Below are 115,343 nucleotides of genomic sequence, written 5' to 3' on the forward strand. Positions count from 1 at the left end.
AAGCTGTGGCAGAAGAGTGAATGAGGTGGGGCAAAACTGTTCAAAATATGTTCACGCTCTCGCCCTGGATAAAAATCCATGTTTTTACCTTTAGGGTTAGGGAATAAATACGTCCAACCTGAGCGTTTATAGTGACGCAAAGCCGTCTCGTTAGCCCTACTGACACAAAGCTTTGATTTGCTACAACCAGCTTCTATCAATTGAGCGCAGATAAACTCTTGTAGCTTAGTTCCTAAGCCTAAACCGCGATATTCAGGGATCAAATAGATTAATTGCACATAACCAGTATCAACAGACCTAGAAAAAGATCTAAATTCCAACTGACCAATAAGCTGACTTTCATGCCAGATATGAAAGTAATACCAGCCTTCTTCTAACGTGTTTTGTCGTAACATAGCTTCGTAGCCAATAATTGAATCTTCAAAACCAACATCCGTTCCGAAGCTGCATAAGTAAGCATCCCGTCTAAATGCCACACATTGAGAAAAGTGTGTATCGATAGCAATAGGCTCAAATCTAATATCCATCTAGATGTCTTCCACCGGGCATGATGTATTGGTAAATATTTTCCAAATACTGTTGAGCGACTGTTGAGCGACTGTTGAGCGACTGTTGATATGTCTAATACGAATCCCTTCACCACGCAACTTATCCTTTAATTTTGGTGAACAGGGCATCTTGCTCTGACTCAGAATTAATGATTACTATCCCCGTAAAATGGCGCTTATGTGTAGATGGGTTATTTTGACTTGCGCAAATTGACGACTTTGTTGGACTTGGCCTTTTGGGGGTTCATTTTTTTCACTTTGCTAAGCAAGTGTGGGGAGACATTCCATTTATGTCCAGATTCCGTCATCACGGTAACGGTTTTCTGATTAAACTTTATCAGAATACCAATTTGACGCTCTCTACCAGGCGGTTCGAACGTCACTTGCTCTCCGGGGTTAAACTGCATCATTTCATTGTGGGTATGAAATGACTCTAAAAATTTGAGCCGCTTAACAATTCGATGATTCAGCTCGACTAATTCTTCTTCCGTTAACTGGTCTATATCAATTGTCATCTTAACGCTCTTGTATTTTTACTGGGCAATGGCAAATTAACCAACAACGAAAACACGCTGTTTCGTTGCAATTAAACTCTAATAGTACGTTATTTTAGCCTTCGCCTGATCGCAATGACAACCGCCGATCATGACTACCTGCCCTGCCTTTAGATCCAGCGGCGCACCTGCGATCGGTATTGACGATAAGACTCGGCAAACTTTTCTTGCATAAACCGCTCTTCTGGTACGATTTGAAAACGGTTCATGTAGATAATAAAAGCTGGGAGAAACAAGGCAGAAACGACATTTCCTAAAAACAAACACCACCCGCATAACGCCAGTAAAAAGCCTAAATACATCGGATTACGGCTGTAGCGATAAACCCCACTCACCACCAAATTACTTGACTGATCTGGTACTCGAGGATCGACCGTTGTTCCAGCCTTTCTGAACTGTAAAACTCCCGCAATGGATATAAAAAAACCAAGAAAAACCATACCAGCCGACCACCATTCCACATAGGGAAAGGTAAAATGTGAATTCAGCGCAATACGCGACACCGCCCACATGCCAACAGCTAAGATCGCGACCAAGACAACAGGGGGAATTTTAAGCTCAAGATTTTTCATGACACCCTCTTTTGATCACCAACAATACTAAGCGATTTTTCCATAAAGACGCTCAGTGGAGGCTCAGAATAACGTCCAAATAGCCCACACTTCCTATATAGAGCTTGCTGAAGTAGCTGACTCTGTCTTACTCGATTTCATGACAAACAACACAAACCTTGTTGCCGTCTAAATCTCTAAAATAAGCACCAAAGTAACTTTCATGGTATTCACTGCGTAATCCGGGCTGACCTTCACATGTGGCGCCATTTCGAATAGCTAAGTTGTAAGCTGCTGTGACGGTAGCTCTGTCTTTTGCATTGAAAGCAATCATTTGTCCATTGCCTTGATCATGGACTTTACCATTAAAAGGTTTGCCGATAACGAATAACGGCCGGCCGTTTGGACTAGGGCTGTTCCAACCTGCCCAAGGCTTATCTTGATCATAAAAGCGCTCTTTGATGGTTAAACAAGTCATTAGCTTGCTGTAAAAAGCATAAGCTCGCTCAAAGTCACTAACACCGTAATAGATATGCGAAAACATATTATTCCTTTTTCATTAAATAGCGCCTTCACACTAAGATCCTACTTCGGCAATGTAGATACAAGTCTTTTATGTCGCGCTTTCGCGTGTTCTCTTGCGGCGTTGTAAATGTGCATAAGCTCTTCTGCACTGACGTCGATAAAAATGTCCTCCTGTTCTAGCACATGATAAAGATCATCCCTTTCAATAAAGTGTTGTTCATTGATTTCTTGATGCAATGACGTATTTAAAGCTGCAGGATAACGTCGCCAAGAAAAGCAATTATTGAAGATGACGGCGAGCGCCAACATCGCCAATAAATTGATCAATAACGGATACAGTAAAAACTCATAGCCCATTGCATGTATGCTGCTGCCACCAATCACACAGGATAATGCCGTCGACCCGCCAGGTGGATGCAAGCAACGAAGATAATGCATACCGATAATCGACACGCCAACCGCTGTCGCACCTGTCACAAAAGACGCTCCAAACACCTTATAAAAACTGATACCAATAAGCGCTGATATTAGGTGCCCGATTACAAAGGGCCATGGCTGCGATAAAGCACCATGGGGAATGGCGAACAACAAAACGGCACTGGCGCCAATAGAAGCCACCACTAACAACGAATCGGGAAGAGGCAAAAATAGCCTCGATAAGAAATAAACACAAACCAATGCAAGACAAGCCGTAGTACCAGATAAACAACGTTCAAAATGGGAGGTTTTATTGGTTTCAATACCAATAAATCGAGCAATATTGCGACATAACGAGAAGAACATAAGAACAATAACGCCTTGCGAGAATGAATTGCGATTTCAGACAACAAAAGCAAACAATCATGTTTACCTAGTAACGGCGTCATTTTAATGATTAAAATAGCCTTAAGTATAATGAATTTAAATGAGGTTTAAATGCAATATAATTGCATTAAAAATTGAGATGGATATAGAACAAGCCAAAACCTTTCTCGAAATCATTCACGCTGGCACCTTCGCCCGTGCAGCAGAACGCTTACACGTCACTCAAACAACGGTAACGGCAAGAGTTCAAACCTTAGAATCAGCGCTAAATTGCCGTTTATTTATCCGTAATAGAGCTGGTGCAAAGCTGACAAAAAGTGGAGAAGCCTTTGTGAAGCCAGCGCAGAGTATGATAGAGGCTTGGGAGCAAGCAAAGCAGCTTTGTGGTGCTTCTAATTATCCAGCTCAGCAGACCTTAAGGATTGGTGGCGAAATCAGTTTATGGAACCCAATACTGATCGATTGGTTGCTTGCGATGAATGACGACATGCCTCATTTACATATCAACAGTAAAGTTTCAACCACAGACATATTGTATCAATTACTGCAAACGCAAGAGATCGATGCAATCATTGTCCACAGCCCACGTTACCTGCCCAATTTGGTGGTCGAACAGATCGCTGAAGAAAAACTTATCCACGTCGCCTCAAACCAGCAAACAACACCAGATTTATTTATCGATTGGGGAGAGGATTTCTCGCTGCAGTTTGATCGCTGTGTGCCTTTTAATCGACAAGCGGCAATACAGTTCTCTCTTGGCCCAATGGCGTTGAAATATTTATTGGCTAAAGGCGGAAATGGCTATTTTCGCACACGTGTGGTTGATCAATACCTCAACGAAGGACAGTTACACAAGGTGAAAGAGGCCGCTGAGTTCACCTACCCTATTTACCTTATCTATCACAAACACAATACGCTACCAGATGACTTTGAACAGGCAAAAAAAAGACTCTTAAAAAGTATGGAAAACGTCTTAAATTGGACAATTTAAGACGTTTTCCATACCACGAGGCCAAAAAGACAAAACGTCTGAACCATTCGATATGTGATTAGACTAGCAGGTAGCTTCATACAAAAGTGAACTTAACTTCAATGACCAGCGTATATACTGGTTTTTTAGAATGGTTTAGATGCTTAAATATCATTCACTTTATTTATCATAATTTTTATTTTTAACAGGCTTTATTCAAAAAAGACGATCTAATAAATCGAGGGACATAACGCATCATTTTATCAGTGAATTTTATAGGCTTTTCAGATAAGGTTCCTAATGTATCAGAACACGTCTCAACGTACTGATTTCGTTAAAGTACTCTTCATTCTACTAGGATATGCTATTGTTTTTAGCATCGACCATTTTAACGGTACGAGATAGGGAATATGACAAAAGAGATTATTGAAACACGCAAAATAACGAGTGACGAGGCAGCACAATGCGCGTCGGAAGCGATTCAAATCATAGGCTCCATCCAACCACACGGGTTTCAATTAGTCCTTGATGCGGACACTTTACAGATTGTCCAACATTCCAGCAACATCTTGGATATTTTGACAGCGGGCTCGTCAGCAAGTGGCTATCCTGAGCTAATCGGTAGCCACATTAGTCAATGGGTTGAATTTGCCAATATCGAGTCTTTAGCCGCTTTATCGTCTAAAAAATCAGTGGTGCTTGAAATCAAAGAATCAGGCCGTGTTAAATCATCCGATTGGGGCTGTTTTGCCCACCGAGCTGACGGCTGGATCAGTTTAGAGTTCTCGCCGAGTACAGGCTCTGAATACGATAGTCGTGTCTTATTATCACAAATTGATAATATGGTGGCTTTACTCAAAGCGTCCCATGATGAAACTGCCCTATTTCAAACCTTGGTCGGTCAATTACAAGAATACACGCAATACGACCGAGTGATGATGTACCGCTTTTTACCCGATTGGTCTGGAGAGGTGGTCGCCGAAGCGGTCTCTGAGCGTGAAGACATAAAGTATAAAGGGCTGCGTTTTCCTGCGGAGGACATTCCCAAACAAGCTAGGGAGCTCTATGCACTCAGCCCTATTCGTCTTTTTGCCGACATAGACGCCAAGCCCTGCCCACTAGAGCCAGCACTATTGCCAAATGGGCAACCTCTCAATCAAAGCTTGTCTATTTTGAGAAGCATGTCGCCGGTACATCGTCACTATCTCAAAAATATGCAGGTAAGTGCTTCATTATCGCTTTCGATAAAAAAAGGCGACACACTGTGGGGCATGGTCGTTTGTCACCATAATGATCCCAAAGTGCCAACCAATGACGTCGTATCACAACTTCGTATCTCAGGGGAGCTATTCAGTGAAATCATCACCTCGTATCTAATCCCTGCTGAAAAAATCAAACGCCTGACCTACCTAATGAACGCGCAATCTTATATTGAAGCGTCGTTCAATCAGGCAAAAATGGCCAATATCTCGGCCGCTCTATTTGAGTCCGTTTTACTTAAAATACAAACCATCACTCAGTATCATTTTATTGGCATTATCTACAGAGAGCAGTCTTATATCCTGGAAGGAAGTTCTTTTTTACGTCTTGGTGATCACACTATCGAGGCGTTAAAAAACCTGTTCTCAACACCAGATGCGATTTACTTTCAGTCAGAAAAACTCCATCAAGAAAAAGGCGAAATCCCAGGCCTGAATGGCATGGTCGGGATTGCCATGATAAGAGCAAAAGTGCCCAATGATTTTTATGTCTTTATTGGCAAAGAGGAAGTCGCTAAGAGCATTCAATGGGGAGGCGCACCACAAACCGTCAACATTGTAATCGAAAACAATGAAAGACACTTAGAACCTAGAAGTTCATTTGCGTTATGGCGCCAAAATATCTCTGGTGAAAGTTCCCCTTGGCAAGAACAAGACCGAAACCTATTAGAAATCATTTTCAACGCAGGGAAGGATTTTTTTAGTACCAAGCACAGTCAAATGCGCATCAACCAACTCGAGCAAAGTGTCTATTTTGACTCCCTAACAGGATTGGCAAATCGAGAACATCTACGGTCTTTTATCGAAGGATTGAAAGAACAAAAACACATTACTCATGTTTCTGTTCTTTTTATCGATCTGGATAATTTTAAAGACGTCAATGATTTCATGGGCCATGAAACAGGAGACAGGTTACTTATCACCATCGCGCAAAGACTAAACGAATGTGCAACCGCCAACGATTTAGTGGCACGTTTAGGTGGCGATGAATTTGTGGTGGTTCTAACACATCAAATACTGCCAGACCCAACTTTAGCCGAACTGATTGCTGATAAAATTATTCAGCGTATTGGTGAGCCGATTTTGGATAATGCACACACCTTGGTGATTACACCAAGCATGGGCATCATCTCGGAAGACGTTAAAATGCTTGATTTTAACGAAACGCTAAAACAAGCCGACATTGCCATGTACTCCGCAAAAAATAAAGGCAAGAATCGTTTTCATATTTTCGATCACAAAGACCAAGACCTCTTTAATAAAAAAACCATTTTAACAATGGACTTACGTGATTGCATTGCCGAAAACAGTTTAGACATCCATTTCCAAGCACAAGTGAATGCTCAAAAACACGTCATTGGCGTAGAAGTATTGGCGCGCTGGAAGCACGATAATTTTGGTTTTGTCAGCCCAGATGTCTTTATTGAGATCGCGGAAAAAAATAATCTCATTTACCCACTTGGGCTACAGATTATCGAAAAAGCCTGTTTTCAACTTGCCAAATGGTTTAAAAGAAAACCATCTGTTGATTTCAAAACACTGTCTTTGAATATCAGCCCTATTCAATTGATCGAACCGAACTTTGAAAAAGACCTCTTACATATCCTAAAAAAACACGCCATTCCTGAAAATAGGATTCGATTGGAAATCACCGAATCTGTTTTCATGAAAAATTATCAAACAGCCATCACGGCTTTAAGCAATTTAAGGGAGCATGGTATTACTATTGCTCTGGATGACTTTGGCACAGGATTCTCGTCTCTCAATTCACTCTGGAAACTCCCCATTGATGAAGTCAAAATAGATAAATCCTTTGTATCTAGTATGAGCAAAGACGATAGCTTATTTACCATGGTCGAAAGTGTTATTTCACTGTGTAAAAAACTTAACCTAACCGTGGTTGCGGAGGGGGTCGAACACAGTATCGAATTTAATATTTTAAGAGGCCTTGGTTGCGATATTTATCAAGGCTATCTATTTAGCAAACCGCTTTCTGCAGAAATTTTCGAAAAAACTTTCTTAGAAAAATAAATGATTATCACCTATGGAAATAGAACATTTCCATAGGGTCTTTTACTTAAAGCCAAGTACCCGCAGTTTATTGCACTATGGTCCCAGCCAAACACCGACGACCAAGACCATTCCCCAGGATTGAGCACAAATCCATAACTGAGTGTTAAACCGGATTCAATTTTGATGTCACCCAATTCGGTATCGCTGTGATTGGTAATAACATAATCTTCGCTGACCACTTCATCGCCGTCGAGCAGTATTTCTGCGACCTTATTAGAATAAATAAGCAGTCGAATGGGCTCAATGGATTGAATGCCAATGCTATCACCCCCGAAGTCTCCCGCTGCGAATCGAATCGGTGAAGAAACACAGGTCACTAGCCCTTCTTGTCGGTTATTATTTCTGGAGATAAGCACCCCTTTCCCTGCAATACCTCGCAACTGCAACAAAGTGCCGACTTTCGGCGACTCAATGTACACCACGGCTTTTATGCTATCTGAAAATGCCAAATTACTCTGATCCACGTTTTTTGCTTCACGGCTGCAGGCAGAAACCGATAAAAGTAGCAAGATTGAGCATAACATGGTGGATAAGTGGGGTAAGTTATTAACATCTTTCATGTTTGGTTCCTGTTTATAGCATCACGTTGTTTTGTGGATAATGTCCAAAATCGCAGTCTGGCTCACTGGGTAAAGCCAATAACACCAGCAAAACAAGCATGCCTATCGCGGGAACCAAAACCACCAGCAACCACCAAGCGGAGCGGTTAGTGTCATGCAATCTACGTACAGTTATAGACAACATGGGCAAGAAAATTAACAGGCTATAAAGCGCTTCTATTTGCCACGTTGCTTGAAAAAAAATTTCTAACAAGACAAACACTAGCGAGATCACACTATTCACCAAAAAGAACATCCAAAATGCTTCCAGTGATGCTCTTCCTGAAAATTGTGCATAACGTTTCCACGCATCAAGATACCCGTTCATACTTTTCTCCAATAAAAGATTCTCGAAGAGTAAAAGCTAGCGTTTTAAGGGAAAAATAGCGTCCTAGATCAAGATTAAGGACGTCCTTAATGACGGTTTAGGACATAATCACCTAACAAAACTAAGATCAATGAAGATTAGGGAGTCGAAATGATCGCCATTCCATTACCGTTTGTGGTTGCCCTATTGCTGTCTATCTTGGCGATTTTGTTGTTCATTCGCCGAGAAGAAACGACGCAATCGGCGTTTGTTTTTATCGCCTTGTGTGCGCTTACAACGACAGTGGTTGGTCTGCGCTGGACGTTTGATTATTCACTCTTTCGTCTGATTCAACCCATCTTGGCATCGTGTATTCCCGTTACGGCTTGGTACTGTTTTTCAAATGCCCACCAACGCCATAAACTGAAAGCTTGGCATTTATTGCCGCCTGTTTTTGTCACCTTGGCGTCTTTTACCTATCCGTTTTGGCGGCCGCCTTTGGACCCAGTGTTAACGCTGCTTTATGTGGGTTATGGCGTTGCGCTGATTCGAGCGTCTTTCAAAGCGTCAAACCTTCCTGAACAAGTACGCTTATCTGATATCGACAATGCTCTAAAAGCCGAGCGGATTGCAGGCATCATGTTGTTAATGTCCGCTATGATTGATGGTGCGTTAGCCATCGATTTTTACTTTTTCGCTGGTGAACATGCGCTGGTTATTCTCTCTATTGGTCATGCGGTATTGCTGCCAGTGCTGGCGATCGCCGTCATTATGATGAGCCTCAGTATCGCGCCCAGTGTTAACGAAGCGTCTGATCAGCATGAAAAACAAACGCTCGTAGAAGAATCAAAAGACAAAAATCCGCATCCATTAACCGACGATGAAGTAAAAGACATAGTACACAAAATAGAAGTACTGCTTAGCACCAAAGAAGTGTTTCTCGATCCTGATTTAACCCTCGATAGACTCGCTAGAAAAGCCTGTATTCCAGCCCGTCAGATATCTGCTGCCATCAACCAAGTTTACGGACGCAATATCTCACAAGTGGTGAACGAACATCGTATTGAACGGGCCAAAACACTGCTGCTGACGACCGACAAAGCCATCACCCAAATCTATTTGGACTCTGGCTTTCAAACAAAATCTAACTTTCACCGAGAGTTTTCGCGCGTGACACAACAGACGCCGAGCGCCTTTCGGCGCGCAAAGATGAAAAGTGAGTATTAGTACCGCTTCTAGTTATCATTTTTTTGCTTTTGATATTTTGGCTTTTGGGGATTGGTTCCGGTATTCCACCAAGCAGGTTTACTGTCTGGTTCTTTTTTCAAAACGTCTTTCATAATTGAAACAAGGTCGTATGAAATTAACCCATCGATATGCTCATGCAAGGTAGGATCAATATTATTGCGGAGCGCATCTAAGACAAAATCGATACCATTTATTCTTGCTAATTTTGCAGCTGGAACAAAATCGCTGTCTCCCGCAATAAGTACAATTTTATCTATCAATTTTTGCTGTGCAAGGGTGGATACATCGACACCGAGCTTAATGTCTACACCTTTTTGACGCACACTGTAATAGAAATCAGCGTTGGTCAACTCGTCAAACTGCCGTTTATGCTGAAGTAAGTCATTTAAAGCTGAGTCCGTAAGTTTCCATTGTTTATCGTGTTTGATCGTCCCTAATCGTAATGCAAACTTTCTTTGCTTTTTCAGCTCATCCAATATTTTCTGTCTATGTATTGAATTTGCTTCTTTAGAAAAATCGATGACTCTACGATTTGTTTCACCTTTTTCTATTAGAGGATAATGCGCTTTAATATCCAATGGTGGTGAGTCGTAATAAAATACCCTGTAGAGATGCTGGTAACTTCCATGCGAGCTATTATTTAGATGCCTTCGGATAGCCAAGCTTAAGATTTGTACAGTTTCATTAGCCGTTAAATCTGGATGAGTTGTGTAATATTTACGTTTAAAAAATTGTAATCGTTTTAGAAAAAATGATCCGTCAACAAGAAAAGCGACTTTTATATCCATATAACTACACTTCCTAAAATAAAGATAAAAAAAACCCACGGGGTAGGCTTAACTATTAAAAAGTGAGTTAAGCTTGGCCGTGGGCGCTATCAGAAATATTCTAGCTCATTAAGGTGCATTGTCAAGCCAGTACTCATGATACGATTTTAAGGCTGATGCAAAAACGCGAGAATATCCCGATACATCACTTGATGAAGGTCATCCCGAGATCGTCCATTACCGTCTTGGCAAACAATACCATCGCCCGGTTCTTCCTCTTCTATCATCTCAATGGCGCCGGGCTTGCAGAGTTGCATAAAACTAAAGTGCGCCGCGTCTGGATAGACAATGTATTGACGATTATTCGAGGGGATATACTGTGCGAGAAAACCAGACTCTTCCGCTTGTGGTAAATCGCCAATATCAACGCCTGCGGCTAGGATCAATGTGGGTGTGGTTAAAACCCGTAAACTCTGACGGGAAAAGCTTCTCGCCAAGCCCAAATCCAAGGAAATAACTCGCTTGATTCGTTCATCTTTTAAGTGGCCAGTCGGCTCACTAGCTTGTGGTTGATCCAAGCCCAGTTCAGGCATCAAACCACACACTCGAGGATTATTTTTAAGCACGCATTCGTGCTTTAGTTGGTCACGATCAAATTGCGCGCCGGCTAACAACATGACAGTCCAACCACCCAATGAATGGCCGATTGCGGTAACGTTATTAGCATCGATATTTGGCAATAGATAAGACTCGTTTAACAACCAATCCAACAAACGGGATAAATCGCCCGCGCGCTGCCACCACTGAGCCGCTGCTTGCGGGGAATGATCAAAAGACGTGGTCCCAGGATGATCAAGCGACGCCACAACATAACCATCTTGCACTAATTTCGTTGCTAGCCAATTTTGATTACGCCAGTTGCCACGATAACCATGAGAAATCACGACCAATGGAAACTGCCCCGCCAGAGGTGCTCCCACTCGTACCACGTCGGTTCCCAAAAACGCCGCGTTTTCCGCAATTTTTTCAGTGGGAAAGGTCGTCTGTGATGGATACCAAACACTGGCTTTTAACGGTCTATCGCTGTCCGTATATAACTGAACCTGATCAAAACCCACCGAATACGCAGAAGCATTCACAGCCCAGCAGCTGACCAATAAAACAAAACACGCAAATCGTTTCATGGAGATATTTCCTTTCAAAGTGCTTTTAAAAGAAGTCACAATGAAAGGAAAATGCGAGTAAAGCGTCCTAAAACAGGATGAAGGACGTTATAACACCCGTCAAATACTCACTTTCATAAAACAAAGTGATTTTTAGCATTATTGTTACTTATCTGTCATATTAACTCTGTACGCTCATTTTATCCGAGGTATTCGAACTCGCTTACCTAAGGCAGATGGAGACAATAAAATGAAAATGAAAGAACAGTTAGACAGTGCTCAGCCCCTAAAAAAGCATAAGACCAAAACGAAAAAAAGTGAGTTAAAAAAGAAGCAAGCAAAACTGGACACCAAAAAAGAGAGCAAAGAACAAAAACACCACAAAGAAAACACGTCTAAAAAAACATTATCTGCCGATGTGCCAAAAAAACAGTACAAGATCGACTCTGTTGTGACAAAACCAGAGGAAGCAAAATCGTCAAACACATTAACAAGACAGCGTGCATCAAAAAATCTACAGCCGATGAGTAAAGAAGAGCAGCTGATCGCCATTAACCAGATCATCAAACGTTTGTTATTAGACGAAATGACACAAGGCGAAGCTTTGCGCGAGTTACGAGTGGATGTGTTGGGACTGAGACAAGACGCCTATACTAAACTGTCAGGCGTCTCTCGTAAGACATTGTCTGAGATCGAAAACGATAAAGGCAATTACACTGCAGAGATTATCAACAAGGTGTTCAAACCTTTCGATATCAAGCTTGGTCTCGTACCCACGTCAAGCCAGCTATTGGCCGCCATCCTGACGCATTAAATCATAACGGCAAGCCTATGTATCGTCGTGAGTTATCGGTTACACCGACAATGCAAAGGCTGTCATTTTCTTAGCAAGGTCAAAATCTTTTTGGGAAATGCCAGACACATCGTGGGACGTTAGTTGAATACTGACTTTATTGTAAACATTAAACCATTCAGGATGATGATCTTGCTTTTCAGCGTAGATCGCACACATGGTCATAAAACCAAAAGCATGCTGAAAATCTTTGAATTTGAAGGTTTTACTGAGTTTTTCGTTTTCTACCACCCAGTCCTGTGACGTTTCTGCATTTAATTGGCTAAGCGCCTGCTCTATCTCATGCGGTTCAAGCTTTCGATGTGCCATGCTTCTACACCTCTATATCAAGTAAAAATAGTATGATTCGAAATATCAGTGTAGCGGCTTGATGGCTAAATTGATATTAAACGAAGGTAGCTCCTCGTGTATTAACGTACAAAGCATAAATAGAGTGGGAAGATGCCATAAACAAACGATTGCCTTTTGTGCCTCCAAAGCAAATATTGGCACAATATTCAGGCAGCTTAATATGACCAATCGGCTTACCGTCTTTATTAAAGACCATGACACCATTGAGCTCGTCGGGATGTTGACCTTTAGACCCGTCACTCCCCCAACCACACCAAAGATTACCGTCTTGATCACATTTAATACCATCAAACGCAGCATGAGGAATATCTGCAATAATGGTTTTACGGCGACCTAGTGTACCGTCGGGCATCACATCATAAGCCCATACTTTCCTAGGTTGTGACAAGCATTCAACCACGTATAAAACAGATTCATCTGGCGAAAAGCACAACCCATTTGGCCCAGCCAAATTATTAATGACTTGAGTTAACTCCCCCGTTTTGCCGTCTATACGGTATACGGCATCTGGCAGCTCGGTTTGAATAATATGCCCTTCATACATACTGCCGGCTTGGAATGGAGGATCGGTAAACCAGATAGAAGCATCTCGCTTCACCACCACATCGTTGGGCGAGTTAAAACGCTTCCCTTGAAAATTATCGGCCAATACCTTTATCGTTCCGTTGTGTTCCGTTCGAGTCACACGACGGCCTTCAGTCTCCGTTGTAGACCCCTCACAAACAATCAATCGCCCTTCAAGATCTCGACACAAGCCATTCGAATAATTGGATTGGTGGCGATAAACATTAAATTGATTGGTGATTTCGTCCCAACGCATGATGCAGTTATTGGCAATATCGCTAACCAACAAATAACGACCATCACCACTCCAAACTGGGCCTTCCGCCCAACGCATTCCCGTTGCTAATCGCTCAACACTGGCGTTAAAAAGGCGGTATTTTGAAAAGCTCTCGTCGAGTATTTCTACATGCTCATCAGGATACTGAAGACTTAGCGGCTCAGCGAACAACTTACTCGAAAAGCCACTTAACGCAATACCTGACAACATGGCACTTTTTTTAAAAAAATCACGGCGACAATGAGATGTTTCCTCTTTCCCAAATACTGTTTCATCTTTACTTTCCATTCACCCTAACTCCCTATTCAATCCATTGTGACATCACACAAAAATAGACATATAGTCAGACCATCTTTTTAATGCTTAAAGAATGACAGCGTCTCTTTTTGACTCAGGGCCAACTGAGCAAGCTCCTTGGCGGCTTGTTGTGTTTGATTAATCGCAGACACATTCTGATTTACCAAATCAACCGTATTTGCGGTATTTTTATTGATATCAGCGGTGACATTAAACTGTTCCTGAGACGCGGCCGCCACCAGCGTATTAATATCTGAAATAGCCCGAACATAAGTAGAAAGCTCATCAAAAGAACGCTTAACATTTTCGGATAACTCAACCGATGATTGAATTGCCTTAACGTTTTCAAGCATGTTGTCATTGGCTTTCTTGGATTGCTCTTGCAAGGTCGCGATGATCGCCTGGATGGTGGCTGTAGACGCTTGTGTTTTCGCCGCAAGACTACGAACTTCATCTGCCACAACCGCAAAGCCTCGCCCCTGCTCTCCAGCACGAGCGGCTTCAATTGCCGCATTAAGAGCCAGCAAATTAGTCTGTTCAGAAATGGCACTAATGACATTCGTCACTTCGCCAATGTTCAGTGTTTCATCCCTTAATTTGGCGATCATAGCGGCCGTATCATTAAAGGTCTTATTAATGTTATGAGTTAAATCAATGGATTTTTGCAGGCCTTGATGGCCTTTCGTCACGCTTTCTATTGCCTTATTCGCTTTGTCTTCCGCCTGAACAGCGTTCGCACTGACTTCTTCAGATGCATTGGACAATTCGTTTACCGCATTGGCAATCGACTCGACTTCTTTTAATTCTTCTGCCGAATTATCGGCTGTGCTTTTCATGACCAAGGTCAGCTCTTCAGAAGCCGAAGCCACATTGTCAGAAATAGACAAACTCCCGCGAATGATCTCGGAGAGCTTCTGATTCAGAGTAATGATCGATGCGTAAATACCGGTTTCATGACCGTTATTTTGTAATTTTTGCGACAAATCCCCTTTCGCAATACGAGAAATAATGTCGGATATTTCTTTGGGCTCACCCCCAATAGGTTTATAGACTAAATTCACCACGCCATAGTAGACAATGCAAAGAGAGACGATCACCAAGGCAACAAAAATAGAAATGGAGCCAAGCAGCATGCTCTGACTGGGTGATGAGATCTCATCGTCTAAATTATAAGACACCACTTTCCAGTCTCGATTCTGTAGTTTGCCCTCAAATGCTGTCACATCAACACCATTGATGGTGTAATGAATAACCGGATTATTACTACTAAATTTAGAATAATCAGGACGTATTTGATAAATGTTTTTACCTAGTAACTCTTTTTGCGGGGCCGAAACAACATAACCGCTCTCGTCAAAGACAAAAAGCTGATTTTTCTCCGTCAAATCTTCAATAAAAGTAGTGAGTTCAGACACTTTAAGAGTGACACAAACAACGGCAATAACATTACCGTCTCGATAGATAGGCGACGCTAACGCAAAAACGTCGGCTTGCTCGCCCTCACCAAAATACGCCTTCGTTATGATATTTCTTTCGCCAGAAAAGGCTCTCACATACCATTCTTTTTTTAGTTCTTTGGCATTAAACCCAGGAAAAAAACGATCGCCTTCAAAAGACAGGCCACTTTTTAGCGCCACAAAAGCGGCCTGAATAGCAGGGTTGGTGCTTTTTAATAACGCCAGTGCTTCCGTTACTTGTTTTTCATTGGCAAAAGTCAAGTCGTCGTTAAAATCGACATGGAAGCTTTGCAAAGCCCCAAAGTAGGAATTGATATTTTGCTCTAAAGCAGCCGCCACCAGAATGGTTTCCACTTTTTGATTTTCTAGAGCATATTGACTATTGAATGAACTGAATCGACTGTATCCATTCCACGTTAAAATCCCTGAAATGATAAGAATAAGACACAAAGTAAAAAACAGAATTCTATTTTTTAGGGTAAATTTCATAGACCATATCCTTATATGTTAATTGTCTTTAGACACTCATCATTATTTTCTGACAGTAAGAAAATAACAGGCACTCAATCATTCAAATCTTATGTATTAAGCGTGACAATAAAGTGAATTTGCCAAGCACCATAAAAAAAGAAGAGTTAAGGTAGAGTAACGAAACATAAAAAAGGAATTTAATTGGTGTCATCAGGGCAGAGAGAATGAAATTTACTCTCAGAAAAACGAGCCATGAATATGTACTCAAAAGTCCGTTTTGAAGATGCTTCCTTAGCCTAACCTTTATGGAGATTACATTACTTTAGATATTCTTCATAGTAGGTTTTACAGGCATTTTGAGTACATTTTAACAAATACTGATCTATCTCTATCTTTGACGCATTTTACTTAATCGTGAAGTTCACATCGATGTTGCCACGAGTCGCATTTGAGTATGGACAAACCTTGTGAGCCGCTTCAACCAATTGCTCAACTACGTCTTTTTCTACCCCTGGAACATTCACTTCTAAATCGGCACAAATCGTAAAGCCTTCGCCTTTGGTGTTCGCACCAATGCCAATCGTCGCGGTAACGTTAACATCATTAGGCACTTTTACTTTCTGTTGTGATGCAACCAACTTCAATGCACCAATGAAACAAGCAGAATAACCCGCGGCAAAAAGTTGCTCCGGATTGGTGCCGTCACCGCCTGCACCACCCAATTCTTTTGGTGTGCTGAGAGCAAGATCCAATTTGTTATCAGATGAAATAGAACGACCATCGCGGCCACCAGTAGATGTTGCTGTTGCACTATAAACGGCTTGCATAATATTGCTCCTAAAATGATATTGTCGAATTAAGTTATCTAAATAATAGTTATCGCGATAACAATACAATGAAATAAAAGCTCAGTTACCTGAGCCAATGAATTTATGTTATTGCAATAACTATTATTGCGCAAGTGTTATTTTATCAATTTATTTCTAAGAGCCACCAGTTGCTCACGCAAAGCCACAACGCCACCCATATCCATACCACAGGCCTCCGCAACACAACGATTCACATCTAAGCCTTGTTCCCTCAGTTTTTTGCCTTTTTCAGTCAGAGCAATACTCAAGCTGCGGTCGTCGTCTACACCCCGCAAACGCTTAACCAAACCATCCGCTTCCATACGCTTTATCACTGGCGTCAACGCACCAGACTTTTGCCCAAGCGCATCACTAATGTGTTTCAAACTCACGCCGTCTTGCTCCCATAAAATCAACATGACCGTATATTGAGGGTACGTCAAACCAATGGCAGAAAGGGGCTCTTTGTAGAACTGAGTCATTGCTAAAGACGTCGAATACAGGGCAAAGCACAACTGATTGTCGAGCAATAATGGGTTATTAGGGAGTAAAGAATTGTCAGAAGTCATACGTTCTCATGCATAGTCGAGCCAATTGTTATAGCGATAATGATTAAGAATTCTACTCTTTTTTAGCGAGAACTGCATGTCGCTAAAAAAGACAGCCATTCCCTAAGATGAAAAAAATTTAATGTTGCGATCATCTTATCGTTAATAGCCCCCAGTTATAGTGACGTCATGCTTAACAAGGCAATCTAATTAAATGAGGTAATAACCATGACGTTAAAACACAAATTCCGCATTATCTTCACAGCCTTTTTGTCAATCATCACCTTAGTCGCGCTCTGCTCGGCCGCTTTATTGATGAGCAGTACCACCTACGCAAAAGATCACGATGATTATAAAGAGAACCAAATGATACTCTTAGCACTCAAATCCAGCCCAATCTCTCTGGATAGCATCCTAGCGACATTTAAAACCGACTATCCTTCGATTGTTACCGAAATCGAACTGGATGAGGAAGACAATATATTGCTGTATGAGATAAAAGGCATCGACCTAGAAGAAGGCACAAGATACAAAGCGCACTATGCATTGCACAACGGAGAGAAAATAAGCAGTCATTCAAAATCATTGCGTTTCATGGGCTTTAATAAATTAGACGAGCATGACTTAGCGGCGCTAGAAACCGTAAAAAACCAAGGCATTTCTATCCAAGATGCTATCGCACTGACGAATCTACCAGAAGGTTCGTATATTGAGTCTATCGAGCTAGAACGCAAACGAGGATTAACATTTTATGAGGTCAAATCAATAGGGCCATCCGGTTCGACAAAAATACTCATTGACGCAAAATCTGGTGAAATCGTTCCCTCTTTGCGACGCTAAAGACGTCGCAATCGAAGATAAAACTCGGTGACATATCGTTCACTCATGCATGGAAAGTTGATGATGACAAACATACTAAAATACCTACTTGTTCCTACTGCAATCACTGTTGCACTGTGCTCTGCAAGCGTCGCGTTAGCTAGAACCGCCTCTATTGTTCAATTAGAACCCGTGACTCAAAAGACGATTGTGAATGAAATCGACCTTGTCGGCACCATCAATGCAATAGAAGCCTCAACCTTATCTTCCTACGTTTCAGGTATCGTCAAAACAGTCCATGTCAAAGAAGGCGATGCGGTGAAAAAAGGCGATACACTGCTTTCTTTAGACGACGAATTGACGCGTTTTGAACATCAAAAAGCCGTCAGCAGCGTCAACGAAGCCAATATCCGCTTTGCAGAAGCTAAACGCCTTTTAAAAGAAGCCGAATCATTACAAGCGGGTCGTGACATTAGTATCACCGAAGTCCAAAGCCGAAAAAGTAATGTACAGTTGCTGCAGTCGCAGGTGGCTCAGTTACAAGCTGAAGAGTCACGCTTACGCGCATTATTGAGTCAACACCACTTACGAGCACCCTACTCAGGGATTATTTCTGAACGCTTTATTCATGTCGGAGAATGGGCAGCACAAGGTGTTCAAATGTTTGCTCTAACAGACGACAGTGGCTTAACCGCCGACTTCCGTATTCCAGAACACTATTACGCCAAAATATCCACTCGAGCCGCCATTACCTTGGATTGTAACGGCCAGAAAATAGCGTCAACAATCACTCATCAGGTTCCGGTCAGCGACCGTATTTCTCGCACCTTTTTGATCAAAACCGATGTCTCGGCGTGCAATAATTTTTTACCTGGGGTATCCGTCAAAGCGACACTAAAACTACCGAACGCTGAAACGGGATTACTGATTAATCGCGATGCAATCAATCGTTATCCAAATGGTCGCACCACCGTTTGGGTCGCCAGTAAACACGATGAAGAAGGACACTATATTGTGTCAGAAAAGGCCGTCACTCCGGGAACTTACATGAATAATACGGTCGAAGTACTAGACTCTGAATTACAACAGGATCAACTGATTGTTACTCGGGGAAACGAAGGCCTTATGGAAGGCAATGTCGTGCGTGTCGCTGATTCTGGAGCATAATCATGTTTTCTTTTTTATTACGTAACGGCATTCTTGTCGCCGTTATGGCTTGCATGCTGATTATTCTGGGAAGCGCTGCCGTACTCAAAGCGCCGGTACAAATGGTTCCTGATGTTGAAGTCCGAACGATTACTGTCGAAACCAATTGGCGAGGTGCCACACCACAGGATGTCGAAAAAGACATCCTCATCGAGCAAGAACAATACTTACGCAATTTACCTGGACTTCAGCAAATGACAGCGCTTGCTGAAAGTGGCCGGGCCAGAATAGAACTGTCTTTTCCTTTTGATGTCGATATGACCGAAAAGCTGGTTTTGGTGAATGGTGCCCTTAGTCAAGTTCGCTCTTATCCTGCTAATGTCGATCAGCCTCGTGTCGTCTCTGCCGCCTTTTCAACTGAGGCTTTTCTGCGTTTCCATATTTCACCACTCGACAATAATCCCAAAGCAGTTGAAATCGAACGTATGGCGGATTTTGTCGATGATCGAGTCAGACCGCTTATGGAAGGCATAACTGGGGTATCTGAAGTCTCGGTTTATGGTGGTTCGAGCCAACAATTACAGGTTTTTGTTGATCAAATGGCGCTATCACAACGAGGATTATCCTTAACAGACCTGCGTACTGCCATTAGCCGTCGTAACATGGATATGTCAGCAGGAGAAGTCGATTCAGGGAAGCGGCGGTATTTGCTCAGAACACTGGGACGCTTCGAAACACTTGAAGACGTAGAAAATCTTATTCTTGTTCGCCGAGGCGATAACATCATAAGGCTGGCCGACGTAGCCACCGTCGAGTTTGGCTTAGCTGACAGAAGAGCCATTTCCTATTTTAATGGCAACCGTGGCATTGGCCTTCAAGTGCGTCGAGAAAGTGGTGCCAATGTGATTCAAATTAAACGCGATATGCTTGAAGAAATGGATACCATCAACCGCGAGATATTAGGCCCAGCGGGGATGAAAATGGTGATCACCTCAGATGACGTGCGTTACGTTGAAGCGTCTGTGGTAAACGTACTCACCAATTTAGGTCTGGGGGCTATTTTTGCCACCATGGTGCTGTACCTATTTTTGCGCTCAAGCCGAGCGACTCTCATTGCCGTTGTGGGCATTCCACTCTGTACCTTAGCCGCGTTTCTGGGCTTGATGATCACTGGACGTACTATCAATGTCATCTCTCTTGCTGGTGTGGCATTCGCCATTGGCATGAGCGTCGACAACAGCATTGTGGTATTGGAAAACATTGAACGCTATCGGCGTTTAGGCTTAGACCGTTTCGAATCGGCTCTCAAAGGCGTTCGTGATGTCTGGTCGGCAGTATTAGCCTCTACGGCCTCCACCGTGCTGGTATTTTTGCCTATCTTGTTTATTGATGAAGAAGCCGGGCAAATCTACTCAGATATTGCCATTGCGGTCTCTGGTGCCATTATTGCCTCGATGATAGTCGCTGTCACCATTGTGCCTGTGCTGTGTGCTAACCTCGATTTTTCGACTAAGAAAGAGGACACGTCCGCAGAAAAAGCCAAGCCATCCGTTATAGAACGCCTTGCTAGCCTCTGTGCGAGACTCGTAGCGACCTCTACTCGACGCCTTACCGTGATCTTTATGACCTGTGCGGTTTGCATTATCTCGTTACTCTATTTAACGCCGCCCGCAGAGTACTTGCCAGAAGGCGAAGAACCAAAAACCTTTGCGGTAATGAACCCCCCGCCAGGTTACAGCATGCAGGAAATGGCGCTGATCACTGAGCAAATAAAAGGGCATTTTTTACCGCATATTAATGCCTCACCAGAAGAGTATTTGGCCGGTAAAACAACGGTCCCGCCCTTGGCTCTGATTACGTTCAACGTCTCACCCACTCGTTTGTTTTCTATCGCTGAGCCCATCGACCCAAATCACATTGATGCGTTGATGGATGAGTTGACACGGGTCTATCGCAGTTACCCAGGCATGCGAGCGTTTGCGTCTCGTGGTTCCATTATTTCCAGCAACAATGGCGGCACAAGAAGCATCAGTCTAGACATATCAGGCCCCGATCTTGGTACGATTTACACCACCGCCAACCACCTTTATGGACAGCTCTCGGAACACTTGGGGAATCCACGTATCCAAACACAACCCTCCTCACTCACCTTGGATCAACCTTTGATCCAAATGAAGCCCAATTGGGAGCGTGTTGAAGAGCTGGGGATGAACATGGAAACCCTTGGTTTTACTATTGCAGCACTCAACCAAGGCGCCTTCGTTGATGACTTTTTTCTCGAAGACGAAAAAATGGACATGTATGTTTATGGCGCTGAGCGCCAAGCATCGGTTGCAGAGTTATCCAAGCGCATACTGCATACACCGACAGGTGGCGCTCTCCCTCTTTCTGAATTGGTGACTATTGAAGAAACCGTCGGCACGAACACAGTAAGACGCATCAATGGTAACCGAACCGTGACGCTGAATGTTATTCCCCCCCGAAGCATGGCACTTGAGGAAGGTGTGGAAGCCGTGCAACAAAAGCTACTTGAACTGAGACAAGATGGGACCTTGCCAGAGACGGTGACGATTTCCATTTCAGGCGCAAGCGATCAGCTAAACGCAACAAAAGCCGCCCTAATGGATAATTTTGTCATTGCTATTGCCATCATTTATTTGCTGTTAGTGGCTATTTTATCTAACTGGGTTTATCCCTTATTAATACTCACCACGATTCCAGTGGGCATTAGTGGTGGCATTATTGGTTTAGCTTTAATGAATGCTCTAGGAGGGTGGCTTCCCGTGCTGGGATTACCCGCCTTCTCCCAACCGTTTGATATGATCACCATGTTGGGCTTATTAATCTTAATGGGGACCGTTATTAATAACCCTATATTGATTATCGAAAGCGCGCGTCATCGTTTAAAAGAAACACACTGCACGATACAAGAAGCGGTCCAACAAGCCGTGGCCACACGCCTACGTCCTATTGCGATCACGACCATGACCACCATCTGTGGTTTAATACCGTTAGTATTTCTTCCGGGTGAGGGCTCTGAACTCTACCGAGGTGTTGGCATCATTGTATTATTTGGTTTACTCATTACCGCTTTTGTGACCGTTACTTTTTTACCAGCGATGACCATTTGGGTCTTTCAGTTGTCAGAAAAACGGCTCAACATAAAGAAAAACTCGCCTTAATCGGCACAATAACAACAGCCTTTTAATAGTAGCCTCTTAATAATAGGAACAGACAGTGCGCATTTTGGTGGTTGAAGACGACCTTGTCACACAAGGATTTATTAAAAAAGGGCTGACTGAACACGGCTATCAAGTAGAGGTCGCCAGCAATGGTCAGGACGCTTTGTTTCAAGCATTGGAAATGGATTTCCAACTGATCATTCTGGACCGCATGCTACCCAAACTGGATGGTTTGACGGTTCTCAATACGTTACGCAGCGCAAATAAAACGCTGCCTGTCTTAATTCTGAGTGCGTTGGATTCTGTTGATGAACGAGTCAAAGGCCTACGTGAGGGCGGAGACGACTATCTTGTCAAACCATTTGCGTTTGCGGAGTTGCTTGCTCGTGTCGAGATACTGCTACGACGTCAGCCAATCTCCGCTTCGCCACAAAGCACCTTGATACAGGCCGCTGATCTAAAAATGAACCTACTGACACGACAAGTCTGGCGTGCTGGACGAGAGATCAGTTTACAGCCTAAAGAATTCCAAATCCTACGCTATTTGATGGAACACCCACAACAGGTGGTTACTCGCACCTTGTTATTCGAAGCGGTCTGGGATTATGACTTTGATCCACAAACCAATGTGATTGACGTGCACGTAGCACGCTTACGAAAAAAGGTAGAAAACGATGACCTTCCCCCGATCCTTGAAACAATCCGTGGCGTTGGTTACCGGCTGGTTGACAAAACAACGAGCTAGCTTCGTTTGGCGCTTTACTCTGCTTTATACCGCGCTATTAATTACCTTGATAGCTGTGGCTTTTTTTGTGCTCTACCAACTCAGTGTGGGGGAAATAAGCCGCAGCTATCAACAACAAATTCAGTTTATTACACAGCAACAACGCGTATTTAACCAACAAATGAGCCCGTCGGAATACCTAACGCAATTTACCAATCAAGCCGAGCAATTAACCAACCTCATTCTCGCTTACGAAGATAAAAACGCCACCTATGGACGTTTAACAAGCTTGCCAAACCACATTGCCTCTTGCCCAGCACAAACTACTTTTCTGGTCGACAATACCAATGATCTACGCCTTTACTCTGGGTGTATTGAATCACTGTCAAACGGACGTTTGTTGGTCGCATTTGATGATGAAAATTTGTATTTTCTGCAAACACAATTCCTTCGAGCTGGGGTATTGGCGTTACTGCTAACGCTAGGCTTAGGCATACTCTCTGGACGCTACTTATCGACACAATTTCTCAGCCGCATCAAACACATCAATGACACAGCAAAGATCATACAATCTGGAGATTTAGGCGCACGAGTCACCGTCAGTGATCGTCAAGATGAATTCGACCTGCTTGCTGGCTACATCAACAGAATGCTCAATCAGCTCGAAGATTCTTTCCATGCCGTATCAGGCGTCACCGACGCTATCGCCCATGATCTTAGAACACCACTTGGACGACTCCGCCTTCGCCTCGAAAGCCATTTAACGACGTTACCAGAACACCCGATTAACGAATCTCAGCTGCAAGAAATGCTAGAAGAATTAGACCATATCCTCACCACTTTCAGCGCCATGCTAGAGCTCAGCCGGTTGGAACACAAACAGGCCCATTCACACTTTAATCTGGTCGATATCAACCAGGTCGCAGAAGATGTGATCGATCTAATCCAACCTTTAGCACAAGATAAGCAGCAAGCACTCTCTTTTATTGCTTCTCGCCCATGTTATTTACAGGGCGATAAAACGCTCATCTTTCGCGCTATGTTCAACGCCTTAGAAAATGCCTGTAAATACACGCCCTCTGGTGGCGTGATTGAATTGCTTACCACCACCGCAGGTTTCATTGTTAAAGACAATGGACCGGGTATACCCGATGAATTTAAAGATCAAGTCTTACAGCGCCTATTTCGCTTAGAGTCCAGTCGTACCAGCCCAGGATATGGACTGGGATTTCCTCTCATCAAAGCCATCGCACAATTTCATCACGGAAAAATCGAACTAAAAGACAACCATCCAGGACTACAAGTTCATGTCACTCTGAACATGTCACATCCGATAGAGAATAAAAAGGATGCTGTCTGTTCAAAGTCATGAACAGCTTAAGAAAGAGTAGAAGCTCAATGGGCAGCCTCTTTTCACTGTACATAAAGTGGTATAGATTCTGTCAGCTTTAGGGTTAAATGCCGATCAAGCTATTCAAATATTGGGAAGTAATAATGAATCGTTCCAGCAATACTATCGGCAGTATCGAGCTCATCCTAGCCATGATACTGTCTGGCACCATCGGCTATTTTGTTATCAGTTCAGGTCAAGCCTTTTGGAATGTGGTGTTTTTCCGCTGCGTCATCGGGGCGGTTGTTCTAGGTGGCTATGCTTATTATGCGGGATTCATTCGTCGAGAATACTTCCAACGTAGCGTCTTGTTGATGATTATTTTGGGTGGTATCACCTTGGTAGGAAACTGGATATTTCTGTTTGCCTCGTTCAATTACATTCCCTTTTCTATCGCCACTGTGGCTTACCATATGCAGCCGTTATTTTTAGTACTAACAGGTGCGTTAATCACCAAAGAGAAACTGTCTGGCAGCTTATTGTTTTGGCTCGCCTTGGCGTTTATCGGACTATTTTTAATCGTAGAACTGGATCGGAACGAGATAAGCGCACTCTTCTCAGGTGAAGCAAGCAGCGACGGTTCTTCTGCATTATTTGGCTTATTACTCGCTTTGGGAGCCGCACTACTTTATACCGTGACCACGCTTGTGACGAAAAAAGTCAGCCAAGTGCCCTCCACTTTTGTGGCGTTGATACAGGTTATCGTGGGTGTTTTTATGCTCCTACCCTTTGCCGATTTTGACAATTTACCCACACAAACCAGTCAGTGGATCGATCTCTTGATTCTCGGTGCCGTTCTCACAGGGTTTATGTACATTATTATGTACGACAGCTTTCAAAAATTACCCACCAGCTTGATTGCCTTGCTGTCGTTTATTTATCCGATCACGGCTTTGTTCGTCGATCACTTTGCTTTTTCGACCCACATTAGCCTGACACAAATACTCGGTGTCATACTGATATTACTGGCAGCGAGTGCGGTGAAATTTAATTGGGCCTTTTCACGACATAAGAGCGAAAAAGTAAAATAGGAAAAAATCATGTCAAAAGTAACCCTCAGCGGCCATATTGAAGTGCCAACAGAAGATCTCGATTCAGTGTTAGCAGAACTGCCAAACCACATTGCGCTGACCCAAGCCGAGGCGGGCTGTATGACGTTTAAGGTCACTCAGGACAGCGGCAATCCACAGCGCTTTGAGGTGTATGAAGAATTCACTGACAGAGCCGCATTTGAGAGGCATCAAACCAGAGTGAAAGCATCTTATTGGGGTGAAGTGACAAAAAATGTTGAACGATTTTATAGCATCACAGATCATTCCGTTGAGCAATAAAAAACCAGCGCCGAGTAACAACGCTGGTTTTAGAGATGAGTTGTAAATCTATCGCTTTAAGCCTCAAGGCTTAATCACTTAATGAATGCTAAGCTTGGGTCGCTCTTAGCATCCATGCCGTTTTTTCATGCACTCGCATACGATCAGAGACCAAAGACGCGGTAGATTCGTCATCAGCCTCTTGGGCAACTTTTAGTACCTTACGTGCGGTTTTGACAACTTGCTCATGCCCTTTGGTTAAATATTTTACCATCTCAGCCGAAGTTGGCACCCCATCTACTTCCTTAATGGAGCTCAATTCAGCAAAGGCTTTGTAGGTACCTGGCGCCGCAACGTCCAAAGTACGAATACGTTCTGCAATATCATCAACAGCAAGCGCTAGCTCTTGATAGTGCTCTTCAAACATTAAATGCAATTCGCGAAATTGAGGACCCGTAATGTTCCAATGAAAATTATGTGTTTGCAGATACAAAGTATAAGTATCCGCTAAAAGACGCTTGAGCCCATCAGAAATCTCCGCTCTATTTTTTTTGCTTATTCCTATATCGATGTCGGTCATGTTATTACCTCATATTTAAAATTGTGATAACTCCTTCATGACCACTGCAGAATACAACGAACTGCAGTGCATCATTTATTTCAAGCTTTGCCAGTATTGCACACGATGCTGGGATGATCACCTGTGCTGGCGTATTTATATTATTACAGTAAAACAATCCGCTTCGAAACCCACGAATTTCTAGGAAACAAGGAGATAATAAGGGAAGAAAATGATTATTCTCTTAGAATAAAATGTTCATATATGAAGCCAAAGGCGGTATTTTTCTTACCATACACAAGCGCCTAAACAGCATTTTTTGTCCAATCAAAATCCATCTGTCGCGCGGTTTTTTCAGCGAGTGAAAGGCTATGAAGCCGACTCACAAGATGCAAACTCATATCGATGCCTGCCGAAATACCCGCAGACGTGACCACATCACCAGCATCCACCCAACGCACACCGTCCACCACATCCAACGTTGGAAATTGCGCCCTTAAATCCGCAATGTCCTCCCAATGGGTAGTCACTTGTTGCCCTTGAAATAACTCCGCTTTTGCAAGTAAAAATGCCCCCGTGCAAACAGACGCAACCAAACTGGCTTGTTGAGCTTGTTGATGAATCCAGCTGATCACCTTAGGTTTGTGAATTTCTTCAGTGTGATCACCACCCACGACGATAAAGACATCAATCTGAGGATGATTGTGAAAACCATAATCCGGCACCACTTTATACCCCGCCCTAGCGACAATGGTGTCACCCGACTCACCGATTAGAAACACATTAAACGGTGTATCGTTTTGGCAAACACGTGAAGCGGTTGTAAACACCTCAAATGGGCCGGAGAAATCCAATACTTCCGCTTTATCATAAAGATAAATACCGACATTCATACGTTAGACTCCTTTGAAAAGACACACTCAATGTACATTTAAGTCTTGCGCATTAACATACTCTGCCATTCATTTTCTTTACCCCCTCAATCACTTCCTCGATCCACGCAACAGTAAGCCAATCGGGTGCAGAAGCGGAGCGAGAAAAAGCGATTTCTACCGCAGGAAGACTAGGTAAAAAATCACCGTCGATGATATCTAAAGAGTCATTTACGCTGATGCTAGCGATGGCAGAAATGGCTTTTTCGGCCATTAATAGGCTTTCGATAAGAGTAAGGTTGGCGGTGACACAATACAGCTGATAATCCATTCCCTTCTTCTGCAAACCATCCACAGCACTGGAGTGGAATTTACAGCTCGATTCATACAGCGCGAGTGACAATGGGTTCATCGACGCCCAATCAAAGCCTTTTTTCGCCACCCAAACGCCTTTATCTTGAAACAAGGTTAAACCTTCATCACTGTCTGGTGTTCGTGTCACTAGGGCTAAATCCACGTCACCTTTGTCCATCCACTCCCTTAGTTCGGCTGAGGTACCAGTGCGAATTCGAAAGCGGATATTGGGTTGCATGGTTTCCATGACAGACATAATGATGATCAACAAATTCGCTACGTAATCATTAGGACAACCGAAATTAAGTAAGACGCCTTGCTGCGGACCCTTGATCGATTGCAACGCGCTTTCTTGCAGCTGCAAAATCCGCCGAGCGTAATGCACCAACTGCTGACCATCTTCAGTGAGCACTTGATCTCGACCTCGCTTGCAAAACAGCTCCGTACCAACGTGTTCTTCTAAACGCTTCATCTGCATACTGATCGCGGACGGCGTACGAAAAGTCTGCATGGCAGCGCGTTGAAAACTGCCATGATCGACAATCGCCACGAGGGTTTTTAATAGTTCCGTATCCAATGCCATCCTCTCTTTGTTTTTATGCACTTTAACTTAAAGCTCTTTCACTCAACTGCATTCATCAAAATGCGTTATGCCAGCCTTCAATTTAATTCGCTTTTTTCTGTCTCTTTCTTGTCGCAAGATCAGACCATTAACTATGAAGGAAAGACTTATGATTCTGCACGATTTTTTGCCCTCAGGGAACGGTTATAAAATCCGTTTGTTATGCGCTTGTTTAGGCTTAAAAGTAACGCTAAAACACTATGACATTACCAAAGGAGAAACACACACAGATTCCTTCTTGGCGATGAATCCAAACGGGAAAACTCCAGTATTAGAATTGGATGATGGACAATGCTTAAGCGAAAGTAATGCAGTACTTCTCTATCTTGCAGAACAACACAAATCGGCCTTGTTGCCGACTGATGCCATTCTTAGGGCCAAGGTTTATAAATGGTTATTCTGGGAGCAATACAGTCATGAACCCAACATTGCTTCACCACGTTTTTGGCTGACTCACAACGCCATGACGGATCTGAAAAAGCAGATGCTACCAGACCGAATAGAGCAAGGTCACGCCGCGTTAAAACAGATGGAAGAGACCCTAGCAACACAGACATTTTTAGTGGGAAATACCATCACATTAGCGGATATTTGCCTATTCCCTTATACCCATGTGGCAGAAGAAGGTGGTGCGTATGAATTGTCTGCGTATCCCAATATCCAGCGCTGGATTAGACAGATTGAAGCTATGGATTGGTTTATTCCGATTACTCACAGCTGATGCCGCGTCACATCCATACGCTTATACATGGCACGTACGATGTCTAAACGTGTGGATGCCACCTAGTTAAACCTTTTTTCCATCATATTTTGCTTAAAAAACTCTTCAAATTATTTTCCTAATTACTTGCACATTTCAACACTGGGTGCCATTTTTATAAATGACGCTATGTCTTATCCATGTAGTTCCGAGATATAAAGACCGCTGTATAGCACGGAAGAAGTTATCAATATTTGATTATCAAACATTGCTTTATCAAGGATTATTTCATGAAGATATTTCGTACCATTCGAGGCCGCTATACCCTCGCGTTTGGCGGTTTAGCACTGATTTTTTTAGTGGTTGTGATCTCCACCGAGGCATTGGTTCATTATTTACAAAACAGCATGGGCAAGTACGCTTCTGGCGCGTCGTTAATTCAGAACGCCGATAGAGATTTGTACCAGTCACGCTTAGCGCTATCGACGTTTCTTTTTGCTCATGAAACGCAGTCAAAAGAGGACGTATTACTCAATGCACAGCAAGCATTTGATCGAATGCAGCAATTTAGACAGCTCACAGGAGATATCACTGAAATCACCCACTTATTGGCAAATTTTGAGGCCACTTACCAACATTGGTTCGCCAATACGACACAGATAATGGAACAAAATGATGATGTCGCCATGATGCGGTTTATTGATGAAAACCAAACAGCTTTCATCAAATTACGCAGCTTGTATGATCAATCTGAAGGTCTTATTGGCAAATATGCGACCCTTGAAAGACAGACAATCAATGAATACACCAATCGCTTCAAACTTATAGTTGGTGTGTTGGCAGCCGGCGTTCTACTGCTCAGCATCTCGCTGGCTTGGTTTGCACCACGCAATATTTCCAGAGCCATTAAACAAGTCACCTTTGGCGTTCGACAAATAAGCTCTGGCGATGGCGATTTAACCCGTCGTATTAACAGCACCAAACCAGATGAAACGGGTGAGTTAAGCCGCGAGCTCGACAGTTTTGTCGCCCGCCTTGGCAGTTTAATTGGTCAAGTTCGTCATGGCTGCGAGCATATTCGCCAAGAAATGTCTCACTTAGGAGAGTCCGCTTCATCGTCTGCTGACCTGAGCGAACGACAAAACCAAGCACTGGAATTCATCGTCACGGCAGTAGAAGAAATGGGCGGTGCGACCCGCGATGTCGCAAGGAATGCGGCCAACACGGTTGCTGAGGTTGAATCGTTAAACCATTCCGCTGACAACGGCATCATGCAACTGAATAATGCCATTGCACAATTAGATCGTCTTTCAACACAAATCCAGCAAGCTGCCATAGTCATCAATCAACTGTCTGACCGTTCAGATCGTATCGCCTCAGTCTTAGATGTCATTCTGAGTATTTCGGAACAAACCAATTTATTGGCTCTAAACGCGGCAATAGAAGCCGCCAGAGCGGGCGAACAGGGTCGTGGATTTGCGGTTGTCGCCGATGAGGTACGCAACCTCGCCAGTAAAACCCAAGCGTCCACCGAAGACATTCAATCTATGATAAACGATCTGCAGGCCGGGGTTAGCAACGCAGTTTCTTCCATTAAAGAAAGTGTCGAGATGACACAAGTCAGTGTGGAGCTCTCCCACAAGACCATGGAGTCTATCGCGATTGTAAAAACATCCGCAGGGCGTATTTATGATTTTACCGCCCAAACCGCCAGCGCCACGGAAGAGCAAAGTAAGGTGACGGATGAGATCAATGAGAACCTATCCAATCTATCTGCAATGTCCAAAGAGGTAATGAATATATCCAAACGTATCAGCCACTCGGTTCATGAGACACTGACCAATTCAAATGAGCTAGCCGGACAAGTTAAGCGCTTCACTGTTTAATAAAGTACTTCTTAAAACCCAAAAAACCGTCGTAATCATCCATCAATTTCGACGGTTTTTGTCTATTTCATGCTATCTAAATGGCGTCGTAAAATGTGGATTGTCTATAAAAGTGGTATCTGTGAGGCTAGTCAAGAAAGCAATGAGTTGCTGCTTTTCATCGTCTGTTAACACAAAACGATGTAACTTATCATCAAGCAAAGGAGACGCTTCCCCTTGCTGAGCAGCACGTCCGCCAGCCGCATAATGCTCTATTACCTCCTCAAGTGTCGCAATAGAACCATCATGCATATAAGGCGCTGTTTTCGCGATATTGCGCAAGGTTGGCGTTCTAAATCGTCCTCGATCTAATGCATTTCCTGTGTGTTCATACAAACCTTGATTACCTTCTGGATACGCACCTTGTCCGTCTAGGTTATAAAGCCCCGTATTATGAAAAACGGGCGCTTGCGTCGCGTCGGAAAAGTGTACCCCCGAATGACAAGCGGAACACCCAACTCTGTCACTCATAAACAACGCTTCCCCTTGTTTCGCCTCCTCGCTCATGGCACTGTCATTGTGATTGTACTTGTAGTCATCGTAAGGAGATTGATAGCTTATTAAAGTACGTTCAAAAGAAGCTATCGCTTTAGTAATGGTATCGAAGCTAATTAGGGGATTTTGATTAGGAAAGGCTTTATAAAATAAATCTGGATAAATAGGGTCACGCTGTAAAAACAAAATTACTTTACCTTCTTGGCCTTTGGTATCCATTTCAATAGGATGAGTACCAAAGATAGGAACCTTTGCTTGGTCTTCTAAGCGCACTTCATTAGGGTTCGCCCAGGTCAGCGTTTTCATATAGGCCACATTTACAATCGCCATGGCATTCCGGCTATGAAACTGTCCTGTAACACCAACAGAAACAGGTCTTTGCTCTGAAAATGAATGTTCAGGCATATGACAAGTAGAGCAAGACATGTAACCGGGCCCAGACAAATTGGCATCATAAAAGAGACGCTGACCTAGCGTGACTTTTTCCTTGCTAATTGGGTTATCCGCAGGGACGGTAGGAACCGGCATCCATGCAGGCAATGACCAAATATAATCGCCTGCATAAAGATAAGGAGTACAAACTAGCAACATCAAACCCAAAGCAAGATGCTCAACTTGGGATGAAAGATAAGCACATTTGACCTCCATCAAACCTCCCAAAATCTTTTATTTCAGACATAAATCCGTTTTGATAATAAATGCCCCATACTGTACAAAATAACAGCAATGGGAATATTCAACAACAAAACCAGTAGACAATCCATCGCCACAGCCAATACAAAAGCGAAAACTGCATCCAAATATAGGCATACATTTCCCAACAATAAGAGGAAAAAAGACGTTTTCATCTGCATTTACCAGCCCTCCTTACTTGCACAGATTAAAGATTAGTCCCTAAGTTTTGAGAATTCACGATCTAGATCGAATTTTTTAGATGTAACATGTCGTTCTATTTCAGTCACTCGCCTCGTTGCATCATCCAATTTTTCTTTAGCGCGACGTAATCTTGAGTTCGCACTATCAGCGTACTTAAACATCTTCTTTGGCCGATAACTTTGTTGATGCTCATCGTATTCATATTCGTACCCATCCTCACCTTTGGGGCGAACATCCAAGAACCACCAAAGCGCGATATAAGCAATAACCACAAAGCTACCAAGAAATAAAAAGCCCCCAAAGGTAAAAAGCCGTACCACCCATGCGTCGACATCAAAATGGTCTGCTAAGCCAGCACATACTCCCCCGAAGTAACCTTTTTTCTTATTACGATATAAATTCAAATTCCAGCCATGGGATTTTTTAGACTTAAAACTTTCTTTCATTTTGCCATTCATCATTTTATTCCTCTCGACTGACTAATCCTCTACTGCTCAATTACTCGAAGATCATCGGTACTCATCATTATCTCTACTACGCCAATCAGGGCTTTCTACATCTAAGATTTTTTCCAACGCTTGTACGCGATCTGTCAATTTATCAGCCTGCATTAATAGAGACTCTAACTCCCGCTTATCACTCTCATCTAATCCCTTTACGGCACGATTCTTACTTCGGTAATGCAATAACAACCAAATAGGTGCCACTATCGACATAAAAATGATGGTAGGAACAAACAAAAATACAGCCATACTCATAGTGCAATTCCTTTTTTATTAACTGATAAAGATTCAGCTTAGTTGGCCTTAGTCATTTTCTCTTTCAGACGAGCCAACTCATTGTTGATATCATCATCTTCCGCTAAGGCATCAATTTGTGATTTCAGATCTGCTTTTGGCTGCATGCCGATATCCATAGACTCAAGTTGACCTTCTAAGCTATCAACACGGCGCTCAAAGCGTTCAAATTTCTCAAAAGCATCGTCTAATGCTTCTTTATGATTCTGACGTTTCACACGCATACGACTTTCTACGCTGGATTGACGCAACAACATGGCTTTTTGCTTAGCTTTGGCATCATTCAATTTGATTTGTAACTGTCCTACTTCTTCATTTAAATGCTCAAGGTGCTCATCCAAAGCAGACAATTCTTTATCAATGACTGCTATCTCTTTTTCTATTTGCTGCTTTTCTGCAAGAGCGGCTCGAGCTAGGTCTTCTCGCCCTTTATTAATTGCCAGCATAGCTTTGCTTTCCCACTCTGCTGCTTCACTGCGCATACGCTCCAAACGGCGTCCTGTGGTTTTACGATCAGCAATCACACGAGCAGAGCTAGAACGTACTTCGACTAATGTTTCTTCCATCTCTTGAATCATCATTCGAATCATTTTTTTGGGGTCTTCAGCTTTATCCAGCAATGAAGTTAAATTGCTATTAATAATGTCCGTCATTCTTGAAAAAATACCCATGGTCTTATCTCCTATTTCATATGCAATTAATGAATTTCTTCATCTTGCTATTACAGCATTCGTGCCAAATTCCGTAAGCCTATGATTATTATTAATTTATTGATTTTATAGTGCTATTAACTCAATTTTTAATGGTTAAAATAGCTATTATTTAGTATTTTTAACCATATAAATTTGGCAAATTAAACCAACTACATTAAGAGCACTCAATACGCTTATGAAAAATAACCAAAGAGTCATTGGTAGCTCTCAGGCACTAGCAGATGCACTTGACCATGCCTCGATTCTGGCAGAAATTAATCGACCGATTTTGATCTGTGGTGAACGAGGCAGCGGCAAAGAGCTCATTGCAGAGCGATTGCATTATTTATCACCTCGCTGGGACCAGCCTTTTATTAGCCTCAATTGCGCTGCCATTAGTGACAGCTTAATGGAAAGTGAATTATTTGGTCATGAAGCGGGGGCTTTTACTGGTGCAACCAAGACTTACCAAGGCAGATTTGAACGTGCAGACGGCGGCACCTTATTTCTTGACGAACTAGGCACCATGTCTCTTAGGGTACAGGAAAAGCTACTTCGTCTTATTGAATATGGTGAATTCGAACGCCTCGGCAGTGCTAAAACTCAACGAGTTAACGTTCGAATTGTCGCGGCAACGAACGCAAATTTACCTTCTCTTAGCAAGCAAGGCGAATTTCGTGCAGACCTACTTGATCGCCTTACCTTTGATGTTATTCAAGTTCCTCCATTACGAGATAGAAAAGAAGACATCGAAGAATTGGCCAATTTTTTTGCGATAAAACTCAGCACGGAACTTGGCTGGGAATATTTCCAAGGGTTTAGCCCCAAAGCACTAACATCTTTAAAGCAATATGATTGGCCTGGCAATATTCGTGAACTTAAAAACGTTGTAGAGCGTTCCGTTTATCGATGGGGCTTCCAAGCAGATCCCGTTGAGAAAATCGTAATTAATCCTTTTACTCATGCAAATGAAGAAGCAAGCGACAGCCTCATCAATACACAAGCCGTATTGGCAACCACAATAGATTCAAAACCATCAGGCTTTTCCCTTAATTCATCTTTGAGTTTGAAAGAGCAGACCTTTCAGCTGCAACAACACTTAATTCAGCAAGCTCTTAAAGAAAATCAACACAATCAGCGACTCGCCGCTCAATCATTGGGACTCACTTATGATCAATTTAGGGGGTTGCTCAAGAAGCTCAAATAACCTCTTAGTTATCTGAACAAGCTTTCTTATTACACTGTATTCAATTCTCGCACGTTAAGATGAAAATTCACCAGCCAACATAGCTTGTTGAGACAATCCTCCTTCCGTATAGTCCGTGTTTTATACTATTGACGCTTGACACACTATTTTCGCCCTTTTAAGAAAAGACTTGATGGCGACAACATTATATAATGTTATACTATAACAAATTAATAACGGACATTGATTCGCCTTGATTAACCCAACCCTCTCAACGACTAAGCACCTTACACAACAAGACGATGCTTCTTATGCGTTTTTTTCTGGCTGCCAGCCCGCCGGCATACAGTTGAACGACGTCGCTTGGTCCCCTTATCGTGACAAGACGTTACTCAAGCCAATCACGGTTACGGTTCACCCGGGTGAATTTCTCGCGATTGTGGGGCCAAATGGCTCCGGCAAAACCAGTTTGTTACGTTGTCTTTATCGTACCAATAAACCGACCAACGGTACGATTTTACTGGACGGTAAAAATCTTTGGTCCTTGTCGCCACGCCAATGTGCACAGCGTATTGCGACCGTTTTACAAGACACTGGTGGCGAGTTTGGCCTAAGCGTATTCGAGATGGTAGAAATCGGCCTAACACCAAAATCGCTAATGTGGGGTCGATCAGAAGAAGACACTCATATCATCGAAAGCACCTTAGTACTTCTAGATGTGGCGCATTTAGCCGATCGGTCTTTTGATTCTTTGTCCGGCGGTGAACGTCAACGTGTGATGATCGCTAGGGCCTTGGCGCAACGGCCCGATGTGCTTATTTTGGACGAGCCAACAAACCATTTAGACATTCGCCACCAACTCGATGTATTGGCTTTGCTGTCAAAGCTACCTTGCACCATTATTGTGTCTTTACACGACTTGGCACTGGCGTCCGCCTACGCTGACCGAGTGTTAATCATGCAAGAGGGTGAAATGAAAGCCTGTGCACCACCCAACGAGGTATTCACCAAGCAACGGATAAAACAGGTATTTGATGTGGAGACTATTATTGATGAACACCCCGTCACACAAAGACCAAGATTCTCTTTTTATATCAATGATTAACAGGAAAGATTCATGACAGCGAACATCAATACAAACATCAAACGCGCTTTATTACTCACTAGCACCGCCTTAACGGTTTTTTTACACACGGGTCTAGCCAGCGCCTCTGGCTATCCAGTTACGGTACAAAGCTGTGACCGCCAAGTCACCCTTGATCAAGCCCCAAAAGCGGCGGTATCAAATGATGTAAACCTAACGGAGATGATGCTGGCACTTGGCTTGCAAGATCACATGGTCGGTTTTACAGGGGTATCTGGCTGGAAAACCCTTGATCCTACACTGCGAAATGGCATCGGCGAGTTACCAGAACTGTCCCCAAAATACCCAAGTAAAGAAGTGCTATTAGGGGCCGATGCCGACTTTTATTTTGCTGGCTGGAACTACGGCATGCGTGTCGGTGGCGGCGTCACACCCGATACCTTGGCACCACTCGGCATTAAAGTGTATGAGCTAACCGAAAGTTGTATTCATATTATGGATAAACCGAAAGTCTCCATGGACGATATGTACAACGACCTATTAAATCTAGGCCGCATCTTTGGCAAAGAAGAGCAAGCGCAAGCCTTAGTAAAAAGCTATCAACAAGATCTAGCCAATTTCCAAGCGAACCTCACTCCCTTAAAAACCACACCAAAAGTCTTTGTGTATGACTCGGGTGAAGAACAACCTTTTACTTCTGGTCGTTATGGTATGCCAACCGCGTTGATTGAAGCCGCAGGCGGAAAGAACATCGTCGATGATGTGCCAAAAAGCTGGACACAAATAGGCTGGGAAGCCGTTATTGACCGCTCTCCAGAAGTGATCGTTATCGTCAATTACGGTGACGTTACTGCAGAGCAAAAAATTAACTTCTTACGCAGCAATCCCGCTTTCGAGAATATTCCCGCGGTGAAAAACAATCACTTTGTGGTATTGGAATACGTAGAAGCCACACCCGGACCACGAAATATTAAGGCGATAAAACGCTTAGCCGAGGCATTTAGAACGGCGTTATGAAATCTAACCACACAAAGCTGACCATCATGGGACATGTTCCCTTGCCTGCGCTGTTCATTATGCTGAGCCTCTTGCTGCTGTTACTAATGGGCATTGCGATTGGTGTTGGCTCAGTTTCCATTAGTCAATCCACCGTGTGGAGCGTGATCGGTCATAAGCTGTCGATCACCAACACCTTGCCTAACTGGTCGATGGGTCGAGAAAATATTATTTGGGCTGTGCGTTTACCTCGCACGCTGCTCGCAGCTATGGTAGGTGCGGCCTTGGCGATTGTCGGTGCGGCTTTACAATCGGTTACTCGCAACCCGTTGGCCGATCCGCATTTATTGGGTGTGTCGTCAGGTGCTGCGCTCGGAGCGATTATCGCCTTGCTGCATACAGGCATGATATTAGGTGTGGTGACCGTGCCCGTGTTTGCTTTTCTAGGTGCCCTGTTGGCAATGTTTCTCGTCTTGGCGGTGGCAAACTTTTCCTCAGCACACAGTGCAGGACGCTTGATTCTAGCGGGCGTCGCCGTCGCCTTTGTACTGACGGCTTTGGGAAATCTATTCATCTTTATGGGCGATCATCGCTCGTCTCATACCGTGATTTTCTGGATGCTCGGCGGCTTAGGACTGGCGCAGTGGGGACAACTTTGGTTTCCGTTGGTGACTCTCTTACTGGGTTCCGGCTATTTGATCTACAACGCTCGTTACCTTAATGCTATGACTCTTGGCGATGAAAGCGCCAGCACGTTAGGCGTTCCGGTCGAGCGATTCCGCCTGATTGTGATTGTTGTCTGCGCACTACTTACTGGCGCGGCCGTTGCCTTTTCTGGTGTCATCGGCTTTGTCGGCTTGATGGTGCCACACATTGTGCGTTTGTTGGTTGGTGGCGATTACCGTAAAGTATTGCCTTTATCTGCTTTAGTAGGCGCTCTTTTTCTGGTAACAGCAGACATTGCTTCGCGAGTGCTTATTCCCCCTGAAGACATGCCGATCGGCATTATCACCGGCCTTGTCGGCGGCATCGCCTTCGTCTTCCTGATGCGACAAAAACGTAACGTTTCCTTGTAAATCAGCCTGTAAAAGAAGGCTTGCTTTATTGAAATCCAACACCCAAAATACTGGTTATATGTACAGTTTTTTGGGTGTTTTTATGTCTTCTGCTTTTACCAATAACAACGATCAAAAGGGCGAGAGATCCCCTTTCAATCACCCTATCAAGGGGCGCGGCACAGCCAACAATATGGCAGGACGCTTTGCTATTACGCTGATTGAAGTGGATGAAAACGATGACGCCATTGCCTTACTAGAAACTTCGTCGCCTAAGACGGAAGTTCGTCATGAGCGTGCCAAAAGTATTATTAGTCGCAATTCGTCTCCTGATATACCTTTCCGCATGTCGGTAAATCCTTATAAAGGCTGCGAGCATGGCTGTATCTATTGCTTTGCTCGGCCTACTCATGCGTATTTAGATTTATCACCTGGGTTGGATTTTGAAACCAAGCTGGTTGCCAAAACTAATGCCGCATTTTTGTTTGAAGAAGAACTAGCGCATCCTAATTATCACTGTGAACCCATTGCATTAGGCATTAATACCGATGCCTATCAGCCGATTGAAAAACAGTTCAAGATCACTCGTCAGTTATTGGAAGTCGCCTTGGCGCATCACCAACCGATCTCGCTAATAACCAAAAGCACCTTGATACTCAGAGACATAGATCTACTCACCCAAATGGCAGCAAAAAAGCTCATTCATGTGGCGATCAGTGTGACGACGCTCAATAACGATTTAAAGCGTATTTTGGAACCCAGAACAGCGTCTGGAAAAACACGTTTACAAATCATTAAAACCTTACGCGAAGCTGGGATTCCGGTATCGGTTTTGGTCGCACCAGTGATTCCTTTTATCAACGATAATGAACTAGAAGAAATCATCGCGGCTTGCGCGGAGGTTGGTGCGCAATCCATCAACTACATCATGTTGCGTTTGCCCCACGAGGTGGCACCTTTGTTTGCGGATTGGCTCCACCAGCATTATCCAGATCGAGCTGAGCATGTTTTACAACGCATTATGGACATGCGCGGTGGCAAGCTCTACAACAGTCAATTTGGCAAACGTATGACAGGGGAAGGCATCTTTGCAGATTTAATCAATCAACGATTTCATGTCGCACGACGCAAATATGGATTGGATGACAACCGGTTAAGCGATCTCGATTGTCGCCATTTTGCCGTTCCGCCAAAAAAAGGCGATCAGATGGCGTTGTTTTAGCGTTTTAAAACAGTTAAATGTCACAAAACATTCCCATCGAGCAAACGTTCTTTAGGAATGTTTTGTTTCAACACTGCATCACGTAAGCGGCTACAGTTTATTATTAAATTGGCTAACTGCATCAACCACTTGCCTTGCGCCAGTTTGAATGTCCGTCATAACATGACCCGCTTCAGTAGAAAGGTCGAGCGCTTTATCGGCTTTTTCCATACTTTGCGCTATTAACGCGACGGCTTTTTCAGTCAGATTTTTATTATCACCAACCACTTTAATGATCTCTTCGGTGGCCGAACTTGTTCGAGAAGCTAGCTGTCTCACTTCATCAGCCACTACGGCGAAACCTCGCCCTTGCTCGCCTGCTCGTGCCGCTTCTATGGCTGCGTTCAATGCAAGCAAATTCGTTTGATCAGCAATACCTCGAATGCTTTCCACAAGCTCTGATACTTTGGTCGACTGAGTGTTCAGCTCAATAATACCTTTACTCGCATCCCCCATCTGCACTGACAGCTCGTCCATGGTTTGAATCATTGATTCAATCACCTTTTTACCAGCAATGGCGTCGGCATCACTCTGCTTAGAAATGCCATAGGCGATTTGCGATGTTTCGGAAATCGCAAATTCACGATTCATTTGCTCTGTAATCACGGTAGCAAATTTAACCACTTTGTATAGTTCACCACTGTCATCATGTATTGGGTTATAAGACGCCTCTAACCACACAGTATTTCCATGGCTATCGAAACGCTTAAAACGCTCAGAAACAAACTTACCTGATCGTAGTTGACGCCAAAAGTCTTGGTATTTTTGCGATTCCACTTCTTTCGGATCGCAGAACATTTTGTGATGTTTTCCTATTATCTGACTTTTTGAATAGCCCATACTTTTTAGAAAGTTATCGTTGGCATTTAAAATGATGCCATCTAGGCTAAATTCAATCACCGCAGACGAGCGGTTCAATGCAGCTAACATATCTTCATCTTCTTTAGATTGAGAGATAGTACGAGTCAGTTCTGCTGAATAAACTTCCAGTACTATACGCCCATCGTCGGATTGATGTCTCGGCTGAAGAATTGAGCGATACCACACTTCTTTGCCATTTCTATCTTCAACTTGCAAAGCACCATGCCAATGCTTTTTATCACGAATAGCAGCCAACATTTTTTGACAATGATCTTTTTGTAAAGACTTTTTAAGTATCAAATCTTTAAGGTTTTTATCGATAAGCTCTGCTTTGTCAAAGCCACTGGACTTAATGAAAAGCGCATTAGCATCAATTATCTTTCCCTCAGGCGTTATGGAGAAATACAACATTTCTTGTCTAAGGTCAGCTTGCGTCTCTTGGAAGGAAGCTAACTCTTTTTCTAGCTCTGTAATACGAGTCAGTAATTTATTGTTTCCAAATAGCATTTGCATACCCCTCATACACCACCATTCTAATTGAGCTAGAGTAACGAATGTTTTCTATAAGCTCGATGATATTTTTGTATCATTATGAAACTACTTAGTACTATTTGTACAAAAACATTATGTAAAATAACCAAATCAGTTTATAAACAAGGCTTCAATTTATTCCCCCCTTTTTTGGAATCAATTTACATGCCTAGTGATGATTTTATCGATCTGCTCAAACTGCTTATTCGTGCCCCTAGTGTGGTTGGCGCTGAGCATTCATTTTTCCGTGTATTACAACGCGAACTGGAAGAGCGAGGGGCAAATGTCACTTGGTACGAAGGTTTGTTGGTTGCTCAAGGCAGCGATCCGTTTAGCACCATGTTTTCGGCGCATATCGATCGTCACGGTTTGGTTTGTACTGGTCCGAATGAATTCCAATACGCGGCGTTTGTTTCAGCAAACCGCACCGATCTATTGAATAACTCGGTTTCTGAAGAATTGATGACCAAGGTGACAGAGCGTTTCAACCATGAAGAGATCTATGCTTACGAGCCCTGGTCTGGCATTTACCGTGGTAAAGGCACAATTAAAAGCTCTTACGTTTGTGAATTCCGTAACAACTTAATTTTCGAAACCGTAGGGTTAGAAGGCGTGGTTGCAGGTACGCCAATTGCCTTTAAAGACCAATTACATGTGGTCGATAATCGACTTGAAGGACAACTCGATAACGTCATTTCTGCGGCCGCCTTGGTGCATCTTTTTGATCATGGCTTTAAAGGCACTGCCTTTTTTACCGCACAAGAGGAAGCCGGAAAAAGCTGGCGCTACCTGCTTGAGTGGTTCCGTCGCTTTGGTGGCTCAACCAACCGTTTATTTGTGGTCGATACCAGTCCGTTTCCCAACGTAGAAGCCGCCAATGAACAACTGCTCGTGTTGAGGGAAAAAGACGCCAACGCGACCTTTAACCAAGACAGCACCAAATTGCTCGAAGAGCTTTGTGTCAAAAACAACATCAGTTACTTATATAAAAATCGCTACGTTGAAAAAGAAAATGCCAAACGGGCTGAGCAAGGATTGCCGCCAAGCTCGCTAGGCAGTACCGAGCTTGGTCGTATTATCGCCGCATCCAATGGTTTGGTGGATGGTACCACCATTCAAATCCCGACCATCGGCTATCACACCATGCACGAATCAGCGGCCGTAGAATCCGTGGACGCCTTTATTGACATGTTAAAAGTCGTGTCGAATATTTAAGTTCGCTTCATTCTATAAATGGTCATTACTTGCAACACATAAACCTCTCGCTTCGACATAGACATTCGAAGCGAGAGGTTTTATCGACGAAAACACATTAAGACGACAAGATTGCCAGCTCTTTTCGAATAATGTCTGCGCCAGCACTCAAGGCATGTAGCTTGCCCCTTGCCACCGCGCGAGGCAGCGGCGCCATACCACAGTTAGTACAAGGGTAAAGCTTGTCGGCATCGACAAACTGCAGGGCTTTGCGCAGAGTATTGGCGACTTCTTCTGGTGTCTCAATGGCATGGTTCGCCACGTCGATGGCGCCGACCATGACTTTTTTACCGCGAATCAGTTCGAGCAATTCCATTGGTACATGAGAGTTATGGCATTCGAGAGAAATGATATCGATATTAGATTGTTGCAGCTTAGGGAAGGCTTCTTCATATTGTCGCCATTCAGACCCCAGCGTCTTTTTCCAATCCGTATTGGCTTTAATGCCGTAGCCATAACAAATATGTACTGCGGTTTCGCATTTAAGGCCTTCGATGGCTCGTTCTAAACAAGCGATGCCCCAATCATTCACCTCATCAAAAAACACATTAAACGCGGGCTCATCAAACTGGATGATATCCACACCCGCTGCTTCTAACTCTTTGGCTTCTTGGTTAAGAATTTTAGCAAATTCCCACGCGAGCTTTTCGCGGCTTTTGTAATGGTCATCATAAAGTGTGTCTACCATTGTCATGGGGCCAGGGAGAGCCCATTTAATCGGTTGCTTGGTTTGCTGGCGTAAAAATTTAGCCTCCTCAACAAACACTGGCTTGATACGACTAACAGGACCAACAACCGTCGGCACGCTCGCATCATAACGATCACGAATTCTTACGGTCTGACGATTCTCAAAATCCACACCGCTGAGGTGCTCAATAAAAGTGGTCACGAAGTGTTGCCGCGTTTGTTCACCATCACTGACGATATCAATGCCCGCTTGCTGTTGCTCTTGCAGCGAAATACGCAACGCATCCTGTTTACCATCAATGAGTTGATCTCCCTGCAATTTCCAAGGCGACCAAAGGGTTTCTGGCTCTGCCAGCCATGTGGGTTTAGGCAAACTGCCGGCTGTTGATGTGGGTAGAAGTGTGTTATTCGTCGCTGTTGTCATAATAAAAATACCGTCTATTAAATGTAATATTGACCAAGCCGCCATGGATTCTAGCGTTTATGCGTAACTCGCAGCCCACTGTTCAAGTACCCTTTGGTAGGGTTTTAGAAAGTGCTGCTCAGCAAATTTGCCTTGTTCACTCGCCAATTGACTGCGCTCTTCACGGTCATAAACAATCTGTGTTAATGAATGATCCGAGTTTTTTAAATTTGGCTGATAACATTTCCCAGCAACCGTATTGGCATTGTAAATTTCTGGTCGGTAGATTTTTTGAAAGGTTTCCATCGTACTGATGGTGCCGATAAGTTCCAGATTGCTGTAATCGTTAAGCAAATCCCCCACAAAATAAAACGCCAACGGTGCTGCACTGTTGGCAGGCATAAAATAACGAACCTGTAAGCCCATTTTCTGAAAATATTGCTCGGTCAAAGAGGTTTCATTTGGTTGATATTCAGCCCCAAGAACAGGGTGTTGGTTTCCGGTGCGTTGGTACGTTTTGTTGTCTGAAACACTCAGACAAATAACCGGCGGCTTGGTAAAGTTTTCTTTGAAGCTGTCTGATGCCACAAAGCTTTTAAAGAGCTTTCCATGTAGATCACCAAAGTTATCCGGAATGCTAAATTCTTTTTGGCCTTTGTTATGGTTTGGCAGCACGACGCTGAAGTCGTAATCGCGGACATAAGACGAGAAATTGTTTCCTACAATACCTTCGATACGCTGCTCAGTGTGATGATCAACAATATTCGTCTTCAAAATTTCAATGATGGGAAAACTCTGACCCTTTCCTTCAACATCAACATTGACCGAAATAATGTCAAGCTCAACAGAATAGCGGTCTCCCTTTGCGTTGTCCCAATGCGCCAAGACATTAAAGCGATTATTAATCATCCTTAACGCGTCGCGTACATTCTGTTGTCGTCTCGCTCCCCTAGCCAGATTCGCAAAGTTGGTTGTGATGCGAGTGTTGTCTGAAGGGCAATAGTTTTCATCGAAGAAAAGATTCTCAATGGTAAAGGTAAACTCGTTATTCATGATGATCTGACATCCTATTTTCTGAAGTGAAATAGGGATCTATTCCTTGTTCTCACTTTCCAGTTTTTGATTGGTGGCGATCGGCCTCACTAATATGTGAGTACCGTTATACGCATTCACAAACATGAACAAAAATGAATTTAATTCTATATTGTTGAATTTTATTCATAATTGAGAATGGATACGACTCTTGATTGAATATTTTCACTCAAAAATAGGATGGGTAATGAGAGGTAAGAACGCCCTAAGCAGGGCGTTATTTTGTCGGGCGCGAATCAGCAAGAGAAAATGGAATGACCGGACAATTGAGCACGATGTCCGTTCGTTCAATGGTCACTAAGCCTTGATCCTCTGCGGTTAAGACCGCCTCTTCTGAGGTCAGTTCTGTGGCTTTACTTGGGTCTTTCCACACAACAACATACATCAACCAAAGCGGCGAGTAATGCGGATTGTCACTCGCATACCCCAATGGCTCAGGCACAGAGGCAAAAACCGTTCGTGCTTGCTCTTTGTTTGGGAAGGAATACACACGCTCTAACGCGGTTTTTACCTGGGGTGGCTTAGGATACTGAGGTATCGTATTTCTCAACCGAGGGGCATAATTCGCATTTTTTGCCTTGGCTACCGCTTGATCGGAAACATCTGTCGTAATATAAAGAACCTCTTTGCCCTCGTGCCACGCGCGTAATATAGGAAACGACACCGACTGGACTGATGTCACGACATCCACAGCAGGTCGGCTACTACACGCGGACAATAACAACACAACAACCCATAAGAAATACGGACGCAACATGCCATTCACTCCAACATATTTTACGGAAAAAGAGCCTTAAACATTACCAGTTATAAATTATTACACATTTATACTCCAAACCGCCCACGAGACGCGCATGATAAATAAGCTTGAAATACATCATCTGAGAACATTAAGCGCTCTCTATCAGTTCGGCAGTATTTCAACGGCGGCAGAACATTTAAGTGTTTCTCAACAGGCAATTAGTCTTCAACTTAAAAAGATAAGAACCATTCTTGGTGATCAACTCTTTGTTAGAACAGGCCACGGAATGATTCCAACACCCTACGCCAAAGACATTGAACAACACATCGAGAAAATATTAACCCACATAAATAGCATTCCTCTGTCCAATACGTTTTCACCGCAAGAAATAACAAGAACACTAGTCATCTGTGCAACAGACTACACGCAAGAAGTGATAGTAACCGACCTAATTAGAGAGCTTAGACAGTTCGCACCTAAAGTCAAAGTGATCGTCACCAATATTGAACACGCCAATCTCACCCAAAAAATCCATCAAGGCTCAATAGACATTGTTTTTACCACCAGCGCCTATGTTCCCGAAGGGCTGATTTCCACGCCATTATTTATAGAAAAGTACTTATGCGTGACAGCAAATAAAACCATTGAACGTACTCATGACCTATCACTACAACAATTAACCAAACATGATTTTGTCATCACTTCGCCTGGTGTGGGCAGCTTTATAGGCTCTGCAGACACTTGGTTTGAACAACAAGGTTTTCCACGTCAGGTTGCCGTATCCGCCCCATCCTTTCATATGGCGAAAGAAACCATAAAACATTCAAACATGGTGGGGTTTATTCCTTCGAGACTATTACCGTACGAAGGACTATTTGAGCTTCCATTAGAAAAATACCCACCGGGTTATCAAGTCGTTGCGGCCTATCACCCAAGCGCAAAACATGACCTATTAATTAGCTGGTTACTGGATAGCGTCCAGAAGAAATTTACTCATTAAAGAAGCATCAGCTTGTATGAGTAACAAGCTAAGCTTTATCGTCAACCACGTCATTCACCTCTACTCTATCGTCACTTTAAACACCATGTAGAGGTCATTATGTCCATTAAACGCATTAACCCATCATCTTTGTATGACGGCACGGCGACTGGCATGTCACAAGCCACAATTGATACAGACACTGGGTTGATTTTTATTTCAGGGCAAGTCGATTGGGACACCGATTTTCACACTCAGAATCACGACATGAAAACGCAAACTGCCAATGCAGCAAAACACTTAATCACAGTTCTAGAAGCGTCTAATTCTTCAGTCGAGAATATCTTGCAGTTACGTGTCTATGTTCGCGGTGAGGTTGCAGACCATATGGCCGATATTGTCCCTATTATCGCCAGCACATTAGGCATATCACGCCCAGCCTTAACAGGTATTGGGGTCGCCTCTTTAGCTTCCCCAGAGACCTTAATTGAAATTGAAGCGGTTGCAAAAGTGGCTCGATAGAACACTGGTCCCCATTTTAACCAAGAGGATAAAATCGGGATTACCTTGCACGTCTATACATCATTTTCTTTCCCTTTCGCGTATTTATAAACCGTATTACGGCTGACGCCAGCCGTTTTGGCGGTTTGTGAAACATTACCTTTGAATTCGCTTAACAGGCGAGGAATCAGTCTTTCTAAGGGTTCATCTTGTTCTGTCGATGCAGACGCTGTTAGATCAAATGATGCGGAAGCATCCAGATCATCAAAGAAATCATCAGGCAAGTGCCATTCTTCCAATACTTCCTCATCGGCCATGGCCATGCCGACTTTCAGTACATGAGCAAGTTGACGCATGTTACCCGGCCAGGGGTGTCTGACCAATAATTCAAGCATATCTGACGATAAAGCAGGGCCGGGTTCTTCTTTACGCAAGCGATTGTGTAGGTATTGAATCAATTCTGCTTTGTCGGTTCGATCACGCAATGCGGGTAACTCTATGTTCAAACCCGAAATTCGATAGTATAAATCTTGGCGGAAACGGCCTTCTTTTACTTCGTCTTTTAAGGTGCGATTAGTGGCTGAAATGAGTTTAATATCAACAGGAAAGGCTTCCGTTGAGCCTAATGGCGTCACCACTCTTTCTTGTAAAACACGCAATAAACGCGACTGCACCGCCATGGGCATTTCACCGATTTCATCCAGAAATAACGTGCCTCGATGTGCACGACGAATCAAACCGATTGAGCCTCGATTTTGCGCACCTGTAAAAGCGCCTTTTTCGTAACCAAAAAGTTCAGACTCTACCAGCTCAGCCGGAATGGCCGCGCAATTTACCGCCACCAGCATCTCTTTGGCACGAGAGCTGTGATAGTGCAAACTGCGTACGAATATCTCCTTCCCCGCCCCGGTTTCCCCATGAATCAAAATTGGAATGTCTTTTTCCATGATCTTATGGGCTTGACGCACCAAACGCTCTACTCGCTCATCTCCATGTTGTAGTTCAGCCAATGGAATGACGTTATCTGGGATGGCGATTGAGGACGGTTTCTCCGTATCCTTCACCTTATCTGGTGACGAATTTTTTTCATTCATAACAATGGCTTCTGATTGAGGCGGGGCAACGTAATCAGCACGCTGACGAAAGTCTGGTACACGCATAATTTGCTGTACTGGCGGAATCACTTTGACATAAAACTGATAACGCCCCATGGCAATCAGTTTCATCGGCAAACTATAAGGATGATGTTTGATTTCACGCATTTCAATATCAAACACTTGATTGATGTTCAACAAGGCTAAGTCTCGTGCCAACACCACCTCCGCGCGACGATTTGCCGACACAATGGTGCCGTTTTCGTCAAGCACCAAAATACCGGACCAATGACTGTCCAAACTGACCACATTGGTATTAAAGCTGAGGATAAAATGTTCTTGCTGAAAGGCCGAAAATATCAGACGATTTTCGACGCTCAAAGACATGAGTTTGACCATGCCAAAAGTATGATCTTGGGGTAAATACGCGTCGGAAGAAATGTCCAACACTCCGACCAAATCGTTTTTGGTGTTGTAAATGGGCGACGCTGAACCGACCATAAAACGATTGGCGCGCAAAAAGTGTTCATCACGACCCACTTGAATCGCTTCACCCGTGATCAAAGCAGTACCGATGGCATTCGTGCCCGCGCCCATTTCACTCCATTGATTACCACCGACCAAACCATGTTGCGCAGCACTACCAAAACGCGGCTGCCCCCATGTGTTCAGCACATGACCTTGACGATCAGCCAAGACAATCATGCAAGCCGAATTACTCAGAATATTTTCATAGTACGGCAGCACTTCGTTTTCTGTCGTTTCTAGCAAACTACGATGCTGGTCTATTAGGTCACTCAGGGTGCCTTTTGGCAGAGTCGCAAAATCTGGACGACTACCGTGGTCCAAACCGAACTGTTCACAACGATACCAAGACGCTTGAATTCTCTCTTTGTGAGTCTGTGTCAGCCCCGCCTCCGCAGTGGACGCAATGTCTGTGGATATGGTCGCCGTTTGTGGTTGTTTTTGTTCTTTTTCATCTTGCATTTCCAACTCCAACACAGCGGTGTAAACATCAAAACTGTGCATGAAATGTTCATTGTAATGAGCAGACTGTAAACACTTTGAACACTCGTGAACAGTCCTTTTTCAAAAGCGAAAACTACCAAAAACAATACGGAAATATAATAAAAATTATATTTATCAATCACTTAAACAAAATTAATACAGGAAAATTATTTTTGGCACAGCTTTTGTAATGTACTTATCCATCAAGGTGCGTTCGCTTTTGAGCTTTTAATGATCAACAAGACGATCGCACTTAAAAAAACAATAACAACAAAAAGGTACTCACAATGTCTCTGACGCTGCAGAATGTATCGCGCGTTGTTGAAGGTGAGACGTGGATCGATCAGGTAAACCTGTCTCTCGAACCCGGCTCTTTCAACGTTCTACTTGGACGCACGCTGTCCGGTAAAACCACGCTGATGCGCCTTATGGCCGGTCTTGACCGTCCAACCAAAGGGAAAATCCTCATGAATGGGGTGGACGTCACTGGTGTGCCAGTGCGCGAACGTAACATCTCCATGGTGTACCAACAGTTCATCAACTACCCCAACCTCACCGTGTACGAAAACATCGCTTCACCTTTGCGTCTGGCAAAAATGGATGAAAAAGAAGTCGACCGCCGTGTACGTGAAACCGCGGCGATGTTGCGCATCGATCCTTTTCTTGATCGTCTTCCATTACAACTCTCTGGCGGCCAACAACAACGCACCGCCATGGCGAGAGCCTTGGTCAAAGATTCACAAATTATCCTCTTCGATGAGCCATTGGTTAACCTTGATTACAAGCTACGGGAAGAGCTTCGTCAAGAATTACGCGCCTTGTTCAAAGCACGTAATTGCATCGCGGTATATGCCACCACAGAGCCCAATGAAGCATTAGCGTTAGGTGGCAACACCGCCGTCTTAAACGAAGGGCGTTTGCTGCAAATGGGACCAACCGCTGAGGTTTATCATCAGCCAAAAGACATCATTACCGCAGAAATGTTCTCTGAACCGCCCATCAATGTGGTTCCTGGTCGCGTCAGCGAAGAAGAAGTCACCTTCGACGATACGGTACATTTCCGTTTAAACAGCGATTTGCGTCGTCTTACACCGGGTGAATATCAGTTTGGTGTACGTGCCTCACATATTGGTCTCGTCCCTCATTCAGACGATGATTTGGAATTGCCCGTTCGCGTTGATCTGGCAGAAATTAGTGGCTCGGAAACCTTCTTGCACGTCCATAATCCGCATTTTGATTTGGTACTGCACCTATCTGGGGTTCATGCCTACCAAGTGGATCAAGAAATTAAGGTCTACTTCCCAACGCACAAGCTTTACGCCTTCGATGCCCAAGGCAAGATGGTGCATTCCCCCGCTCGCATGAGGGATCAATAATCATGGCTTCTATTACCCTAAATGCCTTAGCGCATACCTACACAGAGAATCCAACCAAACCAGAAGACTACGCGATTCGTGAAATGACTCACGTTTGGGAACAAGGCGGTGCCTTTGCTTTATTGGGTCCGTCCGGTTGCGGAAAATCCACCCTGCTGAATATTATTTCTGGCCTGCTGAAACCGTCTAATGGTGAGGTCTTGTTCGATGGCAAGCGCGTCAATGAGCTAAAACCGGAAGAACGTAACATTGCACAAGTGTTTCAGTTCCCTGTGGTATACGACACCATGACGGTGTTTGATAACTTAGCCTTTCCCTTGCGCAATATTGGCGTGCCGGAATACAAGGTGAAATCAAAAGTCTATGAAGTGGCTGAAATTCTCGAACTGTCGGACCAGCTAAAACGCAAAGCCAAAGGCTTGTCGGCGGATCAGAAACAAAAAGTCTCTATGGGTCGCGGCTTAGTACGTGACGATGTATCGGCGATTTTGTTTGATGAACCCCTCACCGTTATCGACCCTCAGTTGAAATGGAAACTACGTCGTAAGCTCAAACAAATCCATGAACAGTTCAATATCACCATGGTGTATGTGACCCACGATCAATTAGAAGCCTCGACCTTCGCCGACAAAATTGCCGTCATGTACAACGGGCAAATCGTCCAGTTCGGCACACCTCGAGAGTTATTCGAAAATCCTGCGCACACTTTCGTTGGCTACTTTATCGGTAGCCCTGGCATGAACTTTTTTGACGCTGAACTGAAAAATCAAGGCGGGAAAGAAGCTCTCATGTTTGGTGACCATGAAATCTCCGTCAGCGATGCCATGCTGACACGCTTAAAAGCCATGGGAGCCAATAAAGTCACCTTGGGCATTCGTCCAGAATTTGTCCACGTTTGGGACGGTAAAAACAGCGACGCGTTTCATGTTGATGTGGACTATGTAGAAGACCTGGGTACTTACAAGATTTTGTCTTTCTTGTTTCATGGGCAAGTGATGAAAGCCCGCCTCAGTGAAGATCAGAAAGTTCCTTCTGGGCAAATTTATGTGAGTTTTCCAGAACAGTGGACCAAGGTCTATGTAGACGATTACTTGGTTGACTTAACCGATTCTGCTGTCGATCACGACAAGAAAAAGGAGATCCAGCATGCAAATTAAAGTCGAAAACAACAAGGCATGGTTCCTTGTTTTACCGGTTTTTCTCATTGTGGCCTTCTCTGCCATTATTCCATTAATGACAGTGGTCAATTATTCGGTACAGGATATTTTTGACCCCTATACACGTTACTTTGTTGGCACAGAATGGTTCAAACAAGTGATGCTGGACAGCCGCTTGCACGAAGCCTTACTACGCCAATTCCTTTACTCTTTCACCATCTTGGCCATTGAAGTGCCATTGGGCATTTGCGTGGCATTGATGATGCCAACCAAGGGTCGCGGGGCGTCATTGGCTTTGATCTTGGTTGCGATTCCCCTGCTGATCCCATGGAACGTAGTCGGTACGATTTGGCAAATATTTGGCCGCGCTGACATTGGGTTATTTGGGGCATTTATGAGTAGTATCGGTGTCGATTACAACTACGCCTCTGACCCGACCGACGCTTGGCTAACCGTGGTATTAATGGACGTCTGGCACTGGACTCCTTTAATCGCGCTGTTGTGTTATTCCGGTTTGCGAGCCATTCCTGAGGTGTATTACCAAGCGGCGCGTATCGACCAAGCCTCTCGCTGGGCTGTATTCCGCTATATCCAACTGCCTAAACTCACTAACGTGCTAATTATTGGTGTGTTATTGCGCTTCATGGACTCTTTCATGATTTATACCGAACCCTTTGTGCTTACAGGGGGCGGCCCAGGCAGCTCCACGACTTTCTTGAGTCAGTCGTTAGTACAACAAGCCATCGGCCAGTTTGACCTTGGTCCTGCGGCCGCGTTCTCTCTAGTGTACTTCTTAATCATCTTGCTCGTGTGCTGGGTGTTCTACACCACCATCATGAACATGCAAAAAGACAAGTAGGAGCGGATCATGACGCAATCGTCAACGAAACCCATAGAACACGCTTATAAAGTCACCAAAGAACAAGCGCCCGTGTATAGCCGCGCGGAACGCAAAATCCGCAACGCGAATCTACGTGGTCGCTTTGGCCTAGCGCTGTACATTGTATTGCTGTTACTGCCAATCTATTGGCTTGTAAACATGTCGTTCAAAACCAATACCGAGATTCTCAGCGGATTGTCCTTTTTCCCTGAGAATTTTACCCTAGCCAACTACGCCAAGATCTTTGGTGATCCAACATGGTACATGGGTTACGTCAACTCCATATTCTACGTATCCATGAACATGGTGATTAGCTTATTAGTAGCTCTGCCTGCCGCTTATGCGTTTAGCCGCTATAAGTTCATTGGTGACAAGCACATGTTCTTCTGGTTGTTGTCCAACCGAATGGCACCACCAGCGGTATTCCTATTACCTTTTTTCCAACTGTATTCCTCAGTCGGTCTGTTCGATACCCATATTGCGGTGGCCTTGGCGCACTGTTTGTTCAACGTGCCATTAGCGGTATGGATTCTAGAAGGCTTTATGAGTGGCGTGCCACGTGAAATAGACGAAACGGCGTACATCGATGGCTACTCCTTTCCAAAATTTTTCGTACGCATCTTCATTCCTTTGATTCGCTCAGGCATCGGTGTAACGGCCTTCTTCTGCTTCATGTTCTCTTGGGTAGAGCTACTGCTAGCACGAACGTTGACGTCGGTCGATGCCAAGCCTATCGCGGCCATCATGACCCGAACCGTCTCGGCGTCGGGTATGGATTGGGGGTTGCTCGCCGCCGCAGGTGTACTGACTATTCTGCCGGGGATGCTGGTCATTTACTTCGTTCGTAACCATGTGGCGAAGGGCTTTGCCCTTGGTCGAGTGTAAGGAGAATTATTATGGCTTGGATGTCTTGGACATTACCGACTGCCCTGTTTTTTATCGGCATTGCTGTGATCTTGGTCGGCATGACCACATGGCAAATTATTTCACCTTGTGTAGAGCGCCGTGGCTTTTTGCCACTGGCCACGACACGTGGTGATCGCTTATTCATAGGCCTGCTGAGCAGTGCCTTTATCCACCTTGCATTCGTTGCACTAACGGATGTGAACATCGCGGTGGCAACCGTCCTGTGCGCATTTTGGATGGTGATTCTAATGCGCTGGGGCTAGTCAGCGTCCCTAATCAATAGGAACGATGGATTATTTGGCATGGAAGCCACATAGAAAAACTAAACTTTGTTGAGGTAAATTATGCACTACAATAAGAAAAAAATTGCACTCGCCGCCTTACCCTTTGCTGTCATGATGCACTCGGCTAGCTTATGGGCCGACGCGTATTCTGACGCTGCCAAGAAATGGGTAGACACGGAATTCACAGTTTCGACGCTGAGTAAACAACAACAGTTAGACGAATTACAATGGTTTACCGAGGCTGCGAAAAAGTTTCGCGGTATGGAAATCAACGTGGCGTCTGAAACCTTAACGACTCACAAATACGAGTCACAAGTCTTAGCCAAAGCCTTCCAAGAAATCACGGGGATTAAAGTCAACCATGACTTGATCCAAGAAGGTGACGTCGTTGAAAAACTGCAAACGCAAATGCAGTCTGGTCGCAACATTTACGATGCCTATGTGAACGATTCTGACTTGATCGGTACACACTTCCGCTACGGTAAAGTGGTGCCTATTTCCGACATGATGACCGGCGATGGCAAAGAGTTTACATCACCCACCTTAGATCTTGCCGACTTTATCGGTCTGGATTTCACTACAGGGCCAGATGGCAAGCTTTACCAATTACCAACCCAACAGTTTGCTAACCTTTATTGGTTCCGTGCTGACTGGTTTGCACGTCCAGATTTGAAAGAAAAATTCAAATCCATTTACGGCTATGAGCTAGGTGTGCCTGTTAACTGGTCCGCTTATGAAGACATTGCCGAGTTCTTCACCGATAAAGTGCAAAATGTTGATGGCACGCGTGTTTATGGCCACATGGATTACGGTAAAAAAGACCCTTCTCTAGGCTGGCGCTTTACCGATGCTTGGTTCTCTATGGCAGGTGCTGGCGATAAAGGCACACCAAACGGTTTACCTGTAGATGAATGGGGCATTCGTATCAAAGATGCCTGCTCTCCGGTTGGATCCAGTGTTTCTCGTGGTGGCGCAACCAACGGCCCAGCTGCCGTATATGCGACGACCAAATACGTTGAATGGTTGCGTAAGTACGCGCCACCAGAAGCACAAGGTATGACCTTCTCTGAATCTGGCCCAGTGCCAGCGCAAGGTGGTGTCGCACAACAAATCTTCTGGTATACCGCATTTACCGCTGACATGACGTCGCCAGGCCTTCCGGTTGTGAATGAAGATGGCACGCCAAAATGGCGCATGGCACCTTCTCCAGTAGGACCATACTGGGAAGAAGGCATGAAGAAAGGTTATCAAGACGTGGGGGCTTGGACCTTCATGAACTCAACACCAGAAGACCGTCGTCTGGCCGCGTGGTTGTACGCTCAGTTCACCACAGCAAAAACCGTTTCTTTGAAGAAAACCTTGGTCGGTTTGACGCCGATTCGTGAGTCAGATATCAACTCTCCAGAAATGGCCGCTGCCGCGCCTAAATTGGGTGGCTTGGTTGAATTCTACAAAGGACCAGCACGCAAACAATGGTCACCAACTGGGATTAACGTGCCAGATTATCCTAAGCTAGCGCAACTTTGGTGGCAGTACATTTCCCAAGCCGCAAGCGGGGAAGCGACACCACAAGAAGCACTTAACGGCCTAGCGGAAGCACAAGACAAGGTAATGGAACGTTTGGAACGCGCTAACGTACAACCAATATGCGGACCAAAAATGAACCAACCACGTGACGAAGCTTACTGGTTAGCGCAACCTGGTTCTCCAAAACCAAAATTGGCTAACGAAAAACCACAAGGCGTAACGGTCTCTTACGACGACCTACTTCGTTCTTGGGAATAAGATCTTCTCGTTATTGTCCACAGCACTCTGAACCTTTGACCGGCCTAGGCCGGTCTTTTTTTTGCTTGGTAAAAAAACAAGACGCAAATAGGATTTAGAATAATCAATAAGGTAGGCTAAACAAGGTATCAATGCGTCATGGGTTGATCATCTGCCATCAAGGCTTTCAGCTCATCCTGCAAGCTTTCGATTTTTTCCACCAGTATATGCTGCTGTGAAGGTGGTATTTGGGCAATATCTTGAAGCGATACTTTTTCTAAGTTTTCAAGCAGACTAACCAAATGCTGTATGCGGTCATCTTTTCTGTTCATGCGGGTTCTCTCCGTAGATGCATGGTGACTACATAACCATAGACAACTTTTTCCATTTACTCTGTCATAAATGAGAAAAGTTATGTAAAAAATTGAAGTATTTACAGAAATCTACAAGGATAATAATCATTATCAATGTAACAGAGCGAAAATAGCCCGAAATCTAACAGCTGCCTTTTTTCGCTTGCCCAGGTGGACAAAATTTACCGGATTGACCACTCTCTTTTTGCCCGACATCACTTTTCGCTTCAATATCAATGCCAGCCAATTTTCCGCCAACTCGGTTTATTTCACAGCCTGTTAACGACACAAGGCTAAAAGCCATAATAAGCAAAGCTGTTCGCATCTTTGTTTCCTCAATTTTTAACGTTGAAGAAGCATAGCAAACCCTGTTTCACACCAGTGTACGGCTTTACACCATCATGACTAAGATTTTCGTTATGCAAAGATCACTGACTTTTCCTTTTCAAGACCATCCTCCATTGAACCCGACGTTAATGATTTTGCCCGAAAAAGCGCTGACTAATCTCTGCCGCTAAATGAGACGCAAACATAGGGTGAGGAATAGGTGCAACAGCGAGCACAATATCGACAGAGGGTAATGCAGGGAGAGTAAAATCTTCAACAATACTGAGGCCATAGGAAACACTGGATCGCGCCATCGCACTGATACCTTGGCCTTTGCGCAGCAAACCTTTAATCGCCGTAGCACTGGAACTACTGCACATCAATCGATATTCTCGCCCCTGTTTTTCTAGCCCATCAATGGCTGTGCTGTGAAACTTGCAATCAGGTTCATACAACACCAAAGACAAGGGATTTTGCTTTTCTATTGGTTCATCCGTTTGCAGATTTTCTCCCTTCACCCACACGCCAGAATCGTGTTTAAGCAGATAGCCTTCTTCCGCATCTGGTGCACGGGTCAAAATAGCGACATCTATTTTGCCTTGATCTAGCATCAAACGTAGTTGCGTACTGCAATCACAAACGACTCGAAGACTCTGCTGTGGCAGGATCTGACGAATCAAGTCCACGATGGAAGGCAATATCGATTCAGCATAATCGTCAGGACAACCAATGGTCAAAGGTGGATGTTGAAGATGAGTAGAAAAATGCCCTAACGCTTCATCATGCAAAGAAATAAGACGTCTGGCATAACTCACCAAATGCTGACCTTGTTCCGTCAAGCCAAGGTTACGGCCTTCTTTCACAAACAGAGCATGTCCGGTTTCTTCTTCCAGCTTTTTCATCTGCATACTGATGGCACTTTGTGTACGAAACGTCTGTTTTGCCGCACGGGTAAAACTGCCCGTATCAACAAAAGCAATAAAGCTACGGAGTGAATCAATGTCCATGAAAAATCATCTATCAAGGTTTGGAATAGGAAACATCAAAACTATTCGTTAGTCGTCAGAAAAACAAGCAGCAATAATGCATTTCTTAGCCAGTAGAGACATCAAAAAGGAACCTTGCAAAATGAAACTGATCATCGGCAATAAAAATTACTCATCTTGGTCTTTAAGGGGTTGGTTGGCGTTAAAAGCCTTCAACATTCCATTTGAAGAAATAAAACTCAGCCTGTTTAGCGACGAATTCCGCACTGAACTAGCCAAATACACTCCCGTCAGCAAAGTACCCGTATTGGTGGATGGTGATTTAAGCGTGTGGGATTCTCTCGCTATTTGCGAGTACATCAATGAAAACTATTTGGATGGAAAAGGCTGGCCTGCGGACAAAAACAACCGCGCCGTAGCACGCTCAATTGTGGCTGATATGCACTCTGGATTATTTGCTATTCGCAACGAAATGCCGATGAACTGTCGTGCGAAACGTCGAGTCGAGCTCAGTGACAAGGCAAAAAAGGAAGCCGCAACCCTAGATGCTCTCTGGTCTGGTTTACGCACTAAACACGCCCAAAATGGCGACTACTTATTTGGTGAATTCAGCTTTGCCGATGTCTTTTTTGCGCCCGTTGTCTTCCGCTTTTCGACTTACGGCGTCCAACTTTCGGACGCCGCCAGCGCCTACCACAAAACCATGCTCGCACGCCCAGACATGCAAGCATGGTTAGAAGATTCTGTGGCAGAAATTGAAATAATCTCTCAAGCTGAAACAGGCGAAGCCATTTAATTTTTTGGTGATTCATCATCCAACAAAAAACGAAAGCCAATGATGACTTTCGTTTTTTATGTATCAAAAGGCCAATTAATCTTTAAATTGTTTCGTATCAGCCTGCCATGATTTAACCAATTCTTTCTGGTCAATCATTTTGTACACCCATTCACGGCCATCTTTCAACTTTTTAAACAGTTGCAATTCAACCAACCCATTCAATACAGTCGCGGCGGTGTTGTAGGAACAACCCAAGTTGTCTTTCACATTGTTGATGGTAAAAGAAACGGCTTTCTCACTTTTTGCCACTTGAAAAACCGTCTGCTGCTTATCGGTCAACTGACGATACAAGCCAGAATCCCACAACCACTTGTTAAACACTTCGGTTTGCTCTACTGACTCCTTGTAGGAAGCTTTAAATTTATTAATGGCCCGAATGATAATTCGACACTGATGATCAACAAAGTAGGTTAAATCCATCTCGTCCGTTTCGGTATAAAGATAGCTTTTACCGTATTGCACAGGCGCTTCTTTCAATAACAAGCTGATCGCAATATAACGAAACGCTGCAAACTCGTTTTTAAACATGTACCAATAAAACAGCGCCCTAGCAACCCGACCATTACCATCATGGAAAGGGTGTTCGTAGCCAATCCTGAAATGTAGCGTGATAGCCTTCACCAGAGGATGGATATAACCCGAACTTTCCGCATCATGATGTGACTGATTGACCCATCTCACCAACATATCAAGTCGACTACTTAAGGATTCGGCTTTGGGTGGCGTATGAACCACTTCACCGTCATTGTTCTCTACCACCACATCATCAGTCGTTCGAATCATACCCGGTTTGTATTTATCATCTTCAATACCTTCCACACCGATCTGGTGAAGTTCCTCGATAAATTCAACCGAAAGAGCTTTGTTCCTATGTTCCCACGCAAACTTCATCATTCTGAAATTACCAAGAATCATTTTTTCATCAAGGCTTCTAGGCTTTCTCGCCCGTTTCAGCATATCTTTTGCGACTTTCGTTGTGGTGGCTGCCCCTTCTAACTGACTGCTGCTGATGGCTTCGTCTTCAATCAGGTCATTCAATAAATAGTCTAGATGCTTCTGCTCACCGATCTTGTTACACATCCACTCCAATGCAGCGGTTGTTGTATTTCGATCCGTCTCACTGATGGCTTTTTGGATGGTTAGCGTGAGATAAAAACTAGGTAAACTAAAATCTTCATAATCACCAATGAAATAAAGAGTATGCTTTTGCTTATCTCTAGCCTCTTTGAGCAACGACCAAACCAATGCAAAGTCTAGCTTTTTAGGCAAGCGATACTTGAGTTCATCAAAATGAAAATATCGCCCTCTGTTATCTACTGGCAGCATATACTCTACATAATCAAAAACAGATTCAGGGTAATGCTCAGAAAGGTATTTTGTGGGATTTTTTATTAATTCTTTAGGGGCTAAAGCAATCATAACTATCTCAAAAACAAGAATAATTGAGATAAAGATAGCAAAGAAAAGAATATCTGTCTCAAAAAAACACTATTTTGAGATAAGTATTTCTAGATGGCACACCTCCTTTCACCCCAACCCAATGGTATGATGGGCCTAAATTAAAACGCTAATGCTGAACGGGAAGCCAATTCGATGACATTCTCTAAACATGAAGATTTCCAGAACAAAGGAATCCTTAAGCTTGCCAATGTCATTGATGTTGATATGGTTGCCGATGTACAAAGCCATCTTTGGCAGGAAGTGAGCCACAAATTTGGCATTCATCTTGATGAACCTAGCACTTGGTTTTCCAATGCTCACAACCCTGTCGGAGACGCTGGTGCAAAACGGCTAAACGGTATGGGGTCGATAATGCGAGATCTAAAAGCATCGGGGAAATTGGACGAAATAGAGCACGCTATTCAACCTGTTATCGACCACGTATTTGGCGCTCACACTTGGCGTCCGCTAGACCTTTGGTATTCTTTATTAAGTTTTCCAGGCTCAGAGTCAGCTTGGAATGTGCCTCATAAATCTTGGCACTGCGATGAACCTGCTGTGGTGGGTGACACCGAACCGTGGAGTCTGTTTGTTTTTGTATTTCTCGATAATGTCACTGCCGATATGGGGCCAACAACGGTCGTATCTGGCTCTCATCGACGAGCGGAACGTCTCGCAACAGCACTAGGAACATCCAATAACGCGGCGTTAATAAACGCCTTTGAATCGGTGAACAGCGGACTGTTTGAAAACCCTGAAGACGTCACGCTACTGCCCATGGATCAGGTTTTAGCCCCCCTCATTCAAGAAGACCCTTGGTTCCAAGAGCTGGTTAAAGAGGGTTCCCCTGACCAGAGAATTCAACGATTCATAGAAGAAGGCAATTCGCTGCATGGCATCGAACAAAAGGTTGTCACCTTAACCGGTGCCGCAGGCGATATCATCGTGTTTGATCCGCGCTGTCTGCACACGTTTTCGGCCAATGTTTCTGCCCTTCCTAGACAAGTATTGCGACTCGACTTTAAACGCCAATTATAACCTACCGCAAACGCTATGATTTCCCGTAAAATACAGCATTCACTCTATTCTTCCCAAGGCTTTCATGACAACAATGACACGCAACGACGAACAAGCAGATCAACCCGATGAGACATTAAACAATGCGAGAAACGCGTTTGAAATCAGCTTGTCTAACTTCTCTACTGATCACACAGAAGTCGTTGCTGATATGTACAGAGTGGTTGAAATCTTGCTTAAACAAAAACAGTTTGCCGAGGCATTAAAAGAAATCGAGCAGTTAAAGGCCTTGGCGGTTTCGAATAAAAAAATCAAAATCGCCATGCTTGAGATGAAAGGTCGAATCAAACAGGTCGGCGCTAGATCAGGCTTTCGATCCAGAGCCACCAAGAAATATACGACCAAAAAAACCAAGAACAGTTAGCCAATCGCAGCAACTTACGTGTTAAAAATTACGCCTCGTGTTCGAGGAGAAATTCCGTTAGCCGTTTATTCACTTCCACTGGCTTTTCAAGTTGTGGCGTATGGCCGCACTCTTCTAAAATAATCAGCTTAGAAGCTGGCGTCATGGCTTGAGCATGTTGCGAATGCGCCAGTGGTATCACCACATCATGCCTGCCATGAATAAATAAGACGGGCTTTTTCGTTGCCGATAAAATGGCGAGCGTTTTGCTATAGAGACTTTTTCGCTGACCGAATATCGTCGTTATTTCTTTCAGTGTCGCAACAAAGGCCGCTTGAGCCCCTTCTCGCATAACATTTCGAGCAATAATGGCTTTTGATTTGTCAGTCACCTCTTCTTGATTATAAAAAATGGCTTTGATCTGGTTATCAATGGCCATCTTTCCGGGCTTTGACATCAAGTCCCCTAAAATAGGTAGCGACATCAAGCGAAATGGAAGTGGAGAGTCTTTGCCAAGCCCTGCTGCATTTAATAAAACGGCGTGAGTAACGCGTTCAGGGTAGGCATTCATCATATGCACACTGATTCCTCCCCCCATAGAATTTCCGCCGACAATCGTTTGATCAATTTTTAGAGCATCTAAAAAATACCATGCGAAACGTGCATATGTTTCTATGCCAAAGGCATCATGGGGAATATCTGACAGGCCATGACCGGGTAAATCCCAGCTGATGACTCTCAGATGGTCTGCTAAAGCATCCGCTTGCGCCTCCCAGGTTTCTAGCGATGAGCCAATACCATGAGTCAGTAACAGGACCGGCTTTTCACCGCCAGTGTCTCGATAACGAATCGTATAGCCTTGAACGGATGTGTATAAATCTTCCAAAATAGTGCCCTCTCATTGTTTTTATATTTATTTGGATAAATAGCAAGGCACATGCCATCTTTAATGATGGACGCTAGACTACTGATATGAAAGGTTTAACTCTTTGATTAGCAAACAAAAAAACCAGTTTTTACATTGGCTTTTTTGGCGTTTAAGTTTCTTTATTTTCTCATCAAATGATAAAACAGAAAAACAAGGAAGGTAGATTTCTTATCATTTAAACAATCGCAGACAACTATCAGATCCAGTCAATCAAACCAAAAGCTTGAAGCGGTCTACTCGACTAAAGCAACAAGTACAGAATCTATCAACTCAGCGGCGAGGACTGATCGATTTGACGATTTTTACGGCGTTTTATATTGAGTAAAATCTTGTGTTTTTCCGGAAAACAATAAGTCTTGCTGAACACGAGTAAACGTCAGTGCATCATTGACACGTGAATCCACATCAGTAGGGCAAGATACACTCTGTTTCATTAAGAAATCTTTCCGCCAGGAGTAACATTTTCGACCATTGGTGGCGAGGTCAATTTCGGTTAAATAATCCCCCGTTAACCAACCAAAGTTCCCATTGTGGTAATAATCCGCAAAGGCCGACATAGGGTCAATATGAAACAAATCTCGACCTGCAAACCAAGGAATATTCGCGCCTAACATGCCAGCAACAGTCGGAACGATATCACGCTGAGAGGTAATCGCCGGAAAGGTCGTGCCCATCTTCTCATGGCCCGCCGAGTAAATCAGGAAAGGAATCGAGTACTCAGACAAATTAGAGGAAGTGAAACCCGCGGTATGATCTGCTACAAAGGCGTAAACAACCGGCTTTTCGAAGGCTATCGAAGACATTTTGGCGAAAAAGTCAGCAAGAGCCTGATCAGAAAAGCGCAATACATTTAATTTAGAGGAACGAGACGAACCATCGGTAAACGCACCTTCAATACCTTTTGGTAAGGAAATATCGTGGGTAGTGTTGGTGTTAATACCTAATAAAAATGGCTCTTTAATCGTATTTTCGACCTTATCAATAATGAAGGAGTACAAATCTTGATCATAATAACCCCACGCATTTTGGCCATATTGCGTTTTGTCATCGTCAAAATCCTCCTTGCCGTAACTTTTCTCAAAACCTATTGCTTGAGCAAAAGAGCCGACACCGCTCGTGTTTTTGTGTGACCCTTGGAAGAAACTAGTATCCCAACCTTTTCGCTTCAAAATCTCAGGCAAGCACTCGTAATCAAAAGACTCTAATTGAGTGTGAGCAACGGATTTTCCTAATGGGTTTTGTGAACTACAAAAAATGGAATAAATACCTTCAGATGTCCTATGACCACCAGCTATCATCAGGTCAGCAGAAAACGACTTGGCTTTTAGCTGTTGAAAAAAAGGCGTGACGACTTGACCTTCTGGCGAAATTTGGTTCTCCTGAGACCAGCTTTCCAGCAAAATAAACACTAAATTGTAGTCTTTAATATTGTCTATATTTAACGTCAGCTTATCGTCGGGGTACAGATGAGAAAGGTTGCCTTTATCATGATTAATCACCACTTGCTGAAGCTTATTATGAGCGCTAATGATAGAAAAAGCGGTGCTATAAGCACCATTAAGGCTTAACATCGCCTTTTTACTATCGCCAATAGTGTACGCAAAAGAAGGCTTCAAAGGTAGATCAGAAAACCCTCCACGAAAGAAGAACACCGTTGAAAGCAAAATAACAAAAAGCTCAACGGGTAACATTAATAATCCGACTTTTCCTGCATTATGCCTACTATTCACATTCACTTTAAACGACAGATAAAATAGCACTACGGCAATGACAGCAATAGGAAGGGTTTTATCTGAGTCGAAAAAGATATTCGAGCCCTGTGTCATCAACGAAAAAGGCGTGGCAAGAAAGCTGGTCACTTCGTAGGAGGTATGCCGGTGTGCATCAGCGAAATACAACATATCAGAGAATTGCATCGACATTAACGCGACTTGTAAAAACACCAGAACCAAGCGACTAAACCGATTCAATAAAAGATAATTGATAACTAAAAAAGCAAAAGCAAAAAAAGCCGCAACAGCAAGATCAAATCCTCCCCAGAAAAATGCATGCAGAAGGCCTGTCGCCTCTAGGTCTTTAAAGTAATCAAAGTTGAAGTATAAAAACGCCGCTTTAAGAATCAGAGTCGAAAAATAAAAAAAGACAAAGACCTTATAGAATAAAAACACTTTACTGCTTGAAAAAAAGGTATTCATAAATTCATCTATATTTGTGTGCATGCTCGATTGAGGTAGGCGGCAAAGCATTGCCAAATAATATTTCCGGCGAAATAACGCGGCATATTTTAAATCAACTAGACATCTTGTGACCAGTTTTTTGAACGCACAAACATGATGGCGGCTCGATAATATGCCATGAGGATGAAATAGATCGACATGAAAATGGCGCTAAATCTGGTTTGATCAAGCGCCATCACAAGGTGAATAAAAGTAAGAAAAAAGACTCAATCAAAACGGAAGCTAGACGCGGTCCAACCACCAAAAAGTCCTTCATCGTGATAAACGCAAGTTGCTTTGCCATTTTCTGCGGCACCAAGAGCGACCATCAACGGAATAAGATGATCTTCCCTTGGGTGACAAAGGCGAGCATAAGGCGCTTTGTCCCACTCAACAATACTTGCGCTGCGTTCAGCAGGCTCGGATTCTAACAAGGTTTCTTGCAACCAAGCATCAAACGCACTCGAAGGTACTTTCGCTTGCGGCCCTCTTAAGCCAAGGTTGTGAAAGCTCAAACCGCTGCCGACAATTAATATGCCTTCTTCACGCAATGGTGCCAAGGCACGGCCTAACGCCATGTGTTCTTCTGGGTTTAGGTTCGATTTAAGTGACAACTGAACCAATGGCATGTCAGCCTTTGGGTACATCACGGCCATTGGCGCAAACGCGCCGTGGTCGAAGCCTTTTTTATCATCCAGATCCACAGCAAAGCCTGCGCTTTTAATGAGTTCAGCCACACGAGCGGCGACATCTGGTGCGCCCGGAGCTTGGTATTTCACTGCATAGGTATGAGCGGGAAAGCCGTAATAATCGTATTCCATGCCCGGAGCTGGGCTGTATTGAACGCCGAAAGTTTTGCGTTCCCAGTGACCAGAAATCATCAAAATCGCTTTGGGGTTTTCGGGCAAGTCTTGCGTCATCTTAACCAAAGACGCTTCAAGATTCGAAAACATAGCGCGCATATCTGGCATATAAGGCCAAGGGCCGCCGCCGTGGGAAATAAAATAAGTGGGTAACATCATCATTCACCTCGAAAACTGGAATAATTAGCCAACTCACTAAAAGCTGAATTGGCTTTATTTGATATCAGCAGTCTAGGCTTGTGACCTTGCTTGATCAATATGCGTCCAGTTAACCCATCATTTCATTTAAATTAATAATGTAGATAAAAATACTGTTTATATTTCCTTTTGATTAAGCGGATAATCCGCAAAACCAACAGCTAATACATCTAATGTGACATCTCGGAAGCGTTCGAGTAATAAGGCTTCAGCTTCAATCAATACGTCACTAATGGCTTGATTAACGGCGATCTCAATGGGGCACGACGTGTGTTCATCAGACAGGCCAATAGTAAACACGGAGCTTTCACCAAGCGCGTTATGAATATCCAGCAGGGTAATGTTTGATAAGGGCGTTGCCAAGGACCAGCCGCCGCCATGGCCTTTGACCGAGGTAACGTAACCTTTGTCTCGCAAACCCGCCATGGTTCGACGCACTACAACAGGATTGGTATTGAGCATACTAGCAATTTTTTCGGAGGTAGCAGGCGCATTCAGCTGATCCATGTGAATCAGTACGTGCAACATGCGGGATAAACGGCTGTCTTTTCTCATCAGTAATCTCATAGCGAATAACGATGCGTGCATTCTAACTCAGTTTTTCATGAAACATTAAAAGTATCGTGAGTTGACTTCAGTGTTTCATGTAACTTATGATGTTTCATAATGTCATTGTGTTTAACTAAACTAAGGAACAACTCATGCAACTTGACGTTATTGTGATTGGTGGAAGTTTTGCGGGCCTATCTGCCGCCATGCAGCTCGCAAGAGGACAAAGAAAAGTCACCGTAATAGACGCCGGCGAACCCAGAAATAGATTCGCAGATGAATCCCATGGTTTTTTCGGGTTGGACGGCGTATCTCCATTGGCGATTCAACAAGAAGCCTATCGCCAACTCTTAAAATATCCGACAGCAAATATTATTAAAGATAAGGCTGTCGCCGTTAATAGGCAGACATCGGGCTTTCAAGTTGCTCTTACGGACGGCACTTACCTTAATAGTAAGAAGCTCATATTAGCAACGGGCTTAAGGGACGAGTTGCCCAATATCCCTGGCTTAAAAGAACGCTGGGGGGCGACCGTTATTCACTGTCCTTATTGCCATGGTTATGAAGTGCGTAATCAACCACTCGGCGTTATCGCAACCAGTCCTTTGTCTGCTCATCAGGCAGGCATGATTCCAGATTGGGGACCCACCACTTACTTTACTCAGGGCCTTTATGAACCGGATGAGGAGCAACGTACATTTTTATTAAAACGCGGCGTCACCATTGAAAGCACCCCTGTATTAGAAGTACTGGGACGAGCACCAGAAATTACTTCCGTTTACCTTGCCGATGGTCGCACCCTCCGCGTCGCCGCGCTTTTTATTGGTCCAAAAACTCATATGATGAGTCCGTTTGCAGAACAGCTTGGATGCGAATTTGAAGAAGGGCCGCTTGGTTTGGTGATTAAAACCGATGCTTTTAAACAAACGTCAATAGAAGGCGTGTTTGCCGCCGGTGATGTGTCTAACCCGATGCAAAATGCCACACTGGCATCGGCTTCTGGTGTCATGGCGGGTGTAGGTGCTCACCAAGCATTAATACGAGAGTAAACGCTACTTTTCTGTGTTTGAGGTGATGATTTTTATCTAGCACCTCTTATTTTTGATGTTTTATGTGAAAATCTCGTGTAATGAATATCTCCTTTTATACGCTTTTAAGAAGCGACTTAACCTCTAAACAGCGCTGAAAATGCCTTCTGAGTCAACACTCTGTCAGGATTGAGCAATACCGTATGAAGTAAGTCGTGATAAATGTTAATAAGCCGTTACAATCGGCCATTCCCCCATTTTTCACGCTGTAGAAAAACGAGTGACAAACGCGCTATGCTGATTAAAAGAACAAGCAACAAAGAAAAACATCATTATTTATCAGGAGATAAAATATGTCTTTTAACATCGCAAAACGCACGCTTCTCAGCAGTATTATTGCAGCGTCTTCACTGTCCACATTGGCACTTGCACAGCAACAGGAAGGTTTTACCATTACACCAAGTATTGGTCATTACAATATGGATAATGATCGTAACACTGAAGACGATACGTCTTATTCATTAGGCCTAGGTTACCAATTTAATAACCCATGGGCGGTCGAGTTTGTTTACCTAAATGCCGACTCTAAACAATCTGGCGGTGGTGACGTAGATGTGGACCAATATCGACTAGATGGTTTGTATCATTTACCGAATGTAAGTTCACTTAACCTGACACCTTACTTAGCTGCCGGTGTTGGTACAGCCGACTTCAGCAATGGCGAGGATAACAACACACAGGTCAACGCGGGTGGTGGTTTGAAATACGCGATTAATGACGCAGTGTCATTACGTGCGGACTTCCGTCTAGTCAACGACGTTGAAGATCATCATTTAGATAATGTCACCTCACTTGGTGTACAAATGACGTTCGGTGGCTCGTCATCCAATTCATCCTCTGACGACCAGGGTTACACTCCTGTTGAACAGACTTACACACAAGTAGAACCACAAACCGCTCCCAAGGAGCCTGTGGAACAAGTGAAAGAAGAGCCTATTGCGGCAGCTCCTGTGGTAGAAGAAGCCCCTAAACAGGTTGACGTTGTGGCTGAACCACCAGGTAAAATTAATATTCAATTTGGTATTAACAAAACCAACGTAGAACAGAAGTATTATCCTGAAATCGCGAAAATTGCTGACTTTTTGAAAGAAAATCCAGGCAGCACTGTCATGATAGAAGGCCACACTGATGACACTGGGACAGCAAGCTACAACCAGATGATTTCAGAAAAACGCGCCAAAGCGATTGCCGATGTGCTCACGCAAACCTTTCAGGTTTCAGCGTCACGAGTGAATTCGGTCGGTTACGGTGAGGAAAGACCTTTCGTAGAGAACGATAGCGAAGAGAACCGTCAGATCAATCGTCGTGTTGTCGCTATTATTTCAACCAGCGAAGCCTAAGCGTTTGATTCACCCTCCCAAATAGCCTGCTGCTAAGGCAACGCTCGATATTTTATATCGGGCGTTTTTTTTGGCTTGTCGCTCTGACTTTAAAGCGTTCTTATAAAATAGCAAATTTGAACCGCAGCTTTTATGAAAACAGCGTACTTACTTTGATCACAATAATTTTTGGCATTTTTAAAGTGAAAACTTACTGTAATAAACAGCGCATTTCCTACACCCTTTAGGGTAGGTTTTGATCAGCTAATTGCTTGAATATACACACTTTGGTAAAGCTTACGTCATGATTGAGCAGCCGAGGTTCATGTCCCATTTTTTGCGCATTTTTCGAGGGGTTTTCAATCGAAAAAATCAGCGTAATCTGGATAGCGAACAACAAAACGTTATGTTCATTAGGAGAAATTAACATGTCTACATCTTTTAAAAAACGTACTCTTTTTAGCGGTGTTCTGATTGCTTCATCCCTTACAACAATGGCATACGCAGCACAACCTGAACAAGGCATCACAGTCACTCCAAGCATCGGCTACTACAACGCTGACAGTGATCGTCAAGCAGGCAATGACACGTCTTACTCTATCGGCGTTGGCTATCAAACCAACAGCGCACTAGCCTTAGAGGCGGTGTATCTTCACTCCGATGCCAGCAAGCGAGGACGCGAGAATGATCTAGACCAATACCGAGTGGATGGCCTATACAGCCTACCAGCCTTCACCATGGTCAACCTAACGCCTTATGTTGCAGCTGGTGTGGGTGTTATGGATGTCGATGGCGATTCAACTAACCTACTGGTGAACGCAGGCGGTGGTGTTAAATATGCGATCAACAGTGATGTGGACCTTCGTGCCGATTTCCGTCTAGTAAAAGACATCGAAGATAACCATTTGGATAACATTACTTCTGTCGGTGTACAGTACAACTTTGGTATGCCAAATCAACAAGCCTCGAATTAGGCTTAGGCGATTAACAATCCCATCATCGAACATGAGTCGATGTTCTTAGGTTAGAAGGTTCAAATTAAAATAATGCCCAATGGCAACATTGGGCATTATTATGCGCACAATACTTAAGACACTAATTCAGCTCGCTACGCTAAGAATTTATTCACACCCTGAGCGGCCCAATGCCCCGTAGCAAAGCACGCGGTTAACAAATAACCGCCCGTTGGCGCTTCCCAGTCCAGCATTTCACCCGCACAGAACACACCGGGCATGGCTTTTAACATGAGCATGTCATTCAGACTGCTTTCACACACCCCACCCGCACTGGAAATCACCTCTTCAATGGGTTTCGTTTTATAAAAGTGAACTGGCATGGCTTTTAAGCATCGCGCGAGCGTCTCTGGCGTCTGGAAGGCGTCTTTAGGAAAAGATTCATGTAACAACGCCGTTTTTACACCTGTTATGTTCAGTGTACGTTTTAAGTACTTGCTAAAAGATTCTTTTGGCTTGATGTGACGCAATTTCTTGATTACTTGCTCTTCGCTTTGCAAAGGCAAAAGATCCATCAATAAAGACGATTGGCCCGAGCTGTTAATGCCATCACGCAGATATTTAGAAAACGCATAAATAAGACTGCCTTCCATACCGTCCTGAGTGACAATGCATTCTCCCTTTTTCGTCACCACTTGTCCGTCTTCAAATGTAAAAGAAAACGCCACATCTTTTAATGGACTGCCTGCAAATTTCGTTTGTAAATGCTCACTCCACTCACTGTAAAAGCCACAGTTGGCACTCTGTAGGGGAGCAACCACTACGCCTTTTTCAGACAACAGTGGAAGCCAAGCCCCGTCTGAGCCCAACTTTGGCCAACTGCCTCCCCCCATTGCAAGGACAATGGCATCGGCCTGAACAACAACACTATCGCCTGCATGATCAAACACCACTTCATTAGCCGACAAGCCAACCATTTTATGACGCATATGAAACTGCACACCGGCGTCTCGTAATCGTTTTAACCAGTTACGCAACAGTGGTGCCGCTTTCATGTCTTTGGGGAACACTCGCCCAGAGGTACCCACGAATGTTTCTATGCCTAAACCATGAATCCATTCGCACAAGGCATCCGCATTGAACTGACGAATGGCCGTATCCAACCACTCGGCTTTATCGTAATAGCGTTGAATAAAATCGGGGTAGGCTTCCGAGTGGGTGATATTCATGCCCCCCACACCGGCTAAGAGGAATTTACGACATGCACTGGGCTTGGCATCGTATACATGAACCTGATGGCCTGCGGCACAAATGCCTTCGGCGGCCATCAAACCCGCAGGACCCGCACCGACAACAACGACTGTTTTCTGCGTTTGTAACGCCTTTTGCATACTTACCAACATCAATTCAAAGAGACACTTAAAAAAGAAGTGCATGATAAAGAACTTAGGCGTAATCACCAATGCTTTCAACGCAAATGAAACCACTTTACCAATTAAAATAGCACTCTAGCAGACAAAATTTCGATGTGACTCGCTTTTTATAGATGCTACTATTTAACCCTACGAAACTTAATAAAGTTGGTATGCGAATCACTAGCTTTGACATGAAGGATGTTAAGTGAAGGTCAGTTTAATCGTTGCAGTCTACAAAGACATAGAAGCCTTGTCGTTGATTGTAGAGTCTCTCAGAACACAAACCTATAAGAACTTTGAACTTATTGTCGCCGAAGACAATAATAGTGATGAGGTGCGTGCCTTTGTCAGCACGATTAAAGATCTTGAGGTAATACATACGACTCAAGAAGACATTGGTATTCGCAAGTCGCGATCACAAAATAATGCGATTTTAGCGTCAACGGGGGAATATATTATTTTCATCGATGGCGATTGTTTACCCTACAGTACCTTTATCGAAAGTCATGCTTTGCTAGCAAAAAAAGGTCAAGCTCTTGCTGGGCGTAGAGTCAATTTAGGGCCTAAATACAGTAAAAAAATCCGTACTGGGAAAATGAGTGCCTTAGAATTAGAGCGTAAGTATATCCAAAAACTACCTAGTCTTTGGAGAGATTGCGAAGAAGGCCATATCGAAGCTGGCATTTATCTTAAGCCTCATAGCAATCTATTCCAAAAATGGATCTACCCTAAAAGTACCTCTATTGTTGGCTGTAATTTCTCTTGCTTCAAAAGCGACTTGATCACTATTAATGGTTTCGATGAAAGCTACGGAGAAACATCCATTCCCGATGATACGGACATAGAATGGCGACTTAGGGCTTTAGGTTTGCAAGTCAGAGCTTGTAAGTTTTCAGCCAATCAGTTCCACCTTTATCATACCCGCTCTTCCAGAGACTACTCCGGTAGCCAGTATGAAACTGATATGTTGGAGCGAAAGTCAAAGGGCATGTTTAAAGCAAGACAAGGCTTAGATACCCACTAATCATATGATGAAAGTAGAGAAAACGCTGACGTCTCATGATCGCCAGCGTTTTTATTTTTTAAGCCTTTTTCGTCGCCTGCACACCAGCGGTCAAAGCAAGGCGCATGGCTTCTTCAACACCGATATCTAATTCCGTCAAACGATCGCGAGAAATGTACAGCGTCATACCGCCGATCTGATAACTCAATGGCACATAGACCCCTACCAGATCTTGCTCTTTAAATAGCCGCTTTCCGGTTTGCTCTCCGGTGATAAAACCAATCACTTGCGCACCATTCCATTCGATGGATACGACACTCTTCATTTCTTTTTTTTCCGCGAGATTGAACACCATCATCATGTCTTTGATGGCGCCATAAATGGACTTTACTAACGGTATGCGTTCAAAAATGTTATGACTTAATTTCACCAAATAACGAAAGCCATATAGATTCACTAAAAAGCCAGTGAGAACCAGCAGAGCCAAACTGGCCAGTAAACCTAATCCGGGAAAATACAGTGCCTCCGGAATCAGCAACAACAATACAGGCTGAGCAATGGCCTCACCCGTCGCTAACAACCAATAAATCAAATACACAGTCAAACCAATCGGTAAAACCGCTACCAACCCTTTCAGCAATAATGCAATCAATTTGTTCATGATTAAAATGATCCTATAAAGATGCGTATAGCATACCGCAAGCTTTATGCCACTCCTATGACTCTAATAAGACTTCAGGAAAAGATTGCTGAAATCTGATTAGCCTTATACCCTTTTGAGTTATCTTACTATTTTTTCATGACTCTAGAGGTAACCACAACGTGAACTACAAACGCCTTGAAACTTTTGTTTGGGTTGCCTCACTAGGAAATTTTCGCAAAGCGGCAGAACGCTTACATACTACACAGCCCGCTATTTCCGCTCGAATTTCTGGATTAGAAGCCGAGTTAGGCGTTAAGCTTTTCGACAGAGAAGGCGGTTCTAGCCCCATTACGTTGACCTCAAAAGGCAAGGAATTACTGCCTTATGTGGAAAAAATTCTTTACCAAACCGAGCAATTACGAAAACGCGCCGGTCTTTCTACTGCCTATTCGGGCATATTACGCTTAGGGGTTTCAGAAACCATAGTGAACACTTGGCTACCCGACTTTCTATCTCGACTGAATAAAGACATGCCCAACCTCGACGTCGAAATGACGGTCGACATCACCGCCAATTTAAGCAATGGCATCAAGGATAGGTCACTGGATTTGGGGTTATTAATGGGGCCAATTTCCGAGCCAAACATCGTTAACCGAGAGCTTTGTACGTTTTCCCTGTCTTGGGTGGCGAGCCCAAATTTAGACCTACCTGATCGACTTTTATACTTAGAAGAATTAGCCAAATGGCCCATCATTACTTATGCTCGCGCCACCAAACCTTATGTCGAAATCAGTCAAAAATTCCGCGAACTCGATGGGCCACCAGCGCACTTTTTTGCATCAACATCATTGGCCGCCTGTCGTAGCTTAGCGATTGACGCAGTGGGTATTTCCACATTGCCTAACATCATGATTGCAAAAGAATTAGAAGCGGGAAGCCTGCGAAAAATCAGGGCCGTTTGGACCCCCAACGATCTCACCTTCACCGCGTCTTATTCAGACGAGCCTTTTAACCCTATTGCCGAAGTGGCCACCAACATTGCCGTCATCGCCGCCGAAGAATACAACAAGAGACAAGCGCCATGATTAGCCTTTTATAATAGACGCTAATTGTTTCGCTAAATCCAATAGCACCTGATCCTTACCGTTGCCAGCCGTTAACATCAATCCCATGGGCTCTTGCTCAAAGCAAAACGGCAAGGAAACACTGCAACCGTTTAACACATTGGCCAACGACGTATTGCGTAAACACAGCAAGTTTAAGCGATCGTATTCTGAATCTTGGACTAAATCGGACAATTTTGGCGCAACAACAGCCACCGTCGGTAGCAAGAAAACGCTATGCGGCTCCTCTTTGGCCATTCGCTCAATAAAAGCCTGCCTAGCCGCTTTTGTCTGCTGAAAATCCTCTGCATGAATGGTTTTCGCGCGAGCGATACGAGACGCCACGCGCGGATCAATGTCAGCGGTTTCCAAATCATAGTTCTGACTATAAAACGCCTGACTTTCAAAAGCCGAAAACTGCCAAACAGGTAAGGTTTTGTAGGTTTCTAGCGCTTCAATAAAGCGTCTTTCAATCACCACTCCTGCCGCCTCAAGCTGAGCGATCTGCTCGGCAAAGCCTTGTTCTACCTGCGTATCTAAGTCATTCATACCAAAGTTGCTTGGCACGACAATGCGCAGTCCATCCGCGTTCGTACTGTTTTTTATGTCTGCTGACGGCGCAGCGCCAGACAATACCTGCCAGAGCAACTCACACTCATCTACTGTTTTCGCTATTGGACCGACTGAATCAAGTGAATATGATAATGGCAAACAACCTTCTCTAGAGACCGTTTGTTGGGAAGGTTTAAATCCTGTCAAACCACAAAACGCCGCCGGAATGCGCAGCGACCCCCCAGTATCGGTTCCTAACGCGGCATCCGCCACCCCCAAAGCAACCGACGCTGCACCGCCACTGGTGGATCCGCCCGTGATTCGACCCACACGAATTGGATTTTCCGGCGTGCCATAATGAGGGTTTAGGCCTAATCCCGAATATGCCAGCTCTGTCATATTGGTGTGACCCAACAAACTCGCACCGGCTTTTCTTAACAACGCCACCGCAGCAGCGTCATGCTCTGCAGGTGTTGCGTCCAAAAAAACCGATCCCGCTTGCGTCTTATAGCCTCGCACTTGAAACAAGTCTTTGATCGAGACAATCGCCCCGTTTAATGGGCCTTGCTGAGGCTCAACATAATCAAACAGCTCAGTAAAAACCGCTTGGCCTTTTGTATCAATAATATCTAAAGCCCCCTTCCACTTGATGACAAGCTCTCTATCCTGCCAAGCAAAATTCGGTAGTGTTGGTTGCGTCATATATTCGCTCGCTACTAGACGTTTAGGGATGAGTGTTGACCGATAATCGCATGCAATAACAGCCTGATTTGGTCTAGGAAATTACCTCGCTTGATCCGTTCCGTCAAAGAGAGAATAATCATCACCGCAGACTTGATAAATAAAATTGATCAAAATACCCAAAAAAACACGATTAGACTTTTCATAGGTGCTGGATCTACTCTTAATAAAACACATTGTGGCAAAAATAAGGAAAACGTAAATGAACCAATCTCTGTCACCCTTACTGCAACAAACATCTGAATTGCGCCAAGCCATTCGTAGTAAGGCGCATACTGGCGTTACTAGTGGTTTAGCACAGGGCGCAATGCAAGGTAATGTGGTGATTTTGCCAGCCGATTGGGCGAATGACTTTTTGCTCTATTGTCAAAAAAACCCAGTATCCTGTCCTTTGATTGGCGTGTCTGAAGTGGGTGATTTTAGAATGCCAGAACTCGGTAACGACATTGATATGCGCCACGATATCCCTGAATACTATGTGTATCGCAATGGCGTGAAAGTCGAAAGCCGCTCTGATATTGAAGATTTATGGCAAGATGACATGGTGGCTTTCGTACTAGGCTGTTCTTTTTCTTTTGAGTATGCGTTATCGCAAGCCGGACTCACGCCACGGAACATCGAAGAAGACGTCAACGTGTCCATGTTTGAAACTAATATTGCCACCGAGCCAGCCGGACGCTTTTTTGGTAATACCGTGGTGACCATGCGCCCTTATGTGCCAAAAGACGCCATTCGTGCCATTCAAATTACCACTCGTTTTCCCAAGGCTCACGGCTCTCCACTACACTTTGGCTCACCACAAGACATTGGCATCAAAGATTTAGGCAAACCAGATTACGGTGATGCCGTCAGCGTAAAAGACGGTGAAGTACCGGTCTTTTGGGCGTGCGGTGTGACCCCTCAAGTGGCGATTCGTAATGCCAAACCACCGATTTGCATTACTCATGCCCCCGGAAAAATGCTGGTAACGGATATTTTAGACACAGATCTCGCAGTGTTTTAGCTCTCCATGGACGGAGTGAAGCAATAAGCGCAGATAACACGGCTTCATTGACAATAAAAAACGCATAATACTTAGAAGAGGAACAAAACCATGTCAAAACTTAGCAATGCACTACTAATAGGAGGCGTCGCGATTGGCGGCCTTACGTCGACGGCTAGCTTTGCCGAAAAATGGCACATGCCAACCCCATACGGTGATGGCAATTTGCCGACTCAAATTGCCTACGACTTTGCCAAAGAAATCAAAGACAACACCAAGGGTGAGCTGGATATTACCGTTCATTCTGGTGGTGCTTTGGTTAAACACACAGAGATCCCTCGTTCTATTAAATCTGGACAAGTGCAAATTGGCGAGGTCTTCTTAGGCATTTTAGGCAATGAAAGCCCTATTTATAAACACGACAATATCCCATTTTTAGCGACTTCGTTTGAAGACGCCAAGAAACTATGGGAAGCCGCAAAACCAGCTGTTTCGCAACAATTGGATAAAGACGGCATGATGCTGCTTTACACCGTTGCTTGGCCAGCGCAAAGCCTTTACAGCAAAGACCCAGTAACGAGTTTAGCGGATCTGAAAGGCCAAAAAATGCGCGCCTACAGCCCATCGACCTCACGTCTAGCCGATTTAATGGGCACAACGCCAACGACCATTCAAGTGCCTGATATCCCTCAAGCAATGAGCACAGGGATTATCCAAGCGATGATCACGTCGCCATCGACAGGCGTGGACAGTCAAGCATGGGATTATGTGAACAACTACACCGACATCAAAGCATGGATTCCTAAAAACATCATCGTCGTCAACAAACGCGCTTTCCGTCGTTTGGATAAAGCCACTCAACAAGTAGTACTGGATGCGGCGAAAAACGCGGAAGCAGCAGGCTGGACAAAAGTGGCCGCGCGTGCAGAAAAAGATAAGGCAACCTTGGTAGAGAATGGTATGACCGTATCGGACCCATCGCCTCAGTTAGTTGAAGAGCTAAAAGCCATTGGTCAGACCATGACAGAAGAATGGAAAGCCGAAGCACCAAAAGAGATTGGTGACATCCTGACCCGTTACCAAAACTAAGTCTCTATAACGAACCCCACCCTAGCCCTCCCCTTCAAAGACATAAGGGGAGGGAACAGTGGGGGTTCTCTCATTGCTCCTCAAAAAAGTGAACACTATGAGCCAATTCAAAGACAAACTTTATCAATGCTCTGGCCTGTTGTCCGGTTTGTGTATCGTTATTATTACCTTACTTTTATTAGCACAAATCGTCGGTCGTTTATTCGGTTTTATTGTGCCCTCTGCGGAAGACTTTGCCGGTTATGCCTTAGCCGCGTCCACGTTTTTGGGCTTGGCTTACACCTTTCGTGAGGGCGGTCACATTCGCGTTACCTTACTCATACAGCGATTTTCTTCCACACCTCGCAAGATACAAGAAGGCATTATTTTGGCCTTATCTTTTGCGTTGCTGTGCTATTTGTCTTACGCATGTGGCTACATGGTGTATGAGTCTTATATTTATAATGAAGTCTCTTATGGCTATATTCCGATTCCCCTTTGGATTCCTCAAATCCCTGTTGCCGTTGGCGTCATTGCGTTAACACTGGCCATCTTGGATGCCTTAGTCATGCTTATCCGCGGTAAAAAACCCACTTACAGCGAACAAGAAGACGCTCTGTCTTTGGAGGAAATCTAATGGACATGATGTGGATCTCTATTTTATTGGCGTTCGCTATGCTCGCCCTTCTGTCACTGGGTGTTTGGGTATCGTTTACCCTTATTGCTATTGGGGGGTTAGGCTTAATTCTGTCTGAAAATTATCAAGTGGATTTGCTGTTTGCCACCTCTAGCTGGGGCGCTAGCACCGCTTGGTCACTGACCGCTTTACCACTTTTCATTTGGATGGGAGAAGTCTTATTTCGCACGCGCTTGTCTGAAGATTTGTTTAAAGGTTTATCACCTTGGCTAGGCGGCGTACCGGGCAAATTACTGCATGTGAATATTCTGAGTTGTGGCATTTTTGCCGCCGTGTCGGGCTCCTCGGCTGCAACCGCCGCGACCATTGGTCGCATGACCTTGCCAGAACTGCGCAAACAGGGCTACAGCGACCGTATGGCCATCGGAACCCTAGCTGGCTCCGGAACCCTAGGGTTGCTGATTCCACCGTCGATTATTTTAATTGTATATGGTGTCGCCGCAGAAGTGTCTATTGCGCGTTTGTTTATCGCTGGTGCCTTGCCAGGCTTGTTATTAGTGTCTCTGTTTATGGGCTTTACCATGATTTGGGGCTATTTACACAAAGATGAATTGCCCAAAACAACAGGTCATGAAACCAGCTGGTCGGCACGCATTAAAGGCTTGCGTAAGCTCTTGCCAGTGGTGGGCTTAATCGGTTTTGTTCTGGGTTCTATTTATGGTGGCATTACCACCCCAACGGAAGCAGCGGCCATTGGCGTCACAGGGGCTTTGGTGCTTGCCGCTTGTACCGGATCCCTGAGCCGTCATAGCTTTATGGACAGTTTATTAGGCGCCGTAAAAAGCTCTTGTATGATTGGCTTCATCCTAGTTGGCGCACATTTTTTAACACTCGCGATGGGCTTTTTAGGCATACCTAAAGCGTTAGCATCGTGGATTTCCGGCATGTCGTTATCGCCGATGGAATTGATCTTATACCTCACCGTATTGTTTGTGATTTTAGGTTGTTTCTTAGACGGCATTTCTGTTGTGGTGCTCACTGTGGCAGTGATATTGCCTATGGTACAAGCCGCCAATATTGACCTGTTATGGTTCGGTATTTTCATTGTGTTAGTGGTGGAAATGTCACAAATCACCCCGCCGGTGGGCTTTAATCTCTTTGTGATTCAGGCACTGACAGGGAAAAACATCTTGTATGTGGCAAAAGCGGCACTTCCTTTCTTTTTGCTCATCGGTCTGGCTATTCTGTTGATCAGTCTCTTTCCTGGAATAGTCACTTACTTACCAACGACCATGTCTCAAAACTAGACAAGAGAAAGGAGTCAATTATGAAACTAAATTGCGATATGGGCGAGGCGTTCGGCGCGTGGAAAATGGGCTTAGACGACAAAATTATGCCCTTTATTGATCAGGCAAACATCGCCTGCGGCTTTCACGCTTCTGATCCGCTCACTATGGCGAAAACCGTTGCCTTGGCAAAACAACACAATGTCACTATTGGCGCACATCCCGCTTACCCAGATTTGGTTGGCTTTGGTCGTCGCAATATGGACATCGCGCCAGCGGAGCTAAAAGCCATTATTCAGTATCAAATTGGTGCGTTAAAAGGCCTCTGCGAAAGCCAAAATACTCAAGTAGATTACGTCAAACCCCATGGCGCCTTGTACAACACCATGATGGCGGACTTCACCGTATTAGACACCGTCATGCAAGCGGTAAGCGAACTCGACGCCACTTTGCCATTAATGGTGATGGCGGTGCCAGAAGCGCCAGAGATCAAAGCGATGGCGAAGAAATATGGCCTACGTGTTTGGTTCGAAGCCTTCTCTGATCGTTTATACACTGACGAAGGCCGACTCACGCCACGCAAAGAGCCCAATGCGGTTCACGCCAGTTTTGATTTGATCGAAAAACAAGTCGAGCAATTATGTGAAACAGGCACCCTGACGACCGCGTCAGGTAAACGGTTGGCCATTCACGCTGATACCATCTGCGTGCATGGCGATGGGGCTCATGCTGTAGATGCCGTGACCCGTATTCGCACTCTGGTTGATCATCTAATGCTTAATCAGCCAAGTAACACAAGCGCGAACTAAATCATGAAAAATGACGATTTTCCGAACATTGAAATGGTCAGTAATCAGGCCTGCTTGTTGACCTTTAGTCAGGTAATCAGCGAAGCAACATCGAACGACATTGCTCAGGTTACGCAACGTTTGAAAAGCTTGGCTGGTATCGTCGATTTGGTCCCGTCTTACACCACACTGTTGGTGGTGTTTGACGACGATCATTTTGATCGTTTCGCCATTTTTAAAACCATCCGCCAAACCATTGAAGCCATTGATCCCAACGATTTTTCAATCAAAGATCAGCGCGAGGTGGTCATTCCTGTGTATTACGACAAAGAAGTCGGGCCTGATATTGAGGACGTTGCTCGCCATTGTCAGCTGAGTATCGATGAGGTCATTAGACGCCACCACGAAACGACTTATCGAGCCTACGCGATTGGTTTTACACCTGGATTCGCCTTTTTGGGCAATACGCCAGATGAACTTCATGTACCAAGAAAAACCACACCACGCTTAAAAGTGCCGGTAGGCAGTGTGGCGCTCGCAGAGAATCAAACAGCGGTTTATCCCAGTGTGACGCCCGGTGGCTGGCAAATAATTGGTCGTACGCCGGTGAACCTTATCGACTGGGGCAGCAAAAACCTTGCTCTTATCGCCATGGGGGATTCGGTGCGATTCGACCCTATTTCTCGCGATGAATTCTTAGTGTTGGGAGGTCAGCTCGATGGCTTTTAAAGTAATCAAACCCGGCTTATTAGCACTGATTCAAGACTTAGGACGGCATGGTCATCAATCCATTGGCCTTACCACAGGCGGCCCGATGGACGAAGTCGCCTTCCGTTGGGGCAATGCATTACTGGATAACGACAGCAATAGTGCGCAGATCGAAATTACCTTTGGCATGTTCGCGTTAGAAGCGCAAGACGATACCAGTATTGCCATCACAGGGGCGGATCTTGCCGCCACGCTAAACGATAAAAGCATTACGCCTTGGCAAACCTACGCCATTAAGCAAGGCGACGTCTTGGCCTTCCACCAACCAGTTTGGGGCTTGCGAGCTTATCTTGCAGTAAAAGGTGGTTTTCATTGCGAACCGACACTTGGCAGTGTCGCGACGGTGGTGCGTGAAAAAATTGGCGGGCTCACCGGCAAAGGCGACAAACTGCAAAAAGGCGACGTATTAGTGTATAAAGCTTGCTCTGATCATCAGCAACGATCGGTTCCACGCTTAGCGATCCCTCATTATGGCAACAAAGAAATCCCCGTCATTTTGGGCTATCAATGCCAATCATTTTCTTCTTTGGAGCGAGCGAACTTTTTCTCCAGCGACTACAGAGTGTCGTCAAACTCGGACCGTATGGGTTATCGACTAGAAGGTAAAGCGGTACACAGTGACCTTAAAGGCATTATCTCTGAAGGCATTGCCTATGGTGCCATTCAGATTCCAAAAGATGGTCAGCCAATTGTCTTACTACAAGACAGACAAACCATCGGAGGTTATCCGAAAATAGGTTGTGTTACCCGCGTTGGCGGCAGTATCTTGGCACAACAAAAACCGGGCGATATTATTCAATTTACGCCCATTACCGTAGACCAAGCCGAACGGGAACGTCATTTGCAAATGGCCCGACTCGCTCAATGGCGTTAACCTTTCCATAATAAGGCCTAAAAATCTCCTCTTTCATTACAAAAGAGGAGATTTCGCCAATAAGATATAAACCCTTTCCTATTCACAAGATAACAAATCCAGACAATTTCCACACACAGCCCACCATGCTATTTTCGAAAAATCTCCTACACTGAAGTAAGTCACGAAGAATATAAATAAGCACTCATAGAGTTAGTGCTACACTAAGGAGTGAAGCAACATTATGATTCGCTTTCGCCAAATCATTGCCCCTTTTTTGGTTGGCATGATGACTCTATATAGCTCGATCCACGGTCATTCAGCTCAAACGATAACGCTGGGAATGAGCAGTGCTTTTTCAGGGGACAATGCGTCAATGGGAGAAGATTTTCTTGCAGGTGCGCAAGCAGGATTTGTACGCTTTCATGACAGAACTGGGCACACTATTCAGCTAACAACCCTAGACGATGCTTATGACCCAAGGCAAACAGCGCCTAACACTAGGCGTCTTATTACAGAAGAAAAAGTTATCGCTCTGTTCGGAAATATTGGCACGCCCACTGTGGCCGTCAGTGCCCCTATCTCGACAGAAACAAAAACGCTGCTTTTTGCGCCAGTTACAGGATCAGCCCTGATTCGCCCCAAAACCCCCGACCGCTACATCATCAACTATCGGGCCAGTTATGAGGAAGAAATAACCGCTGCTTTCGATGCTTTGATGCAAGAACATTCCTTAAAAGAAAGCGATATTGCTCTTTTCAATCAACAAGATATGTTTGGCAGTGCAGGAAAAACCTATCTCAATAAATTAATGCAAAAACATGGTATTCAACGCCAAACAGGCCTATTTCAAATGGAGTATTCTCGTAATACTCTCGCGGTAGAGCATGCGGTTGCAGACTTATTAATACGCCACCCCACGCCCAAAGTGATTTTTATTGTGGGGAGCGCGGCACCCAGTGCAAAATTCATTCGCTTAACTCGCCAATACGGTCTGAACCCTTTGTTTATCGGCATTTCCTTTATGGGCAGTCGTTTATTCCTAGAAGAACTACAAGATGTGCCTGCCAACATCATTATTTCGCAGGTTGTGCCGCATTTTGAAGAAAAAAGCTTACCCATCATTGTCGATTTTCATCAAGATATGACTCGATTTTCGCCTCAGAGCAAGTTAAACCCTTTAAGTCTTGAAGGCTATATTGCTGCCAGAATATTCACAAAAGCACTGCCTAAAACGGTACAAATGAACCGCGAAACCATTATCGACGCGCTTGAGTCATTGGGCCAATTTGATATTGGTCTTGGTGTGCCTTTAACTTTGTCCCTAGAAGAACATCAGGCTAGCCACTCGATATGGCTAACGCATTTAAAAGACGGTAAATTGATCCCTATTCCCTTTACAACCGTACCAAAACTCTACTTAAGTAACATGATGAGTACAGAAACCACAGGAAAAGCACAATGAAGACATGGATCACATGGCCACATTCAAGCATAAGATCCCTAGTATGGCTTCTAACCTGCGTCGCTTTAACGATGACCATAGCCTTCACCATCATGTTATCAACGGCGTTAACAGACTTAAAAGACACCTACTACAAAACACGCACCTCCCAAGATGAATTACTCTTCGCCTCAGCGGAATTACGAGAGCTCTTACCGGCTCATCAGTACCGTCTTCGCCAAGCGCTAAAAGAAAACTCCGAAGCTATCTACCCACCTGCAACGCAAGTTAAGCGCATTGATAATGCCATCAAATCACTCAATCAATCGGATAACAGAGATCCCCAGCTAAAAAGCTTGTCCATGGCGCTAAACAAAAATTTCACCCAAATATTGCAATTAACCATAGACACGCAAATATGGAATCAACAACGTAATACGTTCCAACAAAATTATATCGATTCTGTTTCTTATAAAAAAAATACCTTAACGGCACTGGAAAATATTCGAGAACTCCTTAATAGCCTAGAAGGACGGATGCGTCTTGATGAAGCGGTTATCTTACATCGTTTTAATAACAGTCCAGACAACAGCAGCAAAAATACGCTGGCGCTAAAATACATTGAATTGAATCATCAGCGAATTAATTACCAGATGCAGCAAATTCTCCTGAGCCTGTCGGATTTAAGAGTGCTCATCAATTTTATGCTCACCGAAGCCAACCAAGACAATCTCATCGACATTAAAGACAATGGCATAAAACCTCTGTTAGAACGCCTTAACGCCCTACCAGAACAACTCAATAAAAACGCCAACAATTCTTCCCAAGAACTTACTCTGCTCACTAAACAGTTGGCTCATAGCCTGTTTGGCGAAGATTTTTACATCAATCAACAGCGCGGCATTATTGTGCCTTCTGGATTCAGTCTCTACCAAATGCGCATTAACGAGTTACAGCTTGAAGCGGACCGAATTCGCTTAGAGCAGCGCTTTTACACCGCCTTTCAAGACCTCCCTAAGATGCTCGATTCGATTGGCGAAAAAGTACAAAAACAATCGGAAAATTTAAATAACACCGTTGAAAACCGCCTCAACGATTTTGCGCAGAAAATGACTACCACGGCATTTATAGGCATTTTATTACTCTTGGCCTTGTCTTGGTTAGTGTCTCGCCGCGTCAAAAAACAACTGTCTGATCTCGTCGACAGCGAAAACCGTTTCCGCTCCATGTTTGAATTGTCTCCCGACCCTGTGTGGATAATGTCAGGACACCGTATTGTCGAATGCAATAAAGCCGCCTTTGAACAGCTAGGATTCGACCATGAACAAGCCATACAAAACAAAACCATGGACGAACTCAGCCCATTGCTCCAAGCCAATGGATATCGCTCTTCTCACAAGTTAGAGGCCCTTATAGAGCAGGTTGAAAAACAAGGCTATCATCGCTTTGAATGGCTATTTAATGATGCCAATCAACAACCATTAATTGCTGAAATCACCATGGCGAGTATCGCCATTTCAAACCACCCAGCCACCTTATGCACTTGGCATAACATACGCCAACGTAAACTGGTTGAAAACGCCTTAATCGCTCACCAAGAACAACTTGAGATAGAAGTCAAAAGCCGTACACATGAACTGGAAATCGCCAAAGATGAAGCAGAGCAAGCAAATCGAGCGAAAAGCGATTTTCTTGCCAACATGAGCCATGAAATCCGAACGCCAATGAACGCCATTATTGGTATGTCCCATTTAGCTCTATTAACAGACCTAAATGACAAACAACGGGGCTACATCGAAAAAGTCAGTCACTCCGCCAACTCATTACTCGGCATTATTAATGACATACTCGACTTTTCAAAAATCGAAGCAGGCATGTTAAACATCGAAAAAATTGACTTTAAAATAGATGATGTCTTTAACGAGGTGGCCAATATTTTATCGTTAAAAGCCGAAGAAAAGTCCCTTGAGTTATTATTCGACCTTGCGCCTAACTTACCTGCCAATTTAACCGGTGATCCGATGCGTCTACGGCAAATCTTGCTTAATTTAGGCAACAATGCCATCAAATTCACCCAGCAAGGGGAGGTCATCATTGCCGCCCATTTGCTCAAACAAAATGCGGATGGCTTGCTGTTACATTTCAGTGTCAAAGATACGGGCATTGGCATTACAGAAGAACAGCAATCGCGCCTATTTCAATCTTTCTCACAGGCCGATTCATCGACGACACGTAAGTTTGGTGGAACGGGGCTTGGGTTGGCCATTTCTAAGAAAATCACCGACTTAATGGGCGGCAGTCTTTGGGTGGAAAGCAAAATACATCAAGGCAGTATTTTTCACCTTACTTTGCCTTTTGAGTCCAGCCAATCCATTTCTCACAATCAACCTAGCTTATCCATAAAACACCGTGTACTGATTGTGGATGATAACGACTCAGCACGAGAGATTTTACACAATATCATCGATAACTTTGGGATCAGAGTCACCTCAGTGAACAGCGGTGAAGACGCGCTTAACATGATCAAAGCCAATAAAACACTCGACCCATTCTCACTTGTACTGGTTGATTGGCAAATGCCTGACATGGACGGCGTCGAAACTTGTCGAGCACTACATGCGCAATGCCAAGAGGAAGAGGGTTTCCCGACCGTGCTCATGGTGACAGCGTACAGCATCGAAGAAGCCAGAAGGGCCAGCCAAGGTGTCGATATTGCTGGTTTTCTAACCAAACCAGTGACACCATCTTCTTTATTTGACGCAATGATTCAAGCGCTAAATCTAGATCATATGATGCCGATTAAGCACACCTTGATCTCTCAGATCGATACTCGAACACTAGTAGGAGCACGCATTTTATTGGTAGAAGACAACCTCCTTAACCAAGAGCTGGCGCAAGAACTACTAATGGGTCATGGGCTCATCGTAGAAACCGCCAATAATGGCCAAGAAGCCTTGGATAAACTTGAGCAACACACTTACGATGGCGTTTTAATGGATTGTCAAATGCCCGTAATGGATGGTTATACCGCCACTCGAATCATCCGAAAAAATCCGAAATATACTGATTTACCCATTATATCCATGACAGCCAACGCTTTGGCGGGAGATAAGGAAAAAGTTATCGAAAGCGGTATGAACGACCACATTTCAAAACCTATTCAGGTTCACTATCTATTTGATACATTAAAGAAATGGATCAAACCTAGCCAACCTGTGGATACGATTATTCATCTACAACCTGCCTCTTACAAAAAGACATTAAGTGCAGAAGATCAGCAGGACTTAGAGCAATTGATTGGTGTTGATGTGGCAATAGGGCTCGCGGTTACACAATACGATGTCGCGTTTTTATGGCGTCTTCTATTCCGTTTTTATGACTCTCAGCAAGACTTTATAGCTCAATTTAAACGCTTAATGCATCAAGCAGAGACGCGAGAGGATGGCCTACGTTTGCTACATACACTAAAAGGCAACGCAGGCAATATCGGTATGCTGGATATAATGAAAAAATCCGCAGAGTTAGAGACTGTTTGCCAACACCCTGAGGCCGATTATTCGAGCGCCCTTGCCAACTTAGAGGCTGAGCTATTACGTGTTCTACCGCCGATAAAGGCGCAAAAAGAGAAACAAAAAGAGACATTAACACTCGCAAAAGTAACACAACAACCCGTGTCCGCTGAGTATTATCAAACACTCCTAACGAAACTATACGAATTTTTATCAAACGATAAACTAGACGCAGACATTGTTGCTGTTGAACTAGAAGCAATACTAGAGGGAACAGACAAAAGCCATATTATTCACGCCATACGTCAAGCCCTTACGCGTTATGACTTTGACACGGCAATGAATAAACTCAACATCTTGATGAACGATCAAAACTCATGACTGATAGAGACTTTATGCCTGAACAAAGCCAGCAAAGACCTATAATTCTCATTGTAGATGATACACCCGATAACATTGATGTATTAGCGGCGACGCTACGCAGCGACTATGATCTTAAAGTGGCGACCAATGGCAAAAAAGCCCTTCAGATCGCCCAAAGCGTTCCCAAGCCAGAAATGATCTTATTGGACGTGATGATGCCAGAAATGGATGGTTACGAAGTCTGTCGCCAGTTAAAAGCCAACCCCATTACGTCTGATATTCCCGTCTTATTCGTGACCGCTAAGGCCAACCCTTGCGATGAAGAGCAAGGTTTTGCATTGGGTGCCGTTGATTACATCACCAAACCCATTAGCCCTCCTCGCGTCAAAGCTCGAGTTCGTACTCACATTGCCCTATATAACCAAAATAGACAGCTACAAGAGAAAGTCAAAGAACGCACGCAGTCATTAGAACGTAATCGCTTGCGCATCATTCACCATCTAGGCCGCGCTGTAGAATACAAAGACAATGAAACGGGCGCCCATGTGATTCGCATGAGCCACTACTCGCGACTGCTTGCTGAAGTTTATGGTGGTAACAACGAATGGGTGGAAATGCTTTTTAATGCCGCTCCCATGCACGATGTAGGTAAAATAGGCATTGCCGATTCTATTCTATTGAAACCCGGAAAGCTCGATCCAGATGAGTGGGAGATCATGAAACAGCACACTCTTTTTGGCGCCGAAATTTTAGGTGATTGTGATGACGACCCAATGTTAAAAATGGCCGAAGTCATTGCCTTAACCCATCATGAAAAATGGGATGGAACTGGCTATCCATATGGTCTAAAAGGAGACAGCATTCCGTTAGAAGGCCGCATTGTTGCCATCGCCGACGTATTGGATGCCTTGTTATCAAAACGCCCTTATAAGGAAGCATGGTCACTCAAAGACGCAATGCAGTACATGAATGAAAACACAGGAAAACACTTTGACCCAAAACTCATCGCGCTGCTGCCGTACATTTTGCCTGACATAGAAAAAATCCGTACCGCCTATCCTGACTAAACATATCGATAGTTTTTCGCAATCACAACTTTAGTTATTAACAATTTTATCTATTTGTTGTTTTTCCTTACTATGAGTCTCGTTGGTAACGCACTCAAACACATTAGGAGAAACACAATGATCAACACTCAAATCAAACCATTCAATGCAACAGCTTTCAAAAACGGCGAATTCGTAGAAATTTCTGAAAAAGACGTGCTAGGCAAATGGGCTGTATTCTTCTTCTACCCAGCTGACTTCACTTTCGTTTGCCCAACGGAACTAGGTGACGTGGCAGACAACTACGCTGAGCTTCAATCTCGCGGTGTCGAAGTATTCTCTGTTTCTACAGACACTCACTTCACTCACAAAGCATGGCACGCAAGCTCTGAAACAATCGGTAAAATCCAGTACTACATGGTTGGCGATCAAACAGGCAACATCACCAACAACTTCGGCGTAATGCGCGAAGGCCAAGGTCTTGCTGACCGTGCGACATTCTTGATCGACCCACAAGGTACAATCCAAGCAATGGAAATCACGGCTGAAGGTATTGGCCGTGACGCTCAAGATCTACTTCGCAAAGTAAAAGCAGCGCAATACGTTGCCGCTCACCCAGGTGAAGTTTGCCCAGCGAAATGGAAAGAAGGCGAAGCAACATTGACACCTTCTCTAGACCTAGTTGGCAAAATCTAAGCTGACTGAATAAAGAACCCAAAAGGGGTCAAATCAGACCCCTTTTACTCTCAGCACAGTAAATCACTCAATCAAACACAGGTTTCATCATCATGTTAGAAGCAAACTTAAAACAGCAGTTGGGCACATACCTGCAGAATATCGTTAATCCGATTGAAATTACTGTGTCCACAAATAGTTCCGCAAAATCACAAGAATTACTCGAATTGGCTCGTGAAATCACCGAGCTAAAAAGCGACAAAATCACCCTAACGGTTGACGAAAACGCATCAGGTCGTGCACCGCAAATGGCCATCGCGCCAAAAGGCGAAGCAGCACGTGTGCGTTTTGCAGGCATCCCAATGGGCCACGAATTTACCTCTCTTGTGCTAGCGCTATTACAAGCGGGTGGTCATCCATCCAAAGCAGCACAAGATACGATAGAGCAAATTAAGTCGTTAGACGCTGAATTGAATTTTGAGGTGTACATTTCCCTCTCTTGCCACAACTGTCCAGACGTTGTGCAAGCGGTCAACCTAATGGCCGTGTTAAACCCTAAGATTACAGCGACCATGATCGACGGTGCGTTATTCCAAGACGAAGTGAATAACCGCAATATCATGGCCGTGCCTTCCGTGTACCTAAATGGCGAATTATTTGGCCAAGGCCGCATGACATTGGCAGAAATAGTAAACAAAGTGGACACTGGCGCCGCGAAAAAACAAGCTGCGGCCTTAGCCGAAAAAGCCCCCTATGACATGCTTGTGGTAGGTGGTGGCCCAGCGGGCGCAGCGGCCGCTATTTACGCCGCTCGTAAAGGCATCCGCACTGGTGTGGTCGCAGAGCGTTTTGGTGGCCAAGTCGCCGACACCATGGCGATTGAAAACTTTATTTCCATGAAAGCCACAGATGGCCCGAAATTAGTCGCCGGTCTTGAACAGCACGTATTGGATTACGATGTTGACCTGATGAAAACGCAAAAAGCGGTTCGTCTAGAGAAAAAAGAATTCATTGAAGTCGAACTAGAAAACGGTGCGATACTAAAAAGTAAATCTGTCGTGCTTGCCACAGGTGCACGCTGGAGAGAAATGAACGTACCGGGTGAACAAGAATACCGCGGTAAAGGTGTCGCTTACTGCCCGCACTGCGATGGCCCATTGTTCAAAGGCAAGAAAACCGCGGTTATTGGTGGGGGCAACTCAGGTATTGAAGCGGCTATCGACCTTGCCGGTATCGTAGAACACGTTACTGTGTTGGAATTTAGTGACACTTTACGTGCCGACGATGTGTTGGTGAAAAAAGCCAAATCCTTGCCGAACGTCACCATTATTAAAAATGCCATGACCACGGAAGTGATGGGCGATGGACAACGTGTTATTGGCCTTAAGTACACTGATCGCCTAACTGACGAGTCACACCTTGTTGACGTTGCAGGGATCTTCGTACAAATCGGCTTGGTACCAAACAGTGAGTTCTTAAAAGACACATTGCAATTAACAAACAGAGGCGAAATCGTCATCAACGCCCACGGTGAGACATCAATTCCTGGCGTCTTCGCAGCAGGTGACGTCACCACAACGCCGTACAAACAGATCATCATCTCCATGGGATCTGGCGCGACAGCGGCTCTTGGCGCGTTTGATTACTTGATTCGTAACTAGGCAAACAACGAAAATCCTATAAACCGCTCTCTGGCTTAGCGAGAGGGCGGTTTTTTTGTCTCGAAACTCTGCTTGCAAGTCAGAAACAAACCACCCGCCTCGCTCCACGCGCAAGCGCGTAAAACCGCTCAGCGTGAGTTTGTTTCTACTTGATTTTACAGTTAAGCCAACTTATGAATTACTAAATCGCTCTCTTTCTAACAAATCAATAACGATTATTTCTATCTCCTGAACTCCGGGATAGTTTTCAGCAATACTCAGCCAGTAGGTTTTAAGTGCTCCTGAAAGCTCTTTCAAATTGACTAATTTACCGTCAATACTCCATCGCTTTGTAGGTTCTATATCTTGAGAAACTAATAGAAAGACACCACACCCAGCACCTTCCTCTCGAAGGTAATCCCCAGCAAGCTGGTTTCGTAAGCGCTCACATAATTTAGGGCCAGACCACGCTTTATCTAATAGCTTTAGCTCAACTGGAACCGGAGATTGTACACTTGTATTATGAAGCCAAATATCCATGCGTTGACCGTTTGCAAGTTCAGACTCTTGGGCCGTTGTGTATTGACCATGACTGTTTTGATTGAGCCAGCCAGCGATCAAAGTTCGCATTTCTGTTTCGCCATCCGCTTTTTTCCAAGTTAGCCACGGGCTGTCATTACCTCGCTCTAACCAATGTTTCAAATCAATTATCCTATTAACCGTATGATCAAAAAGTTGGCGGTGTGTTGCAGGTGTTATTGTCTGATTTTTATCAAATTGGCCAAACTGATCGACCGTCCACAGTTCTAAATCACCATCTTCGACAGCTCTTCTATAGGCTTGTTGCGCCATCCATTTTCGATATGCCGGTTCTGGATGTTCTTCGATCAATTGTTTGATCGAAGTATAACTAGCAACACCAGTAATGTTGCATAGGAGAGAAAATAGTGTACTCCGAGCACTTTGTGCTTCATCACGTAAGTCTTCGGAATGATACACTCTCCCATCAGCTCGGTTTATATCATCTTTAGACGGAATGTATTTATGCATGAGGACATAGAGCTTTCTCAAATACTCTGGGGTCTTGAAGCAACCTACATTAGGTACACTAAATGATCGATGACTTGCGCCAACAAGTGCGGTAACAAAAATTTGAGCAGCTCGGCTGACGATCTCATGATCAAGCCCCGCTAACCATTGCTCAAGGTGAGGAATGCCATAAGCTGGATCACAATCAACCAAAAGAGCAAACCAGCAAGCAATATTATCTAAATCGTTACTTTGATCTATCTCTTGTTTTGCAACATTTGCAAGACGCTTCGGATCACTATTCCCAGAAATTAAAAGTTGAATACAATCTCTTCTATTATTCCCTTGAAGTGTATTTGGATGAGCTTCAACCCATTCTAAAAGGCTAACCGCGATATCCTCATGCAACCAAGAGGCACCGAAAACAAGTGAACTCAGAATACGGTAATTCAAATCTAAATCTGCGCTTTCCAGCTCCCAGATAAGCTCTTGAATAATGGCTTCAGCAACTAACGAAGGAAATGCTCGGTACATGCTCTCAAACCAACTAGGAAAACCATTTATCTCCCAAGTGAGATATCGTAATGCATGACGAACTTCTGATTCATTTAGGTTAATAGGAAAATTGGCAGACTCTATGGCCTCAATCTCTAAGCCAGATAAAGCGAAAGATATTGAATAATAAGGAAAGTTGTTTGACCTTATGCCACTCTCAGATTGCAGAGTTGGCTTATAATTTCTCCAGTACATCATTGCAGCATCTCGATAAGCATGTGCAACATCCTCACCAAAATCGGGAATAAGCAGTCTCCAATCAGAACCTTCACTTCGACGTGTTTTTAAGGAACTTCCACTTATTTCATTTAGCAGGCTACATTGATCCTCACTAATGTCAGCCTGCTTATTAGGTATGATCCATTGATGAAAGTTGCTTCTCAGATCTACTATCCAAGCATCACGGGACGTTTTTTTCTGCTCTTGTACAACATCGAGTTTTTTTCTTCGTTTTTCATTCTCTTCTTTGCGCTTTTTTTCCCCATCTGATTCAGGAGGGTCAATCAGCATGTTCAATTTATTAGTCAAAATAGAACTATGCTCTACGCTTGCTTTTAACTTTGTCAGCATATCCGATGGTTTATCGAGCTTGGTGTAAAGACGAAAGGCGGTACTTAGCGCAATAGACTGATCACTTTCTGATTCACGAGAACGGATAAATGAAAGCAATCGTTGAAAACTCTCAACTGTACTAAATGCCCAAAAATGCCCTTGCCAAGAAATAGGCCAATCTGAAGTCAAAGGTTCGCTTTTAGGATCTGAAAGTAGCTTTATTTTTTCCTGTTCAATACAAGCCCAATAAAGCCGATCATTCAATTCACTCCAATGCGGTATCAGTTCGGCTAAGTTACTTTCATAATCATCAAAGTGTTCTCCACCATAAGAATTGTATAGCGGTAGCATCATAAGAATGGATAAACTTTCATCGGAAAATGAAAATGAATGCCTTATCTCAATTACGCGCTCCACAAGATGAACAGCGACACCAAGAAGCCATGAATGAGCTTCAGAAATTTTACACTCACTCTTCTCGATATACGGCGGGTCATTTAGATAACCGATTAAGCCATGTATTAACGTTTGATAAATCTGTATGTTTGCAGCAATAGGCATTCGCGTAACAAACTGATGAAGTGCTCGTCGCAAACCATTCGCCTCGAAGCTCTCATTGGCAGATAGTTTTAATTTGCTAACTGATAAAAGTATATTTTGAATATTCTCACTGGTTGGCTCTGCATCTTCGATTAGTTCTGCTAGCAATCGACGTGGAATTTTTTCCTCGCTTTGGTTGAACCTTTGCCATAAGGATTGTATTTGTTCATTAGTGCCACAGGTTATGACAGCCCGAGCAGAGGTTAATCGAGCATAATTGCCTAGGATGGGGTTAAGAGCTATTTCCAGCAAAGGCGCAACACAGTCTGTCATTTTTCCTTGCCAGACCAATCGAGCAAGAAAGAAAATGGCATCATCATTTTCGTTATGTTGATTAATAAGTAACAAGGCATCTTTTGTCAGGGCAACATCCGAAATTCTTGCAATTGCGCTATTATCCCCTCCGGTACTATTGTTTTCATCCTGTGCAATACGGTGAACTATATTTTTAAGAATGGTTTTTCTTTCTGATAAAGGCAGTTTAGATGGATCTCCACCTTCAATAGCAACCTCAGGATCAATACTTAGTACAGTGTTTCTGATGTTGGTATCCCACAATATTAACCAAGGCAAAATGGATCGAAGTCTTGGCCTAATGATTGTCTCGCCATATTGTTCACCAATAAATAAACGCTCTATAGATAAACGACTGTCGCCATTAGCTATCAGGTAAGCAAACCATTTTGCTGCGAGCAGTTCTCTGATATCACGATGCCTGAATCGAACCGCTCCATATATAACATCGCTGAAAACACTGCGCTCCAAAAGAGCATTCACATCATTCGGACGCCAATCAGACAGCACGGCTTTTGCGTCTATTCCCAATTTATCGAGCGAGGCATCGGGAATGTTGATACTTGATTGGCCACTCATAACTACGGCAGCGGCCAAACGTTGTACTCCCTCTTGAGCTTTATTTAGGTTTAACGGCTGACGCTGTGCTCTATCTATATTATGTTCATCGCTTAACTGCTCATTTATACTGTGTTCTAGTAGATCTAGACGGCTACCAAGTTTTTTATCCTTTGTCCATTTGGATAAAATACTATCTAAATCAAGAGGCCGTTGAGCCAAGCTCCAAATACTCGCTCTATCAATTTCCCTTAAAAGTTCATCAATGTCATTCACTGATCTTTTTTCACAGAAACAGCGAATTCTTTCCTCATCCAAAGGCCGCATTCCGTAAACCGTCAAAGCACTTTGAGGCTGATCTTCAGTCTTATCACTTTCTTGCTTTGGTGCAACTAAAAATAAATGTCTGTTCAACAGCTCACGATCAGCTTCTGGTCGCCAAGAGTAAGGACGGCTTGAAACATAAAGATGCGCTCTATGTGCACCTTTTTTGATACCTTTAGCGAATCGCTTTAACGCTAATTCAAAAGCTCTTGGGGTTTCTAACCTTGCTTCATCGACCGAATCTAAAAAGAACCAAGCTTCCTCTATCGATTCTAGCCAAGCGTTAAATTCATCTTCTGTTCCAACCTCAAAGGCGTCATAAAAATCTTGCTCGATATCTTCAATACGAATAAAAAAAGACGGTCTGCCTTGTTCTAATAAGGCTTTGGCTTTATTGAGTAATTCTTCCGTCTTGCCAGCGCCGGCTTCAGCTAAAATGACACAGCGATACTCACCTTCTAAATCAACCCAAGTTTTTAGCGCTGAATGACCTAAAGAAAAGAGTAGCTCATTATTTTCTAGATCTTCTTGGTCTTCCGAAATAATTGAAAATTGACGATCTAATAGAATGTACTTTTCTTTAGTCATAGACGATAAGTTCGCTTCACCAACAAAAAAACAAAGAGGTTTCATACAGATACTAGCTTTAACAATAGCGCTAACGCGTTAAGGCTCCAAGCTGAATTTCTTCCGTCTAAACCACAACGTTAAAATAGCTGTACAGATTCGTACCATTTATGGTACAAATCAATTTATGAATAACATAAAACACAAGAAAGTGTCTGTTCACTTTTTCCGAACTGCGTCGGGAAGTGAGCCTGTCAGGGAATGGTTATTATCTCTTGCAAAAGAGGATAGAAGCGCCATAGGACAAGACATAAAAACAGCAGAGTATGGTTGGCCCGTCGGTATGCCCATATGTCGTTCTATGGGTGACGGACTGTGGGAAGTACGAACCAATTTGGAAGGTGGTCGTATTGCTAGGGTATTATTTTTCTTTAGAAACAACGAATTAATTTTACTGAATGGCTTTATGAAGAAAACCCAAAAGACACCTAAATCTGAATTAGATTTAGCTAGAAAACGAAAGCGAGAGGCTGAAAATGGCTAATAAACATATCGGCTCTTCCTTTGATGATTTCCTAGAAGAGGAAGGCACACTGGCTGAAACCAATGCCGTCGCTATAAAGCGAGTGGTGGCTTGGCAAATTCAGCAGAAGATTGAGCACGAGCACTTGTCCAAAACAAAGATGGCACAGTTGATGAAAACAAGCCGCTCTGGATTGGATCGACTGCTTGACCCAAACAACACGTCTGTCACGCTTCATACCTTGGATAATGCCGCGAAAGCGTTAGGTAAAAAGCTAAAATTAGAGCTTGTTTAGAAAGCTACGTCACTATCCTCATTTTAATTATGGCTAAGTGTTGCTTATGCTTCACAGTTTCTAAGACATGCTAAAAAATCTTTGCGTACGGAAAAATTAAACACTGACTTGCAGGAGTAAAATATGGATACACTAAGTTACTCAGCTTTTAAAGCCAATCTTGCTAGCACGTTTGATAAAGTGAATAACGATCATAAGCCTGTTCTCATTACTCGTCAGGGTGGCAAACCAGCCGTATTGATTAGCTTAGAGGGCTTTCAAGCGTATGAGGAGACGGCCTATTTGATGGCAAGCCCAAAAAACGCTTCTCGTTTGAACGAAGCCATTGCCGAAGTGGAAGCAGGCAAGACACAGATAAGGGAACTGATTGAGGAATGATGTTATCTTGGACTGAAAATACATGAGAAGATTATCTTTACTGACAAAAAAAACACTCAAACGCATCAACACATTAATAAAAGACGGTTAAATCACCTCCAATAGAACGCTCTTCCAGTAACATGGAGAGCGTTTTTTTGTCTATCTAAGCTAAAGACAAAATTTATTACTAAACCAGCACATAGATCAAAAAACAATCAAATAACGTCTAAAGTCTTAGATTAAAGCATTAACAAAGCGTATGGTCGATACAACACTAAGAAAAGTGATATTGGCAAACGCTCCGCAAACCTCGTTTAAAAACGCCAATCTTCCCGATTGCACTCTAGTGCATAAGTAATACCGATTTTCGTCGCACGACTTAAGGCAACACAAACAGGAGAGGATGATGAAATACAACGTAGGTACAACAGATAGAGTGATCAGAATTGCAATGGGTGCCGTCGTCATCGCAATCGGCGTATATTTCAATTCTTGGTGGGGTGCAATCGGCATTGTACTGCTTGCCACAGGCGTATTTAGCGTCTGCCCAGCGTATCTACCTTTTGGTTTTTCAACGTGTAAAACAGAGGAGTAGAAAAAATCAGGTGTAAAATGACAGGGTTAAAACATAAAAACCGACTTCAGGACACTGGTAGTCGGTTTTTTGCTCTTACCAATAAAGCTTATCTTACCAAAGATGTGGAAAGAGATATGAAATCGCATCAAAAGGAATACGCTTAATCTTAAGAAGCTCTTTTGCTTCCCCACTAATCCAGCCTTCCTCGATAAGTTGTTTAACCATCGCGCGGGAATTGGTTTCTCCCATCTTGGTAAATGCTGGAACATCTCCCCTCATTACCTTAGTGCCGTTTATTATTTCCTTTAGCAAAATAAACGCTTCGACACGCCATTTTTTTAGCTGCTTCCCTTTCGTACTTAAAGCGCCTCCAGCTACGCGTAAGTCAGCATATTGCTTTAATCGAATATCAAATGATTCTATTTCAAGAACGCCAGAAAGATACTGAATTTGGTCAAGACAGGTTTCAAGAAAATAACGCTGGAAAGCCTCAAGCCCTCTGTTTGAAAGAATCCCTCGCCCATCAGTACTGCCTTGTCGAACCATGTCAGCCCCTGCCAGACGAAGTTTGTATTCATCAACTGTTCTTGCAAAACCTCGACTTAACGTCCAAAGGCCATAGCCTTCAACCCCTGCAGCTCTCATATAACTATCCGTAAACAAACGACAAACTCGACCATTTCCATCTAAAAATGGATGAATCCACGCTAGACGGTGATGAGCAGCGGATGCAGCAAGAAGACGACTTTCTCCGAAAAGATGATCCAATCTATAAGCACTATGGAACCAGTTCAAATATCCATTTAACTCTTCCACACTTGGCGGTAAATGCTTACCGACTTGAACTTGAGTCGTTCTTAGTTGGCCTGGTTCGACAACAAACACTTCTCCCGTAGATTCTCGAACATGCGTTCTAGTTGACTCTGATAAGTCTTCAAAAAACCATTTATGTATCAAGCATAGAAATGCTCTGTCTGTTATATGCTCTGGCTTAACTTTACTATCAGCCAAAGCGGCCTGAGCAGCTAAATGAGCCTCAACTTCTAATAAATCGTTCCGTTTTACAAGATCAGTTGGTCTAACCTCTTCAGCGTGAATAATGTCAGCAGGCTCTGTGCTGTTTCCTTCAATCCTATTACTGTAGTAACTATTCACAAAACGCAGTAAATGTTCTACTGCAGGCTTAAGGCTCGGTCGAATGGAAGCCGATAGGCTAGAGGATTGCTTATAAACCTCCACAACCATATCTCTAATATCTCCAGACGCTTTTTCTGGCTGAACAAAAGGAGTTATACTGATCATTTTAACGGCTCAAATAATATAAAAAACACTTAAAAATCAAAATATTAAAATATACTTACATTTAAGTTTAACGATTTAATTAAGGACATAATATACCACATGACTTAGCTTTGATAGACGAATAAACATATTAGTTCTTCCCTTGATGATTTCCTAGAAAAGGAAAGCACACTGGCTGAAACCAATGCCGTCGCTATAAAACGAGTGGTGGCTTGGCAGATTCAGCAGAAGATTGAGCACGAGCACTTATCCAAAACAAAAATGGCGCAGTTGATGAAAACAAGCCGCTCTGGATTGGATAGACTGCTTGACCCAAACAACACGTCTGTCACGCTTCATACCTTGGATAATGCCGCGAAAGCGTTAGGTAAAAAGCTAAAATTAGAGCTTATTTGAAGATTTGAAATAATCTTGAGAAAGATGAGGCAAGCACCAACACCAAAAAAGCCAATACAAACCTCAATTCGTATTGGCTTTTTATGCTCTATTCAGCGTTATTTAACGGCTTTTTCATCCCATGTTTTTAGTTCAGACTTCGACCAAGAACCATACGAGGCATTTGGCATAACAATCCAATCGTTACCAAAATGCGCCGCTTCTTTCGCCACGAGTCCACGCTGGTACTCTGTCGATTCCTTATTTTTAAACTCGGCAGCAAAATCATGCAGGCTATCGCCAATCAACATAAGAATATCGTGTTCTTTGCGCACGACATCACGACGTGTTTCTTTCGACTCTGTATACAGCAACACATTGTCACTGCTCACTTGGGCAATATTCAGCTTCTTCAATGTCTTAATCGTGTCGGCTTTGTTCTCTTGAAAACGGTCTGAGATATAGTAAATTTTCACGCCCTGCTGTGTGACAAAATCGATAAAATCTTTTGCGCCTGGAATCAAGGTCGGTTCGCCTTTTTTCTCCCAATCACTCCAAGTATCCCAAGAAGTATAATCGTGACAGTTGTTTACATCTCTAACCAATAAAGGTGTGTTATCTATCACGGTTTCATCCAAATCCAACACCACAGCAGGCTTTTTATCGGAATCATGGTTCGCTAAAAGCTGAATAATACGCTGTGTCGCAAACTGATAGGCCTGTAGCTGGAGCGCCATTACTTCGGCAGACTGCTGTTGGTAACGTAGCGCCATAGTGTATTCTTTCGGTGCACAAGTCATATCTTCAGCGGCAAACGTAACACTGCTCAATAGTGGTAAGGCGACAAGAATAGATGCGGTGACTTTTCCCATAAAAACTCTCCATTTGTGTATAACCAATAAATGTGACATTTTTATTAAACACGCATTTAATTATAACTCAAAGCTATTTTTTACTTTTTTCTTATTTCAACACCATGAAAAAGACAGCTTTGTATAGTATGAATAGTGATAAGAATGCCTGTTTCATTGGACTGAAAGAGCCATCCGTGATTAAAGTGGCGCCTATGAAGCATCCACAACATCATGGATACAGGAAAGAAATTCAAGCGTATGAGGAAACGCCCTGTCGATCAAACAGGGCGTTTTTTGTTTCATCTTCACGCAACATGGTGGCTAAAGCGTTTAGGCAGTAGGTACGGTACCGCCATCCACAATGTATTCCGTGCCTGTGATAGACGACGCTCTCGCTGACACTAGAAAAGTGATTAAGTCAGCTACTTCCGAGGGCTGGGCTGGACGCCCTAAAGGAATGCCGCCAAGCGAATCCATAATCATTTTCTTGCCTCCCTCATAATCAGTGCCAGCATGGTCAGCAAGCCGCTCAGCGAGTCGGACCGATGCTTCCGTTTCTATCCAACCGGGTGATACACGCACAACGCGTATGCCTTTTGGCGCTACTTCTTTCGATAAACTTTTACTGTAAGTGGATAACGCCGCTTTCGCCGCGGCATAAGCTGTGGTGGACTCAGGTAGTGGCAGTTTATTCTGTATCGATGTGACGTGGACAATGACCCCAGACTTTTTGACCAACATCGCTGGCAATAATCCCCGATCAATACGCACCGCGGACATCAAATTTTGATTCAGTGCATTTTCCCACTCTTGCTCATCAAGCACAGCAAAACCACCGCTTGGGGCACTTGAGCCACCCAGAACATTGACAATAATATCAACACCACCAAACTTTTCTAGCACGGTCTTTACAACGGCAGTACAACCAGCAGCGCTTAGCAAATCCCCCTCAATGTATGAAATATCTTCTGGCGCATCGCTGGGGACAGATCGAGCAACCGCAACAACACTCACTCCAGCCTCATGTAATGACTTAACGACGGCAGCCCCCAACCCCTTCGTACCACCAGTAACCAACGCTGTACGCCCCTTTAACTCAAGATCAAAACTCATAGCGTGATCTCCAATGAGGTAATTTTGTCGCCATCCAGCGTGAAAGCGTATTGAAGGTTCACAGGGCTTCCAGGGAAATTCCCTGCGACCAAACCCGTGACAATCGTTTGCTCTTCGCTTTCGTTTAAGGCCTGTGGTTCAACTGTGTAAGTATATTTAGTCGATGAACTCATTTTCCACTGCTTAATTGCGTCCAACCCCGTATAAGTTTGTCCTTCATCTTTTACCACTGCCTCATCGGAAAAACAGGCAACAATCGCCTCACTGTCGCCTTCATCTGCCTGAAAATACTTTGCAATGGGTTTTGGAAGATCAATAGCCATAATAAAACTCCTTCACTTAAAATCAGTTACTTAGGACAAGCCAAATTGCTGTATGAAAAGAATGGCGTTAAGCTACCTGGAAAACAAGAACCGACAAAAAAGTAGGGTACTTACTAAGAAGTAAGTTTTTGATCTCATAAGGGCTAAGGTCATAAAAAAAATGACAGAAAAATGGACGCCAGCTTCTGCAGCCGATGGCGTAGAGCAAGTACTAAAGATTCTAGAAGGAAAATGGAAGTTAGTAATACTCTTCCATCTCTTTGGTGGACAAGTAAAACGCTTCTCTGAATTAGAAAAAGCCATCCCAGCCATCACCCAAAAAATGCTCATTCAGCAGCTTCGTCAGTTAGAAGCGGATGGAATCGTCACACGGACTATTTATCACCAAGTCCCACCAAAAGTAGAATACCGTTTAACGGAATGGGGACAGGAGCTTTGCCCAGCGTTAGACGCCTTACTCAAGTGGGCTGAAAATAAGGCATGATGTTAATACTCTCTATGTAACTCAAGAAATGACTCTGCTCACAGGATTCCACACTTTAAATAACTGACCTTGTGATGAAATTAAAATGCTATTCTTGGGTCTGATTAGTGCTTGGTACGTTTTTCAACACACTTCAACAAAAGAGACATAGTATGAAAATGTTACGTTTTATCTCCATTTTAGAAGGCACATCGCTGCTATTGTTGCTCTTCATTGCTGTGCCATTGAAGCGCCTGATGGACATGCCTGAGTATGTGAGCATCATTGGCCCGATTCATGGTGGGTTGTTTATCTTGTTTAATATTCTTCTGGCGTTAAGTGTGTCTCGCTATGGGGTGTCGTCAAAACACGCCTTGATGGGGTTTGTTGCGTCATTAGTGCCATTTGGTAGTTATGTCTTTAAAGCGAAAGTCTTAAACAAATACTAAGTTTAAGAAATACATGATAGATAACGTTAGTAAATAAAAGGGCCTTTGTCATTCAAAGGCCCTTTTATTATGTCTAGCTGGCGTGGTTACACCTTGAAAAAGCTAACTTTTGTGGTCAATTTCTTTGATAGTTGCGCAAGTCGTTCGCTCGATTGAGCCACTTGCTCAGACCCTGTGGCGCTTTCCATTGTGGCGGCGTGCACTCGGGTAATATTCAAGTTCATGTCTTCCGCCACGCGCTCTTGCTCCGCTGACGTTTGGGCGATTTGCGTATTCATGTCATTGATCGCCATAACCTCAGTACGAATACTCGCCAAAGCGGCACGGGCTTCTTGAGTTTGTTCAACGGTTTTTTGCGCCCGCTCTCGACTGGTGTTCATGATCTCAGCGGCTTTGCTTGATCCTTCTTGTAAACGAACGATCATGTTACTAATCTCGCTGGTCGACTGCTGTGTCCGTGTCGCCAATGAACGTACTTCATCGGCCACAACCGCAAAGCCTCGGCCATGTTCACCCGCTCGCGCCGCTTCAATGGCGGCGTTCAACGCCAATAAATTCGTCTGTTCTGCAATGGCGCTGATAACGTCGGTGATTTTTTCAATATTGCCGCTATCAACCGACACCTTCTCGACCGTTGTTGCTGCCAATTCTAATGTCTCAGACAGATGCATAATGGCTTCTGCGGTTGAATTGACTTTTGTGTTACCACTTTCTACTTCGCGATCCACTTTCTGCGTTGCTTCTGCTGCGTGGCCTGCGTGGCCTGCGACTTCAGAAACCGAGGCCGACATTTCATTGATGGCAGCCGCCATTTGTGTGGTATCGGAAGACTGCTGACGAAGACGACGGTTATTTTCATTTGCCGTGGTGTTCAGTTCAGACGACGCAATGTCGAGTTCATCGGCGGCACTACGCACATCTAGGATAATTTGTTGTAAACGCGACACCATGGTGCGAACACTCCCAATCATGCTGTTGGGATAATTCGTTTCTATTTTGACATTCAGATTCCCATCGGCGATTCGCTGCACTAGCTCGGCAACATCTTCAGGTTCGCCGCCAATTCTCGCTTGTATGCTTCGAATCAAAGTAATCGCCACCAAGACACTGAAAACCGCGGCGATAAGAGTAACGATCAGCATTAACTTAACAAAGGTGCTGGCAACGTTCATCACAACGCCAATGTCTTCATTAATGACTTCTTCCTGGTGATTAATAAAAGCATTTATGCGTTTTAGCCATTCCGTATAAGCTGGGGAGACATCTTGCATTAACAGTTGGGTAGCAAGGGTAGTATTGCCTTGTTGAGCCAAATCCAGCAAGGCTTTCGTCGACTTCTGTGTCGTGACTTCAATATCTTGAATGGCTTTTAACAGGGCTCGCTCTGCTGTGGAAGCATCAGATAACATGAGTTGACTCATGGATTTCGCCGATTGCTGATAAAACGAGTCTAACTCTTGAATTAAGGTGAGCTCTTGATTCAGACGCGCAGGATCCGAGGCTAAAACCACATCACGAACGGCAATGGCTCTATCATGAACGCTGCCACGAAAGTTAATCGCATAACGTTGCTTCAACGTGGCACCATCGCGCACACTCGTCAATGTGTTATCAATCACATTAACGCGCTGCATACCCACTACTGAAATCAGCAGCAATAGCGCAAAGATAAAAGCAAATCCTAACCCCAAACGCTGAGAAATTTTAAGCTGACTAAACATAGTACTCATCACCTTTTAAAAAGAGTCATGATTGACTAAACATCAACCAAGGGCTGGCAGCATAAACCGCTAAGCAAATAAAAACCAGCTGTGCATTGCGAAGACAAAAAGAATCTAAAAACGTGTAAAAAAAACTAAAAAAATCCATCCAAAAGACACATTGATACGTAGTCATATACGATAAAAAATGCCTCCTGACTCAATCAGAAGGCATTTCGTTTTAACCAAGTACTATTAATGTCGTCTAATGTATTGTCTGTTGTTTAGACCGTAGACTTTTTCACGAACTGAGATTTCAGCATCATTTCACCGCCGCCATCCAATTTGCAATCGATGTCGTGATCGCCATCCACAAAACGTTTAATCGTCGCTTTGGTGCCAATTTTTAGCACTTGAGACGATCCTTTTACTTTGAGGTCTTTTGCCAAGGTCACCTTGTCGCCTTCTTGCAATACGTTGCCGCCCATGTCCTTGATAATAAGCGCATCTTCGTCCACCACAACTTCATTTGGATTCCATTCGTGCGCGCACTCAGGGCAAATCAGCATGGCTTGATCTTCGTACACATAAGAGGAGTTACATTGTGGGCAATTAGGAAGACTCATTGTTTATCACTACCTTTGACGTTAACAGAAAAATTTCGCCCATTATAACCCTATTTTTGATATGGTTTTTATCATCCCCGTAAAATAAACGTGTATTTTTCTATTTTGCTCACTGAAAAAACAAAAAACGATTTAAAACAATCTAATTGTCTCTTAAATACGTACTAGGCTTGATAGAGAGCAATGTTATAGGAAGTTTATAATGAAAGTGAGCGTCATGTGGTTTGGAAATGATCTGCGTTGTGCTGATCAGGATATGTTGTGGCAAGCTGCGCAAGAGGTGGATCATCTTGTCTGCCTGTATTGTGACGAGCCCCATAACAATCGTCCCAGTCGATATGCCACGCAGGGCATGTCTGCGAATCGAAGACGCTTTTTAAATCAAGGACTTAAAGACCTTGCGCAACAGCTACAAGCATTAGGGCAAACCTTATTCATTAGTTCTATGGATGCGGCCACCAGCTTAAACTTGCTGCTAAACGAAGTACCTATCTCTCACCTTTATCGAAACCACCACGGTGGCTGGGATGAACAGCAAGCGCTTAAGCGTATCATCCATCAGTTCCCAGACGTTCGCGTTCATTTAGGACATGATTTGAGTTTGTTTAGACCCTCTCAGCTGCCTTTTGAGATAACCGAACTGCCCAGCTCTTTTTCAAAATTTCGCCGTTTAGTGGAAAACATTCACCCTGCGTCCCCATTACCGTCCGTGGAAACCTTGCCGCCTGCGGCCATTTTCAATATCCAAAAAATTCGTCCTTGGCAAGATGTCTCAAGCTTGGAAAACGGCGCCTTTACAGGTGGCGAGCAAGCCGCAATGGATCAATTAAGTGACTACTTTTCGACAAATTTGCCCAGTCTTTATAAAGAAACTCGCAACGAATTAGACGGCTGGGAAAACTCCACCAAGTTTTCACCTTGGTTGGCACAAGGCAGTGTATCGGCAAGGCAAATCAAAGCCAGTTTGGACGCTTACGAGCGTGATCATGGCGCCAGTGAATCGACCTATTGGATTTACTTTGAGTTGCTTTGGCGCGAGTACTTTCACTGGTACGCCACCCGTTACGGCAAACAGCTTTTTTTACCCGGCGGATTATCGGGTAAGCAAACACAAGCCAGCTATTACGCCGAACGTTTTCGCAAATGGAGTCAAGGCAATACACCTTATCCCTTAGTGAACGCCTGTATGAAACAGCTCAATCAGACGGGTTTTATGAGCAACCGCGGACGTCAAATAGTTGCCAGTTGTTTGATCTACGAATTAGGCATCGATTGGCGTTACGGTGCGGCTTATTTTGAGCAGCAATTGATCGATTATGATGTCGGCTCAAACTGGGGGAATTGGCAATACATAGCGGGCGTTGGCGCCGATCCAAGAGGTGGACGTCACTTCAATTTGCAAAAGCAAAGCGAACAATACGACCCAAACCAACATTTTATTCATAAATGGCAAGGCCAAGTATTTGACACCCAATTGGACTCGGTCGACGCCGCCGACTGGCCGATTTACCCTCATTCATAATGTTGTTATCTACTAACCCAGTCGTCGTTTGGTTAAAGCGCGATCTGCGCCTTACAGATCATGAGCCACTTGCCAATGCGATCGCACAAAATAGGCCGCTCATTGTACTGTATGCTTTTGAGCCGAGCTTGGTGGCAGACCCACATTACGATGTACGCCATTGGCGTTTTGTGTGGCAATCTTTAGAGGACATTAACCAACAACTGGTTGAGGTCGGTGGACGTTTGTACATTGTCTATAAAGAAGCCTTAGAGGCGCTAATAGAACTCCACCAGCAAACTCAATTCGATCAACTGTTCAGCAGTGAAGAGATCGGTATAGATCTAACGTTTCAGCGCGATAAAAAAGTAAAGCACTGGTGTCGACTCAACCATATTCACTGGCAAGAGTCGCCAACGGGTGCGGTCATTCGTGCGCTCAAAAATAGAGTGTCATGGGACGATGCTTGGCAAAAAGTGATGCGCTCGCCCATTGTCGACATCAAACTCAACCATCTTTCTTGGTATCCGTTAGAGCATGTGGACATCAGCTTACCGGCGTCATGGAAAACACCTCAAAAGGGCATGCAGACTGGCGGCCCAACGCTGGCTTGGCGCACCCTAGAAAGCTTTTATAACGGTCGAGGTAAGGATTATTATCGCTCTATTTCAAGCCCTCTGAGTAGTCGTTCCGCCTGTACTCGGCTATCACCTTATTTGGCTTGGGGCAATATTAGCCTAAGAGAAGTCTATCAAGACTTGTTATCTCGCTGGCAAACACCCGGCTGGCGTCGAACGCTCATTGCCTTAAGCTCTCGATTGCATTGGCATTGTCATTTTATGCAGAAATTCGAAAGCGAATGCGCGATGGAGTTTCGACCCGTCAATCGGGCCTACGACGCCTTTCCTTACCGCCAAGATGCACAAGTCGATACCGATTTACAGGCTTGGCAACAAGGTCAGACTGGCTATCCAATCATTGATGCGTGCATGCGCGCTGTCAACGCAACGGGCTATATGAATTTTCGTATGAGAGCCATGATGGTGAGTTTTTTATGCCATCATATGAACATTGATTGGCGACAAGGTGTGCATCATCTGGCTCGCCTATTTTTAGACTTTGAGCCCGGTATTCATTACCCGCAATTTCAAATGCAAGCCGGCGTGACGGGCGCCAATACAATACGCATCTACAACCCACTTAAACAAGCCCAAGACCAAGATCCCGATGGCGAATTTATTCACCGTTGGGTGCCAGAATTAAAAGAAGTACCCGCTCCTCTTGTTCATGCTCCTTGGGAAATGACGCCCATGGAAGAAGCCTTATATCAATGTCATATTGGCGTCGATTACCCAGCTCCTATTGTTCCGCTAGTAGAGGCCGGAAAAGCGGCGAGAGACAGACTGTGGGGGTATCGTCAGCAATTTGAGGTGAAACAGGAAAAGCAACGCATCTTAGCCACACATGTTAGACCCTCTAAACGGCCTAAAAAAATCAAAGGATCCCCATGACTCAGTACCACACCTTACGTTTCATCCTTGGCGATCAGTTAAACGCAGCGCATTCTTGGTTCAAAGAACAAGACCAAGGCGTATTGTATGTCATCGCCGAGCTGCATCCTGAAGCCACCTATGTAAAACATCATATTCAAAAGCTCTGTGCGTTTTTCCTAGCGATGGAAACCTTTGCCAATGAGCTTATGGCGGCGGGACATCAAGTTCACTATCTCACCTTAGACGATACAAAAGACCACACTCTTGACTCACTTATTTTTTCTATCGTCGCTCAAGAGAAGATTCAAACAATCGAGCTCATGAGGCCAGACGAGCACCGCGTGTTAATGCAATACAAACACCTGTTTGAACACGCAAAACAACCTGTCACCCTATTCGATACAGAACATTTTTTATTGCCATTCGAAGACATCCCACTGTACTTCAAGCCCCAGCACAGTGTGCGGATGGAGAATTTTTATCGCAAAATGCGCCAACGCTTCAATATATTAATGGACAGCGATGCTCAACCCGAAGGCGGGAAATGGAATTATGACAGTGACAATCGCAACAAACTCAAAGCCCAAGACCTCAACGCTATCCCCGCCCCTTTGTGTTTTCAATACAATGTTCAACACCTGCTTGAGCGTATAGAACGTCACCACATTGCGTCTATTGGCAACCCTCAAATCAGCTTACTCTGGCCTGTCAGCCAGCAAGATGCATTGGTTTTATTGGCGTATTTTTGTGAGCATTTATTGCCAAACTTTGGTCGCTTTCAAGACGCCATGACCGACAAAACACCTCATAGCTGGAGTTTGTACCATTCGCGTCTGTCTTTTGCGCTTAACGCGAAACTGATTAGCCCAAAACAAGTGATCAACGCGGCGATCGCGGCGTACCAAGAAAACAACGCCATCGACATTGCGCAAATTGAAGGCTTCGTCAGACAGATACTTGGCTGGCGTGAATATGTGCGCGGCATGTATTGGATCAATATGCCCGATTACCAAGAACAGAATGCGTTAGAAGCCCATCGAGATTTACCTCACTATTTCTGGCATGGGCAGACCAAAATGAAATGCCTAGCCAGCGCCATTGGACAATCACTCGATTATGCGTACGCCCACCATATTCAACGACTGATGGTCACGGGAAACTTCTGCATGTTAACGGAGATTGAGCCGCAACAAGTCGACGAATGGTATTTAGGCATTTATATCGATGCCCTAGAATGGGTAGAATTACCCAACACACGTGGCATGAGTCAATTTGCTGACGGTGGCTGGATCGCGTCCAAGCCTTATGCCGCGAGCGGCAGTTACATGCAAAAGATGAGCGACTATTGCAGCGATTGCCATTACAAAGTGAAAGAAAAAACCAGTGAGGCATCTTGCCCACTAAACAGTTTATATTGGCGCTTTATGGTCAAACACAGAGAACGTCTCGCAACAAACCCGCGCATCGGCATGATTTACGGCAACTGGGACAAACAAAACGACGCGCAAAAGCACGCCGTCTTACAACGAGCAGAATGGTGTTTAGATAACATCGAATCGCTATGATGACCCAGTGCAAGCTTAACGAATTGACGCGGCTTCTTGGCGATTAACACGTTGTTGCTGCCATTTAGCCAACCTTGGCAGCAACAAACCGGCAATCACAATCGCCACACCGAGCAGCTGCAGTTGGGTTACACTTTGTCCATAAGCAAAGGCCGTCAGTGCGGCAAATACAGGCACAAAATTGAAGAACAAAGATGCATTGGCCGCGCCGAGTTGCGTCACTCCAGAAATCCACAACAAATAGCCACCAACCGTACCAAACACGCCAATAAATAATAAATCGCCCAACACATAACCACTAATCGCCAAGCTTTCTTGCCATGGATGAACCTCAGGGCTAAACGCGGTCACCAAAGAGATCACACCCAAACCGGATAACATGCCCACCAAAGTATAAGGAATCATCGGCATCCAACGGCTCACACCTTGGGTCAAGTAGGTATAAAGACTCCAGCACAACATGCCTAGAAAAATCATTTGATCACCATGATTGAACTGAAAGCCTAGTAAGCGTTTCATCTCACCATTGGTTAACACCAATAACACACCGGATAAACACACCACCAAACTAAACACGGCGCCGCGAGCGGGCAGTTTGCGTTGTAACAAAGAACCTATCAAAGACGTAGCCAATGGGCTAAGCGCCATAATAAGGGCGCCATTACTTGCATCGGTATGAGCCAGTCCAGTAAACAAACCAAGGTTTAAGCCGCCCACCCCAACAATAGAAACGCCAAGCGCCCACGCCCATTGTTTGGTCGTAAGGCTAGGCATGGGCAGATTTTTCCATTTAGCATAAATAAACAAGCATAAGGCGGCGATAGCAAAACGCCAAATAACCAAGGTCAGTGCATGCACCTCTCCCAACGCATGTTTACCCACAGGGAAACACGCCCCCCAAAAAAACGTACACAACAGCAGTAGCAATACGGCATTCATATTCGCCGAACGATTCATACCTTTCTCCACTAAAAGGACACTTGAAAATATGATCCTTAGTGTATAGATTTTAAATTCGGCATAAATAGACAAAAATGAGATAGTAAATTCCAGATATGAAATTTAATTATTCCCTTGATGACATGCGTTGTTTTTGCGCGGTTGCACAACATGGCAGCTTTAAACAAGCTTCCGCTGCGTTAGAAATACCACTGTCCACATTGAGTCGACGTATTGCCAAACTCGAAGCAGACTTGGCCATTAGATTATTAAATCGAGATGCGCACAGAGTACAGCTTACTCACTCGGGACAACGCTATTACGAAAGAAGCTTGCCCCTATTTGAAGAGTTAAACGACGTCGCCGTATGTCTTTTACAAGACAACACCCAAGCCAAAGGCACCATTAGAATATCGGCACCAGTGAATTTCGGCGTTCACGTTTTAGCTCAGCACTTTAATGCCTTTTTAAATCAATACCCTGATATCCATTTGGATTTACGGCTATCGAATCAAACCATCGATATTGAGGAAGAAGCCATCGACATTGCATTTCGCGTCGGTGATCATAATGCCGACCATTGGATTGGTAGACATTTAACCAACATCCGTTTTGTCATCTGTGGTTCCGTCAATTTGAACCTATATAGCATAAAAACGCCCAGCGACTTAGACGGCTTTCCCACGGTCTTGTGTTCGCCTATGTCTACATGGAAGCTGCAAAACACTGTCTCTGGAGAGATGCAAGACCACAAGCCAAACAGCAACATTCGCCTAAAAGTAGACGACATGAGTTTGCTGACTCGCGCGATTCAAGACGGCTTAGGCGTCGGATTCATACCTGATTATCACGCGCAACCCCTAATAGATTCAGGTGAACTGGTACAAATTCTACCGCAATGGAGCAATCAACCACGAGGCTGCCAGATGCTTTATCGTGACCGAGACAATATGCCTTTTCGGCTACACCTCTTGATTGACTTTATGCTCAAGCGCTTTGATAGCCATCGCTGTTACGCTCAATGATCAGTGGATAATTCAACAATCAAATCGCTGCTTATTTTCTCTAGGGCAGCTTCTAAATCAGATAATGGCAAACCCTTTGGCACGGCTAATACCATATCGGTTTTAAACAACATCTCGGAACTCATCGGCGCAGGCTCGCAAGTGGTAGTGAGCTCTTTGACATTGACCATCAAGGAATGCAGTACTTGCGATACTTCTTTCACAATCCCAGGGCGATCGTTACCGACCACAGACAATGACAAAATCGACCCTTCGGTGACGTTCTGGTTCGCCATTTCTACCGTCACATGCAAGCCCAGTTGCTCAAAGTTACGCAATGCGTTAACTAGGGCTTCTTGATGCTCCAACGGAACGGTTACGGTTAAAATACCGGCAAATTTGTCCGCCAGATGCGCCATGCGGCTTTCTAACCAATTACCATGATGTCGGGCAATCGTGTCAGACAAACGCTCAACAATACCGGGACGATCTTCACCAATAAAACTCAATACCAAATGCTGTGACATAGATTTCTCCTTCGATATTTTTAGACTTATGCAAAAGAATACACCGTTTTTAGCAAGAGCATCTTGAGTCACTTAGACTACTGCAATTTATCGTGAGACTCCATCATCTAACGGCGCTTTGGCTTGCCGACGCAAAAACCAAAAGCCTAACGCTGCCGCCATCATGCCCGATAAACTGCCCATACCGATTGCCCACCGAGCCCCAAACACATCGGCCACCCAACCAACCAACGGCGCACCCAACGCAGTACTTCCCAACGCCGTCGCCAACACTACCGCCATGACTCGACCACGATAACGCTTCTGCGTTGCCACCTGCATGTATGACGTTGTGGACGTGGTAAACAATTGCAAACTAAGACCAAGGAAAATCAGCAATACAGCAAAAGACCAAAACGACGGGCTAATGGCGACGAAAAGACAGCTGACGGAAAACATAACGGCCACATAAATCATAAAGCGAAAAGTCGGCGAAGAGCGGCGACTGGCTGTCACCATGGCGCCCGTAATAGAGCCAATCGCCATCATTGAGATCAAAAAGCCATATTGATCTGCGTGCCCTTGGAACACATGTACCGTCATAGCGGACAAGTACACCGAGAAGTTCATTCCTAAACTGCAAATCAAAAACGACATCACCAGAATCACGGCCATTTCTCGATGTTGCCAAATATAACGAAAACCTTCTAAAAATTTTGTCATATCTGGAGTCGCTTTGCTGTTATCAGAAACGACCGCTGGTAAACGTTTCTTAAATTGGTGTAAAGCGAATAACAAGGGGATAAAAGACAGCACATTGATCATGAACACCCAGCCACTGCCAACCGACGCAATTAACAGACCCGCAATAGCCGGACCAACAAGGCGAGCCGAATTAAACGACACAGAATTAAGCCCAACGGCATTGGACAACTCTTTTTCACTGACAATATCTGAAACAAATGCGTGTCTCGCGGGGGCATCAAAGGCTGCCACACAACCCAGAGCAAAGGCGCAAGCACACACCTGCCAAAGCACCACATGACCACTCAACACCAACAAACCTAATATCAGAGCCAGCCCCGCCATCAAACATTGTGTAATGAACAATAGCTTACGACGATCCATACGATCGGCCGCCCAGCCCGTAATAGGCAACAACAAAATCTGCGGGGCAAATTGCAAAAACACCACCAACCCAACGGCCGAGGCATTTTTGTCTGATAACTCGGCAATAACAATCCAATCCTGAGCGGTACGCTGTAACCAAGTACCAATATTAGAGATGACTGCCCCACCAAACCAAAGTCGATAATTTGGATTGGCAAGAGACCGAAACGTCTTACTCAATATGCGCTCCTTCGATGATTCATAAAAAATGCGTCTCTATTCGCTAAAAAGTGTCATTTAGTAGACGTAACATAATAGGCTCATAACGCTACACAAAAAACACATTTATTCTAGGAAGTTCCTTGTATAATTGAGGAAATACATCCTACTCTGTAATAACGTTAAAGGGTTGAAGCTCTTACACTAATTGCATAACCAAAAAAAACAATAGCAGGTAATACATCGTGATTTTTAATAAACTGTCTCTAAAAGTGCAATTTGTCCTTGTTATTGCCCTACCATGCCTTGCTCTGTTTCTCGTCAGCTGGGCTGGATTACAAGGTCTGTCAAGCGTACAGGAACAAACCAAACAACTCGCTCAAAACACCAGCGCACCCATGCGCTCGCTTGCCGAAGTGGCCTCTCGTATTCCCCGCATGCGCGTCGGTATCGACATTATTTTATTGCAAGAAATCCCCGCCATGCAGGATAAAAAAGGGGTTATTACTCGCATAAAAGAAACGCGTACTGAAGACATTCCTGAAATGGACATGGCGTTAAAACAAGCGTTAGAGGCACAAGTAAATCCTCTCATGCGTGCAGAAGTGCAAAAAATTATCGACATTTTCGCTAAGGTCAAAAGCGATGAACTCGCTCCCATGCTAACCGCCATGGAAAATAACGACCTAACCACAGCACAAGACATATACAAAAACCAATACGCCAGTAGCTACGGCGTGATGCGCATCGCGGTTAATAAAATACTGGATGAATTATTAGAACAAGGCAAACAGGGTTACACCCAGAGTCAAATCAACTACGAAGCAAGCCGCAACAATATGATTATATTAATCGTCATTGCCTTATTTGCGTCTATTGTCTTAGCTTGGTTAATGTTACGTCGTCTTAACAGTCGCGTATCTTATCTTCAGCAACATATTTCCAGTGCCAGTGACAAGCTGGATCTTGGCACCGTCATCACACTGGATGGCAAGGATGAACTGAGCGACATCGCTCAACACTTCAATCAATTTATCGCCAAAGTGCGTACCGCGATTGAAAATGTGGCTGAAAACTCTCGCCAGCTCGCTCGTACGGCAAACGATGTCGCAGCCAAAGCCAAAGCGACACATACCAACTGTTTAAATGAACGTGACCGTACCACGCAAATTGCTACGGCGATTCATGAAATGGGCGCAACGGTTGAGAATATTGCAGAGAATGCTTCTCAAGCCGCAAAAGCCGCTCAAGAAGCAGACAAGCAAGCCCATCAAGGGGCTGGATTGGTCGCCCGAGCTCGCCAAGGCGTCAGCACACTGTCCACAGAAATTCAGCACATCAGCTCTGACATTGGCTCATTGGCAACACAAACAGACTCTATTGGTAGCATCCTCGATACCATCCGCAGTATCTCAGAGCAAACCAATTTATTGGCTTTAAATGCCGCCATAGAAGCCGCTCGTGCCGGTGAACAAGGTCGCGGTTTTGCCGTGGTTGCCGATGAAGTACGCAACCTAGCCAGTCGTTCTGCTGCTTCTACGGATGAAATACAAAAAATGATCGATCAGCTACAAGAGCAATCGGCCAAAACCGTTTCCACGATCAAAACCGGCCAAGACCAAAGCAATACCGTGGTAGGACAAGCCAACGAGGCCAACACCTCACTTGAGCAAATCACCAAGCATATTGGTCAAATCAGTGACATGAACATACAGGTGGCAACAGCCACCGAAGAGCAAGCGCTTGTGGTGAATGACATGAGTAAAAACGTCGAAGAGATTAACCAGCTCACCACGGAAACCTCAGAAATTGCCGATGAGCTAACGGCTTCCAGTAACAATTTGCAAAAACTCTCTGTCCAACTGGATAAATTGGTGACCCAGTTTAAGCTTTAAACTAGACAACCATAGAAACAAGAAGGGGAAGCCAATTGCTTCCCCTTCTTGTTTCTGCTCTACCGCTGATATGGAGCTAACTAGTTCTTATCATTAGCAAGACAAGCGGCCGCGGTAAACAACACATCGGTCGAGCTGTTTAATGCCGTTTCAGCGGAGTCCTGCAATACGCCGATAATAAAGCCCACAGCGACTACTTGCATGGCAATCTCATTGGGAATATTGAATAAGCTACACGCCAATGGAATCAATAATAACGAACCACCCGCCACGCCTGACGCACCACACGCCGACACGGCCGCTATCACGCTTAACAACACAGCCGTTCCAAAATCCAACGAAATACCTAGCGTGTTTACCGCCGCTAACGTCAACACCGTGATGGTAATCGCCGCGCCCGCCATGTTAATCGTCGCCCCCAGCGGAATCGACACAGAATACGTGTCTTCATCCAAATCCAAACGCTTACATAAATCTAAATTGACGGGAATATTGGCCGCTGAACTGCGAGTAAAAAAGGCCGTAACGCCGCTCTCTTTGAGGCACTTAAACACCAAAGGGTAAGGGTTGCGACGAATCTTCCAAAATACCAATAAGGGGTTAGTAATAAAGGCAATAAACAACATCGCGCCTATAAGCACCGCTAATAAATGCGAGTAGCCAAATAAAGCATCAAAACCCGTTGCAGCAATAGTACTGGCAACCAGACCAAAAATGCCAAACGGAGCCAAACGAATAATAAAAGACACCATGGCTGTGACACTGGTCGACAAATGATGAAGCAAAGCTTTAGTCGCCTCGGAGGAATGGCGCAACCCTAAGCCAAAACCAATCGCCCAGGTTAAAATGCCCACATAATTGCCTTGTACCAGCGCGTTAACAGGGTTATCAACCATTTTGAAGACCAAGGTATGCAAGACTTCATCAATACCTTGAGGTGCGCTCTGGCTCAAATCTGGAGACACCAAGTTCAAATGTGTAGGAAATACAAAGCTAAACATGACGGCCGTTAACGCCGCCACAAACGTGCCCGCAATGTAAAGCACGATCACTGGTCGAATATGACTCTGTTGAGCCTGTTTGTGATTGGCGATTGAGGCCATCACCAATAAAAAAACCAAAATGGGGGCAATGGCTTTTAAGGCTTTTACAAAGAAATCGCCCAACAAACTGGTGGACAAGGCGGTACTGGGTGAAACGTAAGCCAATACCACACCACAAAGAATTCCGATGGCAATGTGTAGTACCAAACTGCCGCGTAAATAGCGCTGTAACAACGATGGTTTTTGAGCAAATGTCATTAGAAGGGGGTCCATTGAAATTTTCGAGATCGCACCTTACTGCATACCAGCACAAAAATGAACCATTTTAGGGCGTTATTAAAGAAAATATCGCACTATATCAACCAAGTTAGCCTTTAACCGATCATTCAACTTTCTCATTCCTTGCTGAAATCACAACTTGTACTGCACTGACATTGGCCTCATATTGTTGGCATAAACATACTTTACTAAGGAATGAACATGTCGAATTTGTTAGCAAAATTAAACTGGCGCTATGCCACCAAAAAAATGGACACAAGCAAAGCCGTTGAGCAAGAAAAAGTAGATCGAATTTTAGAGGCCATTCGCCTAACCGCAACCTCAAGCGGCCTGCAACCATACGAAATCATCGTGGTGAAAAACAAAGCGTTGCGTGAAGCCATCGTGCCTCATGCTTGGAACCAAGCCCAAATCACCGATGGTTCTCATCTGTTGGTGTTTGCCGCATGGGACAACTACACGGAAGAACGCATCAACAAGATGTTCGACTTAGTAAACGACGAACGTGGCTTTAAAAACGAAGGTTGGGAAAACTATCGCCAAATGATCTTGGGCGCTTACCCTCCACGTGACGCAGAGGTGAATTACCAGCACGCGGCTCGTCAAGCTTACATTGGTCTTGGCACCGCATTGATTGCTGCCGCTGAAGAAGGCGTAGACAGCACGCCAATGGAAGGCTTCGACCCTGCTAAAGTTGACGAAATTCTCGGTCTAACTGAACGCGGACTGCGCTCTGTTATTCTACTGCCATTGGGTTATCGTGCGGAGGAAGGCGACTGGCTAAAAGATCTGAAAAAAGTGCGCCGAGCTAAAGAAGACTTCATCATTGAAATGAACTAGTGTGTTATTAAGATCAAATAACCTCTAAAACGCCAGTTCACTGGCGTTTTTTTATTGCTTGGTTGAACTGCGCAAAAATCGTGGAATCCACTCGCTAAGCAAAAAATAATGACCCAAGGACACTCAAAATTGCGTATCTTAATTCACACAAAACATTTTAACCGTACAAGGATAAAGCATGACAAGGTTTCTAGGGCTCCTTTTTATCACGCTATTTTTAAGCGCCTGCTCTTCAAACGATAATTGGCGAACCGCCAGCCGCGAACCCGCCGGAATCGCGCCATCGCCAGAAACAGAAAAAGAGGCCGTCATCGAATTTTACGCGGCCGATGCGTTTAGCTGGCGCGGCTGGTTTGCCGTTCATACCTGGGTCGCAGTGAAAGCTAAGAATGCCGCAGAATATACTGTTTATGAAGTGGTCGGATGGCGTGTAGAACGGGGCTTACCGGCACTGTACGAATACCAAACGGCCACACCAGATCGCTATTGGTTTGGCGCCAAACCAGAGAAAGTGCTTTCCATCACAGGTGAAAAAGCACAAACACTGATTCCTAAAATAGAAGACGCGGTAAAGCGCTACCCTTGGGCCAACGAATACACGGTTTTTCCAGGACCAAACAGCAATACCTTTCCCGCTTGGATTGGACTACAAGTCCCTGAATTAGACCTTGATATGCCTTTCAGTGCCATTGGCAGTGGCTACGCAGATAACGAGTAATTTTGCATTTTCACCCTTAATTTCCGAGGCGCTGACTGCCTCGGAAATTAAGTCCGTTTTTAGAAAGTCCGCATATTGACCCGCCCCAGTCCTTACGCTACGTTTTCCAGTGGCAAACGAGGAACACAAGTCTGTTCAACGATCCAACCAAAATAACAACTTAACTCGAACTTAACGGTGCGAGCCTCTCTCAAAAGGCA

The 115,343-nt window shown here is 44.2% G+C and carries 110 protein-coding genes; 61 read left to right on the plus strand and 49 right to left on the minus strand.

From position 1 onward, the window contains the following. The 5 genes from DK187_RS10805 to DK187_RS10825 form a co-directional block, all read right to left on the minus strand. On the minus strand, positions 1-527 hold a 527-nt coding region (locus DK187_RS10805), incomplete at its 3' end, for a GNAT family N-acetyltransferase (protein WP_111607359.1). Between the two features lie 212 nt (positions 528-739). Continuing rightward, on the minus strand, positions 740-1,063 hold the full coding sequence (locus DK187_RS10810; protein ID WP_111607360.1) for a hypothetical protein: 324 nt from the start codon (positions 1,061-1,063) through the stop codon (positions 740-742). A gap of 149 nt (positions 1,064-1,212) precedes the next feature. Then, positions 1,213-1,674 (minus strand): methyltransferase family protein, encoded by a 462-nt coding sequence (locus DK187_RS10815; protein WP_111607361.1) that lies wholly within the window; start codon positions 1,672-1,674, stop codon positions 1,213-1,215. A gap of 127 nt (positions 1,675-1,801) precedes the next feature. Then, positions 1,802-2,197, minus strand: coding sequence for a VOC family protein (locus tag DK187_RS10820; protein WP_111607362.1), 396 nt, complete (start codon positions 2,195-2,197; stop codon positions 1,802-1,804). Positions 2,198-2,238: 41 nt separating this feature from the next. Further along, complete coding sequence (locus DK187_RS10825; RefSeq protein ID WP_111607363.1) at positions 2,239-2,961, minus strand: HPP family protein; 723 nt, start codon at positions 2,959-2,961, stop codon at positions 2,239-2,241. 160 nt (positions 2,962-3,121) lie between these two features. Here DK187_RS10825 and DK187_RS10830 point away from each other — a divergent pair, with 160 nt between their 5' ends. Together DK187_RS10830 and DK187_RS10835 are read left to right on the plus strand one after the other, a co-directional pair. Beyond that, positions 3,122-3,973 carry a LysR family transcriptional regulator gene (locus DK187_RS10830; protein WP_162623491.1) on the plus strand — a complete coding sequence of 284 codons (852 nt, stop codon included), beginning with the start codon at positions 3,122-3,124 and terminating at the stop codon, positions 3,971-3,973. 389 nt (positions 3,974-4,362) lie between these two features. Continuing rightward, positions 4,363-7,242, plus strand: a complete 2,880-nt coding sequence (locus DK187_RS10835) for a bifunctional diguanylate cyclase/phosphodiesterase (protein ID WP_111607365.1) — start codon at positions 4,363-4,365, stop codon at positions 7,240-7,242. An 11-nt stretch (positions 7,243-7,253) separates the two neighbouring features. Here the strand turns inward: DK187_RS10835 and DK187_RS10840 are convergent, their stop codons facing one another. Together DK187_RS10840 and DK187_RS10845 are read right to left on the minus strand one after the other, a co-directional pair. Beyond that, complete coding sequence (locus DK187_RS10840) at positions 7,254-7,844, minus strand: hypothetical protein (protein ID WP_111607366.1); 591 nt, start codon at positions 7,842-7,844, stop codon at positions 7,254-7,256. Between the two features lie 13 nt (positions 7,845-7,857). Continuing rightward, complete coding sequence (locus DK187_RS10845; protein WP_111607367.1) at positions 7,858-8,211, minus strand: DUF805 domain-containing protein; 354 nt, start codon at positions 8,209-8,211, stop codon at positions 7,858-7,860. A 150-nt stretch (positions 8,212-8,361) separates the two neighbouring features. Between DK187_RS10845 and DK187_RS10850 the strand changes: the two genes are divergently transcribed. After that, positions 8,362-9,417 (plus strand): helix-turn-helix domain-containing protein, encoded by a 1,056-nt coding sequence (locus tag DK187_RS10850; RefSeq protein ID WP_111607368.1) that lies wholly within the window; start codon positions 8,362-8,364, stop codon positions 9,415-9,417. Positions 9,418-9,425: 8 nt separating this feature from the next. On the opposite strand, the gene DK187_RS10855 is transcribed toward DK187_RS10850, so the two are convergent. Both DK187_RS10855 and DK187_RS10860 read right to left on the minus strand, forming a co-directional pair. Further along, positions 9,426-10,226 carry an NYN domain-containing protein gene (locus DK187_RS10855; protein WP_111607369.1) on the minus strand — a complete coding sequence of 267 codons (801 nt, stop codon included), beginning with the start codon at positions 10,224-10,226 and terminating at the stop codon, positions 9,426-9,428. Positions 10,227-10,372: 146 nt separating this feature from the next. Next, positions 10,373-11,389: an alpha/beta hydrolase family protein gene (locus tag DK187_RS10860; RefSeq protein ID WP_111607370.1), complete on the minus strand. Its 1,017-nt coding sequence runs from the start codon at positions 11,387-11,389 to the stop codon at positions 10,373-10,375. A 229-nt stretch (positions 11,390-11,618) separates the two neighbouring features. On the opposite strand from DK187_RS10860, the gene DK187_RS10865 reads away from it, so the two are divergent. Continuing rightward, positions 11,619-12,182 carry a helix-turn-helix transcriptional regulator gene (locus DK187_RS10865; RefSeq protein ID WP_111607371.1) on the plus strand — a complete coding sequence of 188 codons (564 nt, stop codon included), beginning with the start codon at positions 11,619-11,621 and terminating at the stop codon, positions 12,180-12,182. Positions 12,183-12,221: 39 nt separating this feature from the next. Here DK187_RS10865 and DK187_RS10870 read toward each other — a convergent pair whose 3' ends face one another. The 5 genes from DK187_RS10870 to DK187_RS10890 form a co-directional block, all read right to left on the minus strand. Beyond that, on the minus strand, positions 12,222-12,530 hold the full coding sequence (locus tag DK187_RS10870) for a 4a-hydroxytetrahydrobiopterin dehydratase (protein WP_111607372.1): 309 nt from the start codon (positions 12,528-12,530) through the stop codon (positions 12,222-12,224). Positions 12,531-12,606: 76 nt separating this feature from the next. Then, positions 12,607-13,701, minus strand: a complete 1,095-nt coding sequence (locus tag DK187_RS10875; RefSeq protein WP_204355619.1) for an SMP-30/gluconolactonase/LRE family protein — start codon at positions 13,699-13,701, stop codon at positions 12,607-12,609. 68 nt (positions 13,702-13,769) lie between these two features. Further along, the gene (locus DK187_RS10880; protein WP_111607373.1) at positions 13,770-15,656 is read right to left on the minus strand and encodes a methyl-accepting chemotaxis protein; all 1,887 of its coding nucleotides are present in this window, start codon (positions 15,654-15,656) and stop codon (positions 13,770-13,772) included. Positions 15,657-16,042: 386 nt separating this feature from the next. Beyond that, positions 16,043-16,465, minus strand: a complete 423-nt coding sequence (locus DK187_RS10885) for an organic hydroperoxide resistance protein (protein ID WP_111607374.1) — start codon at positions 16,463-16,465, stop codon at positions 16,043-16,045. Positions 16,466-16,602: 137 nt separating this feature from the next. Then, positions 16,603-17,055 (minus strand): MarR family winged helix-turn-helix transcriptional regulator, encoded by a 453-nt coding sequence (locus DK187_RS10890; RefSeq protein ID WP_111607375.1) that lies wholly within the window; start codon positions 17,053-17,055, stop codon positions 16,603-16,605. Positions 17,056-17,262: 207 nt separating this feature from the next. On the opposite strand from DK187_RS10890, the gene DK187_RS10895 reads away from it, so the two are divergent. The 7 genes from DK187_RS10895 to DK187_RS10925 all read left to right on the plus strand — a co-directional run bounded on the left by DK187_RS10895 (position 17,263) and on the right by DK187_RS10925 (position 25,626). Then, positions 17,263-17,874, plus strand: a complete 612-nt coding sequence (locus DK187_RS10895) for a PepSY domain-containing protein (RefSeq protein WP_111607376.1) — start codon at positions 17,263-17,265, stop codon at positions 17,872-17,874. 60 nt (positions 17,875-17,934) lie between these two features. Next, positions 17,935-19,020, plus strand: coding sequence for an efflux RND transporter periplasmic adaptor subunit (locus tag DK187_RS10900; RefSeq protein ID WP_162623492.1), 1,086 nt, complete (start codon positions 17,935-17,937; stop codon positions 19,018-19,020). A 2-nt stretch (positions 19,021-19,022) separates the two neighbouring features. Further along, a complete protein-coding gene (locus tag DK187_RS10905; protein ID WP_111607378.1) occupies positions 19,023-22,181 on the plus strand; it encodes an efflux RND transporter permease subunit in 3,159 nt (1,052 codons plus the stop codon). Positions 22,182-22,236: 55 nt separating this feature from the next. Further along, on the plus strand, positions 22,237-22,926 hold the full coding sequence (locus DK187_RS10910; protein WP_111607379.1) for a response regulator transcription factor: 690 nt from the start codon (positions 22,237-22,239) through the stop codon (positions 22,924-22,926). Beyond that, positions 22,856-24,277, plus strand: a complete 1,422-nt coding sequence (locus DK187_RS10915; RefSeq protein ID WP_111607380.1) for a sensor histidine kinase — start codon at positions 22,856-22,858, stop codon at positions 24,275-24,277. Before DK187_RS10910 ends, DK187_RS10915 begins: the two co-directional genes overlap by 71 nt. Before the next feature lie 122 nt (positions 24,278-24,399). After that, positions 24,400-25,326: a DMT family transporter gene (locus DK187_RS10920; RefSeq protein ID WP_111607381.1), complete on the plus strand. Its 927-nt coding sequence runs from the start codon at positions 24,400-24,402 to the stop codon at positions 25,324-25,326. A gap of 9 nt (positions 25,327-25,335) precedes the next feature. Further along, the gene (locus DK187_RS10925) at positions 25,336-25,626 is read left to right on the plus strand and encodes a putative quinol monooxygenase (RefSeq protein ID WP_111607382.1); all 291 of its coding nucleotides are present in this window, start codon (positions 25,336-25,338) and stop codon (positions 25,624-25,626) included. An 88-nt stretch (positions 25,627-25,714) separates the two neighbouring features. On the opposite strand, the gene DK187_RS10930 is transcribed toward DK187_RS10925, so the two are convergent. The 3 genes from DK187_RS10930 to DK187_RS10940 form a co-directional block, all read right to left on the minus strand. After that, positions 25,715-26,185, minus strand: coding sequence for a Dps family protein (locus tag DK187_RS10930; protein ID WP_111607383.1), 471 nt, complete (start codon positions 26,183-26,185; stop codon positions 25,715-25,717). 284 nt (positions 26,186-26,469) lie between these two features. Beyond that, the gene (locus DK187_RS10935; RefSeq protein ID WP_111607384.1) at positions 26,470-27,057 is read right to left on the minus strand and encodes a DJ-1/PfpI family protein; all 588 of its coding nucleotides are present in this window, start codon (positions 27,055-27,057) and stop codon (positions 26,470-26,472) included. 52 nt (positions 27,058-27,109) lie between these two features. Next, the gene (locus tag DK187_RS10940; RefSeq protein ID WP_111607385.1) at positions 27,110-27,973 is read right to left on the minus strand and encodes a LysR family transcriptional regulator; all 864 of its coding nucleotides are present in this window, start codon (positions 27,971-27,973) and stop codon (positions 27,110-27,112) included. A 148-nt stretch (positions 27,974-28,121) separates the two neighbouring features. On the opposite strand from DK187_RS10940, the gene DK187_RS10945 reads away from it, so the two are divergent. Then, positions 28,122-28,733 (plus strand): glutathione S-transferase family protein, encoded by a 612-nt coding sequence (locus DK187_RS10945; protein ID WP_111607386.1) that lies wholly within the window; start codon positions 28,122-28,124, stop codon positions 28,731-28,733. Positions 28,734-29,002: 269 nt separating this feature from the next. After that, positions 29,003-30,598 carry a methyl-accepting chemotaxis protein gene (locus tag DK187_RS10950; RefSeq protein ID WP_111607387.1) on the plus strand — a complete coding sequence of 532 codons (1,596 nt, stop codon included), beginning with the start codon at positions 29,003-29,005 and terminating at the stop codon, positions 30,596-30,598. A 72-nt stretch (positions 30,599-30,670) separates the two neighbouring features. On the opposite strand, the gene DK187_RS10955 is transcribed toward DK187_RS10950, so the two are convergent. From DK187_RS10955 to pspA, 5 genes are read right to left on the minus strand one after another with little or no spacing between them, the layout of a single operon-like run. After that, entirely contained in the window at positions 30,671-31,780 is a 1,110-nt protein-coding gene (locus DK187_RS10955) for an MbnH family di-heme enzyme (RefSeq protein ID WP_111607388.1), read from the minus strand. A gap of 23 nt (positions 31,781-31,803) precedes the next feature. Further along, on the minus strand, positions 31,804-31,986 hold the full coding sequence (locus tag DK187_RS10960; protein WP_111607389.1) for a hypothetical protein: 183 nt from the start codon (positions 31,984-31,986) through the stop codon (positions 31,804-31,806). 33 nt (positions 31,987-32,019) lie between these two features. After that, positions 32,020-32,469 carry an envelope stress response membrane protein PspC gene (pspC, locus tag DK187_RS10965; protein WP_111607390.1) on the minus strand — a complete coding sequence of 150 codons (450 nt, stop codon included), beginning with the start codon at positions 32,467-32,469 and terminating at the stop codon, positions 32,020-32,022. A 48-nt stretch (positions 32,470-32,517) separates the two neighbouring features. Continuing rightward, positions 32,518-32,766: an envelope stress response membrane protein PspB gene (gene pspB, locus DK187_RS10970; protein ID WP_111607391.1), complete on the minus strand. Its 249-nt coding sequence runs from the start codon at positions 32,764-32,766 to the stop codon at positions 32,518-32,520. Positions 32,767-32,804: 38 nt separating this feature from the next. Next, positions 32,805-33,476 carry a phage shock protein PspA gene (gene pspA, locus DK187_RS10975; protein ID WP_111607392.1) on the minus strand — a complete coding sequence of 224 codons (672 nt, stop codon included), beginning with the start codon at positions 33,474-33,476 and terminating at the stop codon, positions 32,805-32,807. Between the two features lie 217 nt (positions 33,477-33,693). Between pspA and pspF the strand changes: the two genes are divergently transcribed. From pspF to DK187_RS11000, 5 genes are all read left to right on the plus strand, one after another. Then, the gene (pspF, locus tag DK187_RS10980; RefSeq protein WP_111607393.1) at positions 33,694-34,704 is read left to right on the plus strand and encodes a phage shock protein operon transcriptional activator; all 1,011 of its coding nucleotides are present in this window, start codon (positions 33,694-33,696) and stop codon (positions 34,702-34,704) included. 232 nt (positions 34,705-34,936) lie between these two features. Continuing rightward, positions 34,937-35,788, plus strand: a complete 852-nt coding sequence (locus DK187_RS10985; RefSeq protein WP_111607394.1) for an ABC transporter ATP-binding protein — start codon at positions 34,937-34,939, stop codon at positions 35,786-35,788. A gap of 12 nt (positions 35,789-35,800) precedes the next feature. Further along, entirely contained in the window at positions 35,801-36,784 is a 984-nt protein-coding gene (locus DK187_RS10990) for an ABC transporter substrate-binding protein (RefSeq protein ID WP_111607395.1), read from the plus strand. Beyond that, positions 36,781-37,839, plus strand: coding sequence for a FecCD family ABC transporter permease (locus DK187_RS10995; RefSeq protein WP_111607396.1), 1,059 nt, complete (start codon positions 36,781-36,783; stop codon positions 37,837-37,839). Before DK187_RS10990 ends, DK187_RS10995 begins: the two co-directional genes overlap by 4 nt. 82 nt (positions 37,840-37,921) lie before the next feature. Further along, entirely contained in the window at positions 37,922-39,040 is a 1,119-nt protein-coding gene (locus tag DK187_RS11000; RefSeq protein WP_111607500.1) for a PA0069 family radical SAM protein, read from the plus strand. Positions 39,041-39,130: 90 nt separating this feature from the next. On the opposite strand, the gene DK187_RS11005 is transcribed toward DK187_RS11000, so the two are convergent. Then, positions 39,131-40,447 (minus strand): methyl-accepting chemotaxis protein, encoded by a 1,317-nt coding sequence (locus DK187_RS11005; RefSeq protein WP_111607397.1) that lies wholly within the window; start codon positions 40,445-40,447, stop codon positions 39,131-39,133. 189 nt (positions 40,448-40,636) lie between these two features. On the opposite strand from DK187_RS11005, the gene DK187_RS11010 reads away from it, so the two are divergent. Continuing rightward, entirely contained in the window at positions 40,637-41,686 is a 1,050-nt protein-coding gene (locus DK187_RS11010) for a peptidase M42 (RefSeq protein ID WP_111607398.1), read from the plus strand. Positions 41,687-41,783: 97 nt separating this feature from the next. On the opposite strand, the gene DK187_RS11015 is transcribed toward DK187_RS11010, so the two are convergent. The 3 genes from DK187_RS11015 to DK187_RS11025 form a co-directional block, all read right to left on the minus strand. Then, positions 41,784-42,836 carry a methionine synthase gene (locus DK187_RS11015; protein ID WP_111607501.1) on the minus strand — a complete coding sequence of 351 codons (1,053 nt, stop codon included), beginning with the start codon at positions 42,834-42,836 and terminating at the stop codon, positions 41,784-41,786. 57 nt (positions 42,837-42,893) lie between these two features. After that, positions 42,894-43,868, minus strand: a complete 975-nt coding sequence (locus tag DK187_RS11020) for a DUF1852 domain-containing protein (RefSeq protein ID WP_111607399.1) — start codon at positions 43,866-43,868, stop codon at positions 42,894-42,896. 256 nt (positions 43,869-44,124) lie between these two features. Further along, positions 44,125-44,664 (minus strand): DUF7482 domain-containing protein, encoded by a 540-nt coding sequence (locus DK187_RS11025; protein WP_111607400.1) that lies wholly within the window; start codon positions 44,662-44,664, stop codon positions 44,125-44,127. A 97-nt stretch (positions 44,665-44,761) separates the two neighbouring features. Between DK187_RS11025 and DK187_RS11030 the strand changes: the two genes are divergently transcribed. Together DK187_RS11030 and DK187_RS11035 are read left to right on the plus strand one after the other, a co-directional pair. Beyond that, complete coding sequence (locus DK187_RS11030) at positions 44,762-45,649, plus strand: LysR family transcriptional regulator (RefSeq protein WP_111607401.1); 888 nt, start codon at positions 44,762-44,764, stop codon at positions 45,647-45,649. Between the two features lie 99 nt (positions 45,650-45,748). Continuing rightward, the gene (locus DK187_RS11035) at positions 45,749-46,150 is read left to right on the plus strand and encodes a RidA family protein (RefSeq protein WP_111607402.1); all 402 of its coding nucleotides are present in this window, start codon (positions 45,749-45,751) and stop codon (positions 46,148-46,150) included. A gap of 53 nt (positions 46,151-46,203) precedes the next feature. Here DK187_RS11035 and DK187_RS11040 read toward each other — a convergent pair whose 3' ends face one another. Continuing rightward, positions 46,204-48,252, minus strand: coding sequence for a sigma-54-dependent Fis family transcriptional regulator (locus DK187_RS11040; RefSeq protein WP_223232281.1), 2,049 nt, complete (start codon positions 48,250-48,252; stop codon positions 46,204-46,206). A 266-nt stretch (positions 48,253-48,518) separates the two neighbouring features. On the opposite strand from DK187_RS11040, the gene DK187_RS11045 reads away from it, so the two are divergent. The 6 genes from DK187_RS11045 (at position 48,519) to DK187_RS11070 (ending at position 54,619) form a co-directional block, all read left to right on the plus strand. Beyond that, positions 48,519-49,607, plus strand: a complete 1,089-nt coding sequence (locus tag DK187_RS11045; RefSeq protein ID WP_111607403.1) for an ABC transporter ATP-binding protein — start codon at positions 48,519-48,521, stop codon at positions 49,605-49,607. 2 nt (positions 49,608-49,609) lie between these two features. After that, complete coding sequence (locus tag DK187_RS11050; protein ID WP_111607404.1) at positions 49,610-50,764, plus strand: ABC transporter ATP-binding protein; 1,155 nt, start codon at positions 49,610-49,612, stop codon at positions 50,762-50,764. Then, on the plus strand, positions 50,754-51,623 hold the full coding sequence (locus tag DK187_RS11055) for a carbohydrate ABC transporter permease (RefSeq protein ID WP_111607405.1): 870 nt from the start codon (positions 50,754-50,756) through the stop codon (positions 51,621-51,623). The genes DK187_RS11050 and DK187_RS11055 overlap by 11 nt, the downstream gene beginning before the upstream one ends. 9 nt (positions 51,624-51,632) lie before the next feature. Further along, positions 51,633-52,529, plus strand: a complete 897-nt coding sequence (locus DK187_RS11060; protein WP_223232280.1) for a carbohydrate ABC transporter permease — start codon at positions 51,633-51,635, stop codon at positions 52,527-52,529. 11 nt (positions 52,530-52,540) lie between these two features. Then, entirely contained in the window at positions 52,541-52,813 is a 273-nt protein-coding gene (locus DK187_RS11065; protein ID WP_111607406.1) for a DUF2160 domain-containing protein, read from the plus strand. Between the two features lie 81 nt (positions 52,814-52,894). After that, positions 52,895-54,619: an ABC transporter substrate-binding protein gene (locus DK187_RS11070; RefSeq protein ID WP_111607407.1), complete on the plus strand. Its 1,725-nt coding sequence runs from the start codon at positions 52,895-52,897 to the stop codon at positions 54,617-54,619. Positions 54,620-54,747: 128 nt separating this feature from the next. On the opposite strand, the gene DK187_RS11075 is transcribed toward DK187_RS11070, so the two are convergent. The 3 genes from DK187_RS11075 to DK187_RS11085 form a co-directional block, all read right to left on the minus strand. After that, positions 54,748-54,930 carry a hypothetical protein gene (locus DK187_RS11075; RefSeq protein ID WP_111607408.1) on the minus strand — a complete coding sequence of 61 codons (183 nt, stop codon included), beginning with the start codon at positions 54,928-54,930 and terminating at the stop codon, positions 54,748-54,750. Between the two features lie 163 nt (positions 54,931-55,093). Then, the gene (locus DK187_RS11080) at positions 55,094-55,276 is read right to left on the minus strand and encodes a hypothetical protein (RefSeq protein ID WP_111607409.1); all 183 of its coding nucleotides are present in this window, start codon (positions 55,274-55,276) and stop codon (positions 55,094-55,096) included. A 148-nt stretch (positions 55,277-55,424) separates the two neighbouring features. Next, entirely contained in the window at positions 55,425-56,285 is an 861-nt protein-coding gene (locus tag DK187_RS11085; protein WP_111607410.1) for a LysR family transcriptional regulator, read from the minus strand. Positions 56,286-56,406: 121 nt separating this feature from the next. On the opposite strand from DK187_RS11085, the gene DK187_RS11090 reads away from it, so the two are divergent. Continuing rightward, positions 56,407-57,060, plus strand: coding sequence for a glutathione S-transferase family protein (locus DK187_RS11090; RefSeq protein ID WP_111607411.1), 654 nt, complete (start codon positions 56,407-56,409; stop codon positions 57,058-57,060). 75 nt (positions 57,061-57,135) lie between these two features. Here DK187_RS11090 and DK187_RS11095 read toward each other — a convergent pair whose 3' ends face one another. Beyond that, positions 57,136-58,521, minus strand: coding sequence for a Fic family protein (locus tag DK187_RS11095; protein WP_111607412.1), 1,386 nt, complete (start codon positions 58,519-58,521; stop codon positions 57,136-57,138). 174 nt (positions 58,522-58,695) lie between these two features. On the opposite strand from DK187_RS11095, the gene DK187_RS11100 reads away from it, so the two are divergent. After that, a complete protein-coding gene (locus tag DK187_RS11100) occupies positions 58,696-59,580 on the plus strand; it encodes a phytanoyl-CoA dioxygenase family protein (RefSeq protein ID WP_111607413.1) in 885 nt (294 codons plus the stop codon). Between the two features lie 64 nt (positions 59,581-59,644). Beyond that, positions 59,645-59,983: a hypothetical protein gene (locus DK187_RS11105; protein WP_162623493.1), complete on the plus strand. Its 339-nt coding sequence runs from the start codon at positions 59,645-59,647 to the stop codon at positions 59,981-59,983. A 28-nt stretch (positions 59,984-60,011) separates the two neighbouring features. On the opposite strand, the gene DK187_RS11110 is transcribed toward DK187_RS11105, so the two are convergent. From DK187_RS11110 to DK187_RS11125, 4 genes are all read right to left on the minus strand, one after another. Further along, positions 60,012-60,848 (minus strand): alpha/beta fold hydrolase, encoded by an 837-nt coding sequence (locus DK187_RS11110; protein WP_162623494.1) that lies wholly within the window; start codon positions 60,846-60,848, stop codon positions 60,012-60,014. A 344-nt stretch (positions 60,849-61,192) separates the two neighbouring features. Beyond that, positions 61,193-63,085 (minus strand): LTA synthase family protein, encoded by a 1,893-nt coding sequence (locus tag DK187_RS11115; RefSeq protein WP_162623495.1) that lies wholly within the window; start codon positions 63,083-63,085, stop codon positions 61,193-61,195. Positions 63,086-63,333: 248 nt separating this feature from the next. Further along, the gene (locus DK187_RS11120; RefSeq protein ID WP_111607417.1) at positions 63,334-64,125 is read right to left on the minus strand and encodes a DODA-type extradiol aromatic ring-opening family dioxygenase; all 792 of its coding nucleotides are present in this window, start codon (positions 64,123-64,125) and stop codon (positions 63,334-63,336) included. Positions 64,126-64,284: 159 nt separating this feature from the next. After that, on the minus strand, positions 64,285-64,722 hold the full coding sequence (locus tag DK187_RS11125) for an Rrf2 family transcriptional regulator (RefSeq protein ID WP_111607418.1): 438 nt from the start codon (positions 64,720-64,722) through the stop codon (positions 64,285-64,287). A 146-nt stretch (positions 64,723-64,868) separates the two neighbouring features. Here DK187_RS11125 and DK187_RS11130 point away from each other — a divergent pair, with 146 nt between their 5' ends. The 3 genes from DK187_RS11130 (at position 64,869) to DK187_RS11145 (ending at position 68,097) form a co-directional block, all read left to right on the plus strand. Further along, positions 64,869-65,765 (plus strand): NAD(P)/FAD-dependent oxidoreductase, encoded by an 897-nt coding sequence (locus DK187_RS11130; RefSeq protein WP_111607419.1) that lies wholly within the window; start codon positions 64,869-64,871, stop codon positions 65,763-65,765. A 332-nt stretch (positions 65,766-66,097) separates the two neighbouring features. Continuing rightward, the gene (locus tag DK187_RS11135; protein ID WP_111607420.1) at positions 66,098-67,144 is read left to right on the plus strand and encodes an OmpA family protein; all 1,047 of its coding nucleotides are present in this window, start codon (positions 66,098-66,100) and stop codon (positions 67,142-67,144) included. Positions 67,145-67,551: 407 nt separating this feature from the next. Continuing rightward, on the plus strand, positions 67,552-68,097 hold the full coding sequence (locus tag DK187_RS11145; protein ID WP_111607422.1) for a porin family protein: 546 nt from the start codon (positions 67,552-67,554) through the stop codon (positions 68,095-68,097). A 134-nt stretch (positions 68,098-68,231) separates the two neighbouring features. On the opposite strand, the gene DK187_RS11150 is transcribed toward DK187_RS11145, so the two are convergent. Beyond that, positions 68,232-69,467, minus strand: coding sequence for a TIGR03862 family flavoprotein (locus DK187_RS11150; protein ID WP_111607504.1), 1,236 nt, complete (start codon positions 69,465-69,467; stop codon positions 68,232-68,234). Between the two features lie 229 nt (positions 69,468-69,696). Between DK187_RS11150 and DK187_RS11155 the strand changes: the two genes are divergently transcribed. Next, positions 69,697-70,515 carry a glycosyltransferase gene (locus DK187_RS11155; protein WP_111607423.1) on the plus strand — a complete coding sequence of 273 codons (819 nt, stop codon included), beginning with the start codon at positions 69,697-69,699 and terminating at the stop codon, positions 70,513-70,515. A 58-nt stretch (positions 70,516-70,573) separates the two neighbouring features. On the opposite strand, the gene DK187_RS11160 is transcribed toward DK187_RS11155, so the two are convergent. Further along, positions 70,574-71,155, minus strand: a complete 582-nt coding sequence (locus DK187_RS11160; protein WP_111607424.1) for a DUF502 domain-containing protein — start codon at positions 71,153-71,155, stop codon at positions 70,574-70,576. 161 nt (positions 71,156-71,316) lie between these two features. On the opposite strand from DK187_RS11160, the gene DK187_RS11165 reads away from it, so the two are divergent. Continuing rightward, on the plus strand, positions 71,317-72,222 hold the full coding sequence (locus tag DK187_RS11165; protein ID WP_111607425.1) for a LysR family transcriptional regulator: 906 nt from the start codon (positions 71,317-71,319) through the stop codon (positions 72,220-72,222). On the opposite strand, the gene DK187_RS11170 is transcribed toward DK187_RS11165, so the two are convergent. Next, entirely contained in the window at positions 72,223-73,494 is a 1,272-nt protein-coding gene (locus DK187_RS11170; protein WP_111607426.1) for an amidase family protein, read from the minus strand. A 241-nt stretch (positions 73,495-73,735) separates the two neighbouring features. Between DK187_RS11170 and DK187_RS11175 the strand changes: the two genes are divergently transcribed. From DK187_RS11175 to ahpF, 12 genes are all read left to right on the plus strand, one after another. Then, the gene (locus DK187_RS11175) at positions 73,736-74,536 is read left to right on the plus strand and encodes a putative hydro-lyase (RefSeq protein ID WP_111607427.1); all 801 of its coding nucleotides are present in this window, start codon (positions 73,736-73,738) and stop codon (positions 74,534-74,536) included. Positions 74,537-74,626: 90 nt separating this feature from the next. Next, a complete protein-coding gene (locus DK187_RS11180; protein ID WP_111607428.1) occupies positions 74,627-75,604 on the plus strand; it encodes a TRAP transporter substrate-binding protein in 978 nt (325 codons plus the stop codon). A 97-nt stretch (positions 75,605-75,701) separates the two neighbouring features. Further along, positions 75,702-76,220: a TRAP transporter small permease gene (locus DK187_RS11185; protein WP_111607429.1), complete on the plus strand. Its 519-nt coding sequence runs from the start codon at positions 75,702-75,704 to the stop codon at positions 76,218-76,220. After that, the gene (locus tag DK187_RS11190) at positions 76,220-77,527 is read left to right on the plus strand and encodes a TRAP transporter large permease (RefSeq protein ID WP_111607430.1); all 1,308 of its coding nucleotides are present in this window, start codon (positions 76,220-76,222) and stop codon (positions 77,525-77,527) included. Before DK187_RS11185 ends, DK187_RS11190 begins: the two co-directional genes overlap by 1 nt. A 20-nt stretch (positions 77,528-77,547) precedes the next feature. Next, positions 77,548-78,315 (plus strand): 5-oxoprolinase subunit PxpA, encoded by a 768-nt coding sequence (locus DK187_RS11195; protein WP_111607431.1) that lies wholly within the window; start codon positions 77,548-77,550, stop codon positions 78,313-78,315. A 3-nt stretch (positions 78,316-78,318) separates the two neighbouring features. Beyond that, positions 78,319-79,023, plus strand: a complete 705-nt coding sequence (pxpB, locus tag DK187_RS11200; protein WP_111607432.1) for a 5-oxoprolinase subunit PxpB — start codon at positions 78,319-78,321, stop codon at positions 79,021-79,023. Beyond that, positions 79,013-79,936, plus strand: a complete 924-nt coding sequence (locus tag DK187_RS11205) for a 5-oxoprolinase subunit C family protein (protein ID WP_111607433.1) — start codon at positions 79,013-79,015, stop codon at positions 79,934-79,936. The genes pxpB and DK187_RS11205 overlap by 11 nt, the downstream gene beginning before the upstream one ends. A gap of 223 nt (positions 79,937-80,159) precedes the next feature. Further along, positions 80,160-81,380 carry an ABC transporter substrate-binding protein gene (locus DK187_RS11210; protein ID WP_111607434.1) on the plus strand — a complete coding sequence of 407 codons (1,221 nt, stop codon included), beginning with the start codon at positions 80,160-80,162 and terminating at the stop codon, positions 81,378-81,380. Then, positions 81,377-85,249: a hybrid sensor histidine kinase/response regulator gene (locus tag DK187_RS11215; protein WP_111607435.1), complete on the plus strand. Its 3,873-nt coding sequence runs from the start codon at positions 81,377-81,379 to the stop codon at positions 85,247-85,249. Before DK187_RS11210 ends, DK187_RS11215 begins: the two co-directional genes overlap by 4 nt. Positions 85,250-85,263: 14 nt before the next feature. Continuing rightward, positions 85,264-86,298: a response regulator gene (locus DK187_RS11220; protein ID WP_111607436.1), complete on the plus strand. Its 1,035-nt coding sequence runs from the start codon at positions 85,264-85,266 to the stop codon at positions 86,296-86,298. A gap of 117 nt (positions 86,299-86,415) precedes the next feature. After that, on the plus strand, positions 86,416-86,973 hold the full coding sequence (ahpC, locus tag DK187_RS11225) for an alkyl hydroperoxide reductase subunit C (protein ID WP_011978188.1): 558 nt from the start codon (positions 86,416-86,418) through the stop codon (positions 86,971-86,973). Positions 86,974-87,065: 92 nt separating this feature from the next. After that, positions 87,066-88,613, plus strand: a complete 1,548-nt coding sequence (gene ahpF / locus DK187_RS11230; protein ID WP_111607437.1) for an alkyl hydroperoxide reductase subunit F — start codon at positions 87,066-87,068, stop codon at positions 88,611-88,613. Between the two features lie 171 nt (positions 88,614-88,784). Here the strand turns inward: ahpF and DK187_RS11235 are convergent, their stop codons facing one another. Next, positions 88,785-93,092, minus strand: a complete 4,308-nt coding sequence (locus tag DK187_RS11235; protein WP_162623496.1) for an NACHT domain-containing protein — start codon at positions 93,090-93,092, stop codon at positions 88,785-88,787. A gap of 166 nt (positions 93,093-93,258) precedes the next feature. Between DK187_RS11235 and DK187_RS11240 the strand changes: the two genes are divergently transcribed. From DK187_RS11240 to DK187_RS11255, 4 genes are all read left to right on the plus strand, one after another. Beyond that, entirely contained in the window at positions 93,259-93,615 is a 357-nt protein-coding gene (locus DK187_RS11240) for a type II toxin-antitoxin system RelE/ParE family toxin (RefSeq protein ID WP_111607439.1), read from the plus strand. Continuing rightward, positions 93,608-93,889, plus strand: coding sequence for a helix-turn-helix domain-containing protein (locus tag DK187_RS11245; RefSeq protein WP_111607440.1), 282 nt, complete (start codon positions 93,608-93,610; stop codon positions 93,887-93,889). The genes DK187_RS11240 and DK187_RS11245 overlap by 8 nt, the downstream gene beginning before the upstream one ends. Before the next feature lie 123 nt (positions 93,890-94,012). Further along, positions 94,013-94,267: a type II toxin-antitoxin system Phd/YefM family antitoxin gene (locus DK187_RS11250; protein ID WP_111607441.1), complete on the plus strand. Its 255-nt coding sequence runs from the start codon at positions 94,013-94,015 to the stop codon at positions 94,265-94,267. Between the two features lie 388 nt (positions 94,268-94,655). Beyond that, a complete protein-coding gene (locus DK187_RS11255; RefSeq protein WP_111607442.1) occupies positions 94,656-94,844 on the plus strand; it encodes a YgaP family membrane protein in 189 nt (62 codons plus the stop codon). Positions 94,845-94,937: 93 nt separating this feature from the next. Here the strand turns inward: DK187_RS11255 and DK187_RS11260 are convergent, their stop codons facing one another. Then, positions 94,938-96,128, minus strand: a complete 1,191-nt coding sequence (locus tag DK187_RS11260) for a Fic family protein (protein WP_111607443.1) — start codon at positions 96,126-96,128, stop codon at positions 94,938-94,940. 273 nt (positions 96,129-96,401) lie between these two features. Here DK187_RS11260 and DK187_RS21405 point away from each other — a divergent pair, with 273 nt between their 5' ends. Beyond that, on the plus strand, positions 96,402-96,524 hold the full coding sequence (locus tag DK187_RS21405) for a helix-turn-helix domain-containing protein (RefSeq protein ID WP_223232278.1): 123 nt from the start codon (positions 96,402-96,404) through the stop codon (positions 96,522-96,524). A 98-nt stretch (positions 96,525-96,622) separates the two neighbouring features. Here DK187_RS21405 and DK187_RS11270 read toward each other — a convergent pair whose 3' ends face one another. The 3 genes from DK187_RS11270 to DK187_RS11280 form a co-directional block, all read right to left on the minus strand. After that, a complete protein-coding gene (locus DK187_RS11270; RefSeq protein WP_111607445.1) occupies positions 96,623-97,375 on the minus strand; it encodes a 5'-nucleotidase, lipoprotein e(P4) family in 753 nt (250 codons plus the stop codon). 312 nt (positions 97,376-97,687) lie between these two features. Further along, the gene (locus DK187_RS11275; RefSeq protein ID WP_111607446.1) at positions 97,688-98,470 is read right to left on the minus strand and encodes an SDR family oxidoreductase; all 783 of its coding nucleotides are present in this window, start codon (positions 98,468-98,470) and stop codon (positions 97,688-97,690) included. Beyond that, positions 98,467-98,793, minus strand: a complete 327-nt coding sequence (locus tag DK187_RS11280) for a nuclear transport factor 2 family protein (protein ID WP_162623497.1) — start codon at positions 98,791-98,793, stop codon at positions 98,467-98,469. Before DK187_RS11280 ends, DK187_RS11275 begins: the two co-directional genes overlap by 4 nt. Positions 98,794-98,953: 160 nt before the next feature. Here DK187_RS11280 and DK187_RS11285 point away from each other — a divergent pair, with 160 nt between their 5' ends. Both DK187_RS11285 and DK187_RS11290 read left to right on the plus strand, forming a co-directional pair. Continuing rightward, positions 98,954-99,277, plus strand: coding sequence for a winged helix-turn-helix transcriptional regulator (locus DK187_RS11285; protein ID WP_111607448.1), 324 nt, complete (start codon positions 98,954-98,956; stop codon positions 99,275-99,277). A 152-nt stretch (positions 99,278-99,429) separates the two neighbouring features. Continuing rightward, complete coding sequence (locus tag DK187_RS11290) at positions 99,430-99,705, plus strand: DUF3817 domain-containing protein (RefSeq protein WP_111607449.1); 276 nt, start codon at positions 99,430-99,432, stop codon at positions 99,703-99,705. An 86-nt stretch (positions 99,706-99,791) separates the two neighbouring features. Here DK187_RS11290 and DK187_RS11295 read toward each other — a convergent pair whose 3' ends face one another. Further along, positions 99,792-101,426 (minus strand): methyl-accepting chemotaxis protein, encoded by a 1,635-nt coding sequence (locus DK187_RS11295; RefSeq protein WP_111607450.1) that lies wholly within the window; start codon positions 101,424-101,426, stop codon positions 99,792-99,794. A gap of 263 nt (positions 101,427-101,689) precedes the next feature. Then, complete coding sequence (locus tag DK187_RS11300) at positions 101,690-102,031, minus strand: zinc ribbon domain-containing protein YjdM (protein WP_111607451.1); 342 nt, start codon at positions 102,029-102,031, stop codon at positions 101,690-101,692. Between the two features lie 202 nt (positions 102,032-102,233). Between DK187_RS11300 and DK187_RS11305 the strand changes: the two genes are divergently transcribed. Genes DK187_RS11305 through DK187_RS11315 form a run of 3 tightly spaced genes read left to right on the plus strand, consistent with a single transcriptional unit; the run spans position 102,234 to position 106,590 of the window. Next, a complete protein-coding gene (locus tag DK187_RS11305) occupies positions 102,234-103,553 on the plus strand; it encodes a DASH family cryptochrome (protein ID WP_111607452.1) in 1,320 nt (439 codons plus the stop codon). Continuing rightward, positions 103,553-105,043: a cryptochrome/deoxyribodipyrimidine photo-lyase family protein gene (locus DK187_RS11310; RefSeq protein ID WP_111607453.1), complete on the plus strand. Its 1,491-nt coding sequence runs from the start codon at positions 103,553-103,555 to the stop codon at positions 105,041-105,043. The genes DK187_RS11305 and DK187_RS11310 overlap by 1 nt, the downstream gene beginning before the upstream one ends. Further along, positions 105,040-106,590 carry a cryptochrome/photolyase family protein gene (locus DK187_RS11315; protein ID WP_111607454.1) on the plus strand — a complete coding sequence of 517 codons (1,551 nt, stop codon included), beginning with the start codon at positions 105,040-105,042 and terminating at the stop codon, positions 106,588-106,590. Before DK187_RS11310 ends, DK187_RS11315 begins: the two co-directional genes overlap by 4 nt. Before the next feature lie 15 nt (positions 106,591-106,605). On the opposite strand, the gene DK187_RS11320 is transcribed toward DK187_RS11315, so the two are convergent. Beyond that, positions 106,606-107,547, minus strand: a complete 942-nt coding sequence (locus tag DK187_RS11320; protein WP_111607455.1) for a DMT family transporter — start codon at positions 107,545-107,547, stop codon at positions 106,606-106,608. 98 nt (positions 107,548-107,645) lie between these two features. Between DK187_RS11320 and DK187_RS11325 the strand changes: the two genes are divergently transcribed. After that, the gene (locus DK187_RS11325) at positions 107,646-108,554 is read left to right on the plus strand and encodes a LysR family transcriptional regulator (protein ID WP_111607456.1); all 909 of its coding nucleotides are present in this window, start codon (positions 107,646-107,648) and stop codon (positions 108,552-108,554) included. Here the strand turns inward: DK187_RS11325 and DK187_RS11330 are convergent. Both DK187_RS11330 and DK187_RS11335 read right to left on the minus strand, forming a co-directional pair. Beyond that, positions 108,548-109,060: a glycine cleavage system transcriptional repressor gene (locus DK187_RS11330; protein ID WP_111607457.1), complete on the minus strand. Its 513-nt coding sequence runs from the start codon at positions 109,058-109,060 to the stop codon at positions 108,548-108,550. The genes DK187_RS11325 and DK187_RS11330 overlap by 7 nt on opposite strands. A gap of 87 nt (positions 109,061-109,147) precedes the next feature. Further along, positions 109,148-110,389 (minus strand): MFS transporter, encoded by a 1,242-nt coding sequence (locus DK187_RS11335; RefSeq protein ID WP_111607458.1) that lies wholly within the window; start codon positions 110,387-110,389, stop codon positions 109,148-109,150. A 224-nt stretch (positions 110,390-110,613) separates the two neighbouring features. Between DK187_RS11335 and DK187_RS11340 the strand changes: the two genes are divergently transcribed. Beyond that, entirely contained in the window at positions 110,614-112,263 is a 1,650-nt protein-coding gene (locus tag DK187_RS11340) for a methyl-accepting chemotaxis protein (protein ID WP_204355620.1), read from the plus strand. Positions 112,264-112,343: 80 nt separating this feature from the next. Here the strand turns inward: DK187_RS11340 and sstT are convergent, their stop codons facing one another. Beyond that, the gene (sstT, locus tag DK187_RS11345; RefSeq protein WP_162623498.1) at positions 112,344-113,564 is read right to left on the minus strand and encodes a serine/threonine transporter SstT; all 1,221 of its coding nucleotides are present in this window, start codon (positions 113,562-113,564) and stop codon (positions 112,344-112,346) included. 222 nt (positions 113,565-113,786) lie between these two features. Here sstT and DK187_RS11350 point away from each other — a divergent pair, with 222 nt between their 5' ends. Then, the gene (locus tag DK187_RS11350) at positions 113,787-114,425 is read left to right on the plus strand and encodes an NAD(P)H-dependent oxidoreductase (protein WP_111607460.1); all 639 of its coding nucleotides are present in this window, start codon (positions 113,787-113,789) and stop codon (positions 114,423-114,425) included. A 178-nt stretch (positions 114,426-114,603) separates the two neighbouring features. Then, positions 114,604-115,143 (plus strand): DUF3750 domain-containing protein, encoded by a 540-nt coding sequence (locus tag DK187_RS11355; RefSeq protein WP_111607461.1) that lies wholly within the window; start codon positions 114,604-114,606, stop codon positions 115,141-115,143. Positions 115,144-115,343 lie beyond the last annotated feature (200 nt).

The sequence above is a fragment of the Marinomonas arctica genome, from assembly GCF_003259225.1.
Lineage (GTDB): Bacteria > Pseudomonadota > Gammaproteobacteria > Pseudomonadales > Marinomonadaceae > Marinomonas > Marinomonas arctica.

Bases quoted from the DNA above. Each gene is read 5' to 3' on its own strand.
- DK187_RS11195 (WP_111607431.1), top strand. From the start codon at position 77,548: ATGAAACTAAATTGCGATATGGGCGAGGCGTTCGGCGCGTGGAAAATG.
- DK187_RS11350 (WP_111607460.1), top strand. From the start codon at position 113,787: ATGTCGAATTTGTTAGCAAAATTAAACTGGCGCTATGCCACCAAAAAA.
- DK187_RS11135 (WP_111607420.1), top strand. From the start codon at position 66,098: ATGTCTTTTAACATCGCAAAACGCACGCTTCTCAGCAGTATTATTGCA.
- DK187_RS10880 (WP_111607373.1), bottom strand. From the start codon at position 15,656: ATGAAATTTACCCTAAAAAATAGAATTCTGTTTTTTACTTTGTGTCTT.
- pspB (WP_111607391.1), bottom strand. From the start codon at position 32,766: ATGAGTATGGCTGTATTTTTGTTTGTTCCTACCATCATTTTTATGTCG.
- DK187_RS11070 (WP_111607407.1), top strand. From the start codon at position 52,895: ATGCACTACAATAAGAAAAAAATTGCACTCGCCGCCTTACCCTTTGCT.
- DK187_RS11115 (WP_162623495.1), bottom strand. From the start codon at position 63,085: ATGAATACCTTTTTTTCAAGCAGTAAAGTGTTTTTATTCTATAAGGTC.
- DK187_RS11035 (WP_111607402.1), top strand. From the start codon at position 45,749: ATGTCCATTAAACGCATTAACCCATCATCTTTGTATGACGGCACGGCG.
- ahpC (WP_011978188.1), top strand. From the start codon at position 86,416: ATGATCAACACTCAAATCAAACCATTCAATGCAACAGCTTTCAAAAAC.
- DK187_RS11250 (WP_111607441.1), top strand. From the start codon at position 94,013: ATGGATACACTAAGTTACTCAGCTTTTAAAGCCAATCTTGCTAGCACG.
- DK187_RS11075 (WP_111607408.1), bottom strand. From the start codon at position 54,930: ATGAACAGAAAAGATGACCGCATACAGCATTTGGTTAGTCTGCTTGAA.
- DK187_RS11355 (WP_111607461.1), top strand. From the start codon at position 114,604: ATGACAAGGTTTCTAGGGCTCCTTTTTATCACGCTATTTTTAAGCGCC.
- DK187_RS11245 (WP_111607440.1), top strand. From the start codon at position 93,608: ATGGCTAATAAACATATCGGCTCTTCCTTTGATGATTTCCTAGAAGAG.
- DK187_RS11295 (WP_111607450.1), bottom strand. From the start codon at position 101,426: ATGTTTAGTCAGCTTAAAATTTCTCAGCGTTTGGGGTTAGGATTTGCT.
- pxpB (WP_111607432.1), top strand. From the start codon at position 78,319: ATGAAAAATGACGATTTTCCGAACATTGAAATGGTCAGTAATCAGGCC.
- DK187_RS11100 (WP_111607413.1), top strand. From the start codon at position 58,696: ATGACATTCTCTAAACATGAAGATTTCCAGAACAAAGGAATCCTTAAG.
- DK187_RS10895 (WP_111607376.1), top strand. From the start codon at position 17,263: ATGACGTTAAAACACAAATTCCGCATTATCTTCACAGCCTTTTTGTCA.
- DK187_RS11010 (WP_111607398.1), top strand. From the start codon at position 40,637: ATGCCTAGTGATGATTTTATCGATCTGCTCAAACTGCTTATTCGTGCC.
- DK187_RS10935 (WP_111607384.1), bottom strand. From the start codon at position 27,057: ATGAATGTCGGTATTTATCTTTATGATAAAGCGGAAGTATTGGATTTC.
- DK187_RS10915 (WP_111607380.1), top strand. From the start codon at position 22,856: ATGACCTTCCCCCGATCCTTGAAACAATCCGTGGCGTTGGTTACCGGC.
- DK187_RS11125 (WP_111607418.1), bottom strand. From the start codon at position 64,722: ATGAGAAAAGACAGCCGTTTATCCCGCATGTTGCACGTACTGATTCAC.
- DK187_RS10905 (WP_111607378.1), top strand. From the start codon at position 19,023: ATGTTTTCTTTTTTATTACGTAACGGCATTCTTGTCGCCGTTATGGCT.
- DK187_RS11090 (WP_111607411.1), top strand. From the start codon at position 56,407: ATGAAACTGATCATCGGCAATAAAAATTACTCATCTTGGTCTTTAAGG.
- DK187_RS11240 (WP_111607439.1), top strand. From the start codon at position 93,259: ATGAATAACATAAAACACAAGAAAGTGTCTGTTCACTTTTTCCGAACT.
- DK187_RS10955 (WP_111607388.1), bottom strand. From the start codon at position 31,780: ATGGAGGTCAAATGTGCTTATCTTTCATCCCAAGTTGAGCATCTTGCT.
- DK187_RS10870 (WP_111607372.1), bottom strand. From the start codon at position 12,530: ATGGCACATCGAAAGCTTGAACCGCATGAGATAGAGCAGGCGCTTAGC.
- DK187_RS11275 (WP_111607446.1), bottom strand. From the start codon at position 98,470: ATGAGTTTTGATCTTGAGTTAAAGGGGCGTACAGCGTTGGTTACTGGT.
- DK187_RS11095 (WP_111607412.1), bottom strand. From the start codon at position 58,521: ATGATTGCTTTAGCCCCTAAAGAATTAATAAAAAATCCCACAAAATAC.
- pspF (WP_111607393.1), top strand. From the start codon at position 33,694: ATGAAAAATAACCAAAGAGTCATTGGTAGCTCTCAGGCACTAGCAGAT.
- DK187_RS11055 (WP_111607405.1), top strand. From the start codon at position 50,754: ATGCAAATTAAAGTCGAAAACAACAAGGCATGGTTCCTTGTTTTACCG.
- DK187_RS11040 (WP_223232281.1), bottom strand. From the start codon at position 48,252: ATGCACAGTTTTGATGTTTACACCGCTGTGTTGGAGTTGGAAATGCAA.
- DK187_RS11130 (WP_111607419.1), top strand. From the start codon at position 64,869: ATGCAACTTGACGTTATTGTGATTGGTGGAAGTTTTGCGGGCCTATCT.
- DK187_RS11215 (WP_111607435.1), top strand. From the start codon at position 81,377: ATGAAGACATGGATCACATGGCCACATTCAAGCATAAGATCCCTAGTA.
- DK187_RS10945 (WP_111607386.1), top strand. From the start codon at position 28,122: ATGATTCTGCACGATTTTTTGCCCTCAGGGAACGGTTATAAAATCCGT.
- DK187_RS11330 (WP_111607457.1), bottom strand. From the start codon at position 109,060: ATGTCACAGCATTTGGTATTGAGTTTTATTGGTGAAGATCGTCCCGGT.
- DK187_RS11015 (WP_111607501.1), bottom strand. From the start codon at position 42,836: ATGACAACAGCGACGAATAACACACTTCTACCCACATCAACAGCCGGC.
- DK187_RS21405 (WP_223232278.1), top strand. From the start codon at position 96,402: ATGAAAACAAGCCGCTCTGGATTGGATAGACTGCTTGACCCAAACAAC.
- DK187_RS10900 (WP_162623492.1), top strand. From the start codon at position 17,935: ATGATGACAAACATACTAAAATACCTACTTGTTCCTACTGCAATCACT.
- sstT (WP_162623498.1), bottom strand. From the start codon at position 113,564: ATGACATTTGCTCAAAAACCATCGTTGTTACAGCGCTATTTACGCGGC.
- DK187_RS11310 (WP_111607453.1), top strand. From the start codon at position 103,553: ATGTTGTTATCTACTAACCCAGTCGTCGTTTGGTTAAAGCGCGATCTG.
- DK187_RS11325 (WP_111607456.1), top strand. From the start codon at position 107,646: ATGAAATTTAATTATTCCCTTGATGACATGCGTTGTTTTTGCGCGGTT.
- DK187_RS10990 (WP_111607395.1), top strand. From the start codon at position 35,801: ATGACAGCGAACATCAATACAAACATCAAACGCGCTTTATTACTCACT.
- DK187_RS11150 (WP_111607504.1), bottom strand. From the start codon at position 69,467: ATGCAAAAGGCGTTACAAACGCAGAAAACAGTCGTTGTTGTCGGTGCG.
- DK187_RS11045 (WP_111607403.1), top strand. From the start codon at position 48,519: ATGTCTCTGACGCTGCAGAATGTATCGCGCGTTGTTGAAGGTGAGACG.
- DK187_RS10860 (WP_111607370.1), bottom strand. From the start codon at position 11,389: ATGAAACGATTTGCGTGTTTTGTTTTATTGGTCAGCTGCTGGGCTGTG.
- DK187_RS10920 (WP_111607381.1), top strand. From the start codon at position 24,400: ATGAATCGTTCCAGCAATACTATCGGCAGTATCGAGCTCATCCTAGCC.
- DK187_RS11120 (WP_111607417.1), bottom strand. From the start codon at position 64,125: ATGTTACCCACTTATTTTATTTCCCACGGCGGCGGCCCTTGGCCTTAT.
- DK187_RS11000 (WP_111607500.1), top strand. From the start codon at position 37,922: ATGTCTTCTGCTTTTACCAATAACAACGATCAAAAGGGCGAGAGATCC.
- DK187_RS10815 (WP_111607361.1), bottom strand. From the start codon at position 1,674: ATGAAAAATCTTGAGCTTAAAATTCCCCCTGTTGTCTTGGTCGCGATC.
- DK187_RS11060 (WP_223232280.1), top strand. From the start codon at position 51,633: ATGACGCAATCGTCAACGAAACCCATAGAACACGCTTATAAAGTCACC.
- DK187_RS11300 (WP_111607451.1), bottom strand. From the start codon at position 102,031: ATGAGTCTTCCTAATTGCCCACAATGTAACTCCTCTTATGTGTACGAA.
- DK187_RS10840 (WP_111607366.1), bottom strand. From the start codon at position 7,844: ATGAAAGATGTTAATAACTTACCCCACTTATCCACCATGTTATGCTCA.
- DK187_RS11105 (WP_162623493.1), top strand. From the start codon at position 59,645: ATGACAACAATGACACGCAACGACGAACAAGCAGATCAACCCGATGAG.
- DK187_RS11190 (WP_111607430.1), top strand. From the start codon at position 76,220: ATGGACATGATGTGGATCTCTATTTTATTGGCGTTCGCTATGCTCGCC.
- DK187_RS10835 (WP_111607365.1), top strand. From the start codon at position 4,363: ATGACAAAAGAGATTATTGAAACACGCAAAATAACGAGTGACGAGGCA.
- DK187_RS10820 (WP_111607362.1), bottom strand. From the start codon at position 2,197: ATGTTTTCGCATATCTATTACGGTGTTAGTGACTTTGAGCGAGCTTAT.
- DK187_RS10850 (WP_111607368.1), top strand. From the start codon at position 8,362: ATGATCGCCATTCCATTACCGTTTGTGGTTGCCCTATTGCTGTCTATC.
- DK187_RS11285 (WP_111607448.1), top strand. From the start codon at position 98,954: ATGACAGAAAAATGGACGCCAGCTTCTGCAGCCGATGGCGTAGAGCAA.
- DK187_RS11005 (WP_111607397.1), bottom strand. From the start codon at position 40,447: ATGCTATTTGGAAACAATAAATTACTGACTCGTATTACAGAGCTAGAA.
- DK187_RS11205 (WP_111607433.1), top strand. From the start codon at position 79,013: ATGGCTTTTAAAGTAATCAAACCCGGCTTATTAGCACTGATTCAAGAC.
- pspC (WP_111607390.1), bottom strand. From the start codon at position 32,469: ATGATGAATGGCAAAATGAAAGAAAGTTTTAAGTCTAAAAAATCCCAT.
- DK187_RS10885 (WP_111607374.1), bottom strand. From the start codon at position 16,465: ATGCAAGCCGTTTATAGTGCAACAGCAACATCTACTGGTGGCCGCGAT.
- DK187_RS10950 (WP_111607387.1), top strand. From the start codon at position 29,003: ATGAAGATATTTCGTACCATTCGAGGCCGCTATACCCTCGCGTTTGGC.
- DK187_RS11065 (WP_111607406.1), top strand. From the start codon at position 52,541: ATGGCTTGGATGTCTTGGACATTACCGACTGCCCTGTTTTTTATCGGC.
- DK187_RS11145 (WP_111607422.1), top strand. From the start codon at position 67,552: ATGTCTACATCTTTTAAAAAACGTACTCTTTTTAGCGGTGTTCTGATT.
- DK187_RS11320 (WP_111607455.1), bottom strand. From the start codon at position 107,547: ATGAATCGTTCGGCGAATATGAATGCCGTATTGCTACTGCTGTTGTGT.
- DK187_RS10845 (WP_111607367.1), bottom strand. From the start codon at position 8,211: ATGAACGGGTATCTTGATGCGTGGAAACGTTATGCACAATTTTCAGGA.
- DK187_RS11085 (WP_111607410.1), bottom strand. From the start codon at position 56,285: ATGGACATTGATTCACTCCGTAGCTTTATTGCTTTTGTTGATACGGGC.
- DK187_RS11235 (WP_162623496.1), bottom strand. From the start codon at position 93,092: ATGACTAAAGAAAAGTACATTCTATTAGATCGTCAATTTTCAATTATT.
- DK187_RS11180 (WP_111607428.1), top strand. From the start codon at position 74,627: ATGTCAAAACTTAGCAATGCACTACTAATAGGAGGCGTCGCGATTGGC.
- DK187_RS10925 (WP_111607382.1), top strand. From the start codon at position 25,336: ATGTCAAAAGTAACCCTCAGCGGCCATATTGAAGTGCCAACAGAAGAT.
- DK187_RS11280 (WP_162623497.1), bottom strand. From the start codon at position 98,793: ATGGCTATTGATCTTCCAAAACCCATTGCAAAGTATTTTCAGGCAGAT.
- DK187_RS10830 (WP_162623491.1), top strand. From the start codon at position 3,122: ATGGATATAGAACAAGCCAAAACCTTTCTCGAAATCATTCACGCTGGC.
- DK187_RS11020 (WP_111607399.1), bottom strand. From the start codon at position 43,868: ATGAATAACGAGTTTACCTTTACCATTGAGAATCTTTTCTTCGATGAA.
- DK187_RS11305 (WP_111607452.1), top strand. From the start codon at position 102,234: ATGAAAGTGAGCGTCATGTGGTTTGGAAATGATCTGCGTTGTGCTGAT.
- DK187_RS11025 (WP_111607400.1), bottom strand. From the start codon at position 44,664: ATGTTGCGTCCGTATTTCTTATGGGTTGTTGTGTTGTTATTGTCCGCG.
- DK187_RS10960 (WP_111607389.1), bottom strand. From the start codon at position 31,986: ATGCAGATGAAAACGTCTTTTTTCCTCTTATTGTTGGGAAATGTATGC.
- DK187_RS11270 (WP_111607445.1), bottom strand. From the start codon at position 97,375: ATGGGAAAAGTCACCGCATCTATTCTTGTCGCCTTACCACTATTGAGC.
- DK187_RS10995 (WP_111607396.1), top strand. From the start codon at position 36,781: ATGAAATCTAACCACACAAAGCTGACCATCATGGGACATGTTCCCTTG.
- DK187_RS11220 (WP_111607436.1), top strand. From the start codon at position 85,264: ATGCCTGAACAAAGCCAGCAAAGACCTATAATTCTCATTGTAGATGAT.
- DK187_RS10930 (WP_111607383.1), bottom strand. From the start codon at position 26,185: ATGACCGACATCGATATAGGAATAAGCAAAAAAAATAGAGCGGAGATT.
- DK187_RS11210 (WP_111607434.1), top strand. From the start codon at position 80,160: ATGATTCGCTTTCGCCAAATCATTGCCCCTTTTTTGGTTGGCATGATG.
- DK187_RS10940 (WP_111607385.1), bottom strand. From the start codon at position 27,973: ATGGCATTGGATACGGAACTATTAAAAACCCTCGTGGCGATTGTCGAT.
- DK187_RS11175 (WP_111607427.1), top strand. From the start codon at position 73,736: ATGAACCAATCTCTGTCACCCTTACTGCAACAAACATCTGAATTGCGC.
- DK187_RS11160 (WP_111607424.1), bottom strand. From the start codon at position 71,155: ATGAACAAATTGATTGCATTATTGCTGAAAGGGTTGGTAGCGGTTTTA.
- DK187_RS11315 (WP_111607454.1), top strand. From the start codon at position 105,040: ATGACTCAGTACCACACCTTACGTTTCATCCTTGGCGATCAGTTAAAC.
- DK187_RS10825 (WP_111607363.1), bottom strand. From the start codon at position 2,961: ATGTTCTTCTCGTTATGTCGCAATATTGCTCGATTTATTGGTATTGAA.
- DK187_RS11170 (WP_111607426.1), bottom strand. From the start codon at position 73,494: ATGACGCAACCAACACTACCGAATTTTGCTTGGCAGGATAGAGAGCTT.
- DK187_RS11080 (WP_111607409.1), bottom strand. From the start codon at position 55,276: ATGCGAACAGCTTTGCTTATTATGGCTTTTAGCCTTGTGTCGTTAACA.
- DK187_RS10875 (WP_204355619.1), bottom strand. From the start codon at position 13,701: ATGGAAAGTAAAGATGAAACAGTATTTGGGAAAGAGGAAACATCTCAT.
- DK187_RS10855 (WP_111607369.1), bottom strand. From the start codon at position 10,226: ATGGATATAAAAGTCGCTTTTCTTGTTGACGGATCATTTTTTCTAAAA.
- DK187_RS10865 (WP_111607371.1), top strand. From the start codon at position 11,619: ATGAAAATGAAAGAACAGTTAGACAGTGCTCAGCCCCTAAAAAAGCAT.
- pspA (WP_111607392.1), bottom strand. From the start codon at position 33,476: ATGGGTATTTTTTCAAGAATGACGGACATTATTAATAGCAATTTAACT.
- DK187_RS11255 (WP_111607442.1), top strand. From the start codon at position 94,656: ATGAAATACAACGTAGGTACAACAGATAGAGTGATCAGAATTGCAATG.
- DK187_RS10810 (WP_111607360.1), bottom strand. From the start codon at position 1,063: ATGACAATTGATATAGACCAGTTAACGGAAGAAGAATTAGTCGAGCTG.
- DK187_RS11050 (WP_111607404.1), top strand. From the start codon at position 49,610: ATGGCTTCTATTACCCTAAATGCCTTAGCGCATACCTACACAGAGAAT.
- DK187_RS10890 (WP_111607375.1), bottom strand. From the start codon at position 17,055: ATGACTTCTGACAATTCTTTACTCCCTAATAACCCATTATTGCTCGAC.
- DK187_RS11185 (WP_111607429.1), top strand. From the start codon at position 75,702: ATGAGCCAATTCAAAGACAAACTTTATCAATGCTCTGGCCTGTTGTCC.
- DK187_RS11290 (WP_111607449.1), top strand. From the start codon at position 99,430: ATGAAAATGTTACGTTTTATCTCCATTTTAGAAGGCACATCGCTGCTA.
- DK187_RS11030 (WP_111607401.1), top strand. From the start codon at position 44,762: ATGATAAATAAGCTTGAAATACATCATCTGAGAACATTAAGCGCTCTC.
- DK187_RS11260 (WP_111607443.1), bottom strand. From the start codon at position 96,128: ATGATCAGTATAACTCCTTTTGTTCAGCCAGAAAAAGCGTCTGGAGAT.
- ahpF (WP_111607437.1), top strand. From the start codon at position 87,066: ATGTTAGAAGCAAACTTAAAACAGCAGTTGGGCACATACCTGCAGAAT.